Origin of the sequence: Aeromonas sp. FDAARGOS 1405, assembly GCF_019048265.1 — a bacterium.
GTDB lineage: Bacteria > Pseudomonadota > Gammaproteobacteria > Enterobacterales > Aeromonadaceae > Aeromonas > Aeromonas veronii_A.
Genome location: NZ_CP077311.1, coordinates 2512156 through 2627498 on the forward strand (window position 1 = coordinate 2512156; position 115343 = coordinate 2627498).

At 58.7% G+C, this 115343-nt stretch carries 101 protein-coding genes, 6 tRNA genes and 1 pseudogene (2 of these 108 only partly in view); 57 read left to right on the plus strand and 51 right to left on the minus strand.

Annotation, left to right across the window (positions count from 1 at the left end):
- On the plus strand, nucleotides 1-241 hold the 3' portion of the coding sequence (locus I6L35_RS11870; RefSeq protein WP_216978256.1) for a DUF1090 domain-containing protein. Its footprint begins 152 nt before the window's first position; only the last 241 of its 393 coding nucleotides appear in the window; the start codon falls outside the window, past its left edge; the stop codon is at nucleotides 239-241.
- A 56-nt stretch (nucleotides 242-297) separates the two neighbouring features.
- On the opposite strand, the pseudogene I6L35_RS21120 reads toward I6L35_RS11870, so the two are convergent.
- The 4 genes and pseudogenes from I6L35_RS21120 to I6L35_RS11885 all read right to left on the minus strand — a co-directional run.
- Nucleotides 298-378: pseudogene (locus tag I6L35_RS21120) on the minus strand (ferredoxin); the annotation flags it as partial.
- Nucleotides 379-405: 27 nt separating this feature from the next.
- On the minus strand, nucleotides 406-654 hold the full coding sequence (locus I6L35_RS11875) for a YfhL family 4Fe-4S dicluster ferredoxin (RefSeq protein WP_005334896.1): 249 nt from the start codon (nucleotides 652-654) through the stop codon (nucleotides 406-408).
- Between the two features lies 1 nt (nucleotide 655).
- On the minus strand, nucleotides 656-2017 hold the full coding sequence (yegQ, locus tag I6L35_RS11880; protein ID WP_216978257.1) for a tRNA 5-hydroxyuridine modification protein YegQ: 1362 nt from the start codon (nucleotides 2015-2017) through the stop codon (nucleotides 656-658).
- Between the two features lie 228 nt (nucleotides 2018-2245).
- Nucleotides 2246-2983, minus strand: a complete 738-nt coding sequence (locus tag I6L35_RS11885) for an EAL domain-containing protein (protein ID WP_216978258.1) — start codon at nucleotides 2981-2983, stop codon at nucleotides 2246-2248.
- A gap of 248 nt (nucleotides 2984-3231) precedes the next feature.
- Between I6L35_RS11885 and I6L35_RS11890 the strand changes: the two genes are divergently transcribed.
- The 4 genes from I6L35_RS11890 (at nucleotide 3232) to I6L35_RS11905 (ending at nucleotide 8207) form a co-directional block, all read left to right on the plus strand.
- Nucleotides 3232-3954 carry a hypothetical protein gene (locus I6L35_RS11890; RefSeq protein ID WP_216978259.1) on the plus strand — a complete coding sequence of 241 codons (723 nt, stop codon included), beginning with the start codon at nucleotides 3232-3234 and terminating at the stop codon, nucleotides 3952-3954.
- A 30-nt stretch (nucleotides 3955-3984) separates the two neighbouring features.
- The gene (locus tag I6L35_RS11895; protein WP_216978260.1) at nucleotides 3985-4476 is read left to right on the plus strand and encodes a CS1 type fimbrial major subunit; all 492 of its coding nucleotides are present in this window, start codon (nucleotides 3985-3987) and stop codon (nucleotides 4474-4476) included.
- Nucleotides 4477-4652: 176 nt separating this feature from the next.
- Nucleotides 4653-6986, plus strand: a complete 2334-nt coding sequence (locus tag I6L35_RS11900) for a CS1-pili formation C-terminal domain-containing protein (protein WP_254204436.1) — start codon at nucleotides 4653-4655, stop codon at nucleotides 6984-6986.
- 21 nt (nucleotides 6987-7007) lie between these two features.
- Complete coding sequence (locus I6L35_RS11905) at nucleotides 7008-8207, plus strand: hypothetical protein (RefSeq protein ID WP_216978262.1); 1200 nt, start codon at nucleotides 7008-7010, stop codon at nucleotides 8205-8207.
- A gap of 28 nt (nucleotides 8208-8235) precedes the next feature.
- Here I6L35_RS11905 and I6L35_RS11910 read toward each other — a convergent pair whose 3' ends face one another.
- The gene (locus tag I6L35_RS11910) at nucleotides 8236-8874 is read right to left on the minus strand and encodes a response regulator (RefSeq protein WP_216978263.1); all 639 of its coding nucleotides are present in this window, start codon (nucleotides 8872-8874) and stop codon (nucleotides 8236-8238) included.
- A gap of 164 nt (nucleotides 8875-9038) precedes the next feature.
- Between I6L35_RS11910 and I6L35_RS11915 the strand changes: the two genes are divergently transcribed.
- Nucleotides 9039-12446, plus strand: a complete 3408-nt coding sequence (locus I6L35_RS11915) for a transporter substrate-binding domain-containing protein (RefSeq protein WP_254204437.1) — start codon at nucleotides 9039-9041, stop codon at nucleotides 12444-12446.
- Here I6L35_RS11915 and I6L35_RS11920 read toward each other — a convergent pair.
- The 5 genes from I6L35_RS11920 to astB form a co-directional block, all read right to left on the minus strand.
- Complete coding sequence (locus I6L35_RS11920; RefSeq protein WP_005347735.1) at nucleotides 12417-12710, minus strand: hypothetical protein; 294 nt, start codon at nucleotides 12708-12710, stop codon at nucleotides 12417-12419. The genes I6L35_RS11915 and I6L35_RS11920 overlap by 30 nt on opposite strands.
- A 136-nt stretch (nucleotides 12711-12846) precedes the next feature.
- Nucleotides 12847-12931, minus strand: a tRNA-Tyr gene (locus I6L35_RS11925).
- Between the two features lie 44 nt (nucleotides 12932-12975).
- Nucleotides 12976-13060 (minus strand) — tRNA-Tyr (locus I6L35_RS11930).
- 31 nt (nucleotides 13061-13091) lie between these two features.
- A tRNA-Tyr gene (locus tag I6L35_RS11935) sits at nucleotides 13092-13176 on the minus strand.
- A 225-nt stretch (nucleotides 13177-13401) separates the two neighbouring features.
- Nucleotides 13402-14739, minus strand: a complete 1338-nt coding sequence (gene astB, locus I6L35_RS11940) for an N-succinylarginine dihydrolase (RefSeq protein WP_216978264.1) — start codon at nucleotides 14737-14739, stop codon at nucleotides 13402-13404.
- Between the two features lie 355 nt (nucleotides 14740-15094).
- Between astB and topA the strand changes: the two genes are divergently transcribed.
- Nucleotides 15095-17716: a type I DNA topoisomerase gene (gene topA, locus I6L35_RS11945; RefSeq protein ID WP_139442170.1), complete on the plus strand. Its 2622-nt coding sequence runs from the start codon at nucleotides 15095-15097 to the stop codon at nucleotides 17714-17716.
- A gap of 109 nt (nucleotides 17717-17825) precedes the next feature.
- Nucleotides 17826-17990, plus strand: coding sequence for a hypothetical protein (locus I6L35_RS11950; protein WP_162851498.1), 165 nt, complete (start codon nucleotides 17826-17828; stop codon nucleotides 17988-17990).
- Between the two features lie 16 nt (nucleotides 17991-18006).
- Here the strand turns inward: I6L35_RS11950 and I6L35_RS11955 are convergent, their stop codons facing one another.
- From I6L35_RS11955 to I6L35_RS12005, 11 genes are all read right to left on the minus strand, one after another.
- On the minus strand, nucleotides 18007-18363 hold the full coding sequence (locus I6L35_RS11955; protein WP_216978265.1) for an MGMT family protein: 357 nt from the start codon (nucleotides 18361-18363) through the stop codon (nucleotides 18007-18009).
- Nucleotides 18364-18429: 66 nt separating this feature from the next.
- Nucleotides 18430-19983, minus strand: coding sequence for a PAS domain-containing methyl-accepting chemotaxis protein (locus I6L35_RS11960; RefSeq protein ID WP_216978266.1), 1554 nt, complete (start codon nucleotides 19981-19983; stop codon nucleotides 18430-18432).
- A 212-nt stretch (nucleotides 19984-20195) separates the two neighbouring features.
- Entirely contained in the window at nucleotides 20196-22061 is a 1866-nt protein-coding gene (locus I6L35_RS11965; protein WP_216978267.1) for a beta-N-acetylhexosaminidase, read from the minus strand.
- A complete protein-coding gene (locus I6L35_RS11970) occupies nucleotides 22046-22918 on the minus strand; it encodes a BadF/BadG/BcrA/BcrD ATPase family protein (protein WP_216978268.1) in 873 nt (290 codons plus the stop codon). The genes I6L35_RS11965 and I6L35_RS11970 overlap by 16 nt, the downstream gene beginning before the upstream one ends.
- Nucleotides 22911-24632: a glycoside hydrolase family 9 protein gene (locus I6L35_RS11975; RefSeq protein WP_216978269.1), complete on the minus strand. Its 1722-nt coding sequence runs from the start codon at nucleotides 24630-24632 to the stop codon at nucleotides 22911-22913. Before I6L35_RS11975 ends, I6L35_RS11970 begins: the two co-directional genes overlap by 8 nt.
- A gap of 114 nt (nucleotides 24633-24746) precedes the next feature.
- Nucleotides 24747-25739 (minus strand): ABC transporter ATP-binding protein, encoded by a 993-nt coding sequence (locus tag I6L35_RS11980; protein ID WP_005353824.1) that lies wholly within the window; start codon nucleotides 25737-25739, stop codon nucleotides 24747-24749.
- An 11-nt stretch (nucleotides 25740-25750) separates the two neighbouring features.
- Nucleotides 25751-26770, minus strand: coding sequence for an ABC transporter ATP-binding protein (locus I6L35_RS11985; RefSeq protein WP_042054504.1), 1020 nt, complete (start codon nucleotides 26768-26770; stop codon nucleotides 25751-25753).
- Nucleotides 26767-27687, minus strand: coding sequence for an ABC transporter permease (locus I6L35_RS11990; protein ID WP_005347708.1), 921 nt, complete (start codon nucleotides 27685-27687; stop codon nucleotides 26767-26769). The genes I6L35_RS11985 and I6L35_RS11990 overlap by 4 nt, the downstream gene beginning before the upstream one ends.
- A gap of 1 nt (nucleotide 27688) precedes the next feature.
- On the minus strand, nucleotides 27689-28672 hold the full coding sequence (locus I6L35_RS11995) for an ABC transporter permease (RefSeq protein WP_005353818.1): 984 nt from the start codon (nucleotides 28670-28672) through the stop codon (nucleotides 27689-27691).
- A gap of 118 nt (nucleotides 28673-28790) precedes the next feature.
- Nucleotides 28791-30476 carry an ABC transporter substrate-binding protein gene (locus I6L35_RS12000; RefSeq protein ID WP_216978270.1) on the minus strand — a complete coding sequence of 562 codons (1686 nt, stop codon included), beginning with the start codon at nucleotides 30474-30476 and terminating at the stop codon, nucleotides 28791-28793.
- Nucleotides 30477-30891: 415 nt separating this feature from the next.
- Nucleotides 30892-34329: an ATP-binding protein gene (locus I6L35_RS12005; RefSeq protein ID WP_216978271.1), complete on the minus strand. Its 3438-nt coding sequence runs from the start codon at nucleotides 34327-34329 to the stop codon at nucleotides 30892-30894.
- Nucleotides 34330-34578: 249 nt separating this feature from the next.
- Here I6L35_RS12005 and I6L35_RS12010 point away from each other — a divergent pair.
- Together I6L35_RS12010 and I6L35_RS12015 are read left to right on the plus strand one after the other, a co-directional pair.
- A tRNA-Gly gene (locus I6L35_RS12010) sits at nucleotides 34579-34654 on the plus strand.
- A 57-nt stretch (nucleotides 34655-34711) separates the two neighbouring features.
- Nucleotides 34712-34785, plus strand: a tRNA-Cys gene (locus tag I6L35_RS12015).
- A 48-nt stretch (nucleotides 34786-34833) separates the two neighbouring features.
- On the opposite strand, the gene I6L35_RS12020 is transcribed toward I6L35_RS12015, so the two are convergent.
- Nucleotides 34834-35127: a hypothetical protein gene (locus tag I6L35_RS12020; protein ID WP_005347702.1), complete on the minus strand. Its 294-nt coding sequence runs from the start codon at nucleotides 35125-35127 to the stop codon at nucleotides 34834-34836.
- A gap of 212 nt (nucleotides 35128-35339) precedes the next feature.
- Between I6L35_RS12020 and I6L35_RS12025 the strand changes: the two genes are divergently transcribed.
- The 9 genes from I6L35_RS12025 (at nucleotide 35340) to I6L35_RS12065 (ending at nucleotide 42498) form a co-directional block, all read left to right on the plus strand.
- The gene (locus tag I6L35_RS12025; RefSeq protein ID WP_005334863.1) at nucleotides 35340-35540 is read left to right on the plus strand and encodes a YbfA family protein; all 201 of its coding nucleotides are present in this window, start codon (nucleotides 35340-35342) and stop codon (nucleotides 35538-35540) included.
- Between the two features lie 422 nt (nucleotides 35541-35962).
- Nucleotides 35963-36226 (plus strand): DUF2282 domain-containing protein, encoded by a 264-nt coding sequence (locus tag I6L35_RS12030; protein ID WP_005334862.1) that lies wholly within the window; start codon nucleotides 35963-35965, stop codon nucleotides 36224-36226.
- Between the two features lie 72 nt (nucleotides 36227-36298).
- Nucleotides 36299-37147, plus strand: a complete 849-nt coding sequence (locus I6L35_RS12035) for a DUF692 domain-containing protein (protein ID WP_216978272.1) — start codon at nucleotides 36299-36301, stop codon at nucleotides 37145-37147.
- On the plus strand, nucleotides 37140-37892 hold the full coding sequence (locus tag I6L35_RS12040) for a DNA-binding domain-containing protein (RefSeq protein ID WP_216978273.1): 753 nt from the start codon (nucleotides 37140-37142) through the stop codon (nucleotides 37890-37892). The genes I6L35_RS12035 and I6L35_RS12040 overlap by 8 nt, the downstream gene beginning before the upstream one ends.
- Complete coding sequence (locus I6L35_RS12045) at nucleotides 37889-38332, plus strand: DoxX family protein (RefSeq protein WP_158112124.1); 444 nt, start codon at nucleotides 37889-37891, stop codon at nucleotides 38330-38332. Before I6L35_RS12040 ends, I6L35_RS12045 begins: the two co-directional genes overlap by 4 nt.
- A 97-nt stretch (nucleotides 38333-38429) precedes the next feature.
- The gene (locus tag I6L35_RS12050) at nucleotides 38430-38909 is read left to right on the plus strand and encodes a GNAT family N-acetyltransferase (protein WP_216978274.1); all 480 of its coding nucleotides are present in this window, start codon (nucleotides 38430-38432) and stop codon (nucleotides 38907-38909) included.
- 91 nt (nucleotides 38910-39000) lie between these two features.
- Nucleotides 39001-40302: a PAS domain-containing methyl-accepting chemotaxis protein gene (locus tag I6L35_RS12055; RefSeq protein ID WP_216978275.1), complete on the plus strand. Its 1302-nt coding sequence runs from the start codon at nucleotides 39001-39003 to the stop codon at nucleotides 40300-40302.
- Nucleotides 40303-40482: 180 nt separating this feature from the next.
- On the plus strand, nucleotides 40483-41037 hold the full coding sequence (locus I6L35_RS12060; protein WP_216978276.1) for a DUF3332 domain-containing protein: 555 nt from the start codon (nucleotides 40483-40485) through the stop codon (nucleotides 41035-41037).
- An 87-nt stretch (nucleotides 41038-41124) separates the two neighbouring features.
- A complete protein-coding gene (locus I6L35_RS12065) occupies nucleotides 41125-42498 on the plus strand; it encodes an HD-GYP domain-containing protein (protein ID WP_019446713.1) in 1374 nt (457 codons plus the stop codon).
- 77 nt (nucleotides 42499-42575) lie between these two features.
- On the opposite strand, the gene I6L35_RS12070 is transcribed toward I6L35_RS12065, so the two are convergent.
- From I6L35_RS12070 to I6L35_RS12095, 6 genes are all read right to left on the minus strand, one after another.
- Nucleotides 42576-43634: an FUSC family protein gene (locus tag I6L35_RS12070; protein WP_042054492.1), complete on the minus strand. Its 1059-nt coding sequence runs from the start codon at nucleotides 43632-43634 to the stop codon at nucleotides 42576-42578.
- Between the two features lie 62 nt (nucleotides 43635-43696).
- Nucleotides 43697-45442 carry a bifunctional molybdopterin-guanine dinucleotide biosynthesis adaptor protein MobB/molybdopterin molybdotransferase MoeA gene (locus I6L35_RS12075; RefSeq protein WP_216978277.1) on the minus strand — a complete coding sequence of 582 codons (1746 nt, stop codon included), beginning with the start codon at nucleotides 45440-45442 and terminating at the stop codon, nucleotides 43697-43699.
- A complete protein-coding gene (gene mobA, locus I6L35_RS12080; protein WP_216978278.1) occupies nucleotides 45439-46083 on the minus strand; it encodes a molybdenum cofactor guanylyltransferase MobA in 645 nt (214 codons plus the stop codon). The genes I6L35_RS12075 and mobA overlap by 4 nt, the downstream gene beginning before the upstream one ends.
- Nucleotides 46055-46750, minus strand: coding sequence for an energy-coupling factor ABC transporter ATP-binding protein (locus I6L35_RS12085; protein ID WP_005362120.1), 696 nt, complete (start codon nucleotides 46748-46750; stop codon nucleotides 46055-46057). The genes mobA and I6L35_RS12085 overlap by 29 nt, the downstream gene beginning before the upstream one ends.
- A 34-nt stretch (nucleotides 46751-46784) precedes the next feature.
- Nucleotides 46785-47486, minus strand: a complete 702-nt coding sequence (locus I6L35_RS12090) for an ABC transporter permease (protein WP_019446238.1) — start codon at nucleotides 47484-47486, stop codon at nucleotides 46785-46787.
- Nucleotides 47487-47615: 129 nt separating this feature from the next.
- Nucleotides 47616-48458: a substrate-binding domain-containing protein gene (locus tag I6L35_RS12095; RefSeq protein ID WP_216978279.1), complete on the minus strand. Its 843-nt coding sequence runs from the start codon at nucleotides 48456-48458 to the stop codon at nucleotides 47616-47618.
- A 254-nt stretch (nucleotides 48459-48712) separates the two neighbouring features.
- Between I6L35_RS12095 and I6L35_RS12100 the strand changes: the two genes are divergently transcribed.
- Both I6L35_RS12100 and I6L35_RS12105 read left to right on the plus strand, forming a co-directional pair.
- Nucleotides 48713-50068 carry a sigma-54 dependent transcriptional regulator gene (locus tag I6L35_RS12100; protein ID WP_064339669.1) on the plus strand — a complete coding sequence of 452 codons (1356 nt, stop codon included), beginning with the start codon at nucleotides 48713-48715 and terminating at the stop codon, nucleotides 50066-50068.
- Nucleotides 50069-50093: 25 nt separating this feature from the next.
- Nucleotides 50094-52196: a HAMP domain-containing sensor histidine kinase gene (locus tag I6L35_RS12105; protein WP_216978280.1), complete on the plus strand. Its 2103-nt coding sequence runs from the start codon at nucleotides 50094-50096 to the stop codon at nucleotides 52194-52196.
- A gap of 80 nt (nucleotides 52197-52276) precedes the next feature.
- Here the strand turns inward: I6L35_RS12105 and I6L35_RS12110 are convergent, their stop codons facing one another.
- The 3 genes from I6L35_RS12110 to I6L35_RS12120 form a co-directional block, all read right to left on the minus strand.
- Nucleotides 52277-53143: a helix-turn-helix transcriptional regulator gene (locus tag I6L35_RS12110; RefSeq protein WP_216980277.1), complete on the minus strand. Its 867-nt coding sequence runs from the start codon at nucleotides 53141-53143 to the stop codon at nucleotides 52277-52279.
- Nucleotides 53144-53158: 15 nt separating this feature from the next.
- The gene (locus tag I6L35_RS12115; RefSeq protein WP_216978281.1) at nucleotides 53159-54016 is read right to left on the minus strand and encodes a formate dehydrogenase accessory sulfurtransferase FdhD; all 858 of its coding nucleotides are present in this window, start codon (nucleotides 54014-54016) and stop codon (nucleotides 53159-53161) included.
- A 309-nt stretch (nucleotides 54017-54325) separates the two neighbouring features.
- A complete protein-coding gene (locus tag I6L35_RS12120) occupies nucleotides 54326-54967 on the minus strand; it encodes a hypothetical protein (RefSeq protein WP_216978282.1) in 642 nt (213 codons plus the stop codon).
- 511 nt (nucleotides 54968-55478) lie between these two features.
- On the opposite strand from I6L35_RS12120, the gene I6L35_RS12125 reads away from it, so the two are divergent.
- From I6L35_RS12125 to I6L35_RS12165, 9 genes are all read left to right on the plus strand, one after another.
- Nucleotides 55479-56057 carry a DUF3305 domain-containing protein gene (locus tag I6L35_RS12125; RefSeq protein WP_216978283.1) on the plus strand — a complete coding sequence of 193 codons (579 nt, stop codon included), beginning with the start codon at nucleotides 55479-55481 and terminating at the stop codon, nucleotides 56055-56057.
- A complete protein-coding gene (locus I6L35_RS12130; protein ID WP_216978284.1) occupies nucleotides 56050-56649 on the plus strand; it encodes a DUF3306 domain-containing protein in 600 nt (199 codons plus the stop codon). The genes I6L35_RS12125 and I6L35_RS12130 overlap by 8 nt, the downstream gene beginning before the upstream one ends.
- Before the next feature lie 103 nt (nucleotides 56650-56752).
- Nucleotides 56753-58498, plus strand: coding sequence for a 4Fe-4S binding protein (locus I6L35_RS12135; protein WP_216978285.1), 1746 nt, complete (start codon nucleotides 56753-56755; stop codon nucleotides 58496-58498).
- Nucleotides 58499-58508: 10 nt separating this feature from the next.
- Nucleotides 58509-59126, plus strand: a complete 618-nt coding sequence (locus I6L35_RS12140) for a molecular chaperone (protein WP_216978286.1) — start codon at nucleotides 58509-58511, stop codon at nucleotides 59124-59126.
- A gap of 113 nt (nucleotides 59127-59239) precedes the next feature.
- On the plus strand, nucleotides 59240-59443 hold the full coding sequence (locus tag I6L35_RS12145) for a transcriptional initiation protein Tat (RefSeq protein WP_021229865.1): 204 nt from the start codon (nucleotides 59240-59242) through the stop codon (nucleotides 59441-59443).
- Nucleotides 59444-59466: 23 nt separating this feature from the next.
- Nucleotides 59467-62343, plus strand: a complete 2877-nt coding sequence (locus I6L35_RS12150; protein ID WP_216978287.1) for a formate dehydrogenase subunit alpha — start codon at nucleotides 59467-59469, stop codon at nucleotides 62341-62343.
- A gap of 4 nt (nucleotides 62344-62347) precedes the next feature.
- On the plus strand, nucleotides 62348-62974 hold the full coding sequence (gene fdh3B, locus I6L35_RS12155; protein ID WP_005334799.1) for a formate dehydrogenase FDH3 subunit beta: 627 nt from the start codon (nucleotides 62348-62350) through the stop codon (nucleotides 62972-62974).
- Entirely contained in the window at nucleotides 62971-63942 is a 972-nt protein-coding gene (locus I6L35_RS12160; RefSeq protein WP_005334792.1) for a formate dehydrogenase subunit gamma, read from the plus strand. The genes fdh3B and I6L35_RS12160 overlap by 4 nt, the downstream gene beginning before the upstream one ends.
- 159 nt (nucleotides 63943-64101) lie before the next feature.
- The gene (locus tag I6L35_RS12165) at nucleotides 64102-64512 is read left to right on the plus strand and encodes a DNA breaking-rejoining protein (protein WP_235674998.1); all 411 of its coding nucleotides are present in this window, start codon (nucleotides 64102-64104) and stop codon (nucleotides 64510-64512) included.
- An 87-nt stretch (nucleotides 64513-64599) separates the two neighbouring features.
- On the opposite strand, the gene I6L35_RS12170 is transcribed toward I6L35_RS12165, so the two are convergent.
- A complete protein-coding gene (locus tag I6L35_RS12170) occupies nucleotides 64600-65364 on the minus strand; it encodes an ABC transporter substrate-binding protein (protein ID WP_216978288.1) in 765 nt (254 codons plus the stop codon).
- Nucleotides 65365-65639: 275 nt separating this feature from the next.
- Here I6L35_RS12170 and I6L35_RS12175 point away from each other — a divergent pair, with 275 nt between their 5' ends.
- Nucleotides 65640-67355, plus strand: coding sequence for an NAD-dependent malic enzyme (locus tag I6L35_RS12175; RefSeq protein WP_199428280.1), 1716 nt, complete (start codon nucleotides 65640-65642; stop codon nucleotides 67353-67355).
- Nucleotides 67356-67442: 87 nt separating this feature from the next.
- Here the strand turns inward: I6L35_RS12175 and I6L35_RS12180 are convergent, their stop codons facing one another.
- Nucleotides 67443-67784 (minus strand): RT0821/Lpp0805 family surface protein, encoded by a 342-nt coding sequence (locus tag I6L35_RS12180; protein WP_216978289.1) that lies wholly within the window; start codon nucleotides 67782-67784, stop codon nucleotides 67443-67445.
- Nucleotides 67781-69292 carry a Hint domain-containing protein gene (locus I6L35_RS12185; protein ID WP_216978290.1) on the minus strand — a complete coding sequence of 504 codons (1512 nt, stop codon included), beginning with the start codon at nucleotides 69290-69292 and terminating at the stop codon, nucleotides 67781-67783. Before I6L35_RS12185 ends, I6L35_RS12180 begins: the two co-directional genes overlap by 4 nt.
- Before the next feature lie 305 nt (nucleotides 69293-69597).
- On the opposite strand from I6L35_RS12185, the gene I6L35_RS12190 reads away from it, so the two are divergent.
- The 3 genes from I6L35_RS12190 to I6L35_RS12200 all read left to right on the plus strand — a co-directional run bounded on the left by I6L35_RS12190 (nucleotide 69598) and on the right by I6L35_RS12200 (nucleotide 73686).
- On the plus strand, nucleotides 69598-70836 hold the full coding sequence (locus tag I6L35_RS12190; RefSeq protein ID WP_216978291.1) for a uracil-xanthine permease family protein: 1239 nt from the start codon (nucleotides 69598-69600) through the stop codon (nucleotides 70834-70836).
- Between the two features lie 551 nt (nucleotides 70837-71387).
- Nucleotides 71388-72119, plus strand: coding sequence for an ABC transporter substrate-binding protein (locus I6L35_RS12195; RefSeq protein ID WP_216978292.1), 732 nt, complete (start codon nucleotides 71388-71390; stop codon nucleotides 72117-72119).
- 40 nt (nucleotides 72120-72159) lie between these two features.
- Nucleotides 72160-73686, plus strand: a complete 1527-nt coding sequence (locus tag I6L35_RS12200; protein WP_216978293.1) for a methyl-accepting chemotaxis protein — start codon at nucleotides 72160-72162, stop codon at nucleotides 73684-73686.
- Between the two features lie 155 nt (nucleotides 73687-73841).
- On the opposite strand, the gene I6L35_RS12205 is transcribed toward I6L35_RS12200, so the two are convergent.
- Nucleotides 73842-74264 carry a GNAT family N-acetyltransferase gene (locus tag I6L35_RS12205; protein WP_216980278.1) on the minus strand — a complete coding sequence of 141 codons (423 nt, stop codon included), beginning with the start codon at nucleotides 74262-74264 and terminating at the stop codon, nucleotides 73842-73844.
- A gap of 155 nt (nucleotides 74265-74419) precedes the next feature.
- Between I6L35_RS12205 and I6L35_RS12210 the strand changes: the two genes are divergently transcribed.
- Entirely contained in the window at nucleotides 74420-74920 is a 501-nt protein-coding gene (locus tag I6L35_RS12210) for an SRPBCC domain-containing protein (protein ID WP_005347626.1), read from the plus strand.
- Nucleotides 74921-75125: 205 nt separating this feature from the next.
- Here I6L35_RS12210 and glk read toward each other — a convergent pair whose 3' ends face one another.
- Nucleotides 75126-76094 carry a glucokinase gene (gene glk / locus I6L35_RS12215; RefSeq protein ID WP_216978294.1) on the minus strand — a complete coding sequence of 323 codons (969 nt, stop codon included), beginning with the start codon at nucleotides 76092-76094 and terminating at the stop codon, nucleotides 75126-75128.
- Between the two features lie 350 nt (nucleotides 76095-76444).
- On the opposite strand from glk, the gene I6L35_RS12220 reads away from it, so the two are divergent.
- From I6L35_RS12220 to I6L35_RS12235, 4 genes are all read left to right on the plus strand, one after another.
- Nucleotides 76445-77299, plus strand: coding sequence for a MurR/RpiR family transcriptional regulator (locus tag I6L35_RS12220; RefSeq protein ID WP_005334759.1), 855 nt, complete (start codon nucleotides 76445-76447; stop codon nucleotides 77297-77299).
- Between the two features lie 174 nt (nucleotides 77300-77473).
- Complete coding sequence (pyk, locus tag I6L35_RS12225) at nucleotides 77474-78913, plus strand: pyruvate kinase (RefSeq protein WP_216978295.1); 1440 nt, start codon at nucleotides 77474-77476, stop codon at nucleotides 78911-78913.
- A gap of 211 nt (nucleotides 78914-79124) precedes the next feature.
- The gene (locus I6L35_RS12230) at nucleotides 79125-79901 is read left to right on the plus strand and encodes a hypothetical protein (protein WP_005347598.1); all 777 of its coding nucleotides are present in this window, start codon (nucleotides 79125-79127) and stop codon (nucleotides 79899-79901) included.
- Nucleotides 79902-80125: 224 nt separating this feature from the next.
- Entirely contained in the window at nucleotides 80126-82504 is a 2379-nt protein-coding gene (locus I6L35_RS12235) for a YgiQ family radical SAM protein (protein ID WP_216978296.1), read from the plus strand.
- 60 nt (nucleotides 82505-82564) lie between these two features.
- On the opposite strand, the gene I6L35_RS12240 is transcribed toward I6L35_RS12235, so the two are convergent.
- Both I6L35_RS12240 and I6L35_RS12245 read right to left on the minus strand, forming a co-directional pair.
- Nucleotides 82565-83848: a hypothetical protein gene (locus I6L35_RS12240; protein ID WP_216978297.1), complete on the minus strand. Its 1284-nt coding sequence runs from the start codon at nucleotides 83846-83848 to the stop codon at nucleotides 82565-82567.
- A 481-nt stretch (nucleotides 83849-84329) separates the two neighbouring features.
- On the minus strand, nucleotides 84330-85829 hold the full coding sequence (locus tag I6L35_RS12245) for a histidine-type phosphatase (protein WP_216978298.1): 1500 nt from the start codon (nucleotides 85827-85829) through the stop codon (nucleotides 84330-84332).
- Nucleotides 85830-86174: 345 nt separating this feature from the next.
- Here I6L35_RS12245 and I6L35_RS12250 point away from each other — a divergent pair, with 345 nt between their 5' ends.
- From I6L35_RS12250 to I6L35_RS12260, 3 genes are all read left to right on the plus strand, one after another.
- Entirely contained in the window at nucleotides 86175-87125 is a 951-nt protein-coding gene (locus I6L35_RS12250; protein ID WP_216953146.1) for a transposase, read from the plus strand.
- A 187-nt stretch (nucleotides 87126-87312) separates the two neighbouring features.
- Nucleotides 87313-87564, plus strand: a complete 252-nt coding sequence (locus tag I6L35_RS12255; protein WP_227342210.1) for a hypothetical protein — start codon at nucleotides 87313-87315, stop codon at nucleotides 87562-87564.
- A gap of 128 nt (nucleotides 87565-87692) precedes the next feature.
- Nucleotides 87693-88607, plus strand: a complete 915-nt coding sequence (locus I6L35_RS12260; protein WP_216978299.1) for a Gfo/Idh/MocA family protein — start codon at nucleotides 87693-87695, stop codon at nucleotides 88605-88607.
- Between the two features lie 111 nt (nucleotides 88608-88718).
- Here I6L35_RS12260 and I6L35_RS12265 read toward each other — a convergent pair whose 3' ends face one another.
- The 3 genes from I6L35_RS12265 to I6L35_RS12275 form a co-directional block, all read right to left on the minus strand.
- Entirely contained in the window at nucleotides 88719-89069 is a 351-nt protein-coding gene (locus I6L35_RS12265) for a TusE/DsrC/DsvC family sulfur relay protein (RefSeq protein ID WP_216978300.1), read from the minus strand.
- Nucleotides 89070-89093: 24 nt separating this feature from the next.
- On the minus strand, nucleotides 89094-91247 hold the full coding sequence (yccS, locus tag I6L35_RS12270; protein WP_216978301.1) for a YccS family putative transporter: 2154 nt from the start codon (nucleotides 91245-91247) through the stop codon (nucleotides 89094-89096).
- A gap of 164 nt (nucleotides 91248-91411) precedes the next feature.
- Nucleotides 91412-92068: a Bax inhibitor-1/YccA family protein gene (locus tag I6L35_RS12275; protein ID WP_005338308.1), complete on the minus strand. Its 657-nt coding sequence runs from the start codon at nucleotides 92066-92068 to the stop codon at nucleotides 91412-91414.
- Between the two features lie 208 nt (nucleotides 92069-92276).
- On the opposite strand from I6L35_RS12275, the gene I6L35_RS12280 reads away from it, so the two are divergent.
- From I6L35_RS12280 to I6L35_RS12350, 15 genes are all read left to right on the plus strand, one after another.
- Nucleotides 92277-92364: transfer RNA gene (locus tag I6L35_RS12280), tRNA-Ser, on the plus strand.
- A 485-nt stretch (nucleotides 92365-92849) separates the two neighbouring features.
- Entirely contained in the window at nucleotides 92850-93548 is a 699-nt protein-coding gene (locus I6L35_RS12285) for an IclR family transcriptional regulator (RefSeq protein WP_232307783.1), read from the plus strand.
- Between the two features lie 520 nt (nucleotides 93549-94068).
- Complete coding sequence (locus I6L35_RS12290; protein ID WP_005347576.1) at nucleotides 94069-94377, plus strand: non-heme iron oxygenase ferredoxin subunit; 309 nt, start codon at nucleotides 94069-94071, stop codon at nucleotides 94375-94377.
- Nucleotides 94378-94391: 14 nt separating this feature from the next.
- Nucleotides 94392-94691, plus strand: coding sequence for a recombinase-like helix-turn-helix domain-containing protein (locus I6L35_RS12295; RefSeq protein WP_005347574.1), 300 nt, complete (start codon nucleotides 94392-94394; stop codon nucleotides 94689-94691).
- 31 nt (nucleotides 94692-94722) lie between these two features.
- Nucleotides 94723-95757: an aromatic ring-hydroxylating dioxygenase subunit alpha gene (locus tag I6L35_RS12300; RefSeq protein ID WP_216978302.1), complete on the plus strand. Its 1035-nt coding sequence runs from the start codon at nucleotides 94723-94725 to the stop codon at nucleotides 95755-95757.
- Entirely contained in the window at nucleotides 95750-96508 is a 759-nt protein-coding gene (locus I6L35_RS12305; RefSeq protein ID WP_005347570.1) for an SDR family oxidoreductase, read from the plus strand. The genes I6L35_RS12300 and I6L35_RS12305 overlap by 8 nt, the downstream gene beginning before the upstream one ends.
- Before the next feature lie 32 nt (nucleotides 96509-96540).
- Nucleotides 96541-97473: a VOC family protein gene (locus I6L35_RS12310; protein WP_216978303.1), complete on the plus strand. Its 933-nt coding sequence runs from the start codon at nucleotides 96541-96543 to the stop codon at nucleotides 97471-97473.
- Between the two features lie 3 nt (nucleotides 97474-97476).
- On the plus strand, nucleotides 97477-98697 hold the full coding sequence (locus tag I6L35_RS12315) for an NAD(P)/FAD-dependent oxidoreductase (RefSeq protein WP_216978304.1): 1221 nt from the start codon (nucleotides 97477-97479) through the stop codon (nucleotides 98695-98697).
- A gap of 23 nt (nucleotides 98698-98720) precedes the next feature.
- Nucleotides 98721-99977, plus strand: coding sequence for an MFS transporter (locus tag I6L35_RS12320; protein ID WP_216978305.1), 1257 nt, complete (start codon nucleotides 98721-98723; stop codon nucleotides 99975-99977).
- A gap of 89 nt (nucleotides 99978-100066) precedes the next feature.
- Nucleotides 100067-100591, plus strand: coding sequence for a cupin domain-containing protein (locus I6L35_RS12325; RefSeq protein ID WP_005347566.1), 525 nt, complete (start codon nucleotides 100067-100069; stop codon nucleotides 100589-100591).
- Complete coding sequence (locus tag I6L35_RS12330; RefSeq protein ID WP_216978306.1) at nucleotides 100588-101433, plus strand: alpha/beta fold hydrolase; 846 nt, start codon at nucleotides 100588-100590, stop codon at nucleotides 101431-101433. The genes I6L35_RS12325 and I6L35_RS12330 overlap by 4 nt, the downstream gene beginning before the upstream one ends.
- Before the next feature lie 2 nt (nucleotides 101434-101435).
- The gene (locus tag I6L35_RS12335) at nucleotides 101436-102230 is read left to right on the plus strand and encodes an SDR family oxidoreductase (protein WP_216978307.1); all 795 of its coding nucleotides are present in this window, start codon (nucleotides 101436-101438) and stop codon (nucleotides 102228-102230) included.
- Nucleotides 102231-102235: 5 nt separating this feature from the next.
- Complete coding sequence (locus I6L35_RS12340; RefSeq protein WP_254204438.1) at nucleotides 102236-103030, plus strand: aspartate dehydrogenase; 795 nt, start codon at nucleotides 102236-102238, stop codon at nucleotides 103028-103030.
- Nucleotides 103031-103041: 11 nt separating this feature from the next.
- Nucleotides 103042-104508 carry an aldehyde dehydrogenase gene (locus I6L35_RS12345; RefSeq protein ID WP_005347561.1) on the plus strand — a complete coding sequence of 489 codons (1467 nt, stop codon included), beginning with the start codon at nucleotides 103042-103044 and terminating at the stop codon, nucleotides 104506-104508.
- 34 nt (nucleotides 104509-104542) lie between these two features.
- The gene (locus tag I6L35_RS12350) at nucleotides 104543-106183 is read left to right on the plus strand and encodes a thiamine pyrophosphate-binding protein (protein ID WP_216978308.1); all 1641 of its coding nucleotides are present in this window, start codon (nucleotides 104543-104545) and stop codon (nucleotides 106181-106183) included.
- 171 nt (nucleotides 106184-106354) lie between these two features.
- Here I6L35_RS12350 and chbG read toward each other — a convergent pair whose 3' ends face one another.
- The 10 genes from chbG to exeL form a co-directional block, all read right to left on the minus strand.
- Entirely contained in the window at nucleotides 106355-107131 is a 777-nt protein-coding gene (gene chbG / locus I6L35_RS12355) for a chitin disaccharide deacetylase (protein WP_216978309.1), read from the minus strand.
- 55 nt (nucleotides 107132-107186) lie between these two features.
- Entirely contained in the window at nucleotides 107187-108533 is a 1347-nt protein-coding gene (locus I6L35_RS12360; RefSeq protein ID WP_216978310.1) for a 6-phospho-beta-glucosidase, read from the minus strand.
- A 145-nt stretch (nucleotides 108534-108678) separates the two neighbouring features.
- On the minus strand, nucleotides 108679-109506 hold the full coding sequence (gene chbR, locus I6L35_RS12365; RefSeq protein WP_216978311.1) for a transcriptional regulator ChbR: 828 nt from the start codon (nucleotides 109504-109506) through the stop codon (nucleotides 108679-108681).
- 54 nt (nucleotides 109507-109560) lie between these two features.
- Nucleotides 109561-109914, minus strand: a complete 354-nt coding sequence (chbA, locus tag I6L35_RS12370) for a PTS N,N'-diacetylchitobiose transporter subunit IIA (protein ID WP_216978312.1) — start codon at nucleotides 109912-109914, stop codon at nucleotides 109561-109563.
- A 23-nt stretch (nucleotides 109915-109937) separates the two neighbouring features.
- Nucleotides 109938-111320: a glycoside hydrolase family 1 protein gene (locus I6L35_RS12375; protein WP_216978313.1), complete on the minus strand. Its 1383-nt coding sequence runs from the start codon at nucleotides 111318-111320 to the stop codon at nucleotides 109938-109940.
- Nucleotides 111321-111388: 68 nt separating this feature from the next.
- Nucleotides 111389-112750: a PTS N,N'-diacetylchitobiose transporter subunit IIC gene (chbC, locus tag I6L35_RS12380; protein ID WP_216978314.1), complete on the minus strand. Its 1362-nt coding sequence runs from the start codon at nucleotides 112748-112750 to the stop codon at nucleotides 111389-111391.
- 14 nt (nucleotides 112751-112764) lie between these two features.
- A complete protein-coding gene (locus I6L35_RS12385) occupies nucleotides 112765-113082 on the minus strand; it encodes a PTS sugar transporter subunit IIB (RefSeq protein ID WP_005347542.1) in 318 nt (105 codons plus the stop codon).
- A gap of 614 nt (nucleotides 113083-113696) precedes the next feature.
- Nucleotides 113697-114464, minus strand: a complete 768-nt coding sequence (gene exeN, locus I6L35_RS12390; protein WP_216978315.1) for a GspN family type II secretion system protein ExeN — start codon at nucleotides 114462-114464, stop codon at nucleotides 113697-113699.
- A complete protein-coding gene (exeM, locus tag I6L35_RS12395) occupies nucleotides 114461-114952 on the minus strand; it encodes a GspM family type II secretion system protein ExeM (RefSeq protein WP_005347538.1) in 492 nt (163 codons plus the stop codon). The genes exeN and exeM overlap by 4 nt, the downstream gene beginning before the upstream one ends.
- Nucleotides 114949-115343, minus strand: the end of a protein-coding gene (exeL, locus tag I6L35_RS12400) for a GspL family type II secretion system protein ExeL (protein ID WP_216978316.1). Its footprint extends 790 nt past the window's final position; 395 of the gene's 1185 nt are visible here — the last part of the coding sequence; its start codon lies off the right edge, out of view; it ends in the stop codon at nucleotides 114949-114951. Before exeL ends, exeM begins: the two co-directional genes overlap by 4 nt.

Genomic DNA, 115343 nt, shown 5'->3' on the forward strand with positions numbered 1-115343 from the left:
ACAGGCTGCGCGCAATATCAAGGCCAACTGCACCGATGAGGAGCTGCTCAAGGAGCAGAAAGAGCGGGTTCACAAGCTGCGTGGCGAGGTGGACGAACGCCTGCTCGAGTTGCAGGAGGCGAGAGTGAGTGGCAAGCCGGAGAAAATTGCCAAGCAACAGGCCAAGCTGGAGGAGTCCCAGACCAGGATGCTGGAGGCCCAGCGGGAGCTGGACAAGCTGAGTCGATTGATCGGCAAGTGATGGCCAGTTGCTGAACACAGGATCAAAAAAGGCCGATTGCTCGGCCTTTTTTCGTTTTACTGTCGGTGCATCCGCACAAACGTCCCCATCAACTGATCTTCGGTTTCCACATGAGCAGGATTCCGGATGATGCAGTCTGCGAGTTGCAGACGCTGATGCCTGAGTTACTGCCGGTGCATCCGGACGAACTTTTCCATCAGCTGATCTTCGGTTTCCACATGAGCGGGATCCCAGATGATGCAGTCGATAGGGCAGACACTGATACAGGTCGGCTTCTCATAGTGACCGACGCACTCGGTGCAGCGACTTGGGTCGATCTCGTAAATCTCCTCACCCAGGCTGATGGCCTGGTTCGGACACTCGGGATCACACATGTCACAGTTGATGCACTTGTCGGTGATGAGCAGTGCCATCTCAGGCGGCCGAGTGGGGCTGACGGGTATCCTGACGCTCACCGAGGTTGCGCAGCAGGATGCCGTAGTTCACGTCCACTTCCTTCGGCACCGGCACATAGACTACGTGGCCGTTGCCCGGTGCGGTGTCGATGAGTTCGCCCTTGCGGTTCTGCATCTGCTCCAGATTGAAGCTGAGGTTGCCCTGCGGGGTCATCAGCTCCAGGCTGTTGCCCACCAGGAACTTGTTCTTTACCTCGACCTCGACCATGTCACCGTTGCGACCGGTGATCTCGCCGACGAACTGCTGGGTGTCGGAGACGGAGTAACCGTAGTCGTAGTTTTGGTATTCGCTGTGGTTGTGACGGCGCAGGAAGCCCTCGGTATAGCCGCGGTGGGCCAGATTCTCGAGGGTGCCCATCAGGCTGCGATCGAACGGGCGACCTGCCACTGCATCGTCGATCGCCTTGCGATAGACCTGTGCGGTACGGGCGCAGTAGTAGAAGGATTTGGTACGACCTTCGATTTTCAGCGAGTGAACGCCCATCTTGGTCAGTCGCTCGACATGCTCGACGGCGCGCAAGTCCTTGGAGTTCATGATGTAGGTGCCGTGTTCGTCTTCGAACGCGCTCATGTACTCGCCCGGGCGGTTGGACTCTTCCAGCAGCACCAGCGCATCGGTCGGCTTGCCAAGTCCCAGGGTGTTGTCCGGACGCACGGCGATCGGCTCCTGACGGTGGACGATCTGGCCTACCTCATCTTCTTTACCTTCGTGCACCTTGTACTCCCAGCGGCAGGAGTTGGTGCAGGTGCCCTGGTTGGGGTCACGCTTGTTGATGTAGCCAGAGAGCAGGCAGCGGCCGGAGTAGGCCATGCACAGTGCCCCGTGGACGAACACTTCCAGCTCCATCTCCGGCACCTGCATGCGGATCTCCTCGATCTCGTCGAGCGACAGTTCGCGGGAGAGGATGACCCGGGTCAGGCCTATCTGATGCCAGAATTTCACCGTGGCCCAGTTGACTGCGTTGGCCTGCACCGAGAGGTGAATGGGCATATCCGGAAAGGCTTCACGCATCATCATGATGAGACCGGGGTCTGACATGATCAGCGCATCCGGCTTCATCTCCACCACCGGGCGCATATCGCGGATAAAGGTCTTGAGCTTGGAGTTGTGGGGCTGGATGTTGGCCACCACGTAGAACTGCTTGCCCAGGGCATGGGCTTCGTTGATGCCGAGTTGCAGATTCTCGTGATCAAATTCGTTGTTACGTACCCGCAGGCTGTAGCGGGGCTGGCCGGCATAGACGGCATCGGCACCATAGGCATAGGCGTAACGCATGTTCTTGAGGGAACCTGCGGGGGAGAGCAATTCTGGTTTAAACATGGCTGACTCTTTATGTCTGATTGCAAATCAGGACGACGCCACCTGATGGCATCGTATGGCTTGAGCTGCGGGGGGAGTAGATACTCGGACCGCTACCCGATAACGGCATATCCGGGCTGTACGTTTATAAACAATATGCGCCGGATAAACGGGGTGCGAGATTGTACTCGTCCTCACCGTATCATGCAATTTGGCAGGGGCTGGAGTCGACGTGATCAATGGGGCCTTTCAGGCCCAGCGTGAGAGGGGGGAGGGCATGGCATGGGCATAGCCCTGCTGATAGTCACAGCCGAGCTGGTTGGCGATCTCGATGTGTTGCTGGGTTTCAACCCCTTCGCACACCACCTTCATACCGAGCCGCTGCAAGTACTCTACTAGGCCGGTTAGCATCCGTAGGGCATGGCTATTCTTGGTGGCTTGCAGCAACAGGGAGCGGTCCAGCTTGATGATCTCGTAAGGCATCGCCAGCATGCGCTGGAAGTTGCACTCCAGGGCGCCAAAGTCATCGCAAGCGATATGGGCACCGTGGCCACGCAGCACCTCGATCAGGGCCAACGCCTTGCGCTGTAGCGGGGCGTACTCCACTACTTCGAACCATATGTCGATCCCCACCTTGCGTGCCTGCATCAGCACCAGTAATAACAGGTTCTTATAGGTGGGGCTGTTCAGTGCCGGGTTGAGATTGATGGAGAGGAAACAGGGACCGTTTTTCGCCAGAGCCGGTAGATCACGCATAATGGCTCTGAGCATGACGATGTCCAGATGTAGAGACTGCTCCTCACTGAGGGACGCAAAGTCGATGCCATGATAGTTCTGCCGGGCAGGCTCCCAGCGTCTGGCCAGTACCTCGTAACCCTTGACCTGATGATCCTGGCCAATGATTGGCTGATAAAAGGGCATGGCAAGATCGGCTACTGCGATGCTTGCCATGTCACTTATTGGGTACTCTTCTCGAAATGCAAACACGGCACTCACCTGTTGACTGATAAGGGGTGCGGATAATACAGCAGAGATGCGTGAGAAAGCCTGTAGGAATTGTCTGATATGTCGGCGGTGTTTTTTGAAGTCAATATCAGAATATTCTGATTAACAGTGGTTCATGTGACTCGTAAAGTAGTGTCATCGATATCCTTTCGGGTGGTTTGCAAAAATATATAAATTTCCACAACGTAGGGAAAATAAAAATCTCGCAGCAGTTTTTTGGATAAAAATTTATGAGGAAGTTCATTTCAATTCTTTTCTGCTTAATATGTGGAAATGTTTTTGCATCAGCTGAAATAAGTATTGGCACGCTCTATGACTACATGTCAGGACAACAGAGCACCTATTTGAAACGGGTTCGTAATCAGGGTGATGCAACAGCCTTTGTAAAGGTGGCCATCCATGAAATCACCTATGACAGTGATGGTATGCCACAGGAGTCGCCGGAGCTGACAGAAGGTAATCGAGCACTGGTTGCAAGTCCTTCCAGGCTCATTATTCCGGCAAGTGGTGTGCAGGCAACCCGTTTTCTGTTTATGGGAGATCGCGATAAAGAGCGCTACTTCAGGGTTCGGTTTATTCCTGTGTTGCCCAGAGCAGAAGACAGCTTTGATATTGATGCCGGTGCTATTCAGAAAGAACAACAACAGGTCTCCGCTGGTGTAAATATATTGACCGGATTCGGCTCAATCCTGTTCGTGATGCCAAGAAAAAGTCACTTTGATACCCAAATTATTGAAGATGAGAAGATGACCACCATCATCAATAAAGGCAACACAACACTCATACTGGATTTTTTTGAAGAATGTAATGAACGGAAAACAAATTGTTCCAGCCCAACCAAGATTCATCTGCTGCCAAATATGAAAAAGCAGTTGATGAAGAAGAGCGATCGCCTCTATCGATTTGTGCTGATAGAGGGCGACAAGAGTAGAAACATGGTGATTGGTCACTGATGTTTCTTATATCCGAGAGAGGAGAGAGTAATGAAAGTATGGATAGCTGCGCCCCTGGCCATGCTGGTGTCGGCCAATCTGATGGCTGCCGAACGTGTCGAGCATCAGGTCACCGTGACCGCCCAGATCCCGACCGAAGCTTTCTATGTGCAGCCGACCGGCGGGGACAACTGGATGAGCACCCCGCAGAAGCTGGCCTACAACCCTTATACCAAGAAGCTGGACAAGCTGAGCAAACAGCTGGATGCCAAGAGCACGATCGGCGCCATCACTGGCTACCTGACCAACCCGGCCGTGATGGCCAGCGGCAACGACAACATTCCCCTGACCGTTAAGGTGGGTGGTGTCGCCCTGTCGACCACCTCCGTTGAAGTAATGAAGGCTGATGATGCCAAGACCGGCAAGTTGTTGGGGCTGGAAGTGATCCCGGTGGATGCCCCGGTCACTGGCTACAAGCCAGGCAACTACCAGGGGGTAGTGAACATGATATTTGAATCGGAAGCCCCTAAAGGCGGCGCATAAGCCGATTGATGGAGGCTCCCTGTATCGGGGGAGCCTTTTTGTCTGTGCTTAGAAGAGCGAGATAGGTCGTGTCGTATTTCTCTTTCCTGTTGATCCTGGTTGCATTGTGTGTACCGGCCTGGGCTACGGGGGGGCATGTTGCACAACCCCTTGACCTGCTACAACAAGCAGAAGATTTGCCTGATGGTTTTGCCGACTACTTCTTCGGCGTCCCGCTGACGGTGCGCATCCTGGTGGATGGGCAACTGTTGGGGGAAGGCGAGATAGTGCTGGGCAAAGACACCAGTGTACAACTACTGGCTCTGACCGACGGCCACGAGAGCGAGTTGGAAGAACGGGACCGCCAGCGCTGGAGCAAGGTGTTGACGGCATCCCATCGACTGGGCCCATGTCAGAATCAGTGTACCGACGAAGTGCTGGCGCTGGAGTACAGCCTGGAGAACTCCCAGTTGTCGGTGCTGACGGCCGGTGCCGAGAAGGGGCAGCCGCTGACCCGTTATCACAACCTGCCCAGCGGGGGCAGCTATGGCGCCCTGTTGCGCCACCAGTTGAACCTGATCCAGGGGGAAGGGGAGCAGCGCAGTGGCCGTTACAACCTGATGGCACAGGGCAGCATAGGACAGTGGACTCCGCTGCTGGAGGGAGAAGTGAGCCAGTCTGGCAGCGGGCAGGCGGCTCAGCATCATGTGCAGCAACTTTATGCCGAACACGAAGGTACAGGACATTTCTATCGGCTGGGCTACTTCTCGCCCTATGCCCAGGGGCTGGTGCGTCAGCCCACCCTGTTTGGCGGCGGAACTCCGACCGTGCTTGGGGTCATGCTGGGTGACTCCGACACCCTGTTGATAGAGCAGGGCCAAGTCAGTACCACACCTGTCTATGTCACCCCGAGCCGACCCGGCATGGTCGAGATCTATCGAGATGGGCAGCTCATCAACTCGCAGCAGGTGCTCTCCGGCTTGCAGGCGCTGGATACCAAAGTGCTGCCCACCGGCATCTACGAGGTGGAGCTGCATGTGCTGGAAGATGGCCAAGTCACCGAGCGGCGCAGAGAGATGATCTACAAGCCGATGAACTGGCAAAACCCGGATGAAAGCTGGCGCTTCAACCTGTTTGTGGGCCAGCAGACCCGCTTGTTCAGCAACTGGGAGGAGGACACGGCCCGGCCTCTGAGCAGCGGTGTCATGCTCAACCATCTGCTCACCCCTTCGGTGGTAGTCGGGGCCTCCAGCCAGTATATCGACCAGCGCTGGCAGCATGGTCTCTCTGCCGACTGGAGCCTGGATAAACAGTGGCGGTTGTTTGGCAACCTGATGGCGACACAGGCGCTGGGCAGCGGCTTCGATCTGCAGGCTTTGTACCATTATGGCGAAGGTAGCCTGGTGCTGAGCCACCAGCAGCAGCGCCAGCATGGGAAAGTCGGAGAGGAGAGCCGTGACCTCAAGCAGAGCAACCTGTCGTTGCAGCAGCGGCTCGATGAGTGCCACTCCGCCAACTTTTATCTGGCACACCAGGTGGGGCGGGGGCTGGGGGCCGATCTGGGCTGGCGTTACAACGGAGAGTTGCTTGGTCATACGGTGAGTTGGAACCTGACGGTGTTTGACCGGCCAGGTAGCATCAGTACCGATCATGCGAGGGACAGGGGCGGCATGCTCTCCCTGAGCATGAATCTGGGAGGAGAGCATAGCCTACTGGCCATCGGTATCGGCAGTCGAACCTCTCGTTCCGGTGGGCAGGAGCGCAACGCCTCCCTCGGGTACCAGCAACAGTTGGAGTGGGGCGCACTGCAGAGCGTGGGGGCCAACTTGACTACCGACAGTTACGGCGTCGGCACGGCAGGCTACGCCAAGTTTCAGGGGGCGTTGGTCAGTGGTGATGCCCACCTGCAATCATCCTCCTATAACCGGGCGCTGAGCGGGGGGCTCAACCTCGACAGTACCCTGGCGTTTGGCGATGAGGGCAGCTTGACCATGACAGGTCAATCGCAAGGGTTCGAGGCGGGCATGATAGTGGACCTGGAGTCCGATATGCCCGAGCTGACTCTGCGCGCCGATGACGATCAGGGTAGCAATATCAAGTTGCGGCCCGGTCGCAATCTGATACCCGTAGCCGCCTATCGCAGCGGTGCCGTGCAGCTGGATCTGGCAGAGCACGATGCGCCCTCGGTGAGCATTCGCCCCAACGTGCTGCCCTATCATCTCAACAAGGGGGGGGTGGCCTATCACAAAGTCAGGGTCATGCAGACAGTAACCGTCATCGGTCGATTGTTGGATGAGAAGGGCGATCCCTTGAGAGGCGCCATGGTGGTCAACCACGCGGGCCGCACAGTCAGCGAGGCAGATGGCTTCTTTGCGGTGGAGATGAGTGAGCGCAATCCCAGCTTGCAGGTGGAATATCAGGGAGCACAGCAGTGCGATCTGGCGCTGGACACGGCCCGAGCCGAACGCCAACAGGCTGTGTTGTTACTGGGTGATCTAGTTTGCAGTACCCAGGCCTGGGCCAGTCAATAAATGCTTGAGCAGGAAGAGATAATGAGAGCTGGTGCGATGTACGGATATTGGTGGTTAATAGCAGGCTTGCTCTTTGGATTTCCATGTCAGGCTGCAGTCGTTAAAGTGACCGCTGAATATAAGCCTGCAGTCTATGATGCTGATAATGGAACCTTTGTTAGCACTACAAAATGTGTGAAAACCAGTGAGGGAATGTGGCTTTCATCCTGTAGTGGCGGTGTAATGTCACTTGATAGCTTATTATTTTCATTAAAAACTAAAGTAAAGCGAAATGTGATAAAGGATTTTTCAAATACAAGGGATTCCTTTGTTTCTCTAAGTTCGTTGGGAAACAAAACCATGATTATTACATCTGATAAAGGGCAACAGTTCTCGGTTTTATTTAAGCCTGATAAGTTAGGAGTACATTTTGATTCTGTTGTCAATCAAAATGATGGCTGGAAAATATACAATACATCCTTTACAAATCCTCGAGGTGGATGTCGCTATCTTGAGCGGCAGGTTGCAGGATATATTAATCTAACCTCTTGGATCGTATTATGGGGAGATGTTGGGGGGAAATCTTGTTATACAGGACTATCTGTGGATGGCACGTCTAATATACAAGCGATGTTTTTCGGTTTTAAAATAACACCACCCTCCCCACTGAAAATGCCAAATGGAATTTATACCGGTTCGATAATTCTCTCTGTAGGCCAAAATAAAGATATCGATCTTGGTAATGGGGTATATGAAGATAATCAACTGATAATAGAATTGACATTAAAAGTTCAACATCAAATAAAGGTAGAGTTTCCTCCTGGTGGTGACAAAGTCGTGTTGCAACCTCCTGGTGGATGGCATGACTGGATTTATCGTGGGAAATCACATATTCCTCCCTATTTGATAGCGGAGTTACCATATCGACTATGGAGTAGTTCAGATTTTAATGTCTGGCTGAACTGCCAGTATGCCATTGGTGAAGTCTGTATGCTGAATAATGAAAGGCTCGGGATGCAAGTCAAACTTGATGTGATTTATGTAAATAAATCAAAAGAAGAGTTTCCTTTGACGCATGGCGTTAAGAAGCTATTCACAGCAGGTATAAAAGACCCATATTACATAAATGAAGAACGCAGCATCATCTTTAAAGTGCAAAAGCCAGTTCTGGCCTTGATGATGGAATATCCGGGCAGCACTTATAAAGGTAATGTAACCCTTATTTATGATGCCGCGATTTAAGGCTCGGGTGATTCACCAAGGTCAAGGTTCAGGCCAGCCCTTGCTCTTTGGCATAGTGAAACAGGTCGCTATCGCTTTGCAGGCCGAGGCGTACCATGGCGCTCTTTTTCTGGGTGCTGATGGTCTTGACGCTGCGATGCAGGTACTCGGCCACCTGGGTGACAGACATTCCACTGGCTAATAAACGCACGACTTCACTCTCTCTTGGTGTCAGTTGCTGTGATTGGGCCGGGTTAACCATACCGCTTTCCGCCAATAACATTTTCACTGAGTGGCCAAGATATTTTTGGCCCGATAAGACATGGCGAATGGCATCCGATAATTCACTGATGACGGCTTTCTTCAATAATATTCCGCTGACCCCAAGCTGCAGCAAGGCTTGGAGTATCCCGGCATTCTGTATCTGTGTCAGCACGATAATCGAGAGTCCCGGGTAGCTTCTTTTTAAATTTTGGAGCATCACCAGGCCATCACTGCGAGAGTCACCAGGCATACTAAAATCAGTTATCAAGAGATTGCATTGGTGTTGCTGCAATGTTTTGAATAATTCGGAGACCTGATGTGCCTCGGCAACAATTTCGCAACCTGGTTGGTGTTGTGCAATAAGGCTGCGGATCCCGGTCAGTATAAGCGGATGATCGTCGGCAAGAATGATCTTGGAAGACATAGATGAGCCCTATATGAATATTACAATAATATTTACACTAGCAAACATTTCATTTCTATACTACTTTACGCGACCTTTTTTAGTATTCAGATAATGCTCTCTCCTTCAGAAATCGTACAGTGAGTCGTCTTCATATGAACATATACCGATGCATAGTCGCCATAATGATATGTCATTTCTGCATATTCACGACGTCTGCCTCTGCTCATAAAAACAACTCATTACCAACAATAAAAGTCGGGTTATTAACTGGAGGATGGGGGCCATTTCAGCGGTGGGATGGACATAATGCCAGCGGTTTCAGTGTTGAATTGATCACGACCCTGGCAAGGAATCTTGATTATCATATTGAATGGAAAACATATCCTGACTGGAACCAGCTATACGTAGCGAGTTGTAAAGGGCAATTGGATATTATGCTGGACTCTTTTCGATCGGAAGAGAGTGAGTGCGTGACCTATAGTCGGCCTTATTATTCTTCACCGACCGTGGTAGTAGTGCGGCATGATTCACCTTTGTTTAAAAATGTCAGTGGTTTGAATAAATCGCGCATTGCGATAGAAGCAGGATTTCTGACTGAAAAGCTGGTGAGAGCGCATTATCCAGAGGTACAGCGACTGCTGTTTCAAGACACTGACATGGCACTCCAGGCCGTATTGGACAAGCGGGCCGATGCCTATATCGGCAATTTGCATGTCACGAATCAGTTTATTGCCCAGCATCCAGAACTGGCAGTGGTCGCCCAGGCTCCCTTGTTGATGGAGAGCCTGCATCTGGGAATAAGCAAACATAACTCTAGGCTGGGGGTTCGCTTTGATACAGCGATCCAGGCGCTGAGCATTGAAGAGCGCAGCGCTCTGGAACAACGCTGGTTGAGCGACAATAACCTTAACTTTCAGGGGCATAGTGGTTTTTTACTGCGACCGGATGAACGTGACTGGCTTGCGAGCCTGCCCCCCCTTAAGTTGAGCTTTATTCCCAAGTGGATACCGTTCTCCTACTCAGATGGTGACGGTAAGCTCACAGGATTGATCGGCGATTACATGAATGTCTTCAAAGACAAGCTAGGACTTGCCTATCAATATCGCGTTGATCAGAGTTGGCCTGAATTGTTACAGGGATTGCTGCATCAAGATGCGGATATTGCTGTCATCCCGACCCGAATAATCAAGCGTATTAGCGGTTGGCAGATTAGCCAGCCGATTGCTTCGTTTCCTGTTGTGATCGCCATGTCTCGTGCGAGTAGTACGTTTGGGGGATTTGCAGAATTGGTGGGCAAGCATTTGGTGGTTACCGATAGCTTGCTGGTTGCAGAGCTGCGTGCTCGTATTCCTGATATCAGGACTACTGTGGTTTCCGGCCCGAAAGAGGGACTAGCCATGGTTGCGTCTGGTCGCGGAGACGCTTACATAGGCAATCTTGCAGTGATATCTCGACTCATCAATGAGCAGTTTGATGACAGCCTGCATATTGTTGCGCCGACGCCTTTCAGAGATGAGCTGGCCGTAGCGGTGCGTGAGCCTTACACCCCCTTGCTGCCTTTGATTAACAGGGTGCTCGCCAGCATGAGTGACAAGGAGAAACAGCAGATCCGCAATAGCTGGTTGGCATTGAACTACAGCGAGGGGATCCCTTGGCATAAATTAATCAGAACTCTGATCCCTATAGGTATCGGGATTGCCCTGTTTATCCTGATACTCTCGGTGGCTTACTGGCGGCTACGTCAGGAGATAGTTCGTCGTCGTCAGGTCGAGGCTGCACTCGCCATGGCCAAGGCAAAGGCTGAGTCGGCCGCCACCCAGAAAGGGGAGTTTCTGGCCACCATGAGCCACGAAATTCGCACGCCCATGAATGGTATCGTCGGCATGGCGGAGCAACTCACCTTCACCGAACTGACCCTGGAGCAGCGCCAGATGGTGGAGATCATCAACCGTGGGGCTCAGGGGCTGCATGCACTGATCGACAATGTGCTCGACTACGCCAAGCTGGAGGCGGGCAAGATGCAGCTCGAGCAAACCCCGTTTCTTCTGCGTGAGCTGATTGACAGTGTGCTGACCATGACGGTGAGCGAGGTACACCGCAAGGGGCTCCGCGTCTACTTGTGGGCTGATGCCGGAGTTGCGGCCCGGGTAAGCGGCGATGCGCTGCGTTTGCGTCAGATCCTCTTCAACTTTGTCAGCAATGCCATCAAATTTACCGAGCGGGGCTTTATCGAGATTTCGGTGCAACTGCTGGCACAGGGGGAGGGGCAACAGCAATTGCGCTTCGGTGTGCGCGATAGTGGCATCGGCATGACACCCGAAGCGCGTGACCGGATCTTTAATGCCTTTGAACAGGCTGAGAGCTCCACCACCCGCAGTTATGGTGGCAGTGGCCTGGGGCTTAGCATCTGCCAGACCCTAGCCAACTTGATGGGGGGCGAGATCCGGCTGGAGAGTGCCCCGGGGCTAGGTACCTTTATCACCTTGACAGTCACGCTGCCTGTTCTGGCACAGCGAGAGCCGGATCTCCGTCTCAATGGCCTGCAAGCCAGCATTGAGCTGCATGACGATAAGCTGTGTCACACCCTGTTACTGCATCTTGACGCGCTGGGAGTCACGCGAACGTCGCCCCCTGATAATGCTCAGTTGCGTTTCAGTGACCATGACCTGGCGGCTGAGGGCGTTATCCGGGTGCTGCCGCTGGCCACCCCTCTTGGCTATCGCAGTGATGAGAAGGGTTACATTCTCAACAGCAATCCCATGACCTGGCATGCAGTGCGGGAAGTCTGCTATCGCCAGCTGGCCTTGAGCGATGAGATTGTTACGCAAGCGATACAAAAGAGCGCAGAGTGCGAGCCCATGCTGCCCTGTAGGGTTCTGCTGGTGGAAGATAATCCCCTTAACCAGCAGCTGGTGATACGCCAGCTCGGGCAGCTCAAGCTGAACTGCGAACTGGCTGAGCATGGCCAGCAAGCCCTCGAGATGGTCGCGCAGTATCCCTATGATCTGGTGCTCTGTGACTGCCAGATGCCGGTGATGGATGGCTATGAGTTCACGCGCAGGGTACGGGCTGGGGAGGATAAGAAGCGCTTGCTGATCATTGCCATGACGGCCAATGTCATGCCTGAGCAGGCTGAACGCTGCTTTGCCGCCGGCATGGATGATTTGCTGGGCAAGCCAGTGCTGCTGGATGGTTTGCGTCAGATGCTGCAAAAGTGGCGTATCTTGCCATCACCATCCTTGATTGATGTCGCGGCCATGGCGGCTTTTTTTGGCCAAGGTGACAAGTTGCGGCAGATGTTCCCACTCTTTCGTCAGGAGCTTGAGCAAGCGATGGGGCAGCAACCACAGGATGACAAGGCTCTGGCTAATTGGGTTCATCGTCAGGCAGGAACCGTCAGTATGATGATGGCGCCGCAGCTGGCTGAAGAGGCATGGCGATTGGAAGAAAAAATCCGCCAGTTTGGATCGTCAGCTTGTACTGACGAGCTGACACGCTTTCGTGCCCAACTACAGCAAATCATCGGGGAGCTGATGCGTTTAAGCGAACAGTATGAAGAGTCAGTTGTTGTCGAGGGAAAACTGGAGTAGGGGAAACTGCTCACTCATAAAATCGCGGGGTGTATGGCCATTACCTGCGCCAGCCAGCCACTCCCAGTCCAGTTTTGGTGAGCCGGCTTTGAAGCGCTGATAGGCAATACCCTTGTGAACTGTCAGAAAAAGAGTCGTAGGGAGTCCCAGCTTGTTGCTGTAGCGCACCATCAGATCGCCCTGATAGTCGTTGCTGATTCTGATTTTGAGTGCCTGCAGTGTCAGACCTGTTGCGTGGCCATGCTCATCCCAGACTTCAAACATGATGTGAACACTCTGATGTTGATGATGCCACGATGAGCAAGCTGGGATGCAATTGCAACTGTCAGATCTGACAAGGGCGGAAAGGTGAATTGGCGATAAAGCGAAAACCCGGCGCTAGGCCGGGTTTTCTGAATGATGGTGGAGGGAGAAGGATTCGAACCTTCGAAGGCAGAGCCGTCAGATTTACAGTCTGATCCCTTTGGCCGCTCGGGAACCCCTCCACAGGGGCAAAACAAATTGTATTGATCCATTACAATCGGGGAAGTGGTGGAGGGAGAAGGATTCGAACCTTCGAAGGCAGAGCCGTCAGATTTACAGTCTGATCCCTTTGGCCGCTCGGGAACCCCTCCACGGGGTATTTTCCTGATTGTTGCACTTGAATGGTGGAGGGAGAAGGATTCGAACCTTCGAAGGCAGAGCCGTCAGATTTACAGTCTGATCCCTTTGGCCGCTCGGGAACCCCTCCCCAAGTGCGAGGCGCATACTAACAGATCTTCGCTCTTTGTGAACCCCTTGAAGCGTTTCTGGCAGCAAAAAATGACTGTTCGTCGATTTTTTGATATATCCAGCTCAAAAATCAAGCTTATCAGCAAGTTGCATGCTGATTTTCTGCACAAAAGAGCATCCGTGCAAGGGGGTGAGGTAGATAAGAGAAGACTGCCTGTGTCGGCAGTCTTCCCGATCATCACATCTAGCGCTGGAACGGGTAGACGGAACCCAGTTTCAGGATCTGGGTCAGCTCGTCCAGCGCGCTGCGAGACTCCTGCACCAGGGTCGGATCACGCAGGTCATCGAGAGTCAGGCGGTCTCGGTAGTGGCGATCTACCCAGCCATCGAGGCGGGCAAACTGGCTGTCGTTGATAAGGCAGGCCGGATTGACCGCAGCGAGTTCCTGATCGTTCATGGCAACCCGCAGTCGCAGGCAGGCCGGGCCGCCACCATTACGCATGCTCTGTTTCACATCCATATAGTGGACCGCCTTGATCGGAGTCTCCTGCGTCAGCAGCTTGCCAAGATAGGCCGACACCGCCGGATTATCGCGGCACTCGGTGGGGGCGATAATGGCCATCTCGCCGCTCGGCAGGGTGAGGATCTGGGTGTTGAACAGGTAGGATTTCACCGCATCCAGCACGGATACCTCGGCAGTCGGCACTTCGATAAAGTGCAAATCCCCCTCGCCAAACTTGTCGCTGATCTCTGATAGCACGGCTTCGGTGTTGAGGAACGCTTGCTGGTGGAAGAAGAGCACATTCTGGTTGCCCACTGCGATCACGTCGTTGTGGAACACTCCCTGATCGATCACCTCCGGGTTTTGCTGAATAAACACCATGCTCTCCTCGCCAAGGCCATGCAGGCGGGCGATGGCCTGGCTTGCCTCCAGAGTCTGGCGGGCCGGATAGCGCTTCGGCGCCGGGCGGGAGTAGTCAAAGGCGCTGCGGCCATAGACAAACAGCTCGACCCCCGCCTCGCCGTAGGCGCGGCAGAGGCGGGTGTGGTTGGCCGCCCCCTCGTCGCCGAAGTGATCATTTTCCGGCAGGTGGAGGTGGTGGCTGAAGTGGCGATCATTGTTGAACACGGCGCGCAGGATACGGCCAGTGACGTCCGGCTCCAGGGATCGGTGAAACTTGTTGGTCAGGTTGGCGGGGGTGAAGTGAATGCGGCCATCCCGTGTATCGGCACTCGGGGAGACGGTGGCGGCGTTGGCGGTCCACATACTGGAGGCCGAATAGCAGGCGGCCAGTACGGCGGGAGCCTGTTTGGCGGCCTGTTCCAGCACCCGGGCATCGTTGCCGGTGAAGCCGAGGCGGCGCAGGGTGGCAAGATCGGGGCGCTCTTGTGGCGCCAGTACACCCTGGGTCATGCCAAGCTCGGTCAGCGCCTTCATCTTGCGCAGCCCCTGTTTGGCGGCCTCTTTCGGATTGGAGGCTTCCTGGGCATTGCTCTGGGAGGCAACGTTGCCGTAGGAGAGGCCTGCATAGTTATGAGTCGGGCCGACCAGACCGTCGAAATTGACCTCGAAGTGCTTCATTGAGTACATCCTTTCGATTTTTATGATGGGTAGCGGTTCCTTCCGCGCACAATGCGTCGGGGTTGGGCCATTATAAAGAGATTTTATGTTTTTGTAACAAGCCGGTAACCAACAGACGTTTTTATGTCGTTTCAGATATAAAAAGAGGGGCGGTATGGCAGAAAATTGAAAAAGCGGTTGCGTCCGGCCTGTTGCCTTCGCATTAATAAATAAAGAAGCAATAAAAGAAGCCGTGTGGTTCGGGCTGGTCAGGCAAATTTGCTCACAAGATTGCTTTTTCGCGCCAAATCTCTTATACAGCCCCACAAAACCGCACACCAACCCCGTCGGGTGCAATGAGGATAATAGTTACAGCATGGGCAAATCACTGGTCATAGTGGAGTCTCCGGCCAAGGCCAAGACGATCAACAAATATCTGGGCAAGGACTACGTGGTGAAATCCAGCGTTGGTCATGTTCGCGATCTGCCCACCAGCGGCAGCGCCAGCACCGAGCCCAAGAAACCCGTCATTCGCGGCATCAAGTTGAGCGAAGCTGAAAAGGCAGCCAAGGATCGCAAGGCCCTGTTTGCCCGGATGGGTATCAATCCGACCGCTGGCTGGCAGGCTAACTACCAGATTTTGCCCGGCAAGGAGAAGGTGGTCAGCGAGTTGCAAAGTCTGGCCGAGAAAGCCGACACCATCTATCTCGCAACCGATTTGGATAGAGAAGGAGAGGCGATCGCCTGGCACCTGCGCGAGATCATCGGTGGCGATGACAGCCGCTACAAGCGCGTGGTGTTCAACGAGATCACCAAGAGCGCCATCAAGGAGGCGTTCGCCCAGCCGTCCGAACTCAATATTGACCGCGTCAATGCCCAGCAGGCCCGTCGTTTCCTCGACCGCGTGGTGGGTTACATGGTTTCCCCGCTGCTGTGGAAAAAGCTGGCTCGTGGTCTCTCCGCCGGTCGGGTGCAATCCGTTGCGGTGCGTCTCATCGTCGATAAAGAGCGCGAAATCAAGGCGTTCGTTCCGGTCGAATTCTGGGATCTCAATGCCGACCTGCTGACCGCCGACAAGAGCGATCTGCGGATGGAAGTGGTCAGCCGCAATGGTGCCGACTTCAAGCCGGTGACCCAGGCCGAGACCTTTGCCGCTGTCGCAGCCCTGGAAGGGGTCGACTACAAGGTGGTGAACCGGGAAGACAAGCCGACCGGCTCCAAACCGTCCGCGCCGTTTATCACCTCCACCCTGCAGCAGGCGGCCTCTACCCGTCTGAGCTTCGGGGTCAAGAAAACCATGATGATGGCCCAGCGTCTCTATGAAGCGGGTTACATCACCTATATGCGTACCGACTCCACCAACCTCAGCAAAGAGGCGGTTGAGGCGGTGCGTGAATATATCGGCGAGCAGTATGGCGCGGCCTATCTGCCAGCCGAACCGAATCTGTATGGCGCCAAGGCCAATGCTCAGGAAGCGCACGAGGCGATCCGTCCCTCCAACGTACAGGTGACTGCCGAGATGCTGGAAGGGATGGAGCCGGATGCCATGCGTCTGTACGATCTCATCTGGCGTCAGTTCGTTGCTTGCCAGATGACCCCGGCTCAATACGACTCCTCCACCCTGACCGTCAAGGCGGGTGAGTTCGAGCTCAAGGCCCGTGGCCGTACCCTGCGCTTCGCCGGTTGGACCAAGGCACTGCCGCCGATGGGTCGCAAGGGCGAAGATAGCCAGCTGCCGGCGGTGACCGTGGGCGAGGTGCTGAAACTGGTCAAGTTGGATCCGCGCCAGCACTTCACCAAGCCGCCTGCTCGTTTCACTGAAGCTGCGTTGGTGCGCGAGCTGGAAAAACGCGGCATCGGCCGTCCGTCAACCTACGCCTCCATCATCTCCACCATCGTTGATCGCGGTTATGTGCGGGTCGAGAGCCGCCGTTTCTTCGCCGAGAAGATGGGCGAGATCGTCACCGACCGTCTGGTGGAGAACTTCGTCGAGCTGATGAACTACGAGTTCACCGCCAAGATGGAAGACAAGCTCGATGGCATCGCCGAAGGGAGCCTTGAGTGGAAGAAGGTGCTGGACGCCTTCTACGCCGAGTTTACCCAGGAGCTGGAGAAGGCTGACAAGGCGCCCGAAGAGGGCGGCATGCGTGCCAACCAGATGGTGATGACCGACATCGACTGCCCGGATTGCGGCCGCAAGATGGGTATTCGTACCGCCACCACCGGCGTGTTCCTCGGCTGCTCCGGCTATGCCTTGCCGCCGAAAGAGCGCTGCAAGAAGACCATCAACCTGGTCTCTGCCGACGAGTTTGTCTCCGCCACTGACGGTGAAGAGGCGGAAACCGAAGCGCTGCGCGCCAAGCACCGCTGCGGCGTCTGTGGTACAGCTATGGATGCCTACATCATCGATGACAGCCGCAAGCTGCACGTCTGTGGTCGCAACCCGGATTGCGATGGCTACGAAATCGAGAAGGGCCAGTTTAAGCTCAAGGGCTACGAAGGGCCGAGCATCGAGTGCGACCGTTGCGGAGCCGAGATGCAGCTCAAGAACGGCCGTTTCGGCAAGTACATGGGCTGCACCAACGAGACCTGCAAGAACACCCGCAAGATCCTGAAAAACGGCGACATCGCGCCGCCGAAGGAGGATCCGGTGCCGCTGCCGGAGCTCAAGTGCACCCAGTCCGATGCCCACTTCGTGCTGCGTGACGGTGCTGCCGGTCTGTTCCTGGCAGCCAGCAACTTCCCCAAATCCCGCGAGACTCGCGCGCCGCTGGTGGAAGAGCTCAAGCGCTTCAAGGATCGCATCTCCGCCAAGCACAAGTATCTGGCGGGAGCCCCGCTCACCGATCCGGACGGCAACCCCGCCATCGTGCGCTTCAGTCGAAAGACCAAGGAGCAGTACGTGATGAGCGAGGTCAACGGCAAGGCGACCGGTTGGACCGCTCACTACGACAACGGTACCTGGCAAGAGAGTTTGCCGAAGGCGAAGAAAGCCTGATGACAAAGAGGCCCCGACCAGGGGCCTCTTTGCTTATGGATAAGGGTATACTGAGACAGCTGCAAGGAGTGCAGCAGTCGTCAATCGCGAAGTAGACAAGGAGGTTGAGATGGAGATTAACGAGATCCGGCCGGGCATGAGCTGCATGACCCGGGAAGGGGCTGCCTATGTGCTGGAGGTGGACCGACAGAGCCTGCTTGTGCTGCTGCAGCGCGAGGACGAGACTATACCGGTGCAGGTGCGCAGTGAGGAGATCCTGGCACCGCTGGAGTGATCTGGCAGTGCCCCCCTCAAAACGGCAGTAGAAAAAGCAGCTCGGCCAGGTCGGGCTGCCATTGCCACTCCTTCATTCTGACCCGCCCACCAATCACGGGCACGCCCTCTTCCTGCAGCAATCCCGCCTGTCTGTCGAAGCCAGCCGACCCTTTTGGTAAGGAGATGGTGCCTGCTGCGCCCAGCACCCGATACCACGGCAGTACCTTGTCGGTTTCCCGCAGCACCTTGCCTACCAGTCTTGCCCGTCCGGGCAACCCCGCCAGATCGGCCACCTGACCGTAACTGGCCACCTTGCCGGCAGGGATCAGGGCGATGATCGCTTCGATACGGGCTGTTTTGTTCAATGGGGATGGACTTGGTTCAATGCTCATAGACCCGATTCGTCAAAAACAACAGAAGCGCCATTGTGGCGCTTCTGTCATGGGGCTGGCAATGATTCAGCCGAAGGTCTGGCTAAGCCCCTTCAGTTGCTTGGCCCGTTCCAGCAGAGCCTGACTTGAGTGATCGACATCCAGCATCTTCTGACTGTTGGCGTGGGAGTACTCGGAGATCTGGTGGATGCTGCGGCTGATCTCCTCCACGACCGCTTGTTGCTGCTCAGCAGCGGTGGCGATCTGAGTGGAGTGTTCGGTGACCAGCTCTATCTCTGCCAGCACGGTATGGAGGCTGCTGGCGCCCTGGCGGGTCATCTCGGCACATGCGCGGGTCTGTTGCAGGTTCTCCTGCATCATCCCCTTCCAGCGCCCCAGCGTGTGCTGGATCTGCTTGATGCTGCCCTGGATCTGCTCGGTCGCCTTCTGGGTGCGGGTCGATAGAGTACGCACCTCGTCTGCTACCACCGCAAAACCACGGCCCTGCTCCCCGGCGCGAGCGGCCTCAATAGCGGCGTTGAGGGCCAGCAGGTTAGTCTGCTCGGCGATGCCCTGGATCTCGCCCATGAGACTGCCAATCCGTTCGGATTCGTTGGCGAGCTCTACCGCCGAGTTGAACGCCAGCTCTGCCTGTTTGGCGAGCTGTTCGATCTGTTGCTCGGTCTGGTTCAGCTGCTGGTTGGTTTGTTCACAACGATTGCGAGCTTCGTTGACCTGACCGTTGGAGTCCTGAATGTTGCGGGCGATCTCGTGGGCCGTGCTGGCCATCTGAGTCATAGCCGTAGCCATCTGCTGGGTCTGGGCATCTTGCTCGTTGATATCGAGACAGGCCTGATGAGAGGCCTGCTTCAGATTGATGGCCAGGGTTTGCAGAGGTGCCGTGGCATCGTTGATCCGTCCCAACACAGTTCGGATGCGGGCTTGAAGCATCTTGATATGAAAATCGGCAATGGCGCCGGGGTTGTCACCGGAGTAGACCAGCCGAGTCAGACTGTCATATTCGCGGCCTAGCTGCTGCAGATAGTGGGGCAGGGCGAAGAGCTCGCGCCAGTAGGCTCCACCAATAAGCAACAGGGGCAGCAGCATCAGCAGGACGGTCATGGCCCCTTGGCTGGCGAAGGCCCAGCCCATCAGGCCGAGCAGCAGCAGTGTAATGGCCGGGGTGCGCACTCTGGCAAGAGAGGGAAGGTTGCTGCTGTTGCCGCGCTCGGCCTTGAGCAGGGCTTGGTAGGTCTGAGCGGCGATGCGCTTGAATTGGGGCTCGGGCTTGCAGCGTACCGACTGGTAGCCGCTGATCCTGTTGCCTTCGTAGATGGGGGTGACGTAGGCATCTACCCAGTAGTAACGACCATCCTTGCAGCGATTTTTGACGATGCCGCGCCAGGGTTTGCCCTCCTTGAGGCGGGCCCAGAGATCGGCGAAGGCGGCCTTGGGCATGTCGGGGTGGCGTACCAGATTGTGGTTGTGTCCCACCAGTTCATCGACCGGGTAGCCTGCGATTTCGCAAAAGGCCGGGTTGGCGTAGGTGATCACCCCGCGCAGGTCAGTGGTGGAGACCAGTTGTACGTCGGCAGGAAACTCCACTTCGCTATCCAGGGTATGGACGTCTCTGCGGGCCATAGGAATACGCTCCGATGTTCTTGTTGATAATGTTGTCGTTGTTATTGTGGCAGATCTGGAGGTGACCGCAGGCTCGCGCCAGCAGGAGGCAGACCAGCTTCATTGGGGGCTGGATTTTGCCAATAATGGCGGATGAATGGTAGGGGGAAGTTGATGTTTTGTTGGCTAATCGTAAAAAAGGCGGCCGATTGGCCGCCAAAGTAGAGACAACATTACCTCTGTGGCATCCGGTAGCGCACCTGCAGCTGGTCGAGGATCTGCAGCTGGCCCGGCAGGCGGGCGGCGAAGTGCTCCCAGCCCTTGTGGGCGGGATCGCTCCAAGCCACCTCGGCCGTGGCCAGCATACGCGGGAACAACATGTAGTCGAGACGATCACGGCTGGTGATCAATTCTGACCACAAGGGGCTCAGCACCCCGAGGATGTTATCGTTGGCATGGAAATCGGCTGGGGCAGGGTCACACGCGTAGACCTGCTCCAGATTGAGGGTACCCGCCCAGTAGAGGCCGGGTTCATGAATATCGGCGCTCCAGGCGAGATCGAGATAGAGGAACTGGGCGGGCGCCATCACCACCGGATAACCGGCTGCGGCAGCGTCCAGCCCCGCCTGAAAGCTGGTCCAGGCACAGATGGCCGCTTTGCGGCTCACCTTGTCGCCATGCAGGATCTCCTCCCAGCCGATCATCTGTTTGCCTCTGGTGGCCAGATAGCGCTGGCAGTGGCGCAGCAGATGGCCCTGCAGCTCGCGGCAGTCGGCGTAGCCCTGCTCGACCATCAGCTGCTGGCAGGCGGGGCTGTCGGTCCAGACCCCGGTCGGCACCTCGTCACCCCCCATGTGGATCTGCGGGCCGGGAAAGAGCTCGCATACCTCGTCCAGCACCGCCTCCAGAAAGCGGTAGGTGCCGGGCAGGGCGGGGTTGAGCACGTTGTCATCGAAATGCTGGACCGAGCGGTAGCGGGAGTGATCCGCCGTTTCGATCAGCAACTCGGGCAGCGCCTTGATGGCGGCGTGGCAGTGGCCCGGGATGTCGATCTCGGGAATGACGGTGATGCCGAGCTCACTGGCATAGCGCACCAGCTCCTTCACCTCGCTCTGGGTGTAGTAGCCGCCATAGGGTTCGGCGCCGCCGCTCAGCTGGGGGTCGATCGCCAGATCGTGGCCGCGCCAGGCACCCACGTCGGTCAGCTCCGGGAAGGCTTTTATCTCGAGCCGCCACCCCTCGTCATCGGTCAGGTGCCAGTGGAAGCGGTTGAACTTGTAGAGGCTCATCAGCTTGAGCAGGCGCTTGATGGTGGCCGGAGTGTGGAAGTGGCGGGCGCAGTCGAGAAAAATGCCGCGAAAGCCAAAGCGCGGGGCATCCTCCAGCGTGACGCAGGGCAGGCTCTCCCCATGTTGCAGATACCACTGGGCCAGCGTCACCAGCCCATGACGCCAACCCGCTTCGTCGGCGGCGGCAATCACCACCTCCTGCGGCGTGATGGTGAGTTGATAGGCTTCGGGGGCCAGCTTGGCCTCGGTCAGCCGGATTTCAGCGTCGTGATCCTGCTCCAGCGCCAGCGACGTCAGCTCGTTGAAGTGGGCCAGCAGTTTCGGCACATCGTGAGGGGCGCTGACATGAGCCCGCTCGGCCAGCCGGAAGTTCCCCTCCAGCAGTACCAGATGGGCCGGTTGCGGCACTATACCGGGCAGGGGCTCGACATCCGGCAGGTCGGGGCGGGTTACCGGCGGGTTCTCCAGCCCGAGATCCTGCGCCGCCAGCGTCACCGGCAGCAGCTGGGCACCCGTGGTCGCCTCCGGCAGGCTGAGAAAGAAGCCCTGCGGCATGTCGGAGAGCTTCTTGATGGGCGTCTGGCGGCAGCAAAAGCGCAGCTCGCAGCTGTCAGCGTTCGGGACAATCACCTTGTAGCTGCCGCTCTGGCGTTCCAGCTCGCCCCCTTGCAAGGAGTCGGGGTCGATATGGCGAGCCAGACAGAAGTGCAGCTTCCACCGGGTATCCGGCATGCGGGATAGGGTGAAGGTGAACCAGACATCCTCGCCGTCACGTCGGGCGACCTGGGTGTGGATCAGGGGTGTAGACATGGAAAATCCTCTGATTGGGCAAACAGGATGGCGCCATCGAGCGCATCTGCCTGGGGGGGGATCAGGTTGAGCTGGCCGAGACGGGGGGCAAGGCGTGTGCCAATCCCCCCCAGCAGGGCGATCTGTCTGGCACCGAGCTGGGTCATCCCCTCCAGCAGGATCCGCAGTTGTTCGCAGGTTTCGTCCAGCAGCTGATTGGCGAGCTCGTCGCCATCGCTGGCGGCATCGAATACCCAGGGGGCAAAGTGGCCATAGTCCGCTGGAATGGCGCGGGTGGCCCAGCGTACCACCTCGGCCTGATCCCGCTTGAAGCGATCCATCAAGCGGATGGCGAGGGTGCTGGGGGGCAGAATGCCATCATGGCAGAGCAGGGATTGCTGGATGGCGCGCAGCCCCAACCAGGCGCCGCTGCCTATGTCTGAAATGGGGAAGCCGCGGCCGGAACAGGTGCGGATCTGCCCCTCCTGATAGACCAGCCCCACCGAGCCGGTACCGGCGATGAGGATGGCCCCCTCACGGCCGCCAAAGGCGCCGAGGCAGGCACCGAAGGCATCGGAGGTGAGCCTGACGCTGGCGAAGGGGAAGGGCATCTCGAGCAGGGCGTGATAGCAGTCGGCCAGCTCGGCGGAGGCGAGCGCCAGTCCGACCCCCATCTGCTGTTCACTCTCGATAGCGATCCCGGCGGCAAGGCGGGCGCTGGCGATGGCGGCCAGCACATTGGCGTGGGCATGGGGGATGCCCAGCTCCAGATTGGAGCCGGCCGCGCACCCCTCTCCGAGCAGCTTGCCCGCCCGATCCCGAATGCGGGCGCGGGTGTGGGTGCCCCCGCCATCGACGCCGACCCAGAACTCAATCATGGTGACCTCCATTTCCCTGCGCATTCAGCCAGGTGATGGCCAGGGCAAACCAGGCTGCGTGGGGGATCCACTGCTCGCCCCAGCGCCAGTTCTGATCCAACCGATCCTTGTACTCCTCCGGAATAAAGGCCACCTCATTTTCGTCATCAAACCCTGAGGTGATGCCGTTGCAGATACCCCCCTGCGCATTCGGATACCCGGCGGTATAGGCGGGGTTGTTGATACCGTGGCCCGCCAGCATGCAGGCGTTGAAGGGGTTTTGCCCGAGGATCCAGTCGAGTTGGCGCTGGCCATAAGTGAGCAGCGGCTGGCTCTGGCGGGGGAAGTGGCGGGCGCCAGCAAAGGCCATAGCCGCCAACGATGCGAGGCGGGCATTCTCCCCCTGCCACCAGTAACCGGATTCGTTGTTGTGGGGCATAAAGAAGCTGACGCGCGGCGCTTCATCCACCCCTTTCACATATTGGCGGGCGAGGGAGAAGGGGTTGCCCGCGCGGGCGCAGAGCGCCAGCTCGGCGGCCAGCGCCTGCTCCACCACGGTTTGTACCCTAGCCTTGTATTCCTGATCCGGCTCTACGCCCAGATATTCCAGCAGCGCCAGCATCGGCAGGCCTGCCTCGGCGGCGTGGTAGTAAGGGCGCGAGCCATCCTCGTTGGCCGACCAGTAGTGACCCAGCTCAGGATGAGGGCGCTGGCGGGCGCAAAGCTTGCTGGCACGGACTCTCGCCTCATTGAGCCACTCGGAGCCGAAGGTGCGGGTCAGCTCTACCGCTGCCAGCAGGGCGCAGTAGTCGTCGATGATGTTTTCGACCCCGTCATCCAGATAGGAGAGGTTGTGTTCACGCAGATGCAGGTAGCCGCGTTTGGCCGCCTCGGCGTAGCGGCTGGCATCGAAGTCGCCACTGACGCTCTCGCGGGCGGCGCGGGCAAGCGCGGCGATAGCCATGCCGCCCCCTTGGCGAAAACCCGCCTGCCAGTTGGCGGATTTGATCCCCTGTTGGGTGGCATAGGCGCACAGCTCGCGCTGGGCAGGATCCTTGCTCCACTTGTCGAACAGGGTCATGAAGAAGAAGCCCGACTCATCCTGCATCCGGCAGAGGAAATCGGCGCCGTGCAGCGCCTCGTCATTGAGCCGCTTGCAGAGGTTCACCCCGTCGATATCGCGGCGTGGGGCCAGCAGTTCCCGGCACTTGAGCAGTGACCACACCACCATGGGGGTCTGCTGGGGGTTGAGGTAGTTGGCGTAGGAGAGGTGGCTCAGGTACTTGCTCATATCGCCGCTGGCATCGAACCAGCCGCCGTGCACATCTTTGTGCTGGTCGGTGCCAAACAGGCGGGCGTTGCGGTCGGCCCGATCGAAGGTGCCGCTGGCGCGCTGGCCCTTGAAGTAGTGGATGACATCGGAGAGACAGCGGCTGGCCAGCAGATCCTGGCCGATGGCAAAACGGGTGGAGCGGACTATGCCTTGGGCAGTGATCGCCTCCAGCCGATAGTGGCCGGGCTCCTTGAAGGCGGAGAAGTCGGCACGCCAGTAAGCGCGGCCTTGCCAGCCAGAGACGCTGCCAGCCGGTTGCAGCGGGGTTTCAAACAGGATCTGGCCATCGTCGAGGCGTTGCAGCCTGACATAGCCGCCGAGATCAGAGGCGGGGGAGGTTTGCAACAGGGCGACCTTGTGGCCGTCGCACTCGTAGCCCACCTGATTGATCAAGAGTTCCATCAAGGTATTACTCCTGTGGTTCACCGCCGGGCGGTGAGGCACATCACGGGGCTGTGGCCGCCCCGTATCGAGGCATGGCCGGACAGGGTTGTCCGGCCGGTCTAAGGCTCACCCTCACTCGTAGAGGTAGCAACGCACGAAGTGGTTGTCGGCAAGCTTGGTGATGGGGGGCAGCGCCTCCTTGCAGCGGGGCATTGCCTGATTGCAGCGCCCGGCAAAGGGGCAACCGCAGGATTCCGGCGTCCAGAGCGGGATCTCCCCCTTGCGGCCTCCTTCCAGCTCGGCGTGGATGCTCTTCTCCGGATCGGGCACCGCCGAGATGAGCAGCTGGGTGTAGGGGTGCTGCGGGTGGTGCAGGATCTCGTCCACCTCACCCCACTCCACCATGTGCCCTACATACATCACAGCCAGATCTTCCGCCACATAGCGGGCGGTGGCGATGTCGTGGGTGATGTAGAGCATGGAGACGCCGAGCTCGTTCTTCATCTGCTCCATCAGGTTGAGGATGCCGATGCGAATGGAGACGTCGAGCATGGAAGTCGGCTCGTCCGCCAGCACCACTTCCGCCTCCACCGCCAGATTGCGGGCGATGTTGACCCGCTGGCGCTGGCCGCCGGAGAGCTGGTGCGGATACTTGGCCGCGGTCGCCTTAGCAGGAGTCAGGCCGACCTTCTCCAGCAGGGCGTAGACCATGTCGGGCAGCTCTTTCTTGTCGATCACCTTGCTGTGCAGCAGCAGGGGGCGGGCGATGTGGTGATAGATGGTGTGGGTCGGGTTGAGCGAACCGAACGGATCTTGCCACACCATCTGCACGCTCTGGCGATAGTCCAGCAGGGCGGTGCCCTTGTTGAACTCCTCCAGATCGTGGCCGCGATAGAGAATGCGCCCGGCACTGAGCTTGTACATCTTGGCGATGATCTTGGCGATGGTGCTCTTGCCGGAGCCCGACTCCCCGACCACCGCCAGGGCGCGGCCCCGGTGCAGGTTGAAGGTGATGTCGGAGAGCGCCCGCATCTTGCCACTCTTGATGGCATTGGAGTTGATGGGGAAGTCCTTGTAGAGGTGCTGGACTTCGATGATGGGTGCATCGGTTTTGGCGATTTGCATGACAGACATCCTTAACAGCCAGCGGCCTTGTCCAGATAGATCACGGAATCTTGTTGCAGCCCCTGCTCTTCATAGAGGTGGCAGGCGGTCTGTTGCCCGGGGCGGATCTCGGCCAATCTGGTGTACTCCTGACGGCAGCGATCGTGCACCTTGCCGCAGCGGGCCTGAAAGCGGCAGCCGACCGGCACCTCCAGCAGGTTGAGTGGTGTGCCCGGGATCCCCTCCAGCACCTTCTTCGGCCCGTGCAGGGGCGGGAAGGAGTTGCCGAGCCCTCTGGTATAGGGGTGCAGCGGCGCGGTCAGGATCGCCTTGGAAGGAGCCACCTCCACCAGTTCACCGGCATACATGATGCCGATGCGATCGCAGAACTCCACCATCAGGGAGAGGTCGTGGGTGATGAACAGGATGGAGAAGTTGAACTTCTCTTTCAGGGCATAGACCTTCTGCAGGATCTCCCGCTGTACCACCACATCGAGCGCCGTGGTCGGCTCATCCATGATGAGCAGCTCGGGGTTGAGCGCCATGGCGATGGCAATCACCAGCCGCTGGCGCATGCCGCCGGAGAACTGGTGCGGGTAGTCCTTGAGCCGGCTCGGGTGGATATCGACGATGGTGAGCAGCTCCTGGGCGCGCTTGATCGCCTCGTAACGGGTCAGGCCGGGGTTGTGGGCCAGCAGCACGTCGCAGAACTGCTCCTCCATCCGCAGCACAGGGTTCAGGGCGTTCATGGCGGACTGGAACACCACCGACACCTGTTGCCAGCGATAGGAGCGCAGCCGCTCGTCGTTGTAATGGAGGATGTTCTCCCCCTTGAACAGGATCTCGCCACCGCTGATGTAGGCGGGCGGCTTGTGCAGCCGGGCCACCGAGAAGGCGACGGTGGATTTGCCGCAGCCTGACTCACCGGCGAGGCCGAAGATCTCGCCCTGTCTGATATCGAAGCTCACCGAGTTGACGGCGCGCACGTCGCCATTTTCGGTGATGTAGTCGACGCAAAGATTGCGTACTGACAGCAGGGGATGCTTGTTCATGCTGTCTTCTCCTGTGCTGTGGCAACCGGAGTGGTGACCGGCGCCGCGAGTTTCTTCCAGCGGCTCAACCCTTTGTGGGAGCGCAGCTGCGGGTTGGCAATTTCGTCGATGGCGAAGTTGAGCAGGGCCAGACCGGCACCCAGAGTGGCGATGGCAAAGCAGGGAGCCAGGATCTCCCACCAGGCGCCGACCAGAATGGCACTGGAGGTCTGGGCGTTGTAGAGCATGATACCCCAGCTCACCACGGTCGGGTCGCCAAGCCCCAGGAACTCCAGGGTCGCTTCGGTGACGATGGCGTAGATGATGGAGCCGATGAAGCTCACTCCGATGATGGAGATGAGGTTGGGCAGGATCTCCACCAGAATGATGCGCCAGGCCGGCTCGCCCAGCACTTCGGCGGCGATGACGAACTCTTTCTCGCGCAGCGCCAGGGTCTGGGCACGGATGACCCGCGCGCCATAGGCCCACGAGGTCAACCCTATTATCACGGCAATCACCGCCGGTGACGCCTCCCCGATAAAGCTCGCCAGCACCAGTAGCAAGGGGAGGTTGGGGATCACCAGCACCACGTTCATCAGGAAGGTGAGGCATTCATCCACCAGACCGCCGAAGTAACCGGCAGTGATGCCGATGGCGACGGCTAGGGTGCAGACAAGCAGGCCGGCGCTGAAGCCCACCAGCAGCGAGATACGGGCACCGTTGGTGAACTGGGCCCAGATATCGTGGCCCATGCGGGTTGACCCCATCACGAACTCGGCACTGGGCGGCTGGTGGGGGCGAGCCACCCGTTTGGTCGGCTCGTTGCTGGCCAGAATGGGGGCAAAGAGGGCCATCAGCACGAAGGCAACCACGATGGCGAGGCCACAGGCAGCCTTCTTGTTGCCCAGCAGGATTTTGAGAATGGTCGGCATACGCATCTTATTTGCCTCCTGTACGCAGACGGGGATCCAGGAAGACGTAGAGCACGTCGGCCAGGAAGTTGAAGCTGAGCATGGTGATGGTCATGATGAGCAGCTGCCCCTGAATGAGCGGGTAGTCGCGGGCCAGAATGCCCTGATAGAGGGTCAGGCCCAGGCCGGGATAGTTGAAGATCACTTCGGTGATGAGGGAGCCACCGATGACGAAGCCGAGCGCCATGGAGAGGGCTGTGACGCTGGGCAGAATGGCGTTGCGTGCACCGTAGTTGAAGATCACCCGGTTGCTGGAGAGCCCCTTGGCCTTGGCCATGGTGATGTAATCCTCGCCCAGCAGGTTGATCATGTTGTTGCGCATGGTGATGAGAAAGCCCCCCACCTGTACCACGGCCAGGGTCAGCACCGGCATGATGGCGTGAGTCATGATGCTCTTGATGTGCTCCCAGCCCCAGTCAGCCTTGATCTCCGGGCTGTAGGCGTAGCCGATGGGCAGCCACTCGAGGCTGACTCCGAACAGGAACAGGGCGAGCAGGGAGACCACCACAGGCGGAATGGCCTGCATCACCAGGGTGAGCGGGGAGAGAATGCTGTCCATCCGGCCGCCGCGATACCAGGCGGCGAAGATGCCGACGATGGAACCGATGGAGAAGCTCAGGATGGTGGAGGTGCCGACCAGAAACAGGGTCCAGCCGATGGCACGGCCCAGCACGTCAGAGACCTGCTGCGGGTAGAAGCGCACCGAGGTGCCGAGATCCCAGGTGAAGACACTCTTCACATAGGTGAGAAACTGGGTGCCGATGGGGCCGTCGACAAAGCCGAAGGTGGCTTTGAGGGCTTCCAGGGCGGCGGGTTCCATCATGGCGCCAGCGCGGGCAAACATCACGGAGACAGGATCCCCTGGCATGGCACGGGGTAACAGGAAGTTGATGGTGGCGGCTACCAGAAAGGCAACCAGATAGAAGGAAAAGCGTCTCAGTATGAATCCCATGATAGTACCTTTTACTGCAAGTCTGCCCCGCGTCGGGTATAGCTACCCCAACCCCGGCAAAGCCGGGCAAGAAGGGGATTAACGGGGAAGATGGCCCCCCGCAGGGGGCCGGGATTGTTTAGCTGTTTGGCTTGAGGGACAACACGTGCAGCAGACGCTCAGGGGTGTCCGGGTGGAGCTGAGGTTTGGCTACCGGGTTATCAGCGCTGAACCAGCCGTTGAAGCGCTTGGTGCTGTACTCATACCAGGTCGGGTTGTTGAAGACCGGAATGATGGTCTGGTTGGCACCAACACGATCCTGGATGGCGAACATGATCTCCTTCTGCTTGGCCGCATCGGCGGTCTGGGTGAAGTCATCGATCAGCTTGTCGAGCTCGGGATCCTTGTAACGGGGTGCGGCGAAGCGGTTGCCGCGCTCACCCATGTTGCGGGAGTGGAATGCAGTCTCGAAGTACTTGTGCGGGTTGGCACCGGCAAAGTAACCCTGCAGGGCGACATCGAAGTCACCGGTGATCAGGTTCTCGGTCCAGACGGTTGCTTCCGGGGTGGCGGTCTTGGCGTTCAGGCCCAGTGCCTGCAGCCCTTCTACACCGATCTGTACTGTGTTGACCCAGTCGGTCCAGCCGTTCGGTACCAGTACCTTGAACTCGATCTTTTTGCAGCTCGGGGTGTCGAGGAACTTGTCGCCGTCACAATCCTTGTAGCCTGCCTCTTTCAGCAGGGCCTTGGCCCCTTCCAGATCGAACTTGTTGTACTTGCCGTACTTCTTGTCCACTTCCGGGTTGTTCCAGGAGTCAAAGGCTTTGCCCAGACCTGACGGGTACTCGTTGACGGTGGGGTAGCCGTAGCCCGCGATATCCACCATGGACTGGCGGTCCATCGCCATGGAGAAGGCGCGGCGGAAGTTGATGTCGTTGAAGGCTTCGTGGTTGCCCGGGTTCTTGGTCTGGAAGTTGACGTTGAACGCCACGGTACCGGAGGCCGGGAACCAGTATTTGTTGTTCTTCGGATCGTTGCCGACGTAGAGGCGCTCGATATCCGGCACGAAGGAGCCGAACCAGTCGATGTCACCCTTCATGACAGCAGCCAGCACCTGATCGTTGGTGGCCATCTGCGGCATACGCAGACAGTCGATAGCGAGGTTGGCGTTATCCCAGTAGTGCGGGTTGCGGCACTGGGTATAGAGCTGGGCGGAGAAGTTGTCCACTTCGGTGAAGGGGCCAGTACCAACCGGCTTGTCGTTGGTGAAGGCAACCGGATCTTTCACCGATTTCCACTGATGCTCCGGCACGATAGGTACCAGCACCAGATCGTTCACCACGTTGGTGTTGACCTCGGTCAGGTCGAATTTGACCTTGTTGGGGGCCAGCTTCTCGACGCTCTTGATCTGGGTCCAGATTGAGCGCTCATCCAGCGCCTTGTTGGCCTTGACCAGATTGAAGGAGAAGATGATGTCATCGGCATCAAAGGCTTCGCCGTCAGACCACTTCACGCCGTCACGCAGATCGAAGGTGACGGATTTCAGGTCATCGCTGAACGCATAGTTGGTGGCCAGACGATAGACGGGTTTGCCCCCTTGCATATCGTTGAAGATCACCAGCGGTTCATAGATGAAGTGACGGGTGGTGTGCAGCAAGCCCGCTTGCAGGAAGGGGTTGAAGTTCTTGACCCAGGCGGTTTCCTGCTGTGCGACCATGGTCAGCACGGTTTTGTTTTCTGCGGCCATGGCGTTACCGGCGGCACCGGCAAGCATCATGGTTCCCAGCATTACAGCGGTAGAGATTTTGGATACTTTGGCAAGCATATGTTTTCCTTTCTTATTTTTTGGCATTCCCGAGGGTTCGCCTTGTTTTGTGTGAGCACCGGTTTCGCATGCTGATGAAATCGGCCCTCTGTGTTGGTCAGGTGTCTAACCTTTGTCGTTCTGTTTTCCAACGCCCTAAGCAAACCAGAATTAACAGGAAAACAACAACTATTGATTTCGTTGTTTTCGTAAAAATTGACGGTGTTACGTCAATCTCGTCAAAATCGATTTTTATCTGTTTAAAATCATTTGTTTGCGTTATTTGCTCTCGCGTAAAAAGTGGCTGTGAAAATGGCGTATATGACAAATTTGTGAATTGGATCTGCTCTCGGTTTCGGGATCGGGCGGGGCTTTGTTTTGCATAAAAAGAAACCAGATTGCCAATTGTGATCCGGCGCCCGTTTAGGGCGCCGTGTCACGGTTTGCGGTTGGCGAGTTGACGCAGGGTCTGTGCGCTGTGCTGCAACTGCTGGCGCTGGTGGTCATTGAGCGGGCAGTGGCCCAGCACATACTCGGTGGTGGCCACCACCGTCTTCCAGCGTGGCGACTTGGGCAGGGTGTCCAGACTCAGGTATTTGTCGAGGGTACGGGTCTGCGGGCTGGATCTGTCCATATAGACCCGCCACAGCTTGCTCTTCTCTGCCAGCACAATTTTGCCCTTGCCGGTCCCCTGCTGCCAGGCATCCAGGGTGAGCTGCATGGTCTCTACCAGCGCACGGCGCAGCGGCTCGTCATCCTGCTGGCGAATGAGGTCGTCGGCCAGCGAACGGAACTCGCCACCCAGGCGGCTCAGCTCGCCCAGCAGCTGTTCATCTTCGATGATGGCTTGCCGCGAGAGGTTCTTGAGGGCGTTCTCCAGCGCCATTACCCGGTTCTCATCCTGACGCAGCTCGGTACTCAGAGTGAGGGCGAAAGCTGCCTGTCCTCCGAGCGCGATGGGCAGGGCACGGGCGTTGAGCACATCTTTTTGCCCGGCCACCAAAAATTCCAGATTGTGTTCCCGTTCGCTGGCAAGGTCGGGCCACTGATGTTGCAGCGGGGTGGCGAGCCACTCATTGAGGGGCTGCCCCTCCATGGCTTCCGGCTCCTGTCCCAGCAGGCGCGCCAGCACCCGCGAGGCAAACAGCACTGTGCCCTGCTCGTCGATAAAGATCATGGGGTCGGCCCCTTCGCCGAGCAGGGCCAGCAGCCGCTGCTGATCCTGATGCAGTCGATCCTGCAGGGTGAGGCGATGTTCGATCTCCTGCTTCAATAGCCGGTTCTCTACCAGCGAGGCGCGTCCGGCCTTGGCCTCCAGCAGTGCCTTGACCCGGGCAAACAGCTCTTCTTTGCAGAAGGGTTTGACCAGATAGTCGTTGGCACCGGCCCCGAAGCCCTCCTCGATATCTTTGGGTTGGTTGAGGGCGGTGAGCAGCAGCACCGGCAGCATATCTTTCGGGTGCTGCTGGCGCAGGCGGCGGCAGACGTCAAAACCGGAGAGGGTGGGCATCATCACATCGAGCAGGATGAGATCCACCTGCTCCTCGGCCAGCTTGGCCAGCGCATCGTGACCGTCGCTGCTGGGCAGGATGCGGTAGCCGCAGGGCTGCAGCAGATGGCGCAGGATGTGCAGGTTGATGGGCTCGTCATCCACCACCAGAATGAGCGGCGCACCCTCGGGGGGAGGGGGCAGATCGTCGCTCTCCCAGTCCGGCAGGATCAGAGGTTGCTGGCGCACCAGCTGATGCTCGATCTGGCGGCTGTCGAGAGTCAGATTGGCCGCTTTGCCGGTGGCAAGGGGCAGGGTAAAGGCGAAGGTAGAGCCAACGCTCGGCTCGCTCTCGACAAACAGCTCGCCCCCCATCAGGTGCACCAGCTGGCGGGTGATGGAGAGGCCAAGGCCAGCCCCCTGCTTGCTTACCTCCGGGCTCATCTGCACCAGCGGCTCGAAGATGTGTTCCAGATGATCGGGGGCGATGCCGATGCCGGTATCCGTGACCTTGATGCGCAGGAAGTTGTTCTCGACGATGGCACTGAGCACCACCTTGCCCTGCGGCGTGTACTTGATGGCGTTACCCACCAGGTTGTAGAGCACCTGTTCGAGCCGCTGCTCGTCGGCCAGCACCGGCGGCAGTTCGGCCGGGCTGATATCCACCAGAGTGAGGGGTTTGGCCTGCACAAGATGCTGGCAGAGATCCAGCACCAGCCGGATAACCCCTTTTGATGAGACGGGTTGTGAGTGGATCTCCAGCTGGCCGTAGCGCATCTGGTGGTAGTCCAGCAGATCGTCAACCAGACGGGCCAGGCCGTCGGCGCTCTTGATGATGAGGCCGAGCTGTTTTTGCTGCCCTTCGGTCAAATCCTGCTGGCTGGCGAGCATGGACTCGGCCATCCCCTTGATGCCGTGAATGGGGGTACGCAGCTCGTGGGAGGTGTTGGCCAGCAGTTCATCCTTGAGTTTGTCCGCTTGCTGCAGGCTAAGGTTCTGCTTGTGGGTCAGTTTGACCTGCTGTTGCAGCTCCTGGGTCTGCTGTTCGATCAGTTCGATCTTGTCCTTCACCGAGCGCTGCATATGGCGAAACGCTTCGGCCAGCCGGTCGATATCATCGCCGGTGCGCTCGATGGCGATGGGGTGATCCAGCGCGCCGTCGGCCACCTGCTCGGCTGCTTCGGTCAGGGATCGCAGCGGCGCCGTGATGGAGTGGGAGAGCCAGCGGGAGAAGAGGATCAGCAGCAGCACCGAGCCTGCACCCAGCACAATCACCAGGGTTTCCAGCTGGCGGATCGGGGCATAGGCTTCCCGGGTGGAGATCTCGGCGATAAAGGCCCACTCGGTATCGAACACCTTCACCTGGGTGTAGGCAGCCAGCACCTCGTCATCCTGATAGGAGTGGAACAGCCCGACCCCCTGCTCGCCGGAGAGAGTCTTGGTGATGAGGGGCGTTTGCAGCGGCCGGAAATTGGGGCTGAAGCTGTTCTCGACGCTGAACTGTGGTGCCAGCCAGGCATCGGCGCGCATCCGCTTGTCCGGGCCGATCAGTATGGTTTCGCCGGTCTCGCCCAGCCCCTCCCGCTCCGCCATGATCTGGTTGAGCTTGTCCGGCAACAGCTCGAAAATCACCACCCCGCGCACATAGTCGTATTGCATCACGGGGGCTGCCATGTAGGCGACCACCTGCCCGGTCAGCTCGTTGCGGCCAAAATCGGTGAACTCGAAGATCTGCTGTGGTTTCTGGCCACCATCGAGGCGCCGTTTGATCTTGGCAAAGGTCTGGCCCAAGCCACTGCCCTGATAGGGGCCGGAGAGCAGATTGGTGGCAAAGTTAGGGTGCTTGGTGACCGAATAGACCACATCACCGTTGAGGTCCACCAGAAAGATGTCGCTGTAGTTAGACTTGCGCACCATGTCGGCATAGCCGCGATGAAAGCGCTGGTGCACCCGGCCATACATCTCGTCGGCGAGGATCAGCGCCGTGATGGAGGGTTCGATCTCTACTTGACTGTCCGGTTTGCGCAGTTGATCCCAGGAGCCTGGCAGATAGCGGGCCTGAGCACGGCTGCGGGCCTCCTGCGGTGTGGTGCCCAACTTCTCGAAGGCGCCGGTAAAGCCATAGAAACGGCCGATACTGTTGCCGGCAAAATCCTGCTGGGAGAAGTTGATGATCTGCTCTTTGAGGTTGTTGAAGTAATCCTCGAGCTGACTCTTCTTGATATTACGAACGGAGACCAGATGGTTGGAGGTCTGGGTGGTGAGATCCTTGCCGTGGCTGTATAGGAAGAAGAGGGTGATGACCAAAAAGGGCACCATGCCCAACATGAAAAAAGCCAGCATTAACTGCGGCCTGAGCCCACGAAGCGTGAAGATCCCTTTCATCTTGTGATTTTCAATTGAGAATCCGGTTATTAAGCCGCTCAAGTCTCGAACGAAAGCGTAATCATTTCAACGACTTTATCCCAAATTCGCTTGGTGGGTCACAGCTGGCTGGAGAAAAATGCAGCAAGGCGTTTAAACCCTGAGCAAACAGTCTGCATCAGGGCTTAAATTGCGAAAAAGGGGTTGTGCTGGCGCTCGTGGTACGTATAATGCGCCTCGTTGTCAGGCAACTGGCACGAAAGCAGTAACGCGGGAATAGCTCAGTTGGTAGAGCACGACCTTGCCAAGGTCGGGGTCGCGAGTTCGAGTCTCGTTTCCCGCTCCAATTTTCCATCGCACCAACGATGGAACTCACTTTCAAGACAATCAGTCTTGTCAGCATGGCGCGTTAGCAAAGCGGTTATGCAGCGGATTGCAAATCCGTTTAGTCCGGTTCGACTCCGGAACGTGCCTCCATATTTTCTCTGTTTATCTCAATCATCACTCTTCGAGTCTGAGCTTTGGTCAGTATCCTTGCTGTACCAGTAACTGTTCGCAGCCAGCCTGTTTCCACTCGCGCTCGAGATAGTGGCTCACATCCGCCATGTTTTGCCCCCGATATTGAAACTGCACCTCGGCACTGTGCTGGTTGAGATCCGCAATCCGTTGCTTCAGTGTGCCGCATTGCCACAGGCTGACGGTGGGCACGCCCCGTTCGGCCAGCACGATGGCATCTTCCCGATTCAGTTGCCACTCCTCCAGTTGTGCTCGTGTCAGGGCAACCATCAGCACCAGCAGTGCCACTTCCGGCAGTTTCATGCGTGTCTCCCTACTGCATGTTTTTCCCCTGATAACTGTGGCAAAGCGCACGATTTTCGCAAGTTTGTTAACTGTTGGTTAATGACGTAACCCGTTTTCAGTATTTCCCGTTTTTCACCATTTTTTATAAAAAAAATGCGTTGGTGATGTAGTAATCCTACATGGAGTGGGGTAATCTTTGCTCAGTGGTCTTACCAGTAAGGAGTTACATCATGTTTCATCCCTTTTCCCTGACTCAGATTATTCTTCGTCGCATTTATGTATTGCTGGTGGGCATTCTGGCTTTCCCCGTGATGCTGTTTCGCAGCGATCGTGCCCGCTTCTACAGCTATCTGCACCGGATCTGGAACAAAACCAGTACCAAACCGGTGTGGCTCAAAATGAGCGAGCGTGGCGAGCGGATCTTCTACTAAACCCCATTCGCACCATGTGCAAAAAGAGACAGCCAAAGCTGTCTCTTTTTTTATCTGCTTGCCGCAACTCCTGGTCCCCATTTGTTTGTTGTTTGTTTCTTGCAAGTTGCATCCAGCCCTGCCTGTTGGCGGGGCTTTTTTATGTCTGACGCATCTCTTTTGATGGAAGCAGTGAAGAAGATTAACGGGATGAAAGCACCATATGGCACTTTTCCCGTTCATTAATGGGTGGTCGTCGAGACATTTTCAATGATGAAATAGCTGTTTAAAATCAATTGATTGAATATTTGCCTTTGGGTTTTTTAACTCTTTTTGTGTTTTTTTGAAAGGGAATATCCCGTTTGCCGGTTCTATTGCAGGTACCCGGTTGCGACAAATCGGGGATATCAGCAACATCCAACGACATCAAAAGGAACATGAACATGAATGTTAAAAAAAGCACTGCTATCGCCTCCGCCATGACCGGTCTGCTGGCGCTGGGCGCCCAGTTTATCGCGGCACCAGCAATGGCTGCCGATGAAAAGGAGAAGTGCTACGGCGTGGTCAAGGCCAGCAAAAATGACTGTGCGACCAAGAGCAGCTCCTGCGCCGGTACTGCCAAGGAAGATGCTCAGGGTGATGCCTTTGTGGTGATGCCCAAAGGGCTGTGCGAGAAGCTGGTCGGCGGTTCGCTGCAACCCAAGTAAGAGACATCGGGCAGGGGATGGCCAATGGGTCGCCCCCTGCATCTTCTCTGATTGGCGAAAGCGAGTCTTGCGATGAACCCTTTGATTGGTATCGGATTACGCACTCCCCATTACGATGAGATCCGGCAAACCCTGCCGGCAGTCGGTTGGCTGGAGGTGCACAGTGAAAATTACTTCGAATGGCACAGTCACGGTTTTCAGGTGCTCGCCGAACTGGCGCAGCACTACCCCGTCAGTCTTCACGGCGTTGGCATGTCCCTCGGTTCTGCCGACCCGCTCGATCCGCACCATCTGCAGCAGTTGTCGACACTGGCCGCGGCGATCAAACCGGTACGGATCTCCGAACATCTCAGCTGGGGCAGCATTGGTGGGCGTTACTTCAACGATCTGCTGCCGGTGCCCTATACCCGAGCCTCCCTGCGCAACATGAGCGACAAGATCCAGCAGGTACAACAGACCCTGGGTTGCCGCATGTTGATTGAAAATCCCTCCTCCTATCTGCAACTGCCCGGGGAGATGAGCGAGTGGGAATTTCTGGCCGAGCTGCAGCAGCGCAGCGAATGTGGCATCCTGCTCGACCTCAACAATCTCTATGTCAGTGCCTTCAATCACGGTTTCTCTTGCGATGAGTATCTGGCGGCGATCGATCTCGCCACCGTCGGGGAGATCCATCTGGCCGGTTATACCGAGAAACAGCTGCCGGAAGGCTCCCTCTATATCGATACCCACAGCGTCCCTGTGGTGGAGCCGGTCTGGGAACTCTATCGCCAGATCTGCCGCAAGCAGGCCATTCCCACCCTGATTGAGTGGGACCTCGAGATCCCGCCGCTGTCGGTCTTGCTGGCAGAGGCGGCGAAGGCCGGCGCCATTCTGGATGAGGCGCGTGCCATGAGTGCACCACGGGAGGTGGCCCATGGCTGAACTGGCACAGCTGCAACAGCACTTTGCCGATGGTCTGCTGGGGGCGCCTGACGCCATTTCCCCTCACATCAGCTCCCGGCTCTTTTCTGCCGAATCTGTGCTGCAGGTCTATCGCAACCACTTCATCCTGAGCCTTGGCGAGGTGCTGGCGAGCAGTTATCCCGCCGTCAAGGCTATGGTCGGGGATGACTTTTTTGCAGCGGCGGCCCGTGGCTTCGTATTGGCCGAGCCGCTCAGGGAAGGGAGCGTCATGCATTATGGTGCCGGATTTGGCCAATGGTTGGCCCGCTTGCCGACTACAACCGGGCTGCCCTGGCTGGAGGCGCTGGCTCAGTTCGAATGGCAGCTTGAGCGTGCCAGTCTGCTGCCGCTGGAATCACGCTGCTGGCCAGCCGAGCGTCTGGCCGCATTATCGCCGCAACAATGGGAGCGGCTGCGGCTGTTGCCAGCCACGGATCTGCTGCTGGTTGCCAGCGATTATCCGGTGCTGGCCCTGTGGCAGATGGCGCTGCACTGTGGTGAAGCGGTGGAGGTGCTTGATGTCCCCGTCTGGTTGGCACTGAAGAAACAGCCGGATTGCCGGGTTGCCCCCTTGCCCCTGACGGCGGGTGAGTGGGCGCTGCTACAGGATTGTCTCGCTGGTACGGCGCTGGTCGATCTGCTTGCGGCCGACCCTGCGGCCAGTGAACATCTCACTCGCCTGATAACCCTTGGTCTGCTGGTGGATATGGAGGTAATGCCATGATGGCAAACAAATGGCTGGCGCTGGCCAGCTCGAGTGGTGATTTGCCGCGCTGGAGCAGTGCTGGTGTGCTGTTGTTGGCGCGGCTTTGGGTCGCCTCGGTTTTTATCACTTCAGGCTGGCTCAAGCTGACGGCGTGGGATTCCACCCTCTATCTGTTTGAATCCGAGTATCAGGTGCCCCTGCTGCCCTGGTTGTGGGCTGCTTATCTGGGTACGGCGACCGAGCTGCTGTTGCCGCTCTTCCTGCTGGCGGGGCTTTTTACTCGCCCGGCCGCCTTGCTGCTGTTTGGCTTCAATATCATGGCGGTGATCTCCTACCCGACCCTCTGGGCGGGTGGCTTTTACGATCACCAGCTGTGGGGCTGGATGCTGCTGATCCTTATCATCTGGGGCGGCGGTGTGCTGAGCCTGGATCACTGGCTGACACGTCGCAGCCATTGATTTATCAGTGATTTCCCCAATGACAAAGAGCGCCACAAGGCGCTCTTTGTCATAATGACGGCCGGCGAAATTTCCCATGAGAGAAAAGGAGCAGCCAATGATCATTCGTCAGGCAAGGGCCGCAGATATTCCCACACTGGTGGCGCTGCGCATGGAGCTGTTTTGTGAGGTCGGTGAGTTGGTGACGCCGCAGGCAGACCCGGCCTTGTGGCAGGCCACCCTTGACTACTTTACCCGGGCGATGAGTGAAGAGAGGGCTCTATCCTGGCTGGCTGAGGCCGATACGCAGGAGGGCGGCAAACAGATCGTGGCGGCAGGGACGCTGGCATTGTTTGAACGGCCGCCCTATCCCGGCAATCTGGCGGGGATGGAGGGGTATCTGCTCAACATGTATACGCGGCCACAATGGCGCCAGCAGGGGATCGCCACGGCGCTGCTCGATGCCATAACGGCCTTTGCCAGATCGCGTCAGCTGGGAAAGGTGTGGCTCCATGCCAGCGAGCAGGGGCGTCCACTCTATGAGCGGATCGGCTTTGTCGCCAATCCGGCCTATCTGGAGTGGGATCTGGCACCTTAATCGATGGGACCCCGTTATCCCTCTGCTTTCTCGTCTAAAGTTCATGCAGATGTGATGTAGTTGTAAACAGGTAACAGAGGGGCAGGGCAAGATGTTCAACTTCAAACTCAAAGCGGAATTACAAGCGTGTCAAATGCAGTTGGCCCAGGCCCAGGCATTTATTGATGCAGTAAAAGTCGGTGTCGCTACCATCAGTTTCACACCAAGTGGCGAGATCCTCGAGGCGAACCCGCTGTTTCTGAGTGTGGTGGGCTATAGCGAGCAGGAGGTGATTGGTAAACACCACCGGATCTTTTGTGATGCCCACTACGCCCAGTCATCCTCCTATGCCCAGTTTTGGGAACAGTTGCGTCAGGGGCATTCCCACAGTGGCATCTACCAGCGCATTGACAAACATGGCAGGGAGTTGTGGCTGGAGGCTACCTACTTCCCGGTCAAGGTTGAGGGCAAGGTGGTCAGGGTCGTCAAGATAGCCTCCGATATCACCGAGAGTTATCAGCAGTTGAGTCGTCAGAAAGCGATCATCTCGGCACTCGATCGGGCACTCGCCATTATCGAGTTCACCCCCAAGGGGGAGATTGTGACGGCCAATCAGAATTTCCTCTCCTGCGTCGGTTACTCCCTTTCGCAGCTCAAGGGGCAGCATCACAGGCTGTTTTGCGATGAGAGCTTCTATCACGAGCAACCTCACTTCTGGGACGATCTGGCCCACGGCCAGCTCAAGTCGGGGCTGTTCAGTCGTCGTGACAGCCACGGCAACGAGATCTGGCTGGAGGCTACCTACAACCCCATCAAGGATGAGAGCGGCAAGGTGGTCAAGGTGATCAAGTTTGCCAGTGAGGTGACAGAGCGGATCAAGCGCTCCCAGGCAGTGAGCGAGGCGGCCAACATAGCCCAGACCATTTCGCAGGAGACCACCCGCTTTGCCGAAACCGGGTCTGAACTGCTGGCGGCATCGGTTGCCATCTCCAGCGCCATTTCCGAACAGGTGAGCCGCACTTCCGGTCTGATTGGCCAGCTCAATGAGCAGTCGAAAAGCATTGAAGCCATCGTATCTACCATCAGCAGTATTGCCGAGCAGACCAATCTGCTGGCCCTTAACGCCGCCATTGAGGCTGCCCGGGCCGGCGATCAGGGGCGCGGCTTTGCGGTGGTGGCCGACGAGGTACGTCAGCTGGCTGCGCGCACCTCCCTCTCGACCGGCGAGATCGCCAGCGTGGTTCAGAAAAACCGCGAACTGACGGCCCAGATCACCGGCAACATCAATGAGGTGGCCACCAGTGCCCAGCGTGGCAAGGAGCAGATCGGCGAGGTGAGTGGCGTGATGTCACAGATCGAGCAGGGCGCCATCAATGTGACCGAGACAGTCTCCAATCTGGCCATCGGCTCCTGACGGTTATTGGTTGTTGAACGAGGCACCGAATGGATGATTATTCCATCGGTGCTTATTTATTGCTCACTTGGCACGCCAATCTGAACCCCTCCTGTATCACCCCGCCATTGTGAATTGTCCTCTTCTGGCCCCTTGATTAGGCTTGCCGCCTCATTTATTTCAGAGCAGGAACAGAACACGATGGCATTACAACAGAAGGGGCGGGCAATGGCCCTGCTGGTTATGGTCGCGAGCATGGGTCTGGGCGGCTGTATGGGGCAGATGGGGCTTTCCGGCATGGTCACCAAGGGCAACCTGAGCGTGGTGGATAACCGTTACGCTCGTGCCGGGGTCTTTATGCTGCTCTCCCCTGTCTACGGTCTGGCCGCGACCGCTGACCTGTTTGTGTTCAATACCATCGAGTTCTGGTCTGGCAAGAACCCCATCACCGGCAAATCTCCGGCTGTGGTGGACATGAGAGCCGATCCGGTGATCAAGGTGAACCAGCATCTGGATCCGGCCCTCAAGACGGTGCCGCTGGCCATGCTGCCACAAGGGGTGCGCGAGGTGGAGATCAGCTACCCGGACGAGCATACCGCCCAGATGGAGGTGCACTATCTGGATGGTCGCCGCAGCATGATGCGTGGCGAGAAGCGTGGCGAGTTGATGGATATCTACTTCGATGGCCGCTTTGTCTCTACCCTGAGCCGTGCGGAGCTGGAAGAGCGGGCTAATCAGGGCAAGGTTGCTGCCTAAATTCAACTGAATCCAGATCGATCCAGCTTCAGATGGGGTATACCTAATCTGCTGGCAAAATCGCCATGATGTCTAAGGGAGTAGACTATGACGGTGAATGGATTGCGATTGGCGGAGTTGATTGGTTCCCTCAGTCATGCGCTCGATATGACTGAGGGGCAACCAAGAGGACACTGCATTCGCTGCTGCTGGATAGGTTCCCGTTTGGGGGAGCGGCTGGGACTGGACGCCCGTCTGCGCCATGATCTCTACTACACGCTCCTGCTCAAGGATCTTGGGTGCAGCAGCAATGCTGCCCGTATCTGCGAGCTCTATCTCACCGACGATCTTCACTTCAAACGCGATTTCAAACTGGTGGATGGCTCCCTCTCCGAGGTAGTCAACTTTGTGCTGGGCCACACCGGCTTGCAGGCGGATCTGCTGGGACGTTTTCGTAGCCTGTTTCATATCTTTCGCAACGGTGACCAGATTGCCAACGAACTGATCCAGACCCGCTGTCATCGGGGGGCGGATATTGCTCGCCAGCTGCGTTTCAGTGACGAGGTGGCCGATGGCATCCTCTCCCTTGATGAACACTGGAATGGCAAAGGTCGGCCCCTGCAACTGGCTGGCGAGGCGATCCCGCTCTTCTCGCGCATTGCCCTGCTCTGTCAGGTGGTGGATGTGTTTCACGCAGCCGCAGGTCCGGATGCGGCGCTCAAGGAGCTGCGCGAGCGCAGCGGCAGCTGGTTTGATCCGGCGCTGGTTCGGGAATTTGAAGCGCTGGCCGACGAGGAGTTCTGGCAAGGGCTGGCCGATCCCCGACTGACCGAGTGGGTGCTGGTCCACCCGGCCGGACAGGGGGAGGTGGCGCTGGATGAAGATTATCTGGATGAAATCGCGGCCGCCTTCGGGCAGGTGGTGGACTCCAAAAGTCCCTACACCGCGGGTCACAGCGGCAGGGTTGCGCTCTATACCGACATTCTTGCCACCCAGATGGGGTTGTCCGAGTCGCGTCGACGCTGGCTCAAGCGGGGCGCCTTGCTCCATGATGTGGGCAAGCTCGGGGTGAGCAACGCCATCCTCGACAAGCCGGGCAAGCTCGATGCGCAGGAGTGGGCGGCGGTGCAGATGCATGCCGCCTACACCGAGGAGATCCTGAGCCGCATCGGCGCCTTCGAGGAGCTGGCGCAAGTGGCGGGCGCCCACCATGAGCGGCTCGATGGCAAGGGCTACCCCAAGGGGCTGAAGGGGAACGAGATTACCCTTGAGACGCGCATCATCACCACAGCCGACATCTTCGATGCCATCACCGCCAAGCGCCCCTATCGCGGCGCCATCCCTGTGCCGCAGGCGCTGGAGATGATGGCGGAGAATCTGGGCACCGCAATAGACCCCGACTGTTTTGCCGCCCTGCAGGCGGGTATTCAGGATTTCTCCCTCTACCTCACCACCGAGCAGCCGCTGGCCAATGCCAGTTAAGATTTGCTGCCTTCATGGCCCAAACGGCCAGTCAGACAGCAAAACGCCCCGCCACTGCGGGGCGTTTTGCATTGGGTCTAGTCGGGCTGCTTGCGATGGGGCGGGGTGAGGATCAGCCCCAGCAGGCGGCGCAGGTGGGTGAGCTGTTCGGTCAGCTGGACGTTGAGCCAGAGGTAGCCATTGATGGCCGCCTCTGCGTTGGGCGGCAGCGATACCTGGGTCGCCACCTCGTGCAGGCGGGCGATGGCGGCATCGGCCCCGCGACCGTCACCGGTTTGCATCATCAGGGCAAGCTGGTTGATCGCCTCCTCGGTGGCCAGATGGCAGGCTTGCAGCGCAGCCGTGCTCTGCATCAGAAAGTGGCTCTCCCGATCGTTCCAGTAGGTGTTGGCCAGCATCTCAAGAGTGCAGAGGGTGTTGCGCATGGTGACCTGCACCGCATCAAACAGGGCGACGCTGTGGCGCGTCTCCTTGGCCGCAGGGGCCAGCAGGGCCCGCAGTTTGCCGGTCTGGGCCAGCAGTTGGGAGAGATTGTGCTTGAGGCGCGGGCGCTCCAGCACATTGGGGGAGAGGTGGGTGTGATAGAGCCGCCCCGACTGCTGCAGGATCTGGTGCAGTTGCAGCCGCCAGTGGCTGTAGGCCCGCTGGGGGTAGATGCTGCAAAAGAGCAGCGCCAGCAGGGAGCCCAGTATCACGTCGGCACTGCGCCACAGCGCCGTCTCTATGTCCCCCGGCATGGCCCCCATGGTGACTCCCAGGGTGATGCCGATCAGCAGCCCCACATAGGGGCGCTTGCCGAGGGCCAGATAGCCGCAGAGGAACATGATACACCCGCACCAGATCAGGGTGAGTGGCAGGGAGTAGATCTCGAGATAGAGCGCCACCACCCCGCAACTGGCGCCGAAGATGGTGCCCACCACCCGCTGCAGGGCGCGGGAGAGCACATTGCCCCAAAACGAGATGGGGCCCATCACCACCACCAAGGTTATCAGCGGCCAGGTGCTCTCCGGCAGTTTCAGCTCGCGGGTCAGCAGAAAGGTGAGCATAAAGGCGAGCGCAATGCGCAGGCCATGGACGATCCGGTAGCGGCCATAGACCAGCAGATCGAGTCGGGAGAGGGGGGCATCAAGACGCACAGTCTGCCTCCTGTCAGGTGGGTGACGGGGCGGCGTGCATCCGGCCGACGCCCCGTCGGGATTCAGGCCAGTCGTCCCTGCAGGGGGTGGATCCAGACCCGCTCGCCAACGGCGATCCCGGGTTGATCCGGTACGATTTCAATCAGACAGTTGGCATCGGCCATGGAGCTGAGAATGCCGGAGCCCTGTGGCCCTGTGGTGCGCACCCGCAGCTGGCCGTTACGGTCCTGATGGAAGATGCCGCGCAGAAACTCGGTGCGCCCCGGGCGGCTCTTCATCTTCTCGTCCGCCAGTGCCGAGAGGCGCAGCGGCTGCCACCGCTTGCCTTGCAAGCGGGCGATGGCAGGCTCGACAAACTGCAGCACGCAGATCATCGCCGCCACCGGATTGCCCGGCAGGCCGAAGAAGGGGGTCTGCCCCAGCTTGCCAAAGGCGAGCGGGCGGCCCGGCCGCATCTGGATGCGCCAGAAATCGATCTGGCCCAGCTCCGCCAGCACCAGCTTGATAAAGTCGGCGTTGCCCACCGAGACCCCACCCGAGCTCAACACCAGATCGGCGCTGGCGGCGGCCTGCTCCAGCTGCTGGCGCAGGATGGTCTTGTCATCGGGAATGATGCCAAGGTCCATCACCTCACAACCGGCGGCGCGGATAAGTGCCATCAGGGTGAAGCGATTGCTGTCGAAGATATGGCCGGGGGCGAGCTGCTCGCCCGGCGCCTGCACCTCGTCGCCGGTACTGAACAGCGCCACTTTCAGCGGGGTGCGCACCGTGAGACAGGCCTGACCGAGTGATGCCGCCAGCCCCAGCTGGGGGGCACCAAGCCAGGTCCCGGCCGGGATGGCGACCGCGCCCTTGGCGAGATCTTCGCCGGCCAGGCGCACATTCTGCCCTGCGCGGATCGGGGCGGTGACGGTGACCCACTCACCTTCAATCAGTGTCTCTTCCCGCATCACCACAGTATCCACCCCGGGGGGCAGCGGAGCGCCGGTCATGATCTGCACCGCCTGACCGGCCAGCACAGGCTCGTGGCGCTGCTGGCCCGCCAGCACTTCCCCCACCAGTTGCCAGCGACCGGCGGCGAGATCGTCGCCGCGCAGGCCAATGCCGTCCATCGCCGAGTTGGCGTGGGGCGGCACATTGATGGGGCTGATCAGATCGGTGGCCAGCACGGCGCCGTGGCACTCGGCCAGCGGTTTGTCGCTGCAGGCGGTGCTCGGGGTGAGAGCTGCCAGAATGGCGTTGCGGGCCGCTTCGACCGACAAAAAGCCGTTGCCAGCCTCCGGCTCCTTGCTCTGGCAGCCGTCAAGCCAGCTGCAGACGAAGTCGGCGATAGCCTCAAAGTCGTTGATATCGAGTTGCGGCAGGGTGGTCTCTGCCGGCTGATCGCTGGCCAGCGCTATGATGTCCCGGTCTTCGGGGAAGAGCAGCGGCTTGCCAATCTCGGCGCGGTGCAGCTCGATTTTCGGGAAGTGTTCGTGCTTGAACCCCTCGACCAAGAGCAGATCGAGCTCTGTCTGATCGAAGCTGGCCAGCAGCTGGCGAAAGTCGGCTTCGGCCAGCTCGGTTTCAATGATGCGAGCGTGGCGACAGCGGGAAGCCACCATCATCTGCTGGGCCCCCGCCTTGCGCAGGCGGTAACTGTCCTTGCCCGGCTGGTCGATATCAAAGTCGTGGTGGGCATGTTTGAGCACCCCGATGCGCAGGCCTCGATCCACCAGCAGGGGGATCAACTGCTCCAGCAAGGTGGTCTTGCCGGTGCCGCTCCAGGCGGCGAAGCCGAGCAGGGGAAGAGTGGGGGCCGGGGTCATGAGGTGACTCCTTGTTGGGGGTCGATAGCCGGGGCAAGCAGACGGGCCTCGTAGGCAGCCAGCTCGGCAGGGCTATTGAGATTGATAAAGGCATCCGGCTGATCGGCAAAGCTCACCACCGCCATATGGTGGCGGGCAAACCAGATATCGATTTTGCGCTCACCCTCTGCCAGTGCTGAGGTGAGGGAGGGGAGCAGGGATTTGTGCAGCAGGGCCACCACGGGTTGCAACCAGTCGCCGTCGTGGGCCACTACCAGCTCGGTCTGTGGGGTCAGGGCGGCGCGAAAGCGGCTCATCAGATCCAGCGGCAGTGCGGGGCCGTCGCAGGGGACAAACAGCACCCAGTCGTGACGGGCGGCAGCAAGACCTGCCTGCATGCCCGCCAGCGGGCCGAGATAGTCGTTGTTGTCATCGCTGATGACCGGAGCTAGCGCCTGATAGCGGGCCTGACTGCGGTTGGCGTTGATCAGCACCTCATCCACCTGGGGGCGCAGCCGTGCCAGAACGTGGTCGATAAGAGGGCGTCCCGCCAGTGCTACCCATCCCTTGTCTTCGCCTCCCATCCGGGTGGCGCGGCCTCCTGCCAGGATCACTGCTGATACGGCAACGGGATCAGAGTGGCTGTCGCTTTTTGAAGTCATGTCGCTCGATGATTTTTAAAGGGGTCGTCTCTTGCAGCTGGCCACGGGCGAGGGTCCATTGCCGCTCGCACAGGTCGGTCAGGGCGTTGCTCTGGTGGCTGATGACGACCAGGCCGCTGCCATGTTCCCGCAGATCTTGCGCCAATGCGGCCATCAGGGCAACCGAATGTGTGTCCAGATTGGCGGTGGGCTCATCCATCAGCAGAAAGGCCGGTTGCAGCGCCCAGGCGCGGGCCATCGCCAGCCGTTGCCGTTCGCCACCGGACAAAATGCTGATGTGCTCCCGCGCCAGCCCCTCCAGCTCGACCCGGCGCAGCGCCTCGAACACCCGGATCTCGCTGCCGAGTTGTTTATCGAGCGCCCAGGCCACGTTGTCGTGCACTGTGCGATCGAACAGATAGGGGGTCTGGTGCAGATAGGTGACCCGGCCCGGCCCCAGATCCCGCTTGAGCAGCCGGTTGAGCCGCTGTTGCCAGCGTCCCGGCAGATTGGTGTGGCCGCGGGTAGGTGCCAGCAGCCCCGCCAGGATCTTGAGCAGAGTGGTCTTGCCCACCCCGTTGGCTCCATGCAGCCAGATGGCATCCCCTGGTGCGATGGCGAGCCGGTCAATCTCGAACAGCTGGCGCTCGCCAAAGCGCATCGTCAGCTGGTGGGCGGTCAGAGCCATGGGGTACTCCTGTTGATACGCAGTGGGGGCATGGTCAGTTCTTCAGATAGCTGTGGCCGCGACACGCCGTCAGCAGCAGGTTGAGCAAGAGGGCGAGGGTGAGCAGCACTATGCCGAGCGCCACTCCTTGGGTGAAGGCCCCTTTCTGGGTCTCCAGTGCGATGGCGGTGGGGATATTGCGGGTAAAGTGCAGGATATTGCCCCCCACCATCATGGAGCAGCCCACCTCGGTGACGATGCGGCTAAAGGCGCCGATGATGGCGGCCAGCAGGCCAAAGCGGCACTCGTGCATCAGGCCGATCAGCGCCTTGGGCCAGGAGACCCCCAGGGTCAGGGCTGTCTCCCAGGCACGCCGGTCGCTCTGGACAAACGCCGCGTGGGCCATGGTGGCGATCACCGGGAAGGCGATCAGCATCTGCCCCACCACCATCGCCTGCTGAGTAAAGAGCAGCTTCCAGTCGCCAAAAGGGCCGGCCCGCGACAGCAGCATGTAGAGCAAGAGGCCAATCACCACGGTCGGCACCGATTGCAGGGTATTGATGCAGGAGAGCCAGAGCCAGCGGCCGGGCAGCGGCAGATAGGCCAGCGCAAAGCCCAGCAGCAAGGCGGGCAGCAGCACCAGCAGCAGAGCGATGCAGGAGACGGAGAAGGAGACCCCCACCACCTGCCACAGTTCAGTGTCACCACTGAACAGCAGGGCGAGGGCCGCCAATGTCGTGTCGATCAATGTCGGCATCAGACCTCTCTCTCATCGTGCAGGGCGAGGGCCGTCAATACGGTCGTGTCGAGCAGGGTCGGCATCAGGCACCTCCCTCAGCGAACCGGGGGAGGGCCAGCAAGGTCATCGCAGGGGTCAGGGTTGCCATTATTTCCCGTTGGCATCCGCTACAAACAGCGCCTGACCCGCCACCTTGAAGTCACCGATCAGCTTCTGGCCATGCTCGGAGACCAGCCAGTTTTTCAGGGTGCGGGCCCCTTCGGTGTTGAGATCCGGGTATCGCTTGGGGTTGACCAGGATCACCTGATAGGGGTTGAACAGGCGCTTGTCACCCTCCAGCAGCACGGCGAGATCCAGCTTGCTCTGGTAGGCGAGCCAGGTGCCGCGGTCGGTCAGGGTGTAGGCACCCAGCTCTGAGGCCATGGTCAGGGTGGGGCCCATCCCCTGGCCGATGGATTTGTAACCGGCAAACTCGGGTTTAACGTCTGCGGCTTGCCACAGGGTCTGCTCCTTGATGTGGGTGCCGGACTCGTCACCGCGGGAGATAAAGGTCTGGCCTTTATCCTTGATGGCTTGCAGCCCCTTGGCCGCGTCGTGCAGCTTGGCCAGACCCGCCGGATCTTTCGTCGGGCCGACGATAACGAAGTCGTTGTACATCAGGTGTACCGGCTCGATGCCAAAGCCTGCGTCGACAAACTTCTTCTCGGCAGACGGTGCGTGGGTCATCACCAGATCCGCGTCGCCGTTTTCGCCCATCTTCAGGCTCTGGCCGGTACCGGCCGCCATTACCTGCACCGGATAACCAGTCTCTTTGGTGAACTGGGGCAGCAGCCAGCCCAGCAGACCGGACTGCTCGGTGCTGGTGGTGGTGGCGAGGCGGATCGGCGCTTTTGTGGCATTAGTATCCGCTTCGGCGTGGGCAACACCGGCGATCAGCAGGCTAGTGGCGAGGGAGAGGGCAAAACGTTTGAGGCTGGTTTTTATCGTCATCGTGATGCAACTTTTTCAGGGTGGCTGAGGAGAGGGCAAGAGTAAGCAAGCAGGGTGCCAAACTGTTCCTTTGCCGCTGTATTCACGGTTTGCCGTTTAAAAACAGAAGCTTATTAGAATCAATTAGGTGAGCTTGTTATCGCTTTTAATAATTGGTGTTGGTGCTTTTGATACGGTAAGGACAAAATGTCCCACTAAGGTTCCGGTTATCGGGACATTCACCGACCGTACGTGCATCCGAGGTACTTTTTTCCATGACACTCCCTCCCAGCCGCTGGTCTGCCCTTTCCCTGCTTATCGTTGACGATGAGCCCGGCATGCGCAGCTTTTTGGCCAAGGCGCTGGCCAAGCGTTTTGCCCAGATTGAGACTGCCGCCAGCGTGGAGGAGGCGGAAGCCCTGCGCTGCCGCCTTCACTTCGACCTTATCATCGCCGACATCCGGCTGCCGGGGCGCTCCGGCATCGAGTGGCACGAGGCCATAGACCCCGCTACCCGTCGCAGCGACATCATCTTCATGACCGGTTTTGGCGATATGGAGACCGCCCTCAAGGCGCTGCGCCTCGGCGCCAGCGACTTTATCCTAAAGCCCTTCAACCTCGATCAGATGGTGCAGGCGGTGGACAGAGTCATCGAGCGCCGCCAGATGGAGCGGGAGAACCTGCTGCTGCGCCGGGAGGTGAGCAAGCTGTTCCCGCCCACCCTGATTGGCGACAGTGCCAAGACCCGCGAGCTCAAGACGCTCATCGCCAGAGTAGCCCCCTCCAATGCCGCCGTATTGGTGGAGGGGGAGTCCGGCACAGGTAAGGAGTTGGTGGCCCGCGCCCTGCATCAACTCTCTGGCCGGATGGGGGCCTTTGTGCCCCTCAACTGCGCCTCCATCGCGCCGGAGCTGCTGGAAAGCGAGCTGTTCGGCCACGTGCAGGGGGCCTTTACCGGCGCCCGCAAGGGGCGTGACGGCCTGTTCCGGGTCGCCCATCAGGGCACCCTGTTTCTCGACGAGATCGGCGAGATGCCGCTCGCCATGCAGGCCTCCCTGCTGCGGGCGCTGGAGCAGAAGGCCATCCGCCCGGTGGGGGCTGAGCGTGAATTGGCGGTGGATGTGCGCATCGTCGCCGCCACCAACCGCAACCTCAAGGCCGAGGTGGAGGCGGGCCGCTTTCGCGAAGATCTCTTCTATCGCCTCAACGTGGTGGCGCTGCCGGTGGCCCCGTTGCGCGAACGCATCGACGATATCCCCGCGCTGGTGCACCACTTTACCCGCCAGCTCACCGCCGAGATGGGGATGGGTTCCTTGAGCTGGACCCACGAGGATGTGGTAGCGATGCAGGCCTATCCCTGGCCCGGCAACGTACGGGAGCTGCGCAACCTTATCGAGCGCTGCCTGCTGCTGGGCAAGCCCCCGGCGGATTACTGGCAGAGCAGCAAGCCGGCCGAACCGGGCACGAGCGAGGAGGGTTATCCGCTGGCGTGGCCGCTGGCGGAGGTGGAAAAAGCCCACATCCTGCAAGTGGTGGCCAGCCATGATGGCAACAAGTCGGCCGCCTCCCGGGTGCTCGGGGTGGCGCGCAAGACGCTGGATCGCAAATTCAAGGAGTGGGCCATCGAATGATGAAGGCTGACTGGATGGGGTGGCGATGAAGCTGACCCTGCTCTCCCGCTGCATGCGCGCCCTGTTGCCCCGTTGCGTGCGCACCAAGGTACGCTGGCGCCTGCTGCTGCTTACTTCGGTGCCGATCATGCTCACCCTGGTGGGCATGATCGCGCTCACCCTCTACTGGACTCTCACCTACAGCTGGCAGAACCTGCTCACCACGGTGCGCAGCGATCTTGGGGTGGCCCACCACGCCATCACGGTGCAGCAGCAGCGCCAGACAGAGCATCTCGAGCATCTACGCGATGCCTGGGCCTTTCAGCTTCGGCTGCGGGAATCGCCGGATCAGTTGCATGACTGGGTGATGCCGCTGGCGGCCAACTATGGTCTCGATTTTCTGCGCTTGCGCCGTGGCCCCGAGCTGGATCAGCTGACGGCGCAGGAGCGCGCCGCCCTCACGGCCGGGCGCAGCGTCAGTCACTTCGTGGTCTGGTCACAGCAGGAGATGCTCGCCCTCTCCCCGCAACTTGCCAAGCGGGCTGTGTTGTGGCACCGGGATGGCACCAGGGTGGTGGAGGACAGGGGGCTGATCAGCCTCTCGCTGACGCCGGTGATGGGCCGCGACGGCTCCCTTTGGGCCGTGCTAGAGGGGGGTGAGCTTGTCAACGGCAGCACCCGGCTGGTGGATGAGCTCAAGGGTCAGGTGTTTGCCAAAAACACCCTGCCGGATGGCAGCGTCGGCACCGTTACCCTGTTTCTCGACGATCTGCGGGTGAGCACCAATGTGCCGGTCAGCAGCAGCCGTCAGGTTGGCCGGGCGGTGGGTACCCGGGTCTCGCCGCCAGTGCGCGAGCAGGTGCTGGGGCGGGGGGAGATGTGGGTTGACCGCGCCTTCGTCCACGACGCCTGGTATGTCTCGGGTTACGAGCCTCTGCTGGGAGCCAGGGGCGAGCGGCTCGGCATGCTCTATGTGGGCTTTCTCGAGTGGCCCATCATCCGCACCTACCTCACCAATCTGGTGGAGCTGGGCTCCGGCGTGGTGCTGCTGTTGCTGCTCTCCGGCCTGCTGGTCTATCGCGGCGCGCGGGATCTCTTCTCCCCCATCGAGCGGATGCACAAGGTGGTGCGGCAGGTGCAGGCCGGGGAGTCGGCTCGAATCGGCCCGCTGGCGCTCGATCCCGACCACGAGCTGGCCCAGCTCGGTCGCCAGTTCGACGCCATGCTGGACAGGCAAGAAGCGCATCAGCAGCAGATGGCCCGCAGCGCCGACGAGCTGGAGCAGAAGGTGGCTGAACGCACCCAAAGTCTCGAGCTCAAGACTGTGGAGCTGGAAGATCATATCCATATGCTGACCGAGGCGCGCCAGCAGCTGCTGATCAGCGAGAAGCTGGCGGCCCTTGGCGAGCTTTCGGCCGGGGTGGCCCACGAGATCAACAATCCGCTGGCGGTGATCCTCGGCAATGTGGAGCTGATGAAGCTGGAGCTGGGGGAGGCGGCCGAGCCGGTTAGCGAGGAGCTGGCACTGGTGCTGGCCCAGATCGAGCGCATTCGTGCCATCACCCGCAGCCTGCTGCAATACTCTCGCCCCGGCGATTACGAGACCGCGCCTGTGTGGCAGCACCTCAATCCCATCATCGAGGAGAGCCTGACCCTGGTGCGCTCCGCCCTGCGTCAGCAGCAGGTGGAGCTGGTGGCCGATCTCAAGGCCCAGCAGCCCATCGAGGCGGATCGTCAGCAGCTGCTACAGGTGCTGATCAACCTCCTGGTCAACGCCAGCCACGCGCTGGGAGAGCAGGGGGAGATCCGGGTCGAGAGCCGCGACTGGGTCGATGAACTCGGTCAGTTGCGCGGGGCAGAAGTGCGGGTGATCGATAACGGCAGCGGCATCGAGGCGGCCATTATCGACAAGATCTTCGACCCCTTCTTCACCACTCGCGCCACCGGCACCGGTCTGGGGCTGGCCCTGAGCCACCGCATCATCAGTCGCTGGGGTGGGGAGCTCTTGGTGGACTCCACCCCGGGGCAGGGGAGCTGCTTTACCGTGCGGCTGCGCAGCCACGCCCTGCTGCCCAGCGGTAGCGAGCCCGCGAAACTGGAAGGGTGGCGCATTGCGCTCAATGCCGAGGGGCGTGAGACAAGCGATTGATGCTGTTATAAAAAGGCCCGTGATAAAAACAGCCCGTCAACATGGTTGGCGGGCTGTTTTGTCGGTGGGTGAGTGGTTATTTACTGCGGGCTCCACACCAGCTTGCCACTCTGGGTCAGGTCATAGCCGCCGAGGCGGGCCGCCAGCTCGCGTCCCTCGGGGGATTGCAGCCAGCCGATCAGCTGTTGCAGCAGGGTGCGAAAGAAGACCCCCTGCGGCATCACCAGATCGAAGCACTCCTGCGACAGCGGCATAAAGCCGAGGCCAAACTCGGTGGCGGTGCTCTGGGCGCCGGGCCCGACATCCGCATCGCCGCGGCTGATGGCGGCGGCCAGCTCCCGCTCGCTGTTGACCTCGAGGGTGCGCTCCAGCCGGGTCAGCGACTCCCCTTGCGTTTGCAGCCACTCCTGCAGGGCGCGCTGGCTGCCAGCCCCCTCCTGACGCATAGCCCAGCGCCAGTCGAGCGCCTCTTTCGCCTCCTTGGGGTGCAGCCCTTGCCGCAGCACCAGCCCCTGCACCCGCCTGAATCCATGAACGATCACCCATTGCCGGTGGCCCTGATACTGCTGCACCAGCGCCGGGTGGCGCAGGTGGGCCTCCTCGGCCTGCCCCCAGTGGATTGCGCACAGATCCACATGGCCGCGCGCCAGCATCGCCAGCCCCTGACGGGTGCCGCACGGGGTGTAGCCCACCAGTGCCTGGGTGCCGAGCTGCTGTGCCAAGCGGCTGCTGGCGTAGTGCAGCAGCACGTCGTCCGAGCCCGCCAGCAGCAGCCGGTCGTTCATCACCCCCTCGTGGCAACTGCCGAGCAGCCAGCGATCGAGCAGGGAGCGGGGAAACAGCCACTTTCCGGTCGCCTTGGTGGCGGGGATGCGCGCCTCGTTGGCGAGCTGGTAGACCTTCTTCTCGTTGAGATCGAGGTATTCCGCCACCTGCTTGACGTTCATAAACTCGTTCATGGCTTAATCCCGCATCCCGCGACCGGTTGAACCGGGCGCCAGCACCGGCGGCTTCTCGTCCAGCACGATATGGTTGTGGCCGCTAAAGACCTCGAAATGGCGCCCCTTGGCGCGGGCAATCATGGTGATGCCGAGCTGGCGGGCGAGATCCAGCCCCATCTGGGTGACGCCGGAGCGCGACAGCAGCACCGGAATGCCCATCTGCGCCACCTTGATCACCATCTCCGAGGTGAGCCGCCCTGTGGTATAGAAGATTTTATCGCTGCTACTTTCGCCGCTCATCCAGAGCTCGCCCGCCAGGGTATCCACCGCATTGTGGCGCCCCACATCCTCGACAAAGGAGAGGATTTCGCTGCCGCGGCAGATGGCGCAGCCATGCACAGCACCGGCCATCTTGTAGGTTTCGTTATGGGCCGACAGCGCCTTGAGCAGGGCGTAGAGGGTGCTCTGTTTAAGCTCGGGCGCTGCCAAAACCACCCCTTCGAGCTTCTTCATCACGCTGCCATACATGGTGCCCTGACCGCAGCCGGAGGTGACCGTCTTCTTCTCCAAGGATTTGTCGAGATCGGCTGCCTGCTGGCTGCTCACCACGGCGGCGGCCTCACTCTCCCAATCGACGATCACCGACTCTATGGCTGCAATATCCTCGATAAAACCCTGATTTTTCAGATAACCCAGCACCAGCGCTTCGGGGCGGGCTCCCAGCGTCATCAGGGTCACTATCTCCTTCCAGTTGAGGTAGACCGTCAGTGGCCGCTCACAGGCGATTTGGCGGGTGTTCATCGTGCCCTGTTCATCCATCACCTCGACGGCCATGGTGAGCTGGGCGGCAGCATTGCTTTTGATAAAGGTCGGTGTCATGGGCCCCTCGCGACCGGTTGCCGGGATCTAAGGGGAGGGATAGAGCAAGTTTTGTTCCAGATTACTTTCAAACGAGGCACAGGTTTAACCTATGACCTTGATGAAACAGGAATTATCCACACCGAGAAGATTAACGAGCTGGGTTATAGAGCTTACTTAATATGATGGGGGAAGGGATAGTCCGCTGGATACCTATTAAGTGGACCGAGATATAGAAGATTATTTTTACAGCACGTGACAAATAAAGAAGAGGGCCTTAAAAGTAGGTTTTGTTAACCTATGTAAGGCCCAGTTAATTAAAAAATCAAACTAGTTTCCGCTATGCAAGCTGAACTCATTGAAATAAACAGGGAAAGTATATTGTGTATTAGCTCCCCCCGCCCCCAACACAACCTTACTCACTTCTTGCAAAGACGTCGTGCCACTATAAACCAAGTCGCCATTCACATACATTCTAATCATGTCATCGACTTTCATGATCGAGAGTCGAAGTTTTGACATATTGCTATAACGTCCTTTGGGTGGGAGGCATCCATTATTATTTATACAAACTTGTGAAACCCAGAAATTATCCCCATCTCTACCGATAACAAGGGATGTTCCCTCTGTTTCATCTAGATTAGAAATTTGAATGTAAGCCCTAGGGTTGATGTTGGACAAATTTGAAAAATCTCCTTGCACAACGGTGCTCAAAGAAATATTTCTCTTTGGTTCAAACGTTTTTGATACACCAGAAAATTTGAAATCCTTCAGCGGGTTCCGAGTGACAATTTTTAGAGAGCTATTTTCCTCTTTTATGTCAGATTTTTCGGAGGTTTGGTTGTAGATATTCCAGTTGGATAGTGAATTTGAGCTAAAAGAATCATGTATATAGAAGTCGCCAGCAGAGGCGGAATTATTTAACAATAATGCTGTAGAGAATGCCAAAATTTTTTTAGTGTTAAACTTCATTGTTATAATCCATCTTTTAGTTTTCTTGTTAAAAGTGAGATAATTATTTATATCAAAGAGCAGATATATAATCTGACCTCTCATATTTTAAATCAATTTTCATCTCACCAACATCATGACTCCCATCAGTGAATTGCAGTTGCCGATGCTTTTTATTGGCAAGCAATTTCTTGCATTGATTTTTATGGGTGTCGTATGGGGCATGTTACATCAAGTTAGAGCTAATCCGCCAGTCCAAAACAGGTGTAACCAAATATTTTATAAAACTTGGAATACCTACCTTTTTGGCAAAACGTAGGGCTGTAGATTCGAATAGCGAAGTGTATTCGAACGGTCGCGTATTGGAAGTGCTACGTGTCCTGCTCTCCTCGAAGGAAAGCCACATCCCGCCTTGGCCCCACTCTTGCTAAGTCTTATCCCATAGATGGCCGTGGCCGCCCTGAATCCCCTGCTCTGAACCGCCTCGAACGGGGTGGATCACGGGGGAGGGCGGCTCGGCAGAGACCTTCTGATGGGAGCCGTGACAGTGCAAGAGACAATCAATACCTTGCCCCCGCAGCGCTGGCTGCAACTGGAGTTAAAGGCCATCGACAGCCAGGTTGGCCGCTGGCAGAGCCGCCGTTTCGAGATTGCGGCGCTCCACCCAGCCGAACCGGAGTCTGCCGGTGCCTTGCCCCTTACCCTGTTTCGCGATGAGCGGGGGGATTATCGCTTCAACCTGAGCTCCGGCTCGCCCCGCCTCTTTGTCACCGGAAGCCGCGTGGACAGTGGTTTTGTGGCCGACGGCCTGACCCTGAGCCAGACCGTGGCCGCCGCCTATATGGATGGCGAGCGGCAGGTGCTCTCCTGCCCGCTGCCCGAAGCGCTGCAAGCCTGGGTGGAGGCCTTTATCGGCCGCCACGGCGAGCTGCTGGAGGCCCGTCGCAAGGGCAAGAAGGGCAAGGGGCGGGCCCAGGATCAGCTGGGAGTCGATAGCCAGGATCAAGCCAGCTGCGGCGCCGTGAAACCCACCGGCCCCGATGGTCGTGAGCGTGGCAGCGACGCCGGAACCTGTGCCGGAACCAAGGCCGGAAACAGCGCCCATGAGTGAGTTCCTCAAACGCTGGTCGTCTCGCAAGAGTGAGGCGCGCAAGCATCAGGTATTGCAGCCACGGGAAGAGGCCATTCCCGAGGCGGTTGCAGCCCCCATCGAAGGCAGTGGCGAAGCTGAAACTCCAGATACTGCGCTGGATAGCCCCGTAGTCAGCACTGACAAGGGGAGCTGTGAACCTCTTGCTGTTGAGGGGGCAGAGAGTGGCGAACCGCCGCTAACAACAGCCCAGCCGGGCAAGGCAAAACTCCCCGACAGGGAGGCGCTGCGGGCCATGTTTCGCAGCCACAAGCCGGATGGACTCGACGACTACACCCAGGATTTTAGCCAGCCCGAAGTGTTGCCTGCGGCCCTGACCGCCGGGCTGCGCAACTGGCTGGTGGATCAGGTGATCTCCCCGGAGAGCGAGTCGGCCAATCCGGCCAGCGGATCTGCTGAACCGGTGGCGGTTGCCAGCGAACCTGCCGCCGAGCCGCACGAGCTGGCTGATAACCATTCTCAAACCCACACCGACGATCGGGACATTTTGGTTTCCTGTGGTGGACAAAATGTCCCAACCAAAGGTGGGGGAATGGAACCCTCAGGATCCTGACTCCCTGTCAGTCACTTTTTTTCCGGGGGAGTTGGCTCGCCTCTTGCTCTCTCGGCTTACCAACAAGCGCCCATCCCATGAGGTGGCGCGCGCAGGAGTGTATGTGAGCACTGAACAAATATTGCCAAATCTGAGCCCAAATCTGGCCTCCAATCTTGCCCATGGGGCGGGGGCGGCCGAGCATAACGCGCGCGCTCGCGCCTATGCCCTGCAGCATACGGTCAAGACCGACAACCTGATCCCGGCTACTGTCTCTTACCAGAGTCAGGGGCGCCTGCTGCTGGTCGGCCCGGAAGATCGTATTCGCCGCGCCGCCAGCCTGCTGCCCGCCGGGGTGAAGCCGACTCTGCTGGTGACCGAAGCGGTCCACGATGCCGAGGCGGCCGATCTCGAAACCATTTTTGATGCCACCGCATCCCTCGCGGCCCTGACCCTGCGCGAGCCGAGCCTGACAGGGTATCTGGGGCAGTTCCAGCTCACCGGCCTCAATGGGCAGGGTGAGCGGGTTAATCTGGCGGCGCTTTGCTTTCCACAACAAACGGTTGTTGGTAGCGAACAGCGCTTCGATCTGGTGGCCGATCTGGGCCGCGCCCCGCTCTTTGCGCTGGAGCGCCCGCCGGTCGGTTATCTGCATCTTGCCGATGACCAAGGGCTGGCCGAACGGCTCACCGAGCTCTGTGCCCTGACCGGTATCTTCGACAAGCCGCGCTATTTTCGTCTCGACTCCGAGGCCTGCGCCTTTACCGCTCGCGGCGTGCCCGGTTGCAGCCGCTGCCTCGATGTCTGTCCTACCGATGCCCTCAAGCCCATCAATGGTCGCATCCAGATCGATCCCCATCTCTGTCAGGGCTTTGGCAGCTGCGCCTCAGCCTGTCCGACCGGGGCGATTGCCTATCACCAGCCCGATGCCAACACCAGCGGAGACTACTTGCTGCGCCTGCTCAAGCACTACCGGGAGGCGGGCGGTGAAGCGCCCCAACTGCTGATCGCCGGTGAAAACGAGCGCAAATGGGTGGAAGCCGAGCTCACCCGCTTGCCCGCCAACTGGCTGCCGGTCTGGGTGGAGGAGAGCGCGAGTTTGGGTATCGAGAGCTGGTTCGCGGCACTCGCCTACGGTGCCAGCGCGGTGCGCATCGTGCTGGGCGAGGATGTCCCTGCTAGCGTGCGGGCATTGGTTGAGCGGGAGCTGGCGAGCGCCACAGTGCTCTTGGCGGGCGCTGGTCTTGCTGCCAATCGTATTGCCCTGTTTAACCCGGATGCCGAACAAGATAAGCCGATCTCCGGTGAACCAGCCCTTGCCCTGCTGGAGAAGCCGCTCAAAGGGGGCAAACGGGAAAACCTGTTTGCCGCTTTCGATGCCCTCTGGCAGGCCAATGAGGGGAGCCGCGAGCCGCTGGCGGTGCCCCACGGTGCCCCATACGGCAGTGTGGAACTCAAAGAGTCTGACTGCACCCTCTGCATGGGCTGCGTGGCGGTCTGCCCGAGCCGTGCCCTGCATGCGGTGGGGCACACTCCGGGTCTCAACTTTATCGAGCAGGATTGCATCCAGTGCGGCATGTGTGAAAAGGCGTGCCCCGAGCAGGCCATCGTACTGGTGCCCCGCCTGCAACCCGTGCCCGAGGCGCGCCGCGCCGTGCAGAGCCTGAAAGCCGAAGAGGCGGCCTGCTGCATTCGCTGCTCCAAGCCGTTCGCGCCCGCCTCGATGATCCGCCGCATCCAGCAAAAACTGGCCGGTCACTCCCACTTCCAGAACGAGGCCGCCCAGCGGTTGCTGATGTGCGAGGACTGTCGGGTCAAGGATGTGTTTGCCGCGCTGGCGGCGGATCCCGTCTCCCAGCTCAAGGTATGAGGGGCCAGTAATGAATGAACAACATAACGAAAAGGCTGGCGAACTGACCATGACCGAACTGGAACAGAGCAGCGCCGATCTCTACGCCCTGCTGGCAAGCCTCTGGCGCGCCGCCCCCCGTGGTGAACAGCTCGCCTGGCTGCAAGGGTTGCAGGCTATGCCGGGCCCCTTTGCCAGAGGGCTGGGGCTGGTGCAGCTGGCGGCCAGTAGCCACCACGAAAACGAGCTTGCCGAGGAGTATCAGGATCTCTTTATCGGGCTGGGGCGCGGGGAGATCGTGCCGTTTGCCTCCTGGTATCTCACTGGCTCCCTGATGGAGCTGCCGTTGGCAGTGCTGCGCGCAGATCTGCAGTCCCTCGGTTTCGAGCGCCAGAGCGGAGTGTGCGAGCCGGAAGATCATCTGGCCGCCCTGTGTGAAGTAATGGCGGTACTGATTGGCGAGCAGCACCCGGAGCGCAACCGCTTCTATGAGCGCCACCTTGCCCCCTGGGTACTCGCCTGCTGTCGCGATCAGCAACAGGCGAAAGGGGGCAGCTTCTACCGGGCGGTCGGTGCCCTTGCCGAAGATTTCTTCAAGCTGGAAAACGAATTGCGCCTGCCGTTTGGCGCCTGCGTGGTGCCGGGCTGAATGCCCCTATCTGCGCATAACAAGAGCTGCGCATAAACGAGCAGACGAGATATCCCATTGGACGCGAAGCTGGCGCGCAGGCGCCGGCAAGAACAACAACAGAGGTCACAAGAATGAGCGATGAAAAGCTGAAAGACCCGTCCCGCCGCAATCTGATCAAGGGAGTTGGCGTGGTCGCCACCATAGGCGTATTGGCCGGTGCCACCGGTCGGGTGGTGGGCAAAGAGGTGCTGACCCACGACACCGAGCCTGACAAGGGCTATCGGGAGACCCCCCATGTTCACGACTTTTATCGCACCCTGCGCGGCACTGACTGAGCCGGATCAGTGAAGGAGAATTCATGAAACTGACAAAACGTGCCGAGCAGCCCCAGGCGGGCGAGCAGGGCAATGATACTGTTCGCGGTCAGGGGCTGACCCGCCGCGCCTTTATGGTCAACTCGGGTCTGGTAGCCGGTGGCGCCGTGGCCGCCGGTTGGCTGGCCCCTGCCATGATGCAGCGGGCCGAGGCCAAAACCGTGGCGGCCGGGGTGCCGGTCGAGGTGAAGCGCACCATCTGTTCCCACTGCTCGGTGGGCTGCGGCGTCTATGCCGAGGTACAAAACGGCGTCTGGACCGGTCAGGAGCCTGCCTTTGATCACCCCTTCAACCTTGGCGGCCACTGCGCCAAGGGGGCGGCCCTGCGCGAGCATGGCCACGGCGAGCGTCGCCTCAAGTACCCGATGAAGCTGGTGGGCGGCAAGTGGCAGCGCATCAGCTGGGATCAAGCCATCGAAGAGGTGGGCAACGAGGTGCTGCGCCTTCGCAAGGAGTCCGGCCCCGACAGCGTCTACTGGCTCGGCTCCGCCAAGCACTCCAACGAGCAGGCCTACCTGTTTCGCAAGATGGCGTCGCTTTGGGGCACCAACAACGTGGATCACCAGGCGCGGATCTGCCACTCCACCACGGTCGCTGGCGTCGCCAACACCTGGGGCTACGGCGCCATGACCAACAGCCTGAACGACATGCACAACAGCAAGTCGATCATGTTTATCGGCTCCAACCCGGCGGAGGCCCACCCGGTCGCCATGCAGCACATCCTGCTGGCGAAAGAGCGCAACGGCTGCAAGATCCTGGTGGTCGACCCGCGTCGCACCCGTACCGCCGCCAAGGCGGACATGTACCTCTCCCTGCGCCCGGGCACCGACGTCGCCTTTATCTGGGGCATGCTCTGGCACATCTTCAAAAACGGTTGGGAAGACAAGGAGTTCATCCGCACCCGCGTCTACGGCATGGACGAGGTGCAAAAAGAGGTGGCGCGCTGGACTCCGGCGGAAGTTGAGCGGGTAACCGGCCTCAACGAACAGCAGGTCTATGGCGCCGCCAAACTGCTGGCCGACAACCGCCCCGGCTGCGTGGTCTGGTGCATGGGTGGCACCCAGCACACCACCGGCAACAACAATACCCGTGCTTACTGCATCCTCGAACTGGCTCTCGGCAACGTGGGCAAGAGCGGGGCGGGCACCAACATCTTCCGCGGTCACGACAACGTGCAGGGGGCCACCGACTTTGGCGTCACCTCCGACTCTCTGCCCGGCTACTACGGGCTGGAAGAGGGCTCCTGGAAGCACTGGGCCAGGGTGTGGGATGTGGATTACGAGTGGATCAAGGCCCGCTTTGACAACAAGGCCTACAACGGCAAGCTGCCGATGAACAACAACGGCATTCCGGTCTCCCGCTGGGTGGACGGGGTGCTGGAGAACGCCGATCTCATCGAGCAGGGCTCCAACATCCGCGCCATGTTCTACTGGGGCCATGCGGTCAACTCCCAGACTCGCGGCCCGGAAATGAAGAAGGCGATGCAAAAGCTCGACATGATGGTGATTGTCGACCCGTACCCTACCGTCGCCTCGGTAATGAACGATCGCACCGACGGCGTCTACCTGCTGCCGGCCACCACCCAGTTCGAGACCTATGGTTCCGTGACCGCCACCAACCGCTCCATGCAGTGGCGCGACAAGGTGATAGAACCCCTGTTCGAATCCAAGGTCGACCACGAGATCATGTATCTGCTGAGCAAGAAGCTAGGTTTTGCCGACCAGCTGTTCAAGCACATCAAGGTGGAGAACAACCAGCCACTGCTGGAAGACATCACCCGCGAATACAACCGTGGCATGTGGAGTGTGGGCTACACCGGCCAGAGCCCGGAGCGGCTCAAGGCGCACCAGCAGAACTGGCACACCTTCCACAAGACCAACCTCAAGGCCGAGGGCGGCCCGGTCAGCGGTGAAGTGTACGGTCTGCCCTGGCCCTGCTGGGGCACCCCTGAGATGAAGCACCCCGGTAGCCATATCCTCTACGACACCAGCATTCCGGTATCGGAAGGCGGTGGCGGTTTCCGCGCCCGCTTCGGCATCGAGTATCAGGGCGTCTCGCTGCTGGCCGAAGACTCCTGGCCGAAAGGGAGCGAGGTGGAAGACGGTTATCCCGAGATCACTGCCGACCTGATGAAACAGCTCGGCTGGTGGGATGAGCTGACCGAGGCCGAGAAGAAGGAGGCCGAGGGCAAGAACTGGAAGACTGACCTCTCCGGCGGTATCCAGCGGGTCGCCATCAAGCACGGCTTCGTCCCCTACGGTAATGCCAAGGCACGCTGCGTGGTGTGGACCTTCCCGGATCAGGTGCCCAAGCACCGCGAGCCGCTCTACACCCCGCGCCGGGATCTGCTGGCCGATTACGCCACCTGGCCTGATTCGAAGAGCCTGTGGCGCCTGCCGACCCAGTACGCCTCGGTGCAGGAGAAGGATGTCAGCAAGGAGTTCCCCATCATCCTCACCTCCGGCCGTCTGGTGGAGTACGAGGGGGGCGGCGACGAGACCCGCTCCAACCCCTGGCTGGCTGAATTGCAGCAGGAGATGTTTGTCGAGATGAACCCGGCGGATGCCAACGACGTCGGCGTGCGCGATGGTCAGGATGTGTGGGTCGAGGGGCCGGAAGGGGGCAGGGTCAAGGTGAAGGCGCTGGTGACCCCGCGGGTCAAACCGGGGCTCGCCTTTATGCCGTTCCACTTCGGCGGCCACTTCGAGGGCAAGGATCTGCGATCCAAGTATCCGGAAGGGTCTGACCCCTATGTGCTGGGGGAGTCGGTCAACATAGTCACCACCTATGGTTATGACCCGGTCACCCAGATGCAGGAGACCAAGGTCACCCTGTGCCGTTTTCGCAAAGTAGGAGCCTGATCCCATGGCCAGAATGAAATTCATGTGTGACACAAAGCGCTGCATCGAATGCAACGGCTGTGTGACGGCGTGCAAGAACGAGAACGACGATGCCCTGGAGTGGGGCATCCAGCGCCGCCGGGTGGTGACCCTCAACGACGGCCTACCGGGGGAGACCTCCATCTCGGTCGCCTGCATGCACTGCACCGATGCCCCCTGCATGGCGGTCTGCCCGGCCGACTGCTTCTATCACACCGACGACGGCATAGTGCTGCACAACAAGGATCTCTGCATCGGTTGCGGCTACTGCCTATTTGCCTGCCCGTTCGGGGCGCCCCAGTTCCCGAAGACCGCCGCCTTTGGTGATCGGGGCAAGATGGACAAGTGCACATTCTGCGCCGGTGGCCCGGAAGAGGATCACAGCGAAGCGGAGCGCCAGAAGTACGGTGCCAACCGCATCGCCGAAGGCAAGCTGCCCATGTGTGCCGAGCTCTGCTCCACCAAGGCACTGCTGGCTGGGGATGCGCAGGTCATCTCCGACATTTTCCGCGAGCGGGTCGCCTATCGTGGTGCCAAGGATGCGGCTTGGGGTAATGGCGATGAGCTGTTCCACGATGCCAGCAAGCTGAACAAGCAGGGAGGGGCGGCATGAAAACCTGGCTAATGGCCCTGTTTGCTGCCCTGCTGCTGGTGAGTACCGCAAGTTTCGCCGATGCCGAGAAAGAGGCGGTCGGCTTTGCCGGCGCCGATTATTGGCGTGCGGTGAAGGATGGGCAGGAGGGGGTGACCACCTCCCGCTCGCCGGAGCACGGAGTGCTTATCTCGGTGCCGGGCCAGCTCTGGTTCGAGGTGAAGACCAAGTGGGTGTCGCCGCTCGGTGCCATCGCTATCTTCGGGTCGCTCGCCATGTGTGGCCTGATGTATCTGGTGGTGGGGCAGACCAAGCTCTCCAAACCGCGCACCGGGCGCAAGCTCAAGCGCTGGAGCCGGCTGGATCGGGCGCTGCACTGGACCACGGCGGCCATGTTCCTGACCCTCTCCGGGTCGGGGCTGGCCATCATCTACGGCAAGTACTTCATCAAGCCGGTGGTGAGCCTCGGGGTGTGGGAGAACTGGATCTGGTTTGCCAAGGTGTTCCACAACTACGTGGGGCCGCTCTTCTTCCTCTGCCTGATGGGGGTGCTCATCAAGTGGTTCCGCCACAACATCGTCAACATGGTGGATGTGCAGTGGTTCATGAAGTTTGGTGGCATGCTCGGCAAGCACAAGGGAAGTCACCCCTCGGCGGGCTTCTCCAACGGCGGCGAGAAGGCGATCTTCTGGCTACTGATCTGGTTTGGCGGCATCGTGGTGGCGACCGGGCTGTTCCTTGATTTCCCCATCTTCGGCCAGCTGCGCCGTCAGATGGAGTGGGCCAGCTTCATCCATATCGTAGGCGCCTTGATCCTTATCTGCGGCTTCATCTTCCATATCTACATGGGCCTGTTCCAACTGGAAGGGGCACTGGAGGGGATGGTGACCGGCGAGGTGGACGAGACCTGGGCCAAGGAGCATCACGACCTCTGGTATGAAGAGGTGAAGCACACCCTCGATGAGCCCAAGGCGGGCAAATCAAGCTGATGGTCGACAAAGAGTAAAGAGAAGGGGCGCTGCGGCGCCCCTTTTGATGGCGGGTCGATCGTGATGGCAAATTGATTGAGCGATGCCGCAAACGGCGATGGTTTTTTGGGCCACCTTGAGCAACAGTAACAGGGAATCCATTCACACAAGGGATGACAAATGATGAGAAAAGCATGGCTGGCAGCGGTATGTGCATCTGCGCTATTCGGTGGTATTGCGGGCGTGGCGCAGGCGGCTGACGGGATCAAGACCCAGCAGGTGCAGTTCAAGAAGGGGGAGTCAGGGGCAACCATCAACGGCACCATTCAAGGTAGCCAGACCCTCGATTACAAGCTGACGGCCAACAAGGGCCAGAGCATGGTGGTGATCCTGACCGGCAAGCCCTACTTCAATATTTTGCCGCCGGGCAGCAAGGGGGAGGCGATTTTTATCGGCTCAACAGAAGGGAACAACTTTGAGGCAACCCTGCCTGCCAAGGGCACCTACACCATTCGGGTCTACCAGATGGGGGCGGCCGAGAGCAGCAAGGCCAAGACGCCGTTCAAGCTGGAGGTGGGCATCAGCGGCTAATGCCTGCAGCTGACAAATATCACGGCGCTGGCTGCCACAAGAGGCCATCGCCGTTGTTTTATCCTCTCTGTTTTTGCCTCGCCACGGTCAATATTCACCCCGGGCCAGCCGGTCGAAATAGGTTTGATAACGTCCGCTGGCGATGGCCTGCTGCAACTGCTGATTGAACTGATCACGCAGTTTGGCTGAATCCTGCATTTTGCGCGGGAACATCACGAAGCTGTCGTTGCGCAGAAAAGGGGTCTGACTGTGGGTGATGAGTGCCGCGCTGGCGGGGTCGAGCTGACTCTGCAACTCGGCCAGACCGACCCGCAGCTCTTGCGGATAGAGGTCGATCCGCCCGCGCAGCAGCTTGCCGAAATTCTGCTTCACGTCGGTGACACGCTGCTGGCTCACTTTGCCGTCGGCCACCATCTTGTCCAGCTCTGGCCCGTAGCTGTAGGCGATATCGCCCCCCAACCGCATGCCAACGATCTGCTCGAGGCGCTCGGCTTGCAGATGTCGTGTTTTGAGTGAAAAGAAGACAAACTGCTCCTGCAGCACCGCTTTGCTGAACAGAAAATCCCGCTCACGTTCCGGCTTGTGCATCCAGACGGCGGTGGCATCGTAGAGCTGGCTGTTGGCTGCCAGCGAATAGACCCGACCCCAGGGGGCGAAGTGGAACTTCACCTCGTAGCCCGCCTCCTTGAACAGATCGCGGATGAGGTGGGCCACTGGCCCGTGCTGTTTTGACTGCTCGGAGACGAAAGGGGGCCATTCACCCACGATGATGTTGAGTTCTCTCCCCTGTGCGGCGAGAGCCGACTGGCAGGCAAGCAGTTGTGACAGGGCAAGGAGCAGTATCAGACGCATGGCGAGAGGAGGCAAAAGCTGGCTGAAAAAGTCGAGGGCATCAGGTCACTCCCGGCTGCGGCATGGTGAAACGTTGCGGAATTGATCGCAATGCTAGCATGAGTCTCATTCCTCTCCGTGGATATTTATCACTCGGGGAGTGAGATGAGCGGATTTTGGCCACAGGGTATGCCCAAGCTCACAAAACCGATCGAGTAAACGTCATATGATTGATTTCATTATGAGTCTTGCTCTCCTGCCGAACGGCAATTTCACGTAAATCAAAGAGAATGACTATGGCTACCGGACAATATCTGCTGTGGAAAGATGCACAGGGACAGGATTTTCGCCCCGTTGCACTGACCGGCACTGATCTGCTTAACAATCGATACCTCAACAAGGGCACGGCCTTTACCGAACAGGAGCGGGCCGATTTTGATCTCGATGGTTTGCTGCCGCCTCAGGTACAAACCTTTGAAGCCCAGCTCGAGCGAGTGTATGAGGGGTTCAAGAGCGCTTGCAGCGATATCGAGAAGTACCAGAACCTGCGTGCCCTGCAGGATCGCAACGAAACTCTGTTTTATGCCCTGTTGTCACGCCATGTGGAGGAGATGACTCCCTACATCTATACCCCGACCGTGGGCAAGGCGTGCCAGGAGTTCAGCCACCGCTTCCAGAAGCCGCGCGGCCTCTACATCACCCCTGACAACGTGGATGACATGGGCAGTCAGGCCCGTCACTTCGATGCCAAATCGATCCGCATCATAGTCGTCACCGACAGCCAGGGCATTCTGGGGATCGGCGATCAGGGCGTCGGCGGCATGGGCATCCCCATCGGCAAGCTGGCGCTCTATACCCTGGGGGCCGGTATTCACCCCGCCTGCTGCATGCCCATCGCGCTGGATGTGGGCACCGACAACCAGAAACTGCTCGATGATCCCATGTATCTGGGCCGCCCCCACAAGCGTATTCGTGGCAAGGAGTACGAAGAGTTCATCGACAAGTTCGTGCAGGGGGTCAAGCGCCACTTCCCCAACGCCGTGCTGCAGTGGGAAGACTTCAGCAAATCCAATGCCTTCAACAATCTGGCCCGCTACCAGCAGGCACTGCCGTCATTCAACGATGATATTCAGGGCACCGGTGCCGTGGTGCTGGCCGGTATTATCGGCGCGGTCAAGGTCAAGGGGGAGACCCTGGGCCAGCAGAACTATCTGGTCTATGGAGCTGGCGCCGGCGGGGTTGGTGTCGCGGATCAGATCTGCGCGGGGATGATCCGCGAGGGGATGGATCCGCAGGCGGCCCGCGATCGCATCTACATTCTGGATACCCAGGGGCTGGTGTGCGACAACCGGGACGGGCTCGACGAGTACAAGCGACGTTACGCCAAGCCGGGGCTGCTGCTGGCGGGCTGGGATACCGAGGTGCCCGGCAAGGCCAATCTGGCCGATGTGCTGCGTCATGTGCCCATTACCGTGTTGCTGGGTACCAGCGGCTCGGGCGGGGCCTTCCAGGAAGAGCATATCCAGCTGATGCTGCAGCATTGCGAGCGCCCCATGGTGTTCCCGCTCTCCAACCCGACCGCCAACTGTGAAGCGCTGCCGGAAGATATCTACCGTTGGAGCAATGGCAAAGCCATCGTTGCAACCGGTAGTCCGTTCAAGGATGTGAGCTACGAGGGGCAGGAGTTCCGGGTCGGGCAGGGCAATAACGTCTTTATCTTCCCCGGTGTAGGTCTGGCGGCCATCGTCAGCCAGCTCCGCGAGATCACACCCGATGTCTTCACTACTGCCGCCTTTGCGCTGGCTGAGTGCGTGAGTGAGGTGGACCTGGCGAAAGGGGCCGTCTATCCTCGCATTCGCGAGCTGCGCAGCATCTCGGTGCATGTGGCCACCGCAGTGCTCAAGGATATCGTGCGCCGGGATCCCTCCCACCCGCTGATCGGTCAGGATCTGCAGCAGCATATCCTCAACCACATGTGGGAGCCGGTTTACCTGCCCTATCGTCGGGTATAACCGCGTATTCACCGCTCGGATAACGGGTCGGTAAAGATGAAAAGGGGGTAGCGCTGCTACCCCCTTTCGTTTACCCCGTGGCATTCACTAAGTTCGCAATGGCCGCCAGCGCCCTTCCTGATTGCGACAGGCGGTATCCTGCCACTGCTGGCTGGCCTTGCCGATATAGAGTTGCTCGCGATAGTCGCGACACCACTCCCCGCTGGTATGGCGGAAGGTGCGTAGCGGGGTGACGCTACCCGAGTGACGGTTGGCTGGATTGAACCAGGTGAGGCTCTGCCCTTTGGGGCGGGTTTCCAGCGCCTTGGCAAGGGCCTGATTGGCCAGTTGAACATCTGCCTTATCCATCTGATGGTAAAGCGGCGGAGTGTCGACCGTGGCGCAGCCAGCGAGGCCGAGCAGGAAGAGTGGTAGCAGATAACGCATCATGGTTGCCCCTGTTGGCGAAAACCGTTGTTGAGCAGCGCCCGCTCCTGCTCATCGGTAAGCACTTGCTGGCGATCATCGACCGTGCCATCACCCCTGAGCTTGTTGCCATTGGCATCGACAGCATCTACGCCGTTGTCATCGATGGTTCCATCACCCCTGAGTTTGTTGCCGTTGGCATCGACGGCATCCACACCGTTGTCATCGATGGTGCCATCACCCCTGAGCTTGTTGCCATTGGCATCGACGGCATCCACACCGTTGTCATCGATGGTGCCATCACCCCTGAGCTTGTTGCCATTGGCATCGACGGCATCCACGCCGTTGTCATCGATGGTGCCGTCACCTCTGAGCTTGTTGCCATTGGCATCGACGGCATCTACACCGTTGTCATCAACGCCATTGCCAAATCCGCGGCCACCCCCATGGCGTTCTCCCCCTGCATGTTTTTCTCCACCAGCATGCCGTTCACCTCCACCATGCTGCTCTCCGCCGGCATGCTCGCCTTGGCCGCCACTGTCATCGCTGCCCCCATCGCTGTCGCTGCCACCACCGCTGTCGCTGCCACCGCCGCTGTTGCTGCCACCGCCGCTGTTGCTGCCACCGCCGCTGTTGCTGCCTCCGCCGCCGCTGTCGCTGCCTCCGCCGCTGTTGCTGCCACCACCGCTGTTGCTGCCACCACCGCTGTTGCTGCCACCGCCGCTGTTGCTGCCACCGCCGCTGTTGCTGCCTCCACCGCTGTCGCTGCCTCCGCCGCTGTTGCTGCCTCCGCCGCTGTTGCTGCCTCCGCCGCTGTTGCTGCCTCCGCCGCTGTTGCTGCCTCCGCCGCTGTTGCTGCCTCCGCCGCTGTTGCTGCCTCCGCCGCTGTTGCTGCCTCCACCACTGCTGCCACCATCGCCATCTTTGTTGTGAACGATCAGCTCATTGGCGATGTAGCTGTGGCTGCCATCGAGCAGCAGATTGAAGAGTGCGGTAGTGGGAGGTGCCTCTATCCAGCAGAGTGACTCAACCAGCAGTAATGCCGGCTGGGGTTGCAGGGCCAGATTGCCCGTCACCATGACAGGTGCCGGGCGACACATTATCTGCATGCCGGTAAATAGCGGCACTACCGCCAGTTGCGGGTTTTCGGTTCGGGTCATGGCCGGTGAGATAGCTGCCCAGCCCCGAGTGGTCAGCAGAGGGTGCTCAGCGGTAAAGAACGGGGGCAGATCATTGATCCCGTAGAGTCTGCGCTTGCCCAGTATGACCCGTTCGACCGCCAGGATCCGGTTACTGCCGCCGTGTTGATCCAGCACCCGTTCACCGACCCGCAGCGTCTCTATGGGGCGGGTGGAACCATCGGCCATCGTGATGCGAGTGCCGGCGATAAAGCAGGACTTGGCATAGGCCTGATTCATTTGCCACTCATTGTGGGCGAAATCATAACTGAACGGGTTTGCAAACAGGGCGAGAGCGATGGCCGAGCCGATAAGCAATCTGCGCTGGCTGGCTTTGAATGGGGGCTGTGACATGGAGACTCCTTGTCCATCTTGATTCACAGGATCCATTATAGAGCGCTCCCAAGCGGCGGCATTTTTGACCATGAGCACAATAAACATGATGGAAAAACGATTGGCGTTCGTCACAATAATGCGTAAAATCGCATACTCGATGCTTGTAGCAACGAATCCCGCCTAAAAAGCCAGTTTCATGCCCTTCCCAAGCAGTAAAAGGTAGCAAGTGACGAATTTGTGTTCATTTTGCGCCTTAAAAAAGTCTTGTGATGACTGAAAAGTGATAAATATCTCCATCAGTTATCAAAAAATTAAGGACATCCATGTTTTCCTTAGTCAAGCAAAGTGTCGCCGGGCTGCAAATCCTGTTTGTCGCCTTCGGTGCCATGGTTCTGGTGCCCCTGCTCACCGGATTGAACCCCTCCATGGCCCTGCTTGGCGCTGGTGTGGGCACCCTGTTGTTCCAGCTCTGCACCCGCCGCCAGGTCCCGATTTTCCTCGGTTCCAGCTTTGCCTTCATCGCCCCTATCATCTACGCCACCCAGACCTGGGGATTGCCATCCACCATGTTTGGCCTGTTTGCCGCCGGTTTCATGTATTTCATTCTGGCTGCGATGATCCGGGCAAAAGGGATGGGCTTTGTGCACAAATTGCTGCCGCCCGTGGTGATTGGCCCGGTGATCATGGTCATCGGTCTTTCTGTGGCGCAGGTTGCCTGCAACATGGCGATGGGCCGCGCCGGTGGTGAGCAGGTGGTTCCTGCGGGGATTGCGCTGACGCTGGCCGGTATCTCGCTGGCGGTCACCCTGATTGCAGCTGTGTTCTGCAAGGGGTGGATCAAGCTGATCCCCATCCTGTGCGGTGTGATTGCCGGTTATGTCTCGGCGGTGTTCATGGACCAGGTGAGTTTCGATGGCATGGTGAACGCCCCCTGGCTGGCGCTGCCCCACTTCGAAATCCCGGAGATCAACTGGGCTGCTGCGTTGTTCATGTTGCCGGTAGCCATCGCCCCCTGTATCGAGCATATCGGTGGCGTGTTGGCGATTGGTGGCGTGACTGGCAAGGATTACACCAAGGATCCGGGTTTGCACCGTACGCTGGCCGGTGACGGTATCGGAGTCTGCTTCGCCGGTTTCATCGGTGGCCCACCCGTGACCACCTACGCCGAAGTGACCGGTGCCGTGATGATCACTCGCAACTTCAATCCGGTCACCATGACCTGGGCTGCGGTGTTTGCCATCATTCTGGCCTTCTTTGGCAAGTTCAATGCGCTGCTTACCTCCATCCCCATGCCGGTGATGGGCGGTATCATGCTGCTGTTGTTCGGATCCATCGCTGCCATCGGTCTCAAGACGCTGGTGGAATCCAAGGTGGATCTGGGACTGTCACGCAATATCGCCATCGTCGCCGTGACTCTGACCGTCGGTGTCGGTGCGCTGGAGATGAAGATTGGCGACTTTGCGCTGGCCGGTGTTGGCCTGGCCTCTGTTGCCGCCATCCTGCTCAACCTGATCCTGCCTGCGCACTCCGAAGAGGGTGTGATGGACGCGGCCAAGGACTGAGTTTCACCAGACGTTTATTGTTGATTTGGAGAAGGCCACCTCGCGGTGGCCTTCTCATTTTCGGGTATCTAGCGCCACTTTTTGGCTCGACGGAGCTCATCTGGAATCTAATTTGGAAGCAGATGAGGGGGTTAGCATTCTCATTTGACGTATCTCTTTTCGTGACCTTAGCTAAAGGACAGGTTTGGCTCTGAGGTCTCCTCGAGCAGTATGGGAAAATGGATGTTGGCGTTTTCTATCATTTCTCTCCCAGACCCCTGTCATAAAACGATGCGCTTTTTCTTTGCCACGGCGCTGTTGTATGGCAGAGGCTTATCCGCCCCACTCCGCACTCCCCTCATGCTGCCCTGGCATGTTTCCACCTCGATTTGTTGTGAGCCTCCCTCGCCGGTTGCGTTTCGTTGCGCACAGGCAAAATCCGGATCTGTTTGCTGCTGCACGTTGGTGGGCGGCGAGCCGTGAAAGCCGGCATGACCCCAGCGGGTCAGACGTGCACCGCCATCGGTAACGGCGGATGTTCAGGGATGAATGGCAAGCAAAGCGAGGTTGCAATGAACTATCAACTGCTGTGGAAAAGTGCAATTTTTTCAGTCTCTTCCATGATGGCGATAAGCGCTGTTCAGGCTGCGCCACTGAACGTGATGACCGAGGATTACCCGCCATTCAACATGCAGGGGGAGGGGGGCAAGATTGTCGGGCTATCGACCGAGGTGGTCGAAGAACTGTTCAAGCGTGCCGGGGTCGAATACAAGCTGACCCTGATGCCCTGGAAACGGGCGTACGAAGATACCCTCGGTACTCCCAATACCGCCCTCTACTCCACGACCCGCACTCCGGAGCGGGAAGCACTGTTCAAGTGGGTAGGGCCGCTGGTCAATAACAACTGGGTATTTTTCTCCAGTTCGACCGCCAATATCACGGTCAAGTCGCTGGAAGATGCCAAGCAGTATTCGGTGGGTGGCTATAACGGTGATGCGGCCGCCGAATATCTCAAGGCCCAGGGATTTGCCAAGTTGCAGCTGGCCGCCAACGATACCGCCAACGTGAAAAAACTGGAGGCAGGTCGCATCGATCTCTGGGCTACCGGCCAGTATCTGGCCCCCTATCTGGCCAGCAAGGAGAAGGTGGCCTCACCCAAGCCGGTCTTCGTGTTCAAGGAAACCCAGATGAGCTTGGCGTTTAACAAGGATACGCCCGATGAGCTCATCACCAAGCTCAACGAGATCCTCGCAGCCATGAAGGCGGATGGCACCATCGAGAAAATCAACGCCAAGTACCAGTAAGTTTTACTGTTCCTGCTGCCGTTAATACCGGGAGGAAGTCATGGATTGGAAAAGTCTGAAGTTCAGGATTGCCGTGTTGACCTCCCTGTCGGTGAGTCTGCTACTGGTACTGTTTGGTGGTTATAACTACAGCTCGGTGAGGGAAGAGAGCTACAGTAAACAGGCTCAGCTGGTCGAGCAGGCCATCGGCCGGCTGCAGCTCTCCCTGCCCGGCCCGCTGTGGAATTATGAATCGGCCTTCATCGAGGCATCGCTCAAGTCCGAGCTGGCGGCCGATATCCTGAGTGCGCTGCTGGTGGTCAACAAGGACAAGCTGGTTGCTGGGTTTGCCCGTGACACGGCGGGGAGCATAGCCCCCGTGACAGCCATGCCTGCCGATACCGCTGCCTATGGGGGATATGATCTGGTCTATGACGACAGTGGCCAGAAAAATACCGTGGCCAGATTGCTGGTCGAAACCAGTGATGCGGCGATTCAGGCCAACTTGCGCCAGCAGTTGATCACTACCGTCTGGCAGATCCTTGTGCTCGATCTCTGCATCATTGCGCTGCTGATGGTGCTGATTCATCGCAATGTGCTGAGACCACTTCATCAGATGAATCAGGCGGTGTTCGATCTGGCCAAAGGAGAGGGGGATCTGACCCGGCGTCTGAAGATTAGCCGTCAGGATGAGATGGGCGCGTTGGCCACCAACATCAACCACTTTATTGCCAAGTTGCAGGAGATGGTGGCGGAGATCAACGAGCTCTCTGCCGGCGTGCTGCAGACCGCGGAACGTTGTGACACCCTTGCGGCGGATACTCGGGGCGCCAGTGATGCCCAGCAACAGGAGCTGGATCAGGTCGCGACTGCCATTACCGAGATGAGTCAGGCGGTACAGGAGGTGGCAGGTAATGCAGTGAAGACTGCTACGGCGACCGATGAGGCCAACCTTTATGTCGAGCAGGGCTACAATCTGGCCGGTCATGCCAATCAGGCGATTCGCCAGCTGGTGGGAGAGGTGGAACGGGTGGCGGGGCTGATGCGTTCCCTTTCTACCGAGAGTAGCAGCATTGGCAATATTATCGAAGTGATCAATGGTATTGCCGAGCAGACCAATCTGCTGGCGCTCAATGCCGCCATCGAGGCTGCGAGGGCTGGGGATCAGGGGCGCGGTTTTGCGGTGGTGGCCGATGAAGTGCGAACCTTGTCAGGTCGTACCCGTCAGTCGACCGAAGAGATCAGTGCCAGCATCAAACGGCTGCAACAAGCGACCCAGAATGTTGGTGCCGGGATGCTGCTGAGCCAGGAGCAGGCCTCTCGTGCGGGAGCCGAAGCAGCTGATGTACAGATATCGGTGGAGAAGATAAAAAACCAGGTCAGTTTGATCCGCGAGATGAACATGTATATTGCCCAAGCCTCGGAAGAGCAACATTCTGTAGCTGAGGCGGTGAGCCATAGCGTGAACAGGATTGCCACCCTTAATAGCGAGAGCGCGGCCAGGGTGGTGCAAGTGGCTGAAGCCAGCAGCGATTTGCGCCAGCTCTCCGGTCAGCTCGATACCCTGCTCAAGCTGTTTCGGGTCTAGAGAGCACATACGCCCTGCGGGGGATCCTCGGTGCGAGCGGTGGTCGCGATCACGCGCGCAACGGGTGGTCGTGGAGTTCTCATATTCTGCCATGCAAGCCCGGATCGATATTTTCCCTTTCCGAGACCATGCATGACAGTCTGGAGTGCGGTTGTCTACTCACGAGACAGCTTGCACCAGGGGCCAGTGATCTCGCAATACCCGGTCTCGTTTCCATGCTGCCAGCCAAGCCGATGATAGAAGGCCACGGCCGCCGTATTGCGGGTTGCCACCTTGAGTGATGCCTTGCAGGGACTATCAGCCAGACCATGTTCGAGCAGCGCTCGCCCAATCCCCTGACCATGCCAGTCGCTCGCAACGTACAAATGATGCACAAAGTGCTCGGGTTGCCATACGGCGATAAATCCACAGACAGTCCCCCCTCGCTCTGCCACCCATATCTCTTCTCCCTGGGTCTGCTCGATAAAGTCATCCAGGTGAAACAGGGAGGGGTCTACCCAGTGAAAGGTTTGTCTGCGGCCTTGTAAAAACAGCTTGGCCAGCGGGGTGATATCACGTTCTTCCATGCGCCTGATCATCATGCTCTCCCAAGGGCGGTCACTGTTCCCTGTTGCGCGCTGGCAAGGTTATCTGGGGCAAATGACAAGGGTGTGATTAAGGGCTGTCCATTACATTTGTCATGGGGCTATACTGCCGAAGTCCCCTGTATGGATGGCGTGAGGATTGTTGATTTATGGACAATAAACAGATTGAAGGCAACATTTTTGTTCCGGCTCATATCGATGACGTGTGGCACGCCTGGACGACAGAGAGTGGTCTGCGCAGTTTTCTGGCTCCCGAGTGTTTGATGGTAGCCGAACCGAATGGCCCCTTCGAAATCTACTTCAGGCCGGATGCTCCACTGGGTGAACGGGGGAGTGAAGGGTGCAGGGTCATGGCCGTCATGCCCTATGATCTGCTCAGCTTTAGCTGGAATTTTCCGCCCAGTCTGCCCCATATTCGTCAGCAGAAGACTCAGGTTTGTCTGCGCTTTGTGCCGGAAGGGCAGGGCACTCGCCTCTACTTCCTGCAAACCGGTTGGGCCAATGATCCTGATTGGAATCAGGGGTATGCCTACTTTAGGGAAGAGTGGCTGGAGACCAGCTTGCCACGGTTGCAGTACCGCTTTACCCATGGCCCCATCGACTGGAACAACCCGCCCGACAAGACACAGTTGAAGGCGCTGGCCCAGTAGTGTCCGATCTCAGAGATAAAAAAAACCGGCCAGAAGGCCGGTTGAAACAGTTCAGGCTTGTCAGGTGACAAACGTATCCAGCGGATGAGAGTCGCTTTCCACTCCTTGTGAAGTGCGGCCCTCTTGGTTACGTGCTGCTACTATATGCCATCCACACTGAATCGATGCTGAACCACGGATGTTCCAGCTTCACTCCACCTTCCAATCAGATGGTAATCCCCATCGACTGGCGCAGGTAAGCGCCAGCACCGAGCAGGCCAGGCCCTTCATGGGTGATCAGGAATACCGGAATATCCTTGAGGTAGGATTTGAAACGGCCCTTGTCTTCAAAGGCAACCCGGAAACCGGAACTGGTGAAGAACTCCTGGAAGCGCGGCACTATCCCACCTGCGATATAGACGCCGCCAAAGGTGCCCATATTGAGCGCCAGGTTGCCGGCAAAGCGGCCCATCAGCACGCAGAACAGGCTCAGGGTGCGGCGGCAATCCAGACACTCGCCCGCCAGCGCACGTTCGGTAATGTCTTTAGGGGCGAACGGCTCCGGCTCACGACCATCGGATTTCACCAGCCCGCGATAGAGATTGACCAGGCCCGGGCCGGATAAGAAACGCTCGGCCGAGACATGGCCCAGTTCGCCTCGCATTACTTGCAGCACCGCATCTTCCTCTTCGGTGTTGGCGGCAAAATCCACATGACCCCCTTCGCCCGGCAGGCTCAACCACTGATCGCCCGCCTTGACCAGATGCGCAACCCCAAGGCCGGTGCCCGCTCCATAGATGGCGATGGGTTTGCCAGCTACCGGTGCGGCGCCGCCCAGCTGGATGCGATCCGATTCGGCCAATACCGGTACCGCCATCGAGACCGCGGTAAAGTCGTTGATTACCTGCAGGCGCGCCAGCCCGAGATTGCTCTGCATCTCGCTGATGGAGAACTCCCAGCTGTGGTTGGTCATGGCGACCCAGTCACCATTGATGGGGCAGGCGATGGCGATGCAGGCTTCAGCCACCTCGACCTTGTGTTCCTCCAGATAGAGGCGAACCACGGCTTCAAGGCCGGGATGGGCCAGACCTGAGTAGGTCTTTGCCTGAGAGATAGTACCGGTGGCCAGCTCACACAGGGCCAGACGCGCATTGGTACCGCCGACATCGCCGACCAGCGCATGGGTATGCTGCATAACAACTCCTTCGTTACAGGATGGGGACGACTCTGGTGTCCCGACATTATTGTTGGATTATGACGGCCCATTCTATCCGAGCTCAGGCTCACTCACCCGCCGGATCGATACAAACGTGCGCCTGCTCACAGTGTTGTTGCTTTGCAACATTTGTAAGCGGTTTCACAGTGAGGTGACGTTTTGTAACGAAAAGTACGAAATAATTAGAGATGAGTCATACTTTGTACGGCAGGCGTTAGTTGCGATAACCGCTTGTCTTGTATAGTCATCAGCTTGATTGGAAACCTGCTTAGCCGTAGATTTAGTGCAAAGACACTGAAGCTAAATTACAAAAACGTCTGGTGGTGATGATGAATACCCTTGATAAAATTACGAACAACCTGGAAAGTTTCAGTAAATCAGAACGCAAGGTTGCCGAGGTGATCCTGGCGTCTCCCCAGACCGCCATCCACTCCAGCATCGCCGCCCTGGCCAAAATGGCCGACGTCAGTGAACCGACCGTCAACCGTTTTTGCCGTCGCCTCGATACCAAAGGCTTCCCCGATTTCAAACTCCATCTGGCCCAGAGCCTGGCCAATGGCACTCCTTACGTCAATCGTCATGTGGAAGCAGAAGACGGCCCCGATACCTACACGGCCAAAATCTTCGAATCCACCATGGCTTGTCTGGATGCAGCCAAGAACAGCCTGGATATCTCGGCCATCAACCGCTGTGTCGATATCCTGACCCAGTCCAAGAAGATAAGCTTCTTTGGTCTTGGTGCCTCCTCAGCCGTTGCCCGCGATGCCCAGAACAAGTTCTTCCGCTTCAATATCCCGGTGGTGAGCTTTGACGATATCGTCATGATGCGCATGAGCTGCATCAACAGCAGCGAAGGGGACGTGGTGGTGCTGATCTCCCATACCGGCCGCACCAAGGCGCTGGTCGAGATCGCCGCGCTGGCGCGCGAGAACGACGCCACCGTCATCGGCATGACCGCCAAGGATTCCCCACTGGCGCGCGAGTGCAACCTGGTGCTCTCCATGGATGTGCCGGAAGATACCGATGTCTACATGCCGATGGCTTCCCGCATCGCGCAGCTGGCGCTGGTGGATGTGCTGGCAACCGGATTTACCCTGCGCCGGGGGATGAAATTTCGTGAAAACCTGAAGAAGGTAAAAGAGGGATTGCGCGAATCCCGTTTTGAAACACCACACTCTTCCTGAATCGTCGGGGGCTTTGGCCCCCGACTGTCTATGCCACCCTCCTTGGTGTAGTCTTGATGTGGTATTGTAACTTAATAACAAAAACCACCCGGATGGTTTGCAAGCGGGTGCATCGAGCCATCGGTTTGATGGGGCAGAATCTCAAGTTATCTCAACTTCATATTGGAGTCTTTCATGCCTAGACGTACAAAGATTGTAACCACACTTGGTCCGGCCACCGACCGCGAAGGGATCCTCGAAGGGATTATCCGCGCTGGTGCCGACATGGTGCGGATGAACTTCTCTCACGGCACTCCTGAAGATCATATCCAGCGCGCCAATCAGGTGCGTGACATTGCTGCCAAGCTCGGCCGCCACGTTGCCATCATGGGTGACCTGCAAGGCCCGAAAATCCGTGTATCCACCTTCAAGGATGGCAAGATCTATCTCGCCATCGGTGACAAGTTCGTGCTGGATGCAGCCCTGGGCAAGGGTGAAGGCTGTCAGGAGCAGGTTGGTATCGACTACAAGAGCCTGCCAAATGATGTGGTGCCGGGTGACATCCTGCTGCTGGACGATGGCCGTGTACAACTGAAAGTCGAGAGCGTGGAAGGCACCCGCATCCATACCACTGTGACCGTGGCGGGCCCGCTCTCCAACAACAAGGGCATCAACAAGAAAGGGGGCGGTCTCTCCGCACCAGCCCTGACCGAGAAAGACAAGGAAGATATCAAGACAGCCGCGCTGATGAACGTGGATTATCTGGCCGTCTCCTTCCCGCGCTGCGGTGATGATCTGCGTTACGCCCGCGAACTGGCTCGCGAAGCTGGCTCCAATGCCAAGATCGTGGCCAAGGTCGAGCGCGCCGAGACCGTCGCCACTGACGAAGCGATGGAAGATATCATCCTCGGCTCTGATGCCGTTATGGTTGCCCGTGGCGATCTGGGCGTCGAGATCGGTGACCCCGAGCTGGTTGGTGTACAGAAGAAGCTGATCCGTCACTCCCGTCGTCTCAACCGTGTGGTGATCACCGCCACCCAGATGATGGAATCGATGATCAATGCGCCGCTGCCGACTCGTGCCGAAGTGATGGACGTCGCCAACGCCGTGCTGGATGGTACCGATGCGGTGATGCTCTCTGCCGAAACCGCTGCCGGTCAGTTCCCCATCGAAACGGTCACCTCCATGGCGAGCGTCTGTGTCGGTGCCGAAAAGCACCCGAGCCTGAACGTCTCCAACCACCGCATGAGCTACACCTTCACCTCGGTTGAAGAGGCGGTCGCCATGTCTACCATGTACGCAGCCAACCACCTGGAAGGGGTCAAGGCGATCGTGGCGCTGACCGAATCGGGCACTACTCCGCTGCTGATGTCCCGTATCAGCTCCGGTCTGCCGATCTTCGCCATGTCCCCCCACAACAAGACCCTGGCCTGGGCCAACCTCTACCGTGGTGTGACCCCGGTGCTGTTCGACGGTGACGAGACCAAACCGGTCTACGAAGTGTGCCGCGACGCGCTGGCCGTGCTCAAGGAGAAGGGGCTGCTGCAAAGCGGCGATATGGTACTGCTGACCCACGGTGACAAGATGGAAACCGTCGGCAGTACCAACACCTGCAAGGTGATGATGGTCGAATAAGCCCGTCCGGTTTCACAGTGTTCAACAAGGCTGCTCCTCTCTGATGAGCAGCCTTTTTATTAACGGCTGTCGCGCTTTGGCGGGATAAACAGGACTCAATGATTGCTTAACCGGATTCCCCTTCCGATAATGCGGGAGTGGTTTTCACCGGGTAGCCTGTTGTAGGGGATCGCAGGATAACCCAGACACTCGACAATACGGGAGTGAAAAAATGAACAAGCGTAACTGGTTGCTGGCCCTGTCACTGACGTTGGTGGTGTCACCCAGCCATGCCGACTGGGAGAAACTGAAGGCTGCCGCCGCCGATCTCGGCACCGCCGTGAGTGAGACTGGCAAGGAGGTATGGCAGGACGTCAGCGACTTCTCCAAAAAGAGCTGGGCCTCCATCTCTGCCTGGGGTGAAGAGGCGTTCAACACCGCCGGGGTCTGGACCGACAAGAGCATCGCCACCGGCAAGGAGTGGCTGAAGGTAGCCGACAAGAAGCTCGACGAGATGTTGGAGCCCAAAACCCCGCAAGAGGCGCGGGTGGCGCTCAACACCATGGCCGACACGGCACTGGTGCGCCTGTTCAATGAACAGCCTTCAGCCAAGTTGCTGTTTGACAAGGCGTATGGCTACGCAGTATTCGATTCGCGCAAGTTCTCCCTGATGCTGCATACCAATCAGGGCGCCGGGGTGGCCATCAATCGCAAGAGTGGCAAACACACCTATATGAAGATGTTTGGCGCGGGGCTGGCGGCCGGTATCGGTGGCAAGTTCTATCAGCAGGTGATCCTGTTTGAAGACAAGGCCAGATTCGATGCCTTCGTGACCCAGGGGTGGGAGGCCACCTCAGAAGTGGGTGTGGTAGCTGGCAAGGAGAGCGCCGAGCTGACCGCCAAATACAACGGTGGCATGGCCATCTACCAAATCGGCGAGAAGGGATTGCTGTTCGATGCCAACATCTCCGGCTCCAAATACTGGATCGACAAGGATCTGAGTCAGTAACCATTCAGGCGGTGAGCCCCCCGCATTGGCCCGGCTCACCGTGCGGCAGTTGCAGTCAAAGATCGCCCGCACTCATCCTGCGGGCGTGCTTGTTTGTGGTGGCGTGATGCGGATGTTGGATGGCAAAGCGCCTTTTCCCGCGCGAATGCTGGGGACAAAAAGCCATCGCTCCCCTTGGCCGCAATCGGTATAATGCGCGACCCGAATTTTTCCAGGTGTTCAAAATGCAGCCGGTACCCAACCTTTTCTCCTATCCCCGCTATTGGGCCGAGTGCTACGGCACGGCGCCCTTCCTGCCCATGTCCCGCAAAGAGATGGACAAGCTCGGTTGGGACAGCTGCGACGTCATTCTGGTGACGGGGGATGCCTACGTGGATCACCCGAGTTTCGGCATGGCGGTCATCGGCCGCATGCTGGAGGCGCAGGGCTTTCGGGTCGGCATCATCGCCCAGCCGGACTGGTCATCGAAGGATGACTTTATGCGTCTGGGCAAACCGAACCTCTTCTTCGGGGTCACCGCGGGCAACATGGACTCCATGATCAACCGCTACACCTCCGATAAAAAGCTGCGCCACGACGACGCCTACACCCCGGGGGATGTGGGCGGCAAGCGGCCGGATCGCGCCACCCTGGTCTATACCCAGCGCTGCAAGGAGGCCTTCAAGGAGGTGCCGGTCGTTATCGGCGGCATCGAGGCTTCCTTACGCCGTATCGCCCACTACGACTACTGGTCCGAGACCATCCGCCGCTCCATCCTGCTTGATGCCAAGGCCGATATCCTCATCTACGGCAACGCCGAGCGGCCGCTGGTGGAGGTGGCTCACCGCATCGCAGCGGGGGAGAGCATCGACACCATGCAGGATATTCGCGGCACCGCCGTTATCCGCAAGGAGCCGCTGCCGGGCTGGAAAGGGGTGGATTCGAGCAAGCTCGACCAGATTGGCCGCATCGATCCCATCATGAACCCCTATATGGAAGGGGCCCCATGCTCGGATGACGCCACCGACGCGGCACCTGCCGCGCAGGAAGCCCAGCCTGTGCTGGTGCAGCCGGCCAAGCCCAAGCCGTGGGAAAAAACCTATGTGAAGCTGCCGGCGTTCGAGCGGGTGAAAGAGGACAAGGTGCTCTACGCCCACGCCTCGCGCATTCTGCACCACGAGACCAACCCCGGCTGTGCCCGTGCCCTGTCACAGGCTCACGGCGATCGCATCGTCTGGGTCAACCCGCCCGCTTTCCCGCTGGAAACCGAGGAGATGGACGGCGTATTCGGCCTGCCCTACCAGCGGGTGCCGCACCCCGCCTATGGCAACGAGAAGATCCCGGCCTTCGAGATGATCAAGACCTCGGTCAACATCATGCGCGGCTGCTTTGGCGGCTGCTCCTTCTGCTCCATCACCGAGCACGAAGGGCGCATCATCCAGAGCCGCTCGGAAGAGTCGATCTTGAAAGAAATCGAAGATATCCGCGACAAGGTGCCGGGCTTTACCGGCGTCATCTCGGATCTCGGCGGCCCCACCGCCAACATGTACAAGCTGCGCTGCAAGAGCCCCAAAGCCGAGCAGACCTGCCGTCGCGCCTCCTGTGTCTGGCCCACCATCTGTCCGCACATGGACACCGACCACAGCCCGACCATCAACCTCTATCGCAAGGCGCGCGACCTCAAGGGGATCAAGAAGATCCTCATCGCCTCCGGCGTGCGTTACGACATCGCGGTGGAAGATCCCCGCTATATCAAGGAGCTGGCCAAGTACCACGTCGGCGGCTACCTCAAGATCGCGCCGGAACACACCGAGGAGGGGCCCCTCTCCAAGATGATGAAGCCGGGCATGGGCAGCTACTACCAGTTCAAGGAGTTGTTCGACAAATACTCCAAAGAGGCGGGCAAGCAGCAGTACCTGATCCCCTACTTTATCTCCGCCCACCCGGGCACCACAGACGAAGACATGGTCAATCTGGCGCTCTGGGTCAAAGAGAACCGCTTCAAGCTCGATCAGGTGCAGAACTTCTACCCGTCGCCGCTCGCCAACGCCACCACCATGTATTACACGGAGAAAAACCCGTTAAACAAGGTGAGCCGCACCGGTGGCGATGTGTTTGTTGCCAAGGGCGAGCGCCGTCGCCGCTTGCACAAGGCGCTGCTGCGCTACCACGATCCTGCTGGCTGGCCGATGATCCGCGAAGCCCTGCTCGCCATGGGCAAGGGCCACCTGATTGGCAATGGCCCCGGCTGTCTGGTGCCTGCGGAAGGGCGCAACGAGCGCGCCGCCAGCGGCAAGGGGCTAAAACCGGCCCTGACTCGCCATAGCCCAATGTCTCAACAAAGAGGCCAACAACAGCGCGGCAATGGCGCTGGCAACAAGCCGACGGGCGGCAAGCCGGTGGGTTCCCAGCTGCAGAAAGGGGCTGCTAACGGCAAACCGGCCGCACAGGGTGAAGGCAAGAGTGCTGGCCAGAATGCGGGTAAGAGCAAACCTGCCGGAAAACCTGCCCATAAGGGCAAGGCGCCAACCCGCGCTGGCTCTGCCAAGCCGGGGGCAAAACCCGTAGCTCAAGGCGGCAAGCCTGCGGCTAAAGGCAATGGTGGCAAGCGACCGGCACGGTAATATTTCCTGATTGGAAAGCGATAGAAATAAAAAGGCGACCGGATGGTCGCCTATTTATTTTTAGTCTTGTTCAGAGTACATTCTAGGTCGAGCTAAAACATATGAATGAAACAAAGAGTCTTTAAATCGATAGTAACGTTCTCTTAGCTTCTCAAGTTCTGCACCATATTCTTCAGCTACAAGCTGGCCAACATACTGACTTGAATTATCGACTCCAGCATCTAAAGCAATTTTGTATGCATTAGAAGTCCATATTTCATTATGTTTATCCTGTGCAGCTGCCATAGCCCTAAGTACAGTCTCTCGTTGAGATGATGACGCGACCGCTTTTCGATATTTGCCTTCTAAGACAGGATCTGCTTTTTGTTCTGCAATGCTAGATAGAGTTTTATTAATATGACTATCCGTAATGATGTACACATTTTCTTCGAATGCAGCCCTAAGTGAAAATTTTCCGATTAAATGGACCATATAAGGATGGCCGTTTGCTAGTTGTACAATTCTATCCCTAGCGTTATTATCAAAAGTTATGTATCTATCAATATATTTTTCTGCGTTATCAATAATGTTCTCTAGCTCATTTGAATTCATGGGGTCCATAGATATTATGCTGCCTGCGAACAATCGATCAGTTGACTCATGCTCCTTCATAAGCATCTGGATATCTTTTGCTACGCCTACAACGCAAAATTTAACCTTAGGTACATTGGTTGCAAGTGCTTTTAGAAAAGAAGCAAATCCTGAAGGATCCGCTATTTGATCAAACTCATCTATAACTAATAGAATTCCATTTTTAGCAACATCTGCTTTAATAATAGCATCAACGACATTAGTGAATACAATATCAACTTGATGTTCCGACATAACTGGAGATGTTGTGACCTCTGATGTCTTACTTCCCGCCAACTCAACGCCTACACCTAATACTTTTGCACTGAACTTTGGATTATAATTAACCATTACCTTCTTTGCATTTGGAATCTCATATATCCACTCAGCTAAGCAGTTGGTAGACGTTAAGAGTCTTTCAAGAAGTTCATCCGTTGAACGTACTTGTTTTCCACATGCCATGTATACAGTTAAAAAGTCAAATTGTTCATCATTCGGAATGTCTAGCTTTTCTAGTATAGAGCTATCACCGGCACCAATATTTGTTATCTGTCTAGCCAAGGAGGTTTTACCAATACCTCTATTACCTACAATGGCTATATTTGAACCCTCAGCAATGAGAGCATAAAAAGAATTTACCACTGCTACTTTTCGGCCAGCAAATCGTTCTGAATCAGTTATTTCCTTTGCAGGTAAAAAAGCATTCTCTATTTGACTTAGCTTTGGTTTTTTCATTTTTTAGTAGTGCCATGATGTATTTTTCATTAGATATTAAAAAATGGTTTATTACATGGGAGCTAATATATTTGGCTAAAAATAGTAGATGGTACCAAATGAAGTGATGCCCAACGTATAGCACGATAATTTTTTAATGGAAATCTAGGACACCCACCTTTCTGTATGAGGCGTATCTTTACCCAATCCCACGCTACCGCCCGTGGATTACAGCTTCCAATATGCTCCCTGGACCTGCGCTGGCAGCAACCCATCGCAACTCAACAGGTTCTGGATGGCTATGGTAAGCCAAACGAAACTGCCGAGGCGAGCCTTAAAGTGACTCAACTATCAGAAATTAATCGTTTTTTGAACTGGATCAGCAAATGGAACCGGAAGGCGGCTTTGTAGCCATATCCCGCTTTGGCAAGCAGGGAAGGGGAGTGAATTGGGGCGACCTGCTGGTCGCCCCTTTCGATAGCCATATCCGGCGCGCTAGGGGTTAGCCGTTATAGCCGTAGCAGCGCTTGAGCTCTTCGAAGTCGTAGTAGTGGCTGCCGCTCTGGTAGGGCTGGCAGCCCGCTTTAAAGGCGATCTCCTTTTCGTTATAGAGCATCTTGACCAGCACCTGCCGCTGCCCGTTCTGATAGATATCCCATTGAATATTGGCGGTATAGGGGGAGACCCAGCCGCCACGCCACTCGTTGTTCTGCTGGCTGAACAGCTGATCCGGGCTGGCCCCCTGACGGCTCCCTTCCAGCTTCATCAGGGCGGCGAGGGGGATAATGGCTTCGGCGTGGGCAAAGCGCAGGGTGGCCCGTCGGCTCTGCTCGCCCTCCACCACCTGATGCTGTACCTCGCCAAACAGGCCGTCGAGCAGCGGCTGGGCAATGGCGTAGGGGGCGCTCTGGTTGGCAAAGCTCGGCCCCTTCTCGTAGAAATCTTCCGCATCGGAGAGGTAGGAGAACCAGGCAGACTCTTGTGGGGTCAGGAACTGCTCCAGCGCCCAGGGTTCGCTGCCCTGTGCCTGCGCTTCGCGGATCATGCCGGGGCCGATGATAAAGAGGTTGTAGAGCATCAGGGCGGCATCCACTTCGTCGCGCACATAGGTCATACCGCCATCTTCCGGGTTGACGGCGACAAACTCGACGCCGCCCGCCAGATAGTCGACAAAGCCCTTGCTGTAGATACGCTCCAGCATGCTGCGGGCCATCTCTTTGGTCTTGCTCAGGTTTTTAAGCTGATCCAGCGCTCTGGCCAGTTCGGGGGCCGGGGCGATTCCGGCATCTTCGTCACCGATAAAGCGCTGGTAGCTCTCATAGGCGGGCAGGTAGCGGGCGTAATCCCCCTCGGGGGTGGTCTTGTGGAAGTAGAGCTCGAACTTGTTGACCAGCTTTTTGTCGATCTTCGAGGGGTCATCCTGCGTGAGGTAGCACTGCGCCGAGTCGCTGACATAGTTCACGTCGCGCTTGAGGCTCTCCATAAAGTAGAAGGCGCTTTCGTTGGCCCTGTCTTTGCCCGAGGTAACCACCTTGATGCAGTGGGGCTCGCTGCTGTTGAGCAGGGTCGGCAGCCGCGCCGCCAGCCGGGTGGCGAGATTGGCGTGCTCCTCCTTGCCCAGCGCCGAGAGCAGGCCGTAGCCCAGTTTCTGGTTGGCGGTCGTCACCAGATCGACCTTGCCTCCCAGCCCCTGCCCGAGAGTGGTGAGCGCCCCCTGACGCTGCGCCTCTTCCCAGACCAGCTTGGTCAGCACGTCATATTTCGGGCTGGAGAGGGAGCGCGAGCCGTGGCGCGCCACCATCTCGGTAAAGACCGGGCTGAACCCCTGAGGCGCTGGCTCGTAGCTCTCCGCCTGCTGCTGCGGGCTGTAGACCGCTTTGGTGCTGTATTGATAGGCGGTTTTGCCCTGGCTGTCGGTAGACGATTCGTTCTCTGACTGGCAACCGCCAAGCAAGACCAGCGAGACGGCCAAAGCCACATAAGAAGAGCGCGGGAAAGTCATGATGTTCCTTATCTATCCATATGAAAAATAAGTGAAAAACTCTATGGCTTGAAAATGACCGCGGGATGTCAGCCAGATGACAGGCTGATGACTTCTGATAAAGCAGTAAGCAAAGGGAGAGAATCTCTTTTTCGGAACCCCCACCTTGTTGATGCAAAAAGCCCCGAGAGCTGGCGCTTTCGGGGAAGAGGAAAAACATCGACAAGGCATTACAAAGGCATTCGGTTCACACCTGAACCGTATCAGGCATCGACATAGAGCACTTCATTTTTTCGGGACACCCACCTTTTTGACAGTGGCGTAGGGCTGTTCTTGACTTAAGAGGTCACCGTTGAGGGATGTGCCATGACCATTGCCCGTTCACGTCAAATCAGCTTGCAGGATACGCCTTACTACCATGTGGTCAGCCGCTGTGTGCGGCGAGCCTTTCTGTGTGGTGACGATGCCCATTCTGGCCAGAGTTATGAGCATCGGCGTCAGTGGGTGGTCGACAAGTTGGGGCAACTATCGCGGCTGTTTGCAATTGGCATTTGTGCTTATGCGGTGATGAGCAATCATTATCATCTGGTGCTCAAGGTGGAGCCCGATACCGCAGCCAACTGGAGTGAGCGGGAGGTGGCTGAGCGCTGGGCGGCGCTATTCCAGTGGCCGCATTTGGTCAGGCGCTGGTATCAGGGGGAGATGTTGATCGAGCCTGAGCTGGCTGTCGTGCAGCAATTGCTGGCCCAATGGCGGGAGCGGCTTCACTCCATAAGTTGGTTTATTCGGCTACTCAATGAAAATCTGGCCCGTCAGGCCAATCAGGAAGATGGTTGCAAGGGCCATTTCTGGGAGGGGCGCTTCAAGAGTCAGGCTTTGCTCACCGAATCCGCCTTGTTGGCCTGTATGGCGTATGTTGACCTCAATCCGATACGAGCTGCGTTGACCGATCGGCCAGAGCAGAGTGAATACACCAGTATCAAACAGCGCCTTGACGCGCCTGCTACTACTGAGGTTTTGCCACCACTTTTGCTGCCGTTTGCCCGCCAGGGTAAGCCTGAAGAGCTGCCTTATGCCTTCAGCGACTACCTGATGCTGGTTGATTGGACTGGTCGTGCTATTCGGCCCGACAAGCGGGGTCATATTCCGGCCCAATTTGGACCCATTCTGGAACGATTGGGACTCGATGCTGTTCGCTGGTTGAAGCAGGTGACGCTGTTCAGGCGACAAGGGATCAGAGTGGTGGGAGACAGATATCAATGTCAGCAGTTTGCCCGCCACTGTGGCCAGCGACGATGCCATCAACCAAGGCTGTGATAGCTTTGCATCCACCCTGCTGATAGCTCCGGGTATTGCACATAGTCCAATAAATGGCTGTGCAGGGGCTGTTGCTTTCTAAACCTGACAATCTCTCCCACCAGCCTACTTTTGCAGGCATCAGCTCGGATACACACCCCTTATTGGGCCTGCAAGTAGCCTGATAGTGGCTTGATCAAAAAGGTGGGTGTCCCAATTTGATTCGGCGACGCTCCCCTGTTACACCTCGCTGCAAGCCTTTATGTCGGTCAATGACGTGGCGGCCTGCATTCCGTCGGCCATCGCCACCCTCGGCGATTTTCGCATGCTGGAGCTGGCCGGGGCGCCGCAGCAGTTCGAGGTGGTGGTTGGCAGACACCGTAAAAGTCAGGGCAACCTCGCCATCGAGTGGCTGGCCGAGGTGATCAAGTCGGTCTGCGATCTTGCCATGCCCAAATAACGTCGCCGTTTGCACAGAGCTGCGCACGCCAGCCAGTTTGCTAACGGCAGGCTGGATCTGCGGGATAAATCCTGCGATGGTGCGGGCAGTTATCCGCTTGTCCCGTTATCGAGTGAAAAGGAGTTGAGATGCGCATTGCCATGATTGGTCTGGGGGATATCGCCCAAAAAGCCTATCTGCCGCTGCTGGCGAGCGACGAGCGGGTCACCCCGCTGCTCTGTACCCGCAATCCGGCGGTGCTGGAGAAGCTGGCCCGCCAGTATCGGGTCGCCGAGTGCTTTACCGATGTGGCGGCCATGCTGGCCAGCCGCCCCGACGCCGTGATGATCCACGCCGCTACCGCCGTTCACCGCGAGCTGGCCGAGCAGTGCCTGCGGGCGGGGATCCCCACCTTTGTCGACAAGCCCCTGTGCGACAATCTGGCCGAAGCCGAGGCGCTGGCCAACCTCGCCATCGCGCAAGATTGCGCCCTCTTTACCGGCTTTAACCGCCGCTATCTGCCCGTCATGGCCGAGGCGCGGGCCCAGCCGCTCACCGAGCTGAACTGGCAGAAACATCGCTTCGCCCTGCCGGGCAAGGCGCGGGATTTTATGTTTGACGACTTTATCCATGTGCTCGACAGCCTCTGCTTCTATGGCGGCGTGCCGGACGGCGACTTTCATGCGGTATTGCGCCCCTGTGCGCAGGACAACAGCCTGTTGGCCGGGGTCAGCGTCAGCTGGCAGAGCGGCGATCGCGCCATCAGCGGCAGCATGAACCGCAGCGCGGGGATCACCGAGGAGCGCATCGATGCCTACGGCGACAATCTCTCCCTGCACCTTGAGAACTGCACTCGCGGTATCATCGCCCGCGACAAACAGGTGCAGATGCTTAGCCCCAACGACTGGCAGCCGGTGCTGGCCCAGCGCGGCTTTGCCGCCATGCTGGAGCACTGGTATCAGCAGGTTGAAATCGGCAAGGCGGATAGCGAGCTGATCGCCTCCTACCTGCACGGTCACCGGCTGGCGGAGCAGCTGGTCGCGCTGGCTGACAAGCGGGGATAAGGCTGGCTGGAAGTGCGCGTGGCATGAATGCGCGGTGCGTGAGAAAGACGCATGAAAAACAACGGGGGCCGCAGTTGCGGCCCCCGTTGTTATGGGATGAGATGCATGGGATCAGATGCACTTTACCGGCTTGGGCAGGCCGCCAATCTTGGTTGCCTGCTTGGCGGGCCCTTCCGGGAACAGCTTGTAGAGGTAACGGCTGTTGCCCTTCTCGGGGCCGTACTGCTTCTCCATCGCCTTGACCAGCGCACGGATGGCGGGGGAAGTGTTGAACTCCAGATAGAAGGCGCGCACAAAGCGCACCACTTCCCAGTGCGGCTCCTCAAGCGTGATCCCCTCCTGCGCAGCCAGCACCAGCGCCAGCTCCTCGCTCCAGTCGTTGCTGTTGAGCAGGTAGCCCTTGGCATCGGTCTCGATGAGTTGGCCGTTGAATTCCAGCTGATATTTTTCGGACGCAGACATGGGGGCTCCTCGCTAATGGGGCTATCAGGATTGGGCGGGCATGGTAGCGCCTTGATCCCCGGTGAGCAACCGGCTCTCGTTGGCCAGATGCAGCAGCTGATCCGCCAGCTCGCTGATCAGGTTGAGCTGCTGGGTCAGCATCAGCTGCTCCTCGCTGCTGTCCGGACTTATCACCGGGCACTGACCTCCGATGGAGCTGGAGGGGTTGCCCGCCAGATGGCCGGCGGCCTGCTCCAGGGTGTGGCAGATATGGTGGCGCACCTCATCCAGCCCGCTGATGGCCTCCAGCTTGTCGCGATGGGCCCCCAGCGCCGAAATGTAGGAGAGCAGGGCATGGTTGCGCCAGGTGAGGGTAAAGCAGAGATCGAGGAAGCGGCGGCGCTTTTGCGGCTCCACCAGCATGCTCTGCCAGGCGGTGGCCAGTTCGCTGTCCGCCAGATGGGCGCTCTTGCGCGCCACCCGATAGTCGATGGACTCGTCCCGCTGCTGCTTGAGGCTTGCCAGCACCGCCGAGAGGTAGCGGGCGTTGGCCGAGAGCGAATTGGCGATAAGGGTCGGCAGCCGCTTGTACTGCCAGTCTGGCCAGAGCCAGGCCACCAGCCCGTAGGAGATCAGGCAGCCGAGCAGGGTATCGAGCAGCCGCGGCCCCAGAATGGCAAAGCCGATGCCATCGAGCAGGTTGAACGCCATTAGCACGTAGAGGGTGATAAAGCAGACTGCGGCGCTGTAGTTGTTGCGCACCTGGGTAAAGAAGAGGAAAGCGGCCAGCCCCATCACCACCAGCTGGACGTGCAGCTCGGGAAACAGCCAGAGCACCGGAATGCCCACCAGTATGCCGGCGAAGGTGCCGAGCATCCGTTGCACCAGTCGGCGGCGGGTGGCGCTGTAGCTGGGCTGGCAGACAAACAGCACGGTCAGCAAAATCCAGTAGCCCTTATCCATATCAAAGGTTTGCAGTATGCCGTAGCCGATCACCAGCCCGAGCGACAAACGCAGCGCGTGGCGAAACACCATGGAGTGCAAGGTGAGGTGCTGCTTGAGCTGGGCTAGCAGCGGCAGGCGGGGGGGGCGCGCCAGCGCGGGCAGATCCTGCTCCGGCTGCTCGGGGTTTTGCAGCACTTCGGCGCTGCCCAGCAACTGGTTGATGCTGGCCAGATTGCGGCGCAGGAATTTCATCGGCGTCAGCAGGGTTTTCGGGTAGTGCTGCTTGAGATTGGTGAACTCCAGCTGATCGCCGAGGGCCTCCAGTGTCCAGTGGATGCGCTTGTTATGGGCGTAGGGCTTGTGCACCAGAATGGCGTAACCCAGCCGCTGGCATGCCTCGGAGAGTTGCAGGAACACCTCCTGAAATCCTTCCAGTACGATGCCTTGCTTGAGCTCCGCTTCCAACCGGCTGTAGGGGTAGTGGCTGGAGGTGGCGCGCTCGTGAATCTCCAGCGCCAGCAGATAGAGGCGCAGCAGGCTGGCAAGCTCGGGGCTCGCCGGATGGCGGCGGCTCAGGCGGGCGTTGAGGGCCGACTTGGTGAGGGTCAGCGCGCTCACCAGATTGATATTGAGCTGGGCCAGATTGTGGCGAATGGCCTGGGCGCCGTGCTCGTCCGCCGGGAAGAAGCGGGACTTTTCCAGCAGGTAGCGGCCAAGGGCGAAGTAGCTCTGGGCCAGTTGCTCGTGCAGGGTCTTGTAGGGCAGCAGCCAGAGCCAGATGAACGAGACCAGCCCGTACCAGAGGGCGCCGGCGCCGAGTGCCAGCGGCTGGTAGAAGAGATCCGGCGCCTTGGCGGCCCCCAGCATGGTGTAGATGGCGATCAGCAGCGAGCCGAAGCTGATGGTGGCGTAGCGGGCGCCGAGTGCCCCCACCATCACGAAGATAAAGGTGGAGCTGGCGAGCCCAATGGCAAACAGCCAGGGGGTGGGGTAGAGATACTGCACACACAGGGACGCGAACATGAAGCAAATCAGCGTCATGGCGAGGTTTTTGAGCCGTCCCCACAGGCTGTCGTCGGTTTCGGCGATGGCGCCCGCTACGACCCCGAGGGAGAGCAGCACGGTGAGCTGGTTATTGCCGGTGGCCAGGGTGAAGGCGAGCAGACCGAGAATGGCCAGCAGCACCTTGAGTGCGAAGTAGATGTGACTATCGGTCAGCAGTCGGCGCAGCAGGCCAGAGAGATCCATCGGCATGAAACAGGAACAACCCTTGAACGAAACGAGGGCAGGATGTTACCCCGCCAAGCGAGAAGCGGCCCTGATTTGGATCAGGGCCGCTTCGCATCATATCCTTGATTTGCAACTTATCCTGACAGAAACAGGAGCCAATAAAAACCCCGCCGAAGCGGGGTTTTTGATTAGTTGCGGTTGCCGCCAAGCAGGCTCAGCAGGCTCAGGAAGATGTTGTAGATGGAGACATACAGGGTGACGGTGGCAGAGATGTAGTTGGTCTCGCCGCCGCGCACGATCTGCTGGGTAGTCAGCAGGATGGCACCGGAGGAGAAGAGCATGAACATGGCGGACAGAGCCAGGCTCAGGGCGCTCATCTGCAGGAAGATATTGGCAATCATTGCCACCAGCAGTACCCAGAAACCGACGAACAGCATGCCGCCGATGAAAGAGAGGTCACGCTTGGTGGTCAGGGCATAGGCCGACAGACCGAAGAAGGTGAGCGCGGTACCGCCAAGGGCGGTCATCACGATCTCGCCACCACCATTGTTCATGTACATGTTGATGATGGGGCCCAGGCTATAGCCCAGCAGACCGGTCAGGGCGAAGGTGAAGACCAGCCCCATGCCGTTGTTGCGATTCTTCTCGGTCAGGAACATCAGACCGTAGACGCCGATCAGGAACACGGCCCAGTGCAGCGGCGGCATGTTCATCACGGTAGCGACCCCCGCCACCACGGCAGAGAAGCCCAGAGTGAGGGAGAGCAGCATATAGGTGTTACGCAGCACCTTGTTGGTATCGCGTACGGCACTTTGGGTGCCAGTGTAGATAGAACGGGTATCCATCTTGGGTGTCCTCTTGATGTCCGGGTGAGACGGCGAGCAGCCGCCTCGTGATCGCTGTTTGTTACTGCATGTTTACGCATTGTATGTAGAACAAATAGGGATGACGAGGAACAATTTCAAGCCACCTGCCATTTTGCTCCCGCACACTATCCCACAGGAAATATGTATTGCATATGAACAAGGGCTTAGCGTAGTATGCACGCCGTTCGGAGGGGTGGCAGAGCGGCTGAATGCACCGGTCTTGAAAACCGGCGATGGGCGACCATCCGTGGGTTCAAATCCCACCTCCTCCGCCATATTCAAAGAGAAAGCCCAAGCGGTCACCCGCTTGGGCTTTTTTGTATCTGTGCCGTGTAGTCTTGCTCGACAGTACTCCTGGTCGCAAATGGGATGCCGTCAAAGCGTCCCCGCATCTTGTGACTTGGAGCAGGATGACGGCTATCTCTCTCATCTCTAACTGCTCGATGCGCGTCTCTTCTCTGAGGCTGAGTTGTCTGCATCCATGTTTGAGCCCTGAGTCGTCATCCTGTCGCTGCGCTCATAGACTCTCGTCAGCTTCTCGCCTGCGGCGCGGATGTTGACTGTCTCCTGCCATTTGATGGAGAAAGAGGGTCATTGATTGACGTTCCCCCCCTGCCATGGTCAAATTTTCCCATTAATTAACAAAATGTCAGGTACTTCAGGGAGATATATGGAGACAGATGACAGATATACAGTGCCAGGCTTGGTAAGGGGACTGAGAGCGCTTCAGGCATTTAGCGAAGAGCGAAGAGAATTAAGCGTGTCAGAGCTTGCCGAAGTCATTGATGTCAATCGTTCCAGTGCTTTCCGTATTATCTATACCCTGGAAACCTGTGGCTTTTTGTATAAGGCAGATGGGTCCAGACGCTATAGCTTGACTTCCAGGGTGCTGGATTTGGGATTTACCTATCTCTCTGGGCTGGATTTACTGGAGCCATCGCGGCCTATCATGCAGCGCTTGCGGGACGATATTACCATTGCGTGCCATTTGGTGATCCGTCAGGGGACAGACATAGTCTTTGTCGATCGTTATCAGGCGAAAGGGCCGTTTACCAGCACGGTAGGAGTGGGCACCCGATGGCCAGCCCATGCAACCGTCACCGGTCAGTTGCTGCTTTCTGACTTGTCTGATGAGGCCATTATCGAGCTATATCGTGATTATCAATGGTCCACCTACACCGAGGGAACCCCGAACAGCATTGAGTCACTGCTGGCTTGCATGGCTGAGGTACGGGGACAACCGGCGCTGATCAGCTGGGGCTATTACAATCCCGTGATGGCTGCCTGTGCGGCACCGATAAATCGGTTAAGTGACGGCCGCATGATCGCATCGGTTTCTGTCAGCTGCCCCCTGCAAAGTTTTCCCCGAGAGGAGTTTGAAGGACGCATTCGGGATAAGGTGATCCATGCTGCGCACGATCTGTCGCGCACACTCAGTTTGAATAACGGTAATCCCTGAAAAATAGCGCTCTTTTTGTAACGCCATGCGCAAGCGCATGGCTTGTTGCATGATTTGCAACTCCCGGTTTATCCCCCCTCCTTTCTTTGCCACCCAGTGTACTACCGAGCATTTGCTGCTCGAACATCAGGCCAGCAATAACGCAACTTGGTCAGATTGTTAAATCTTGTTCCCGCCACTGGATAGCTGCTGATGCCTTGGGGCCATGTTCATGGCTGACTGTCGCCAACCTGCGTCGATGGTGGCAGAGCGTAGCGCCCTTCTCAAACATCAAAAATTAATCATCAAATTCAATCGGATAATCAAACCCAGTTGCCTGTTGCGCTCAGCTGCACTGACCCATTTCCGTTCTGGCGACCCCTCAACAGAGGGTCGATGAGCGTTATCGTGGCACCTCATGGAGGAGGCTTTGGTGGTGATGGTAACAAAAAGTACACAACTCATTGACATGGGTTGCTCTTGGCGATTAACGTGTTTGCATACGAAAAAATGTTTCTATAGTGAATTTTTCGGAGGCGAGATGAGTTGGATGCCGGTTTGTAAATTGAGTGCGATTTCGGATGGGGAGCATCTGGCGCTCAATGTCGAGGGGAAAGCGGTTGGGATATTCATGATCGAGGGGCAGCTTCATGCCATCGAGGATATCTGCCCTCATGCCTACGCCCTGCTGAGTGAGGGGTTCGTGGAAGGGCGCACGGTTGAGTGCCCGCTTCATGAGGCCATTTTCGATATACCCACCGGCAAGCTGCAAAGCGGCCCAGGTTGCCGCGATTTGAACACCTACGAGGTACGCGTCGAAGGCGACGACGTACTCCTTCACATGGCATGACGAGGAAGCAGTTAATGGAGAATTTCAATCCCAAACTGGCCGCTTGGCTCAATAAGGAGCCCAGTGCTGAGGCCGGGCAAAACAACATTCAGATCCCGGGCAAGACGGTCAACCTGATATGGCAGAACCGCTACCGCGAGCCGACCGCTTATGAGCTGGCGCTGGTGAGTCAACTGGAGAAGGCCTTTGCCGAGGGCATTACCGAACTGGAGTCCCTTGTAGAGACCCTCAATCGGTCTGGACTGCGCAATGAGGCGGGCGATCCGTGGAGTTGTACCAATTTTCAGGATGAGATGGCCCGCCTCGGTTACTGAGCGGCCCACTGCAGATAGCGAGGAGAACACGATGAAGCAACAAAGTGCACTGGAGCATCACCTGAATTTGGGTCTCAAGGATCTCTGGTATCCGGTGGTATCCAGTTGGGAAGTGAGCAGCAATCCGGTAGGTATCACGCGTCTTGGTGAACATATCGTGCTGTGGCGCGATACCAAGGGGAAGGTCAACGCGCTTGAAGATCGTTGCCCTCACCGGGGAGCCCGGCTCTCGCTGGGTTGGAATCTGGGGGATCGGGTGGCTTGCTGGTATCACGGCGTGGAGGTAAATGGCGCGGGCGTGGTGACCGATGTGCCTGCGGTCGATGCCTGTCCCATGACTGGCAGCAAGTGCCTGCGCTCTTATCCGGTCATCGAGAAGCACGGCGCTATCTTTCTGTGGTTTGGCCTGGAAGCGGAGAGCACACCCGCAGAACTGGTGCTGCCGGAACAGTTGGAAAGTGAGGAGTGGAGCCACTTCCTCTGTCAAGCCGATTGGGCGGTCAACTACCGCTATGCGGTGGATAACGTGATGGATCCCATGCATGGCAGCTACCTGCATTGCACTTCCCACTCCATGGCCGAAGGGGACAAGAGTGCTGATATGCGGGCTCGCAACACGGAACAGGGATTCATCTTCGAGAAAACTGGCCAAAGTGGTGTCAATTTCGACTGGGTGGAATTTGGCAGCAGCGGAACTTTCTGGTTGCGCCTGTCGATCCCCTATCGTCCGCAGTTTGGGCCGGGCGGCGAGTTCTGGATTGTCGGTTTCGCCACCCCGGTAGACGAGTACCACACCCGGGTATTCTTCTGGCGCGCACGCAAGGTCAGCGGTTGGCAGCGCAATGTGTGGCGCTTCCTCTATCGCAACCATCTGGAAAAGTTGCACTGGGATGTGCTGGAACAAGACCGGGTGATCCTTGAACAGATGGCCCCTGATGCCCGCGAACACGAGTTTCTTTATCAGCATGATGTGGGGTTGTCGCGGCTGCGCAGATTGATGAAGAAGATGGCAGAGCAGCAACTGGCCCGCTTGCAAGTCAGGGAAGAGGCTGTGAGCGATGTCTAGGTTGCTGTCGGGCAAACGATTGCTGATCACCGGAGCGGCCAGAGGGCTGGGGCTGGAGTTTGCAAGGGCCGCCTGTGCGGCGGGTGCCAGTGTGGTGATGGCGGACATTCTTGCCGAGCAGGTGTTAGCCGGTGCCAGGGCGCTGTCTGCCGAGGGATGTATGGCACATGGCCTGTCATTGGACTTGGCTGATCCGGACTCCATTGCCCGCTGCGCCCATGATGCAGCTCAGCTACTGGGCGGGCTCGACGGGCTGGTCAATTGCGGTGCCATCGCGACCGGTATTGGTGGCGTCGACATGCTGGCGCTGGATGTGGCGGTGTGGGATCGCGTCATGCAGGTCAATGTCCGTGGCAGTTGGCTGATGACCCGGGCGGTAGTGCCTTATCTCAAGGTGTCCGGTGCCGGCAAGGTGGTGAATATCGCGTCCGACACCGCATTGTGGGGGGCCCCCAGATTAATGGCATACGTGGCCAGTAAAGGGGCCTTGCTGGCAATGACCCGCTCCATGGCTCGCGAGCTGGGGGAGTACAACATCTGCGTCAACGCGATCAGTCCTGGCCTGACGCAGGTTGAGGCGACCACCTATGTCCCTGCATCGCGTCATCAGCACTATGTCGACGGGCGGGCCATCAACCGGCCGCAGGTGCCTGAGGATGTAAACGGCACCGTGCTCTATCTGTTGTCTGATCTCGCTTCCTTTGTCACGGGTCAGAACCTGCCGGTTAACGGCGGTTTTGTCTTCAACTGAGCGGATGACATCCCAATTAAGAGAGTGTGAGCATGAAGATTACTGGAATTGAAACCCTGAAGTTCGGGGTGATCGACAGAGCCAAGGCAGCCGCGTTTCTTGCTGATTTCGGGTTGCGCCGGGCCAGCAGTGATATCGCCGGGGCGGATCTCTTCCTGACGCTTAATCAGAGTCGGGTCTATCTGTTCGAGGTGGATGACCCCCGTTTGCCGGCGGTCTTCGAGAGCGGCTCGACGCTGCGCGAGGTGGTTTGGGGCGTGGCCAGCCCGGAGTGTCTGGCGCAACTGGCCGAGCGGCTGGCGGGGCATCCGTCATTGCGAAGCGAGGAAGGACGTCTGAGTTGCCAGGACCCCAATGGCATGACCCTGAGTTTTCAATTGAGTGCGCAGCGACCGGTCGAGTTACGGGTGACGCCGATTAATCAACATGGGGATATTCGCCGGATCAATGAGGCCAGCCCTGTCTATGAGCGTGGTGAACCCATCGGGATCGGACATGTGGTGTTTTTTACCCCTGACCTTGCCCGCACAGAAGCATTTTACCGTGATCGACTCGGTTTCCATCTCTCTGACTGCTATCAGGGTAAGGGCGCCTTCATGCGCTGCGCCGCGGAAGGGCACCATCATGACCTCTTCCTCTTGCATGTGCCGGGCAAATCGGCGGGGCTCAATCATGTGGCTTTCACGGTGCGAGATATTCACGAGGTGGTTGGCGCTGGCCTGGCGATGAATCGACATGGCTGGTCCACCTTTATTGGTCCGGGTCGTCACCCGATCTCGTCGGCCTACTTCTGGTATGTCAATAGCCCACTGGGCGGGGCGTTCGAGTACTACACCAACGATGATTATCTGACCCAGGAGTGGCAGCCCCGCACCATGGAACATCGTCTGGAGCTCTTTACCGAGTGGGCGATCGAGGGCGGTCTCGACAGCCGTACCCGGCGGCAGCTCAAGCAGGAGGCCTGAGCCATGAACCCAACCATCAGCCAAATTGTGATCATAGGTGCAGGGCAGGCGGGGGCCTGGGCTGCATACACCCTGAGGCAACAGGGCTATCAGGGGCGTTTGTCGGTGATCTCTGCCGAGGAGCAGGTGTTCTATGAGCGCCCCCCCCTCTCCAAACAGGTATTGGCGGGGACTATGGCCCCGGCGGCGTTGCAACTCTTTTCCGACGAGGCGATTACCGCCATGGATATCGATTGGCACAAACCTGTGCTGGCAACGGCCATCAACCCGCAGCAGCGGCAGGTAAGCCTGGCCAACGGGGTGACTCTGGCCTACGACAAACTGCTGATCGCCACCGGCAGCCGGGCCCGTGTTCCGGTGCGAGACTGGTTGGGGTTGCCCCACGTCTTTACCCTGCGCACCGTCGAAGATGCCATCCGTCTGCGTGAGCGACTGCTGCCCGGCAAGCGTCTGGCCATTTTGGGTGGCGGATGGATTGGCCTGGAGGTGGCTGCGACGGCGCGAACCAACGGGGTAGCTGTGAGCCTGTTCGAACAGGCAAGCCGGTTGTGTGCCCGCAGTGTGAGGCCCGAGCTGTCGGCGTTTCTTATGAAGCTGCACCAGGAGCAGGGGGTTGACGTTCAGCTGGCGTGTGGCGCCATTGATCTGGTGGTGACCGACGGTGGGGCAGTCCGACTGCTGCGAGAGGGTCAGTTGCTGCAGGAGGTGGACGCCGTAGTGGTGGGGGCCGGGGCGGAAATAGCCTCCGAGCTGGGCCGCGATGCGGGGTTGGCCGTCAATAATGGTCTGCTGGTCGATGAGTTCGGCAGGACATCCCACCCGGATATTTATGCCGCGGGGGATGTGGCCGTTCACCCCACGCTGGGTATGTGCGTGCAGTCTTGGGCCAATGCCCAGAATCAGGCCATCAGCGTGGCCAAGTCGATGCTGGGTGAGCCTTGCGAGTATCGGGAGGCACTCTGGATTTGGTCGGATCAATATGACTGCAATATCCAGATATTGGGCACTCCGGCCAATCACGCCAGCCGCCTGGTTGAGCGCTACTACGGGGAACATCAGCGTTCATTTATCTATCTGGATGCAGAGGGGCGACTGGAGTCCATGGTGACGGTCAATGACGCCAGGTTGATGAAACTTGGCAAACGATGGCTCAAGGGGGGGACTCTGCTGCCTGCCGGACAACTGGCTGACATCACAGTCAATCTGATGACGCTGAAACCGTAACAGGACGACAAGGTTAAACAAGTATGGAAACCATAAAAGAAACCCTGCTGATGACCGACAAGCCCGCTTCTGCGAGCCTGTTCCGGCGATGGTCTATCTCCGTCGTGCTCATGGTGTGTGTGGTGCTGGCCTTCTTTGACAAGATCAGTATTGCAGTGCTGTTCTCGGATCCGGTGTTTCAGCATGCGATGGGCATCGGGGCTGACAAGACCAGGCTGGGCTGGTTGATGAGCAGTTTCTTGCTGGCGTATGGCCTCTCATCTGTCTGCCTGAGCTTTATCGGCGACATCATCAACCCGCGTACCTGCCTCTTGGCCGGCGTGGCCTCATGGGGAATATTGATGGCCATGATGGGTATGGCGACCAGTTATGAGCAACTGCTGGTACTACGGGTCCTGCTCGGGATTGCCGAAGGCCCGCTGTTTGCGCTGGCTTATAGCATCGTCAAACAGTGTTACAACTCGGGGCAGCAGGCCAGGGCCAGTACCATGTTTCTGCTGGGCACTCCGATAGGCGCTGCGCTCGGCTTCCCCATTACCGCTTTTATCCTCCATCGCTACGGTTGGCAGATGACCTTCTTCGTGATGGCCGGGTTGACGCTGGCGACCTTGATGGTGGTCTACTGGGGTCTGAAGGGGGTCTCACTGAACAGTGGCAGTGCTGATGGTTCGCCGAAGAAGCGGGTGACCTGGCTGCAGCACTTTCACAATAGTCAGCAATTGTGCAAGTCCCCCTCGTTTTGGGCCCTCTGTCTGTTTAATGCCGCCTTGTTGACCTATCTCTGGGGGGTGAACGGCTGGTTGCCCAGCTACCTCATCGAAGAGAAAGGGGTGGATCTTGCCTCCTTCGGCGCACTTTCGTCACTGCCCTTCATCGCCATGCTGTTTGGGGAGATAGCGGGCGCCTTCCTCTCTGATAAAACAGGCAAGCGGGCGGTACAGGTATTTGCCGGTCTGTTTCTCGCCGGATGTGCGCTCTATCTGGTATTGCAGCTTCATGACGCTGTGCTGGCGATCCTGGCTCTGTCGGTGAGCACTATGAGCTGGGGTTTTGGTGTGTCAGCCGTGTTCGCCTTGCTGGCCCGGCTCACGCCGTCAGAAGTGAGTGCGACGGCGGGGGGGATTTTCAACGGCTTTGGCAACTTCGCCGGATCTGCCGCCCCGGTATTGATGGGCTACATAGTGACCCGGAGCGGAGACTTCAATCTGGGACTGATGTTCCTGGTGTGGGTGGCCGTGCTCGGTTCGCTGCTGCTGCTCCCCCTCGTTAAAAAGTACTGATCCTGACCTGACTGGCTGCTTATTCCGTTGCCGCGGAAGGGGCGCTCTTTATCTGAAACTGAGCAATAACCACTGAGAGGAAACGCACTATGAACGCGAAATTTGCCACCTGGAATAAACCCGCTGACAAGAGTCTGGGAGAGTGGCTGGATAGTCGCATCGCCCGCTTTAGCACCCGTCGCTATGACTTCGATGCCCTGAAATTCCAGGCTGACTATGACCCTAAATATCGCCGTGCCCAGATGCGTTATATGGGCACGGGGGCCACAGGGGTACAGAGCGACAGCAATACCGTCCCCTCCGAGCATTTCACTTTCTCTACCATGGTGCTGCCTGCCCAGTGTGAAGGGCCGCTGCATCTCCATGACGATGTAGAAGAGGTGTTTTTCATGCTGCGTGGCTCGATAACCCTGTTCGTCGAGTTCGAAGGGGAAAAATTTGAGACCCAACTTAATGAGCGGGATCTTATCTCCATTCCGCCGGGAATTTATCGTGGTCTGCTGAACCATGGTGAGGAGGATGCACTGATGTGCGTGATGCTGGGGGCCAGCAAGCCGACCACGCCCACCTACCCGGACACCCACCCGTTATCCAAGATCAAGCGGGTCTCATGATGGGCGATCTGGTCGCTCGTCTCACTGACTTCCCGTTGCAACGGACGATGCTGGCCGGGCGTCAGTTGGCCTATCGTCGGGTTGGGCAGGGGCCCGTGTTGCTGTTACTGCATGGGATCAGCTCCGGCTCCGGCTCCTGGGTGTGCCAATTGGAGCAGTTGGCTGCGCAGTTCACCCTGGTGGCGTGGGATATGCCCGGCTATGGCCAGAGTGACCCGCTGCCAGGTTCAACTCCGGACGCCCGGGCGTATGCCAGAGTGCTGCATCAGTTGATCATTGCCCTTGAGCTGGAGCAACCGCTGTTGCTGGGGCATTCGTTGGGGGCCATGGTGGCCGCAGCTTATGCCAGTGAACAACCCGATAGCGTCAGGGGGCTGCTGTTGGCCAATCCCGCACAGGGTTATGGCCGGGACGAACCTGAGATGCGGGAGCAGATCCATCGCAAGCGCCCCGAGATGTTGCGCACCCTGGGCCACGCTGGGCTCGCGGCCGCCCGTGGCCCTGTGCTGCTGGGCCCCAGCGCAAGTAAGGCCCAGTTGGCGCTGGTTGCCAACAGCATGACCGGGTTGACCCAGGTGGGCTTCGAGGCTGCTTCCTATCTGCTGGCCTATGACGATATTCGTGATTATCTGGCGCGCTATCCCGCTCCGATCGGGGTGATCTATGGCGAAGAGGATGTCATTACGCCACCCGTAGGAGTGCTGGCCCTGGCTGCCGGGCATGGCAAGGCTCATTGCGAGCCTCTGCCGGGGGCGGGTCATGCCAGTTATATCGATCAACCTGCTGCGTTTAGCCGGGCCGTTGTGCAACTGGTCGCTTTATTAACCAATCGAGGGGGATAACCGTGAGTTTTAACGTGAAAGGCAAGGTAGCCGTGGTAACGGGCGGCTCATCGGGGATCGGGCTGGAAACCGTGCGGTTGTTACTGGCCGAGGGGGCACGAGTTGCCTGGTGTGGGCGCAATACCGAGCGTTTGGCTACCTCGCTGGCCGAGATGTTGGCCAGCTTTCCCGAGGACAACTGCATGGCTTACCCGTGCGATGTACTCGATAAAGAGGCGGTGACGGCCTTTGCTGCGGCGGTCGAGGCCCGTTTTGGCGGTACCGACATGTTGATCAACAACGCCGGTCAGGGACGTGTCTCCAACTTTGAGCAGACCGACGATGAGCAGTGGTTGGCAGAGAGCCGGCTGAAAACATTCAGTGTCATCTATCCCATCAAGGCTTTTTTGGATCAGCTGACGCGCTCGCCATGCCCCTCCATCACCAATGTCAATTCGTTGCTGGCATTACAGCCAGAGCCACACATGATTGCGACCTCGGCCGCTCGGGCCGCCCTGTTAAACCTGACCCACTCATTGGCTCATGAGTTTGCCGCCAAGGGGATCCGGGTTAATTCCATCTTGCTCGGCATGGTGGAGTCGGAGCAGTGGCGTCGCCGCTTTGCCGAACGCAGCGAGCAACAGCTGAGTTGGGAGGAGTGGACACAGGGGATCGCTGCACGCAGGGGCATACCCATGGGACGGTTGGGCAAACCCGAAGAGCCTGCCCGTGCGCTGATTTTTTTGGCCTCGCCACTGGCGGCCTATACCACCGGGGCAGCGCTCGATGTCTCGGGTGGCTTTAACAGGCACCTCTAGGAGAGATGATGAAACAACTGATGATGGTGGGCTTTGGTGCCATGGCCCGTGAGGTGATGACGCTGCTGCCTGAGGATCTGATGCTGAAATGGGTCGTGGTGCCCCCGGCCAGCGTGGCACTGGTGCAAGCCGAGTTGGGACCCGCCGTGACGGTGCTGAGCCGGATTGAAGAGTGTACGGCAAGCCCGGATCTGGTGGTGGAGTGTGCTGGGCAGGCGGCCGTGCGTGAGCACGGGGCGGCGATATTGACCCGGGGTTGGACGCTGGGGCTCATCTCGGTGGGCGCGCTGGCCGATGAGACCCTCACCCGGCAACTGCGGGAGGCCGCCCGTCAGGGGGGCGGCACCATGCTGGTGCTCGCCGGAGCCATCGCCGGGATCGATGGTCTAGCCGCCGCCCGCGAGGGGGGGCTGGAGTCGGTCACCTATCAGGGGCGCAAGAGTCCCCAGAGTTGGCGAGGGAGTTATGCCGAGCGATTGATCGATCTGGCCCGGATCTCTGAACCGACAACTTTCTTTCGCGGGTCAGCCCGGGAGGCGGCCATGCTGTTTCCTGCTAATGCCAACGTGGCTGCCACCATCGCGCTGGCCGGGTTGGGCATGGATCGTACTCAGGTTGAACTGGTTGTCGACCCGACGATTGGGCGCAACCAGCACCAAATCAAAGCGTGTGGTCGGTTTGGTGAACTCGATATCGCCATGAGCGGTTTCCCGCTGGAGGCCAATCCGAAAACCTCCACGCTGGCTGCACTGAGCGTGGTGCGTGCCTGTCGCCAATGTAGCGACAGCTTGGTTATTTAAGGAGCAGCAACATGGTGAAACCTATCTATATCGCGGGTGAATGGCGCCAGGGGCGTGGCCCGGTGAGCACCAGCTATTTTCCTGCCGATGGCAGCATCAATGATCAGATCAGTACTGCCAGCGTGGAGGATGTGGCAGAGGCCGTCGAGGCGGCCGAGCGGGCCTGGCGTGATCCCTCCTGGCGCCATAGCCTGCCCCACCAACGGGCCGCAGTGCTCTATCGGGTCGCGGATCTTATCGAACTGCGCAGTGAAGAGCTGGCGCGGCTGCAAACCAGAGACAACGGCAAGCCGCTGCAGGAGACCCGTGGGCTGGTCGCCAGTGCCGCCGGTACGGCCCGCTACTTTGCGGCCGTCTGCGAGACCCTCGATGAGCAGTTGCCAACTCCGAGATCGCCGGACTTCATGACCCTCAGCGTCCATGAGCCGTTAGGCGTCGTGGCCGCGATCACCCCGTGGAACTCCCCCATCGCCAGCGAGATGCAGAAGATTGCCCCTGCTCTGGCGGGGGGCAATGCGGTGCTGCTCAAGCCGGCCGATGCCACTCCGCTGGCGGCACTGGCGCTGGCCCGTATCTTTGAAGAGGCGGGGTTGCCCAAGGGGTTATTGAGCGTGTTGCCGGGACGGGGTTCCATCGTTGGTGAGGCGCTGGCTCGCCATCCGCTGGTTAAAAAGATCTCGTTCACGGGCGGTACCAATACCGGGCGACGGCTGGCCCATATCGCTGCCGACAAGCTCATCCCCACCTCGCTGGAGCTTGGCGGCAAGTCACCGACCATAGTGCTGGCGGATGCGAACCTCGAGTTGGCTGCCAAAGGGGTGGTATATGGCATCTTCAGCTCGGCAGGGCAGGCCTGCATCGCAGGGGCGCGGCTGTTTGTGCATCAGTCGTTATATGAAGCGTTTCTCACCCGCTTGCTGGCGTTGACCCGGGAGCTGCGAATTGGCCACCCTGAGCAGCCGGGGATACACATAGGGCCGCTGATCAGTGAATCCCATCTGCAGTCAGTCGATGAGTATGTGGCGTTGGCCAAGGCGGAAGGGGGGCAGGTGTTGTGCGGCGGTGCTCGCCTGACCGGCGCTGAATATGCCAAGGGCAGTTTCTATCCACCCACCATTATTACCGGTCTCTCCAATCAAGCCCGGGTGTGTCAGGAGGAGATCTTCGGCCCTGTGCTGGTGGTGCTGCCTTTCGCGGACGACGCGCAGTTGTTGCAACAGGCCAACGACAGTGTGTTTGGTTTGGCCGCCGGGATCTGGAGTGAAGATTTTCGCCGGGCCTGGGCGTTGGCGCGCAGGCTCGAGGTGGGCACTGTCTGGATCAATACCTACAAAAAATTCTCCGTCTCGGCTCCCTTCGGCGGTTTCAAAGAGAGCGGGCTTGGCCGGGAAAAGGGGCGTCAGGGCGTGTTCGCATACATGCAGCAGAAGAGTGTCTATCTGGGCCTTGGCGATCAACCCAATCCCTGGTGCAACTAACCGGGCCAACCACTGAACAGAGTAAGGAAAGGTCATGAGCAATCAAGTCAATGTGGGCGAAGCCATCGCCAGAGTATTGGAAGCCCATGGGGTTGGCTCGGTTTATGGGGTCATCTCTATCCACAATTTGCCCATCGCCGATGCCATCGGGCGACGGGAGCGGATCCGGTTTGTGGCGGCAAGAGGAGAGGCGGGGGCGGTCACCATGGCCGATGCACACGGACGCTTTAGCGGCTTGGGGGTGGCCATCACCAGTACCGGTGCCGGGGCAGGTAACGGGGTGGGAGGCTTGCTGGAGGCGCTCAACGCCGGGAGCCCGCTACTGCATCTCACCGGTCAGGTCGAGCGGGAATACCTTGATCGGGATGCCAGTTTTATCCATGAGACCCGGGATCAGCTGACATTTCTCAAAGCCAGCAGTAAGGCGGCTTTTCGGATCAACAGCCCGGAGCAGGCGGTGGGAGTGCTGCTTGATGCCATCCGGATTGCGACAACAGTCCCCATGGGGCCGGTGAGTGTCGAGATCCCCATCGATGTGCAGGCCGCGCAGATCACCCTGCCCGCCGAGCTCGGCCCGATCGCCCCCCTGCAGCTTCCCGCACCGGCTGCGCCGGATCTGGCAAAGCTGGTCGCCGCCCTGAAAACGGCCAGGCAGCCGCTGCTGTGGGTCGGCGGTGGCGCGCTCGCGTGCCATGAGGAGGTCTTGGCCCTGGCCGATCTAGGGGTCGCGGTGATCTCCTCGACCCATGGCCGCGGCATCTTGTCAGATGAGCATCCGCGCAGCCTGGGGGCGTTTCATAACGCCGCGGCGGTGGAAGCCCTGATGGCGCAGTGCGATCTGGCTATTGTGGTCGGCTCACGGTTGCGCAGCAATGAAACCCGCACCTATAGCCTGGCGTTGCCCCGTCCCCTTTATCAGGTGGATGCTCACCCCGGCGCGGCGTCGCGCAACTACGCCAGTGATCACTTCGTGTGCGGCGATGCCAAGGTGGTACTGGCGGCGCTGCGCGACAGCTTGCAGGGGGAAACCAAGGTCAATCGAGCGTTTGATCAGGCGATCAGTGAGGCCAAAGGCAGTGCCATTGCCGCGCTCACCGAGCAACTTGGCCCCTATGCCACCCTCTGTGGCCAACTGCGCCAGGCCCTGCCTCAAGATGCGATTCTGGTGCGTGACATCACCATGTCTGGCAGTACCTGGGGTAGTCGTTTGTTTCCCATCTGGGCACCGAATACTAATATTCACTCCCTGGCGGGGGCGATCGGCATGGGGCTGAGTATGGCGATCGGCACTGCTATAGCGAACCCGACGCGCAAGGTGGTGGGCCTGGTAGGGGATGGCGGCTTGATGCTGGGGGTTGGCGAGCTGGCCACTATGGTGCAAGAGCAAACCAACCTGGTCCTGCTGGTGATGAACGACGGGGGCTATGGGGTGATGCGCGGCATCCAGAACCACTATTTTGGTGGCCGTCAGTACTTTAATCAGCTGCACACCCCGGATTTCAGGGCCCTGGGTCAATCTATCGGGCTGGCCAGTTGGCAAGTGTCCGATTTGGCGGGCTTTGAACAAGCCATTGCGCAGGCTTGTGCCCTGAAGGGGCCGGCGCTGATCGAAGTGAAGATGCAAGGCATTGGCCCCCTTAACTTCGCAGGCCCCCCACAGAAAAAGCTCTATTGAGCGGGTCACCTCAAGCGGGAAATAGCGGCATTTTCAGGATATTCAGGGCGGATATTGTTCGGAAAATGCAGCGACCAAAGACGAAGGCCCCGAGGGGCCTTCTGACTTGCTGGCGCACACGCTTGCCTGCTTCTTTCGTTTCCCCGGCAGCTAACGGTCTGTTTACTGAGCTTAAGATCGCCAATCCCGATAGCTGGCAAGGCGGTAGCCGCGCTCGGCGATAAGAGCGGGCAGTGACGGGTCGGTCAGGATAGCCAGTTCGTTGAGGCGGGGTTGGCAGTAGGAGCTGCCCTGCATCTCCAGATCGATAAAGGAGGGGTGGCACATGATCTCGAGCGAGGTGGCCCCCTGTTCACTGGCCTCATCGAGCAGTTGCAGCAGGTCGGCCTGGGTCAGTTGCGCGCCATATGCGCTATAGAAGCGGTCGTCGAACCGATCGCAGCTCTGCGGGTGGTTAACGGTCAGACCGTGGCGGGCGATTTCGCCCCGGTCGATGCGAAGGGGTAGGCCATGCGCTTTGGCGAAGGCCTCCACCAGCGGGTAGATGGTCGGCAACATATGAACATGGTGGTGGCTGTCGATATGGGTCGGCTGCTGGCCGAAGATCTCGACAAAGCGCTGATACTGACTCGCCAGCTCGCCGGATATCTCGGCCAGATCCAGCTCGCTCGCCTCGCTCTTGTGCCAGATCCCCTTGTTGAGTTCACCCTGCTCGTTCACCAGTGAAGTGAGCGGGGTGAGCGGTTTTCCCCAGCTGAGCATAAAGTGCAGCCCGACTGGCAGCTCGGGGAAGCGTTTGGCCAGCCAGGCGGCATGGTCGATGGCGGGGGAGGTGACAATCGCAGTGGTGGAGCTGACGACCCCGTGCTCGAACGCCTCTATGATGCCGTAGTTCTGGGCGCGACAGAGGCCGAAATCGTCGGCGTTGATGATCAATCTCTTGCTCATGAGGGTTCCCTTGCGGTTAAGCGCCCCGCCTGTGGTCAGGCGGGGCGTGCTGGCCTCAGGCGAGGGCGTCGATGGCGGCGGCGAAGTTGGGCAGGTGTTCGCGGTGGGCCAGCAGCAGCTCGCGGGCGACGATGCGGGCATCGTTGTCGGAGTGGATCAGCGGGTTGAGGTTCATCGCCAGCAGCAGGTCATCAAAGTTGCCACTGATGGCTGCCTTGGCGGCGGCGATCTCGAAGCTCTTGATGAGGTGCACCAGCCCGTTCACCTTGTCGTCAAAGCGGGTGAGACGCGGGTGGGGGATGGCACCGTCACGCCCGATCAGGCAGCTCATCTCCACCGTCCAGTCTGCCGGGATATTGGTGACATGGCCCTGATGGGGCACGATGACGTAGTGCTCGCTCTGCTTGTCGTTATGGATGGCGCTGATCACTTCGCAGGCTGCATCGGAGTAGTAGGCGCCGCCACGCAGCTCCAGCTCCTTGGGCTTTTCGCACAGCTCGGGGTTCTGGTAGAGCTCGAACAGCTTCTTCTCGACCTGCTGCACCACTTGAGCCCGGGCACCGCCCTTGTAGAACTCGCCCATCTCGATCCCCAGCATCTCTTTCTCCTTGAAGTAGTAACGCAGGTAGGAGCAGGGGAGCAGGCGCAAGCCGCGGATAAAACCGGGATCGAACGGCAGATCGAAGATGTTCTTGACCGAGCTGGCGCGGGTCAGGCTGCCATCGGCGACCCCTTCCAGCAGCTCGTCAAAGCGGGATTCGCCGTTGACCAGCACATCGCCGATAAAGACCAGATGGTTGAGGCCAAACAGATCCATCGAGAGGTGATCCCGCTCGGTGAGCTGGAGGGCATCGCGCACAAACATCTGCATGCCGACCGGAATGTTGCACACCCCGATAAAGCGGCGGAAGTTGGTATGACGGCGCACCGCTTCGGTCACCATGCCGGCCGGATTGGTGAAGTTGATCAGCCAGGCATCCGGGCACAGCTCTTCGACGTCGCGGATGATGTCGAAGATGACCGGAATGGTGCGCAGCCCTTTAAACAGGCCGCCTGCACCGTTGGTCTCCTGCCCCAGCATGCCGTGGCTCAAGGGGATGCGCTCATCCTTCTCCCGCGCCTGCAACTGGCCGACCCGCAGCTGAGTAGTGACGAAGTGGGCGCCCACCAGTGCCTCGCGGCGATCCAGGGTCTTGTGCAGGGTCATGGGGATGCCCGCCTGGCGGATCATCCGCTGGCAGAGATCGAAGATGATGTTCAGTTTCTCTTCGCCAGCGGGGATATCCACCAGCCACAGCTCGCTGATGGGCAGCTCGGCGTAGCGCTTGATGAAACCATCGACCAGCTCGGGGGTGTAGCTGCTGCCGCCGCCTATGGTGACTACCTTGATCTTCTCGCTCATAAATCCCTCTTCATCGATCTTTATCGGTTTGATGGTGGCCGCTCTGTCATCAGGGTGAGAGGGGCCGCAGCCCTCTGTGGCAGGGGCTGGTGACAATGGGTTGGTTCTCTTGAACCGGGTTGTTTAGGTCAGCAACTCGCTGGTTTCAGGCTGAACTTTCGAATTTCGGATAGAGATATTTGCGGTAACTGCCCGGGGTAAACGAGGTCAGCTTCTTGAAGTTTTTGATAAAGAGGCTGACGTCGTTGTAGCCGGTCTCGAAGGCGATATCGGCCACCGAGTTGTTGGTCACCTCCAGCTGCATCTTGGCGTAGTTGATCCGGATCTCGTTGATGATCTGCATCGGCGTCTTGTTGTAGTAACGCCGGGTGGCCCTAGTCAGATACTCCTGGCTCTTGCCACAGAGGGAGACCATGTTGGCCAGCGCATCCTCGGCAAAGAGGGGGCGATCGTGCATCCGCTCCACGGTTTCGTGGAGCCAGAGCGGAAGATCATCGCTGGCGGAGGTGTCCTTGTAGTGACGCAGCCGGTTCATCACCGCGTAGGTCACCACTTCGAGAAATTCGGTCAGAGCCTCTTCCCGAAAGCCCGGGGAGACCAGTACCGACTCGATATAGCTGAGGAACTCGCTCTTGAGCGCATAGGCCTGTGAGGCGACGAAGTGTTCCGGCAGCAGGTATTTGAAGTGCTCGTCAAAATAGGTACGGGTGATCCCGACGTTGAAGATGCGGGTGGTGCCGAACTCGTAGAAGCTCTGATGGCGGGAGCCGAGCGGGATAAACACCACGTCCCCCCGCTCCAGCAGTACCCGCTTGCCGTTGACCTCCTGGTAATAGCGGCCGGTCAAAACCAGGGTGAACTCGTAATAGTCATGCTGGTGCAAACCGGTTCCGCTCACCTGTTTGTTGTAGATGAACATGTGGAACGGTTTGTTGTTAAACAGTTCGGATTCCCGGATTGTCTTGACGCTCATGAGTCGCTTCCTGATCTGCGGGCCGATGACGGGGCCTCTCGCCCCGTCCGGAGGTTACTGGTTCTGCAGCTTTTCGTGCAGCTCGATCAGCTCGCTGATCAGCTCACGGGCCAGCATGGAGGTCATCAGGTGATCCTGGGCATGGACCAGCACCAGGGTGACCGGGATCTTGCCTTCCCCCTGATCGCCCTCGATCAGCTGGGTCTGCACCAGATGGGCGGCATTGAGCGCCTCGCGGGATTGGGCCATCAGCTGGTGAGCGGCGGCCAGATCCCCCTCCTTGGCCTTTTTCAGCGCGGTGTAGGCGAGACTGCGGGCCTGCCCGGAGTTGATGATGAGCCCCATTACCACCTCTTCCAGATCGTTGCAGGTGGCGGCCTCTTCAGTGATGTTGTCCAGATCGAACATGTGTCGTTCCTTACGTAAATGCGTTAATTAAAACCATGGTTGCGCGCGACCTCGGCAAACCAGTAGCCGCTCTTCTTGATGGTGCGTTGCTGGCTCTCCAGATCGAGGCGGACGAAGCCGTAACGGTTCTTGTAGGCGTTGAGCCACGACCAGTTGTCGATAAAGGTCCACAGGTGATAGCCGCGACAGGCGCTGCCCTCTTCCAGTGCGCGATGCAGCCACTCGAGGTGCTCGCGAATGAACTGGATGCGGTAGTCATCCTCCACCCGTCCCTCGGGACCGATAAAGCGCTCTTCCCCTTCGACCCCCATGCCGTTCTCCGAGATGTAGCAGGGGAGGTTGCCGTAGTTGACCCGCAGGTCGGTGAGGATGTCGTAGATCCCTTTTTCGTAAATCTCCCAGCCGCGGTGAGGGTTCATCTTGCGGCCCGGCATTTCGTAGTAGTCGAACAGATCTTCCGGCGTGCGCGGCACACCCTGCCAGGCCACCTCTTTGGCCTTGACCCGGCGCGGCTGGTAGTAGTTGATGCCGAGGATATCCACTTTGCCGGCGGCGAGCAGTGCCTTGTCACCCTCTTCGATCTGCGGCAGCAAGTCGTACTGCGCCAGCAGGGCGACCAGCTCGGGGTCATAGCTCCCCTTCAGGGCCGGATCGAGGAAGCTCTTGTTGAGCAGCAGATCCGCGATGCGGGAGGCGGCGATATCTGCCGGATCCTGCGAGCGGGGATAGGTCGGGCTCAGATTGAGGATGATGCCTATCTCGCCATCATGCTGGCAGGCGCGATAGGCCTGCACGGCACCGGCATGGGCCAGCGCGGTGTGGTAGGCGACGGTGGCCGCCCGGCCAAAATCGACCACACAGGGGTAGTGGTAGTGGCCAAGGTAGCCACACTCGACCGGCACGATCGGTTCGTTGAAGGTGAACCAGTGCTTGATGCGACCGCCAAACAGGTCGAAGCAGCGGGTGGCGTAGCGCACATAGGCGGCCACCACTTCCCGGCTCTCCCAGCCGCCACGCTCCTGCATGCACATCGGCATGTCGAAGTGGTAGAGGTTGATAAGCGGGGTGATCCCCTCGGCCAGCAGTCGGTCAAAGAGGGCGTTGTAGAAGCTGACCGCCTCCTGGTTGATTTCGCCCACCCCGTCCGGGATCAGCCGTGACCAGGAGATGGAGGTACGAAAACTGTTGTGCCCCAGCTGTTTGAGCAGCTTGATGTCGCTCTCGAAGTGGTCATAGAAGGTGGAGGTATCGGTCGGGCCAACCCCGTTGTGGAAACGCTCGGGCTCGATGGAGAACCAGTAGTCAAAGATGTTGGCGGATTTGCCGCCGCGGTTGGCGGCGCCTTCCATCTGCGGGGCCGAGCTGGCGCTGCCCCACCAGAAGTTATCCGGAAAACGATACTGCATGGGTTACTTCTCCAGGCTGTTAGGGGAGGAGTTTTGCTCCTCCCTTGCTGTCATTGGAATGGCGGTTATCAGAACTTCAGAGCCAGAGCGATATCCTCTTCGCTCTCCTCTTCTTCATTGATGACGTTCTGCGCCTTGTTGGCAATCAACACGAAGGGGATATACATCATGGTCGCGACCCCCAGGTTGAATATCGCCAGACAGAAGGCGGCCACGCTGCCGTTGGTGTTGAAGAAGGCACCCAGGCCGGTTGGCATGGTCCAGGGCGCAATGTTGGTGATGGGCGGGATGATCCCGGCGTAGTAGGCCGCCATGGTGATCCCCATCAGTACCGGGTGCACCAGAATGAAGGGCACCAGCAGGATGGGGTTCATGATGACCGGCAAGCCGAACAGGATGGGCTCGTTGATCTGGAACAGGCCGGAGGGCAGGCCCAGCTTGGCCACCTGACGGTAGTCATCGCGACGGGAGACCATAAAGATGGCCAGGATAAGGCCAAGGGTGGCACCGGTGCCGCCGAGGAAGACGAAGGAGTCGGTGATCGGTTTGGCCCAGAAGTGGAACTGTTTGCCTGCCTCCAGCGCCGCTTCAACCGAGCCGTACTGGTTGTAGAGGGCGACGTTTTCCAGGGCGAAGGGGAACAGAATGCCGGATTCCAGCGCGGTGAGCGCCAGCATGCCGTGTACCCCGAAGAACCAGAGGAAGGAGGAGAACACCACATAGACCCAGCCGACCAGACCGCTCATATTGGACAGCGGCTTGGCGATGCTGTCCATGATCAGCTGGTGGAAGTTGGTGCCCGCATCGCTCAGCAGATAGGAGATGACCCCCATGATGGATAGGATGATAAAGCCCGGAATGAGCGCGGAGAACGAGCGGGAGACCGAGGCCGGCACGCTGTCAGGCAGGGTGATCACCCAGTTGCGACGGACGATAAAGGCGAACATCTCGGCCACGACGATACCGATCAGCATGCCGGAAATGATGTTGGCTCCGCCCAGCCAGTTGGCGCCCACCGCATAGGCGTCGCCCACGCTGAACGGGGTGACGGTCATAAAGGCCGCTACCGAGAGCAGGCCCGATGCCAGGGGATCGCTCTTGCGCTCTTCGGCCAGCGCCAGACCGATAAAGAAGGGGGCCATCAGGGACATGATCCCCAGAGTGCCGTTATAGACGTTGCCGCCGATGCTCTTGAGGCCGTCCAGGGTGGCGATGGTGGCAGGATCGAGCCGCACACCGATGGAGTAGAAGAAGGATCCTTCGCCAAAGCTCAGGAACACGTTGTTGATCAGTACGAACATGGCCCCGACCAGTGTCAGGGGCATCATCTTGATAAAGCCGTTCTTGATGGCGTTGACATGAGGCTGTTTGCCCAGCTTGACGGCAATGGGCAGTATGACCTTCTCCAACGATGCGATGATGTTGCTCACAGGGATCTCCTTACCTATGCGAGGCTCTTCTTGATGGCGGCGACGGCGGCTTTCAGCACGCCCAGCCCGTCGACCTTGCCGTAGAGCAGGGTGTCAATCACCTCGACCGGTTTGCCCGGCAGCTGTTGCTGGATCTCCGGCAGCATGTAGGCGATTTGTGGCCCCAGCAGCACCAGGTCGGCATCCTGTCCCTTCTCGCCAGCCAGAGTCTCCGGGTAGGCATCGATCAGCACCGGCACATCATATTTTTCCGCTTGGGCCCTCATCTTTGAGACCAGCAGTGATGTGGACATGCCTGCAGAGCAAAACAGGTAGATACGCTTCTTTTCCATAACCCTTCCCTCAACGCTTGAAAATCAAATGGACAGATCAGTCGAGATGCGTGCCTGTCGCGCTAGCAAGACAAATCAATCATCTCCAGTTGACCTAATTGTATCGACCTCTGCTTTGCATCTGGTATTTCGATACTTATATCAATTGTCTTTGGTTGACCTATCGTTTTGCCGTTGCTCACACTTCTGATGGGTGGGCACAAAGGAAATGAGATGAAATGGGGCGTAAAGAGGATGTTTTTCTTTTTTAGTTGTTATTTTTCAGTTGGTTATTTTTATGCTCTGGTGGGCGGCTGTGATCTGGCTGGAAAAGATCAATAACGGGTGACTGCTCACATTTATCAATTAATGCAACCTGATTGATATTCAATTTTGCTGGGGCGAGTTGCCTCTTTTTCAGCTCGGTGTTCGCTCATTGACCATTGGCGGCAAATGGATTGACCGGTGAGGCTGGTTGTTGCTGCGCTGATCGGGTTGAAGGAGAGGGAGGCAGGGGACGTGACGGTACGTAAGAGCAGAATGAGTAAGGGCTGAGGGGGGCAGTTCAGTGAGCGGAGAGGTACAAAGAGGAAAAAACAACCCCGGCGTGGCTCCGGGGTTGGTGGGATGGTGAATTAGATCCGCCCCTGGTAGCGCAGGGGGAAGCGGCCCTGACTGTCGGGCTGACCGAGGAAGGGGAGCCCTTGCTGCATCTGCGGCGGCAATTCAGGGCCCGGCTTCAGGGTGCCCTGAAACAGGTATTGGCCATTGGGTTGCAGCTCGAGGCGACCCATGGTCTGCACCGCATCGGAGCCCTGCTTGAGTTCGGCTACCAGTCTGGAGTCGAGGCAGGTGAGTTTCAGCTCGGGGTCGGCCAGATCCAGCTTGCCGGCCGGGGTATCGGCGCTGGCGTTGTACCAGTCGAGGTTACCGTAGAGGTTGTCACACCAGGGGTTACCCTGGGCAAACTGCTCCACTTTGAGCTGCAGCTGACCGGTGACAGTGATCGGGAGCGGCAGTCGCATCGGCACCCGGCTCAGCAACCAGGGGGCGGGGGCATTGAGGGTTAGGTCGCGGCCGAAGGCGGCGCCATTCCAGCCGACAACGCCCTGACCGTTGAGTCCGTTGCGATCGCCAAAGCGAATGGTCACTTCGGGAGCGAAGCGTAGCAGCGACCAGCCGTTGAGATCCCAACGCAACTGGTTCACCGATTCGCTGGCATATTGCAGTCGGGCGATCTGGCCACTCCAGAGGGTGCCGCTCACCCCTTCCAGTTTCAGCCGGTTGGCAATGTTGGCAGGCAGCGGCAGATGGCGCGCTACCAGTGCTGCGGGCAGGGTGGCGAGCAGGAAGACCAGATAGGTGGCCAGAAACAGGCTGGCAATCAGGATGCGTTTTTTCATTGTGGACGACTCAACTGCAAACGTCTGACCTTGACCAGACCCGGGGCCAGATCCTCGCGGGCGATCTCGATGATTTGAACCTGAATGCCGTGCTGCTCCACCAGGGTGGAGAGCCAGAGCAGCAGGTCATCAAACTGGACCGTGTCGATCCACACCTGCAGCTCCTGCCCCTGGGGTTGCAGCCGGGCAATCTTGATCTTGTGGTTGAAGGCAGTGCGGTTGACCACCCCCTCCAGGGTGCCGCTGGTGTCGATCTGACTCCCTGTACTCCCTTGCATGGCCAACACCACTTCACCTTTTTCCTTGAGCCAGGCGAGGGTCTGCTGCTGGTTTTGCACCTGGCGTTCGCGCTCGGCGATGCGGTTGTTGAGAGGATGCCAGACACTCCAGTAGAAGAGGCCGACCAGCAGCAGAACGCCGCCTGCGACCACCAGCCGCTGTTCCCGTGCTGTGATGCCGTGCCACCAGCTCTGCAATTTTTCCATCATGATGATTTACCCTTGAGCACCAGCGCCCCTTCAACCTTGCCCTCGGTGCTGCGCACCTCGCCTTGCTGTACCTCGAATTGCTTGCCCGCCAGCTCGCGGAACCGCTCGATCTCGGCAAAACCGGGGGCGGTCACCTGCAGCCGCAGTTCGCGACGGCTGGCGTCAAAACGCATCACCTGTGGCTTGAGGCCGGGCACTTCGGCAAAGGTGGGGGCCAGTTCGGTGAGCATCAGCAGCACGCCGTTTTGCGGGGCCTGTCCTATCTGTTTCAGGTGCTGGGTCATCTGGCCGCGCACGTTAACGATGCGGCTCTCTCCCGGGAAGATGCGGGTATAGACGGCGCGGATCTCCGCTTTCAGCGCCTTGTCCTGCTCGGTGAGCTGATAGAGCT

Coding starts and splice junctions, on each gene's coding strand:
- I6L35_RS12220 (WP_005334759.1), top strand. CDS start 76,445: ATGAATACCCTTGATAAAATTACGAACAACCTGGAAAGTTTCAGTAAA.
- pyk (WP_216978295.1), top strand. CDS start 77,474: ATGCCTAGACGTACAAAGATTGTAACCACACTTGGTCCGGCCACCGAC.
- I6L35_RS12275 (WP_005338308.1), bottom strand. CDS start 92,068: ATGGATACCCGTTCTATCTACACTGGCACCCAAAGTGCCGTACGCGAT.
- I6L35_RS12295 (WP_005347574.1), top strand. CDS start 94,392: ATGGAGAATTTCAATCCCAAACTGGCCGCTTGGCTCAATAAGGAGCCC.
- I6L35_RS12060 (WP_216978276.1), top strand. CDS start 40,483: ATGGCATTACAACAGAAGGGGCGGGCAATGGCCCTGCTGGTTATGGTC.
- I6L35_RS12330 (WP_216978306.1), top strand. CDS start 100,588: ATGATGGGCGATCTGGTCGCTCGTCTCACTGACTTCCCGTTGCAACGG.
- I6L35_RS11915 (WP_254204437.1), top strand. CDS start 9,039: ATGATATGTCATTTCTGCATATTCACGACGTCTGCCTCTGCTCATAAA.
- I6L35_RS12115 (WP_216978281.1), bottom strand. CDS start 54,016: ATGACACCGACCTTTATCAAAAGCAATGCTGCCGCCCAGCTCACCATG.
- I6L35_RS11920 (WP_005347735.1), bottom strand. CDS start 12,710: ATGTTTGAAGTCTGGGATGAGCATGGCCACGCAACAGGTCTGACACTG.
- I6L35_RS12145 (WP_021229865.1), top strand. CDS start 59,240: ATGAGCGATGAAAAGCTGAAAGACCCGTCCCGCCGCAATCTGATCAAG.
- I6L35_RS12035 (WP_216978272.1), top strand. CDS start 36,299: ATGAACCCTTTGATTGGTATCGGATTACGCACTCCCCATTACGATGAG.
- I6L35_RS12140 (WP_216978286.1), top strand. CDS start 58,509: ATGAATGAACAACATAACGAAAAGGCTGGCGAACTGACCATGACCGAA.
- I6L35_RS11965 (WP_216978267.1), bottom strand. CDS start 22,061: ATGTCTACACCCCTGATCCACACCCAGGTCGCCCGACGTGACGGCGAG.
- I6L35_RS11990 (WP_005347708.1), bottom strand. CDS start 27,687: ATGCGTATGCCGACCATTCTCAAAATCCTGCTGGGCAACAAGAAGGCT.
- I6L35_RS11910 (WP_216978263.1), bottom strand. CDS start 8,874: ATGTCTTCCAAGATCATTCTTGCCGACGATCATCCGCTTATACTGACC.
- I6L35_RS12085 (WP_005362120.1), bottom strand. CDS start 46,750: ATGGCTCTGACCGCCCACCAGCTGACGATGCGCTTTGGCGAGCGCCAG.
- I6L35_RS12345 (WP_005347561.1), top strand. CDS start 103,042: ATGGTGAAACCTATCTATATCGCGGGTGAATGGCGCCAGGGGCGTGGC.
- I6L35_RS12375 (WP_216978313.1), bottom strand. CDS start 111,320: ATGCAGTATCGTTTTCCGGATAACTTCTGGTGGGGCAGCGCCAGCTCG.
- I6L35_RS12075 (WP_216978277.1), bottom strand. CDS start 45,442: ATGACCCCGGCCCCCACTCTTCCCCTGCTCGGCTTCGCCGCCTGGAGC.
- I6L35_RS12170 (WP_216978288.1), bottom strand. CDS start 65,364: ATGCGTCTGATACTGCTCCTTGCCCTGTCACAACTGCTTGCCTGCCAG.
- topA (WP_139442170.1), top strand. CDS start 15,095: ATGGGCAAATCACTGGTCATAGTGGAGTCTCCGGCCAAGGCCAAGACG.
- I6L35_RS12050 (WP_216978274.1), top strand. CDS start 38,430: ATGATCATTCGTCAGGCAAGGGCCGCAGATATTCCCACACTGGTGGCG.
- I6L35_RS12110 (WP_216980277.1), bottom strand. CDS start 53,143: ATGAACGTCAAGCAGGTGGCGGAATACCTCGATCTCAACGAGAAGAAG.
- I6L35_RS12340 (WP_254204438.1), top strand. CDS start 102,236: ATGATGAAACAACTGATGATGGTGGGCTTTGGTGCCATGGCCCGTGAG.
- I6L35_RS12180 (WP_216978289.1), bottom strand. CDS start 67,784: ATGATGCGTTATCTGCTACCACTCTTCCTGCTCGGCCTCGCTGGCTGC.
- I6L35_RS12055 (WP_216978275.1), top strand. CDS start 39,001: ATGTTCAACTTCAAACTCAAAGCGGAATTACAAGCGTGTCAAATGCAG.
- glk (WP_216978294.1), bottom strand. CDS start 76,094: ATGCAGCATACCCATGCGCTGGTCGGCGATGTCGGCGGTACCAATGCG.
- I6L35_RS12265 (WP_216978300.1), bottom strand. CDS start 89,069: ATGTCTGCGTCCGAAAAATATCAGCTGGAATTCAACGGCCAACTCATC.
- fdh3B (WP_005334799.1), top strand. CDS start 62,348: ATGGCCAGAATGAAATTCATGTGTGACACAAAGCGCTGCATCGAATGC.
- I6L35_RS11955 (WP_216978265.1), bottom strand. CDS start 18,363: ATGAGCATTGAACCAAGTCCATCCCCATTGAACAAAACAGCCCGTATC.
- I6L35_RS11950 (WP_162851498.1), top strand. CDS start 17,826: ATGGAGATTAACGAGATCCGGCCGGGCATGAGCTGCATGACCCGGGAA.
- I6L35_RS11890 (WP_216978259.1), top strand. CDS start 3,232: ATGAGGAAGTTCATTTCAATTCTTTTCTGCTTAATATGTGGAAATGTT.
- I6L35_RS12120 (WP_216978282.1), bottom strand. CDS start 54,967: ATGAAGTTTAACACTAAAAAAATTTTGGCATTCTCTACAGCATTATTG.
- I6L35_RS12290 (WP_005347576.1), top strand. CDS start 94,069: ATGAGTTGGATGCCGGTTTGTAAATTGAGTGCGATTTCGGATGGGGAG.
- I6L35_RS12325 (WP_005347566.1), top strand. CDS start 100,067: ATGAACGCGAAATTTGCCACCTGGAATAAACCCGCTGACAAGAGTCTG.
- mobA (WP_216978278.1), bottom strand. CDS start 46,083: ATGACTTCAAAAAGCGACAGCCACTCTGATCCCGTTGCCGTATCAGCA.
- I6L35_RS11975 (WP_216978269.1), bottom strand. CDS start 24,632: ATGGAACTCTTGATCAATCAGGTGGGCTACGAGTGCGACGGCCACAAG.
- I6L35_RS11875 (WP_005334896.1), bottom strand. CDS start 654: ATGGCACTGCTCATCACCGACAAGTGCATCAACTGTGACATGTGTGAT.
- I6L35_RS12300 (WP_216978302.1), top strand. CDS start 94,723: ATGAAGCAACAAAGTGCACTGGAGCATCACCTGAATTTGGGTCTCAAG.
- I6L35_RS12245 (WP_216978298.1), bottom strand. CDS start 85,829: ATGACTTTCCCGCGCTCTTCTTATGTGGCTTTGGCCGTCTCGCTGGTC.
- I6L35_RS12185 (WP_216978290.1), bottom strand. CDS start 69,292: ATGTCACAGCCCCCATTCAAAGCCAGCCAGCGCAGATTGCTTATCGGC.
- chbG (WP_216978309.1), bottom strand. CDS start 107,131: ATGAGCAAGAGATTGATCATCAACGCCGACGATTTCGGCCTCTGTCGC.
- I6L35_RS12130 (WP_216978284.1), top strand. CDS start 56,050: ATGAGTGAGTTCCTCAAACGCTGGTCGTCTCGCAAGAGTGAGGCGCGC.
- I6L35_RS12230 (WP_005347598.1), top strand. CDS start 79,125: ATGAACAAGCGTAACTGGTTGCTGGCCCTGTCACTGACGTTGGTGGTG.
- I6L35_RS12160 (WP_005334792.1), top strand. CDS start 62,971: ATGAAAACCTGGCTAATGGCCCTGTTTGCTGCCCTGCTGCTGGTGAGT.
- I6L35_RS12025 (WP_005334863.1), top strand. CDS start 35,340: ATGTTTCATCCCTTTTCCCTGACTCAGATTATTCTTCGTCGCATTTAT.
- I6L35_RS12190 (WP_216978291.1), top strand. CDS start 69,598: ATGTTTTCCTTAGTCAAGCAAAGTGTCGCCGGGCTGCAAATCCTGTTT.
- I6L35_RS11970 (WP_216978268.1), bottom strand. CDS start 22,918: ATGATTGAGTTCTGGGTCGGCGTCGATGGCGGGGGCACCCACACCCGC.
- I6L35_RS12200 (WP_216978293.1), top strand. CDS start 72,160: ATGGATTGGAAAAGTCTGAAGTTCAGGATTGCCGTGTTGACCTCCCTG.
- I6L35_RS12305 (WP_005347570.1), top strand. CDS start 95,750: ATGTCTAGGTTGCTGTCGGGCAAACGATTGCTGATCACCGGAGCGGCC.
- I6L35_RS12030 (WP_005334862.1), top strand. CDS start 35,963: ATGAATGTTAAAAAAAGCACTGCTATCGCCTCCGCCATGACCGGTCTG.
- yccS (WP_216978301.1), bottom strand. CDS start 91,247: ATGCCGATGGATCTCTCTGGCCTGCTGCGCCGACTGCTGACCGATAGT.
- I6L35_RS12125 (WP_216978283.1), top strand. CDS start 55,479: ATGGGAGCCGTGACAGTGCAAGAGACAATCAATACCTTGCCCCCGCAG.
- I6L35_RS12150 (WP_216978287.1), top strand. CDS start 59,467: ATGAAACTGACAAAACGTGCCGAGCAGCCCCAGGCGGGCGAGCAGGGC.
- I6L35_RS12165 (WP_235674998.1), top strand. CDS start 64,102: ATGATGAGAAAAGCATGGCTGGCAGCGGTATGTGCATCTGCGCTATTC.
- I6L35_RS11960 (WP_216978266.1), bottom strand. CDS start 19,983: ATGGCCCGCAGAGACGTCCATACCCTGGATAGCGAAGTGGAGTTTCCT.
- I6L35_RS12310 (WP_216978303.1), top strand. CDS start 96,541: ATGAAGATTACTGGAATTGAAACCCTGAAGTTCGGGGTGATCGACAGA.
- exeM (WP_005347538.1), bottom strand. CDS start 114,952: ATGATGGAAAAATTGCAGAGCTGGTGGCACGGCATCACAGCACGGGAA.
- I6L35_RS12315 (WP_216978304.1), top strand. CDS start 97,477: ATGAACCCAACCATCAGCCAAATTGTGATCATAGGTGCAGGGCAGGCG.
- I6L35_RS12005 (WP_216978271.1), bottom strand. CDS start 34,329: ATGAAAGGGATCTTCACGCTTCGTGGGCTCAGGCCGCAGTTAATGCTG.
- I6L35_RS11985 (WP_042054504.1), bottom strand. CDS start 26,770: ATGAACAAGCATCCCCTGCTGTCAGTACGCAATCTTTGCGTCGACTAC.
- I6L35_RS12195 (WP_216978292.1), top strand. CDS start 71,388: ATGAACTATCAACTGCTGTGGAAAAGTGCAATTTTTTCAGTCTCTTCC.
- I6L35_RS11905 (WP_216978262.1), top strand. CDS start 7,008: ATGAGAGCTGGTGCGATGTACGGATATTGGTGGTTAATAGCAGGCTTG.
- I6L35_RS11980 (WP_005353824.1), bottom strand. CDS start 25,739: ATGCAAATCGCCAAAACCGATGCACCCATCATCGAAGTCCAGCACCTC.
- I6L35_RS12350 (WP_216978308.1), top strand. CDS start 104,543: ATGAGCAATCAAGTCAATGTGGGCGAAGCCATCGCCAGAGTATTGGAA.
- I6L35_RS12000 (WP_216978270.1), bottom strand. CDS start 30,476: ATGCTTGCCAAAGTATCCAAAATCTCTACCGCTGTAATGCTGGGAACC.
- chbR (WP_216978311.1), bottom strand. CDS start 109,506: ATGAGCGTCAAGACAATCCGGGAATCCGAACTGTTTAACAACAAACCG.
- chbA (WP_216978312.1), bottom strand. CDS start 109,914: ATGTTCGATCTGGACAACATCACTGAAGAGGCCGCCACCTGCAACGAT.
- I6L35_RS11895 (WP_216978260.1), top strand. CDS start 3,985: ATGAAAGTATGGATAGCTGCGCCCCTGGCCATGCTGGTGTCGGCCAAT.
- I6L35_RS12045 (WP_158112124.1), top strand. CDS start 37,889: ATGATGGCAAACAAATGGCTGGCGCTGGCCAGCTCGAGTGGTGATTTG.
- I6L35_RS12360 (WP_216978310.1), bottom strand. CDS start 108,533: ATGAGCGAGAAGATCAAGGTAGTCACCATAGGCGGCGGCAGCAGCTAC.
- I6L35_RS12105 (WP_216978280.1), top strand. CDS start 50,094: ATGAAGCTGACCCTGCTCTCCCGCTGCATGCGCGCCCTGTTGCCCCGT.
- I6L35_RS12020 (WP_005347702.1), bottom strand. CDS start 35,127: ATGAAACTGCCGGAAGTGGCACTGCTGGTGCTGATGGTTGCCCTGACA.
- I6L35_RS12210 (WP_005347626.1), top strand. CDS start 74,420: ATGGACAATAAACAGATTGAAGGCAACATTTTTGTTCCGGCTCATATC.
- yegQ (WP_216978257.1), bottom strand. CDS start 2,017: ATGTTTAAACCAGAATTGCTCTCCCCCGCAGGTTCCCTCAAGAACATG.
- I6L35_RS12385 (WP_005347542.1), bottom strand. CDS start 113,082: ATGGAAAAGAAGCGTATCTACCTGTTTTGCTCTGCAGGCATGTCCACA.
- I6L35_RS12095 (WP_216978279.1), bottom strand. CDS start 48,458: ATGACGATAAAAACCAGCCTCAAACGTTTTGCCCTCTCCCTCGCCACT.
- I6L35_RS11995 (WP_005353818.1), bottom strand. CDS start 28,672: ATGGGATTCATACTGAGACGCTTTTCCTTCTATCTGGTTGCCTTTCTG.
- I6L35_RS12065 (WP_019446713.1), top strand. CDS start 41,125: ATGACGGTGAATGGATTGCGATTGGCGGAGTTGATTGGTTCCCTCAGT.
- astB (WP_216978264.1), bottom strand. CDS start 14,739: ATGAAGCACTTCGAGGTCAATTTCGACGGTCTGGTCGGCCCGACTCAT.
- I6L35_RS12100 (WP_064339669.1), top strand. CDS start 48,713: ATGACACTCCCTCCCAGCCGCTGGTCTGCCCTTTCCCTGCTTATCGTT.
- I6L35_RS12040 (WP_216978273.1), top strand. CDS start 37,140: ATGGCTGAACTGGCACAGCTGCAACAGCACTTTGCCGATGGTCTGCTG.
- I6L35_RS12235 (WP_216978296.1), top strand. CDS start 80,126: ATGCAGCCGGTACCCAACCTTTTCTCCTATCCCCGCTATTGGGCCGAG.
- I6L35_RS12240 (WP_216978297.1), bottom strand. CDS start 83,848: ATGAAAAAACCAAAGCTAAGTCAAATAGAGAATGCTTTTTTACCTGCA.
- I6L35_RS12320 (WP_216978305.1), top strand. CDS start 98,721: ATGGAAACCATAAAAGAAACCCTGCTGATGACCGACAAGCCCGCTTCT.
- I6L35_RS12250 (WP_216953146.1), top strand. CDS start 86,175: ATGACCATTGCCCGTTCACGTCAAATCAGCTTGCAGGATACGCCTTAC.
- exeN (WP_216978315.1), bottom strand. CDS start 114,464: ATGAAAAAACGCATCCTGATTGCCAGCCTGTTTCTGGCCACCTATCTG.
- I6L35_RS12175 (WP_199428280.1), top strand. CDS start 65,640: ATGGCTACCGGACAATATCTGCTGTGGAAAGATGCACAGGGACAGGAT.
- I6L35_RS12205 (WP_216980278.1), bottom strand. CDS start 74,264: ATGATCAGGCGCATGGAAGAACGTGATATCACCCCGCTGGCCAAGCTG.
- I6L35_RS12260 (WP_216978299.1), top strand. CDS start 87,693: ATGCGCATTGCCATGATTGGTCTGGGGGATATCGCCCAAAAAGCCTAT.
- I6L35_RS12090 (WP_019446238.1), bottom strand. CDS start 47,486: ATGCCGACATTGATCGACACGACATTGGCGGCCCTCGCCCTGCTGTTC.